The following is a 114,900-nucleotide window of genomic DNA, read 5'->3' as shown; positions in this document are numbered from 1 at the left end:
AACGGTCTCACCATGCCATTCCGGCTGACCCCGAAGACGATGATGGCGGCAGCGATGGCCCCTTTCTGGCTCGATGCGATCCGCCGCATGGGCATGCCGACCTTCGCCAACATGGCCGGTTTCGCCGGAGCGCCGGACCGGGTGACCACGTCCGCCTTCGTACAGAAACATATCGGCGGCGGCTTCCCCTGGGAGCAGATCGCCCGCATCCGCGACAAATGGACCGGGCCTATGATCGTCAAGGGGGTTATGCATCCGGCGGATGCGGTAAAGGCGTTGTCGCTTGGGCTGAACGGAGTGGTCGTCTCGAACCATGGCGGACGGCAGTTCGATGCTGCGCCCGCGACGATCGACGTGCTGCCGGAGATCACCCGCACTATCGGCACGCGCGGCACAGTCCTCTTCGACAGCGGCGTCGTTTCCGGCGTCGATATGCTTAGGGCGCTGGCATGCGGCGCGAATTCCTGTTTTGCCGGCCGTGCCTTCATGCTGGGGCTTGCAGCGTTGGGAGATCACGGCGCCACGCATATGGCGCAGGCCTTCATCGAAGAATATCGCATCGCGCTCGGCCAGAACGGGCTGTTAAGCTCGGACGAGGCCCGCCATGCGCCCGTGCGCCATCCCGGCGCCTGGACGGCAGACAATTTCCAAATTCGCACCTGACATCGTTCCCGGGAGGGGAAGTCCATGAAAGTCGCAGACGCCATCATCGAAATCCTGAAGCGCGAAGGGATCGAGATTATTTGCGGTTATCCCGTGAACCACGTTCTCGAACATGCGGCCATGGGCGACATTCGCCCGATCATCGTCCGTCAGGAACGCCATGGCCTACATATGGCCGATGCCATGTCGCGGCTTTCTTCCGGCAAGACGATCGGCGTCTTCGCCATGCAGCTCGGTCCCGGCACGGAAAACGCCTATGGCGGCATCGCCCAGGCCTATTCGGAATCGGTGCCGCTGCTGGTTCTGCCGATGGGCTACGAGCGCCGCGTCGCGCATGTCGGCGCCAATTACAATGCGACCCGCTCGATGCGCGACATCACCAAATCCGCCGAGCCGATCACCTCGGCAGAAGAAATTCCCAACATCTTCCGCCGCGCTTTCTCGAAGCTGCGCAACGGCCGAGGCGGGCCGGTGCTGATCGAAATCCCGAACGACATGTGGCAGGACGAGGTACCGGAACCGCTGAACTATCGCCCGGTCCTCGCCACACGCTACGGGCCGGACCCGGCTGCGGTCAAGGAAGCCGTCGATCTGTTGCTCGCTGCCAAGCGCCCGGTTCTTTATGTCGGCCAAGGCGTGCACTATGCCGAAGCCTGGCCGCAGGTGAAGGAGCTCGCGGAACTCCTGGCTCTGCCGGTCTCAACCAGTCTCGAAGGCAAGAGCGCCTTCCCGGAAACCCATCCGCTTTCTATCGGCGCCGGCGGTGCGGCAATCTCCAAGACGCTCCGGCATTTCCTTGACACGTCGGACGTAATCTTCGGCATCGGCTGCTCCTTCACCGAAACCGCCTTCGGCGTGCAGATGCCCCTCGACAAGACGGTCATCCACGCCACGCTCGATCCGGACCACGTCAACAAGGATCTCGAAGCCAAGGTGGCGTTGATCGGCGATGCAGCGCTGACTCTCGATGCGGTGCTTGCCGAACTCAAGGCTCGCAATACTGCCCAGCGCGACAGCGCGGAAGTCGCAGCAGAAATCGCCAAGGTGCAGGAAGAATGGCTGTCCGAATGGATGCCGAAACTCACTTCCGACTCGAAGCCGCTCTCTCCCTACCGCGTGCTTTGGGACCTGCAGCATACGGTCGATATCGAGAACACGATTATCACCCACGATGCCGGCAGCCCGCGCGACCAGCTTTCGCCCTTCTGGAAATCGGTGAAGCCGCTGACCTATATCGGCTGGGGCAAGTCCACCCAGCTCGGTTACGGCCTCGGCCTAGCAATGGGCGCCAAGCTGATGCATCCGGACAAGCTCTGCATCAATGTCTGGGGCGACGCGGCGATCGGTTTTACCGGCATGGACTTCGAGACGGCAGTGCGCGAGCGCCTGCCCATCATGTCCATCCTGCTCAACAATTTCTCCATGGCGATGGAACTGCCGATCATGAAGGTCTCGACGGAAAAGTACCGCTCGACCGATATTTCCGGCGATTACGCCGCCTTCGCCCGCGCGCTCGGCGGGTACGGCGAGCGGGTCACCGACCCGGCGGAGATCATCCCGGCCATCAAGCGCGGTATCGAACAGACGCAGAAGGGCGTGCCGGTCCTGCTCGAATTCATCACCGCGCAGGAGATTGCCCGGTCGCGTTACCACCGCATGCTGACGGGTGAGAAGAAATGACCTCGCTGCAATCCACGCTCGATGCGCTGAAGTTGCATTTCGGCGATCGGCTTTCGACCACCGAAGCGGTGCGCGAACACCACGGTCACGATATGTCCCGGCAACCAACGCGGCTGCCGGATGCGGTGGTCTTCGCAGAAAACGAGGACGAGGTGGCCCGCGTCGTCTCGGCGTGTTTCGAGGCCGGCATTCCGGTGACGCCGTTTGCGGCGGGCTCCTCGATGGAGGGCCACACGATCCCACTGAAAGGCGGCATCTCGCTCGACCTCACCCGCCTGAACCAGATCGTTGCGGTCAATCATGAGGATTCTGACGTGCAGGTTCAGGCCGGCGTCACTCGCAAGCAGCTCAACGCCCATATCCGTGATACCGGCCTGTTCTTCCCGATCGATCCCGGCGCGGATGCCTCGCTCGGGGGCATGGCTTCGACGCGAGCTTCCGGCACTACGGCCGTTCGATACGGCACGATGCGGGAGAACGTGCTGGCGCTGCGTGTCGTCACCCCGCAGGGCAAGATCATCACCACCGGCCGGCGGACTAAGAAGTCTTCGACCGGCTACGACCTGACCAAGCTTTTCGTCGGCGCGGAAGGCACGCTCGGCGTCATCACCGAAGTCACCGTCAAGCTGCATCCGATCCCGGAAACCATCGCTTCCGCCGTCTGCACGTTCGAGACCATGCGCGGTGCTGTCGAGACCGTCGTTGCGACGATCCAGAGCGGCATCCCGGTTGCCCGTATCGAATTCCTCGATGAGGTGGCCGTCGAAGCTGCCAACCATCATGCCGGCCTGACGCTGAAGGTCGCCCCTACCCTCTTCCTCGAATTCCACGGCAGCCCGCGCTGGGTGGAGGAGCAGTCGAACACAGTGGCCGAACTTGCCGCCGATTTGGGAGGCTCCGACTTCCAATGGTCGACCCGCACCGAAGATCGCGAACGGCTGTGGAAGGCGCGCCACGAGACGATTTATTCCAACCAGACGCTGCGGCCCGGCTGCAAGGCTTTCACCACCGATGTCTGCGTGCCTATCTCGCGGCTGGCCGATGCCGTCATGGCGGCACGCGAGGACATCGACGCTTCCTTTGTGATGGGCAAGATCATAGGCCATGTCGGCGACGGTAATTTTCATGTCGGCTATCTGATCAAGCCGGAAATTCCGGAAGAGCTGGCAGAAGCCGAACGGCTTGCGGAACGGCTCTACCAGCGCGCCATGGACATGGGCGGCACGTTCAGCGGCGAACACGGGATCGGCATCTCGAAGCTTAAATATTTGCGCCGCGAACATGGCGATGCGGTCGATATGATGAATGCGATCAAGGCAGCGATCGATCCGAAGGGCATCATGAATCCCGGGAAACTCGGGCAGGTGGATTAATTCCGGCAAGCAATGCGGTGAGCTGCGTGTTCCCCGGCGGAACGAATCCTTTCGGTTGCTGTTCTGGTCTCGCTCAATAGAAGGAGGCCAGAATGTCCGGCATGAGCCTTTCCGATCTGTCTGAAAAGATGCGCGATATCGATATCGCCATGCTCGCCACCCATACCGATGGTGGCGCCATCGCCGCCCGCCCGATGAGCAATAATCGCGAGGTCGATTACGACGGCGATTCCTGTTATTTCACTTGGGATGAATCCCGAATGATCGACGACATCAAGCGGGACCCAAAGGTCTCTTTGACCTTTCAGGGATCGAATATGTTTTCGGTTGCTGTTGAAGGCAAAGCAGAAGTCATCCACGACAAGAAGCAGTTCGAGGAACATTGGACGCCCGATCTCGACGAATGGTTCGCAGATGGCATCGACACAAAGGGCCTCGCGATGATCAAGGTCCATGCCGAGCGCATCCACTATTGGAACGGCGAGGACAATGGCGAACTCACGGTGAACTAAAAGCCTAGGGCCAATCTCGAATGCGCGGACAGTGAGGAGGAACGCAGGATGATCATCCGGTCCGGAAGTTGCCTGTGCGGCAAGGTGCAATACAACGTCAGGGACGCACCCGTGAGGATAGGCCTTTGTCATTGCGCCGATTGCCGCAAGGAGAGCGGTTCGAGCTTCGTCACCTTCGGCATCTGGCCACGGAATGCCTTTGAGACGAGTGGCGAGGTCAAGTTCTTCCAGGGCCGGGGCTTCTGCCCTGAATGTGGTTCGCGTGTGTATAATGAGAGCGATGGCGATGAAGTCGAAATCCGCGTCGGTTCGCTCGACATGGCGCCGACCGACCTCGAACCTACCTATGAAGTCTGGGTGAAGAGGCGGGAAAACTGGCTTCCCCAGCTCGACATGCCGCAATTCGAGGAAGATCGCCGCTGAGCCGCATGACGGAGAATACAACGCATTGCCGTCATTCTCGCGCGTTATAGACTGCCGCCGATATTTTAGGAGATTCGGATCATGGATTTGCTTGAAAAGGCGATAGGGATTGCAACTGAGGCCCACCAAGGTCAATCTTCCAAGACAGGCGGCCCTTTCATCGATCATGTACGACGTGTCGCGGAAGGCGTTTCCGGCGAAGACGAAAGACTGGTCGGTTGGCTGCACGATGTCGTGGAGAAAGGCGCTGGCTGGACCTTTGACCGCTTACTGCAGGAAGGCTTTTCTGAACGGGTGGTCGATGCGGTCGATGCCATGAGCAAGCGCGACGGCGAGGAATATTTCGCCTTCGTCCGCCGCTCGATCAAGAACCCGCTGGCACGGAGTGTGAAGCGTGCGGATCTCACCGACAACCTCGCCCAGATGCGCCAAATGGGCGGAGACGGGTCGAAATTTGCAGAGGGGCTGCGCATCCTCAACGAAGAATATCCGGACGGTTAGAGCAATTCCAGCAAAGGCGGAAAGCGGTTTGCGTCTGGAATTGCGTAAAACAAAGACTTAGAGCTGTTACTCAATTCCACAAAAAGCGGAACGGCTCCAGGAACTCCCGGACTGCTCTTCCGTTCGTTTCCGCGGGCCGCGAAAAGGCCGCGGATAAAGCAGGATGGGCTCATGGAACTCAAATCTCAGGTCGCATTGGTCACGGGTGCCGGGTCCGGTATCGGCAAGGCTGCAGCATTGAAGCTTGCGAAGGAAGGTGCGAGCATCGGCGTGCTCGGCCACACCCTTGATGAGATCGAACGTACTGCTCGTGAGATTGAGCGGACCGGCGGCAAGGCGCTGGTTCTCGAAGCCGACGTTTCCAATGCCACCCAGATGCAAAATGCCGTGGACAAACTCGCCGAGACGTTCGGGCGGCTGGATATCGTCGTGGCAAATGCCGGCATCAACGGCGTCTGGGCACCGGTCGACGATCTCAAGCCGGACGAATTCGACCAGACGATCGCCGTCAACCTGCGCGGCACCTATCTTACCTTTCATGCCACCGTACCGCATTTGAAGAAGCAAGGCGGCTCAGTGGTCGTGGTCTCCTCGATCAATGGCAACCGCACCTTCACGACACCGGGCGCCACGGCTTATGTGGCCACCAAAGCCGCGCAAGTGGCGATCGTCCAGCAACTGGCGCTGGAACTCGGAAAACACCGTATCAGAGTAAACGCGGTCTGCCCGGGCGCCATCGATACGCAGATCAACGACAACACCAAAGTGCGCGGCGCAAAAGAAACCGCAGTGCCGGTGAAATATCCTGAAGGGGATATTCCGATCACCGGCGGCAAGGCTGGCGAGAGCGACGAAGTCGCAGATGTTATCCTTTTCCTGGCATCCCAGCGGTCTAAGCACGTGACGGGTACGCCGATCTATGTGGACGGAGGGCAGGGCCTCCTGCGATAAAGCCGGACCTTCGTCCAAACGCCTCTATGGCAAGCGTAAACCGAAAGTCCATAGACCCCCGGACTTAAGTCCCAAACCGACTGATCTCTGGAACCCGCCTCGTCGGCAGGCGTTCAATCCCCGTACAAAAACACGAGGTTACACCCATGAAGAACCTTATCATCGCAACGGCCCTTGCCGTGACTTCCATTTTCGCGTTTGCCCCGGCAAGCTATGCTCAGGGCGCAAGCGTTACCATTACCACCGGCGACGGCCCGCGTTATCACCGCCAGCATGATCGTCCGCGCTACTATCGCGAACGCGAACGTCCGCGTCATGTCCGCGACTGGCAGCGCCCGCGTCATAGCTGCATGACCAAAAAGGTCCGCAGCTATCGCAATGGCCACCTGGTCGTGAAGACGACGCGGGTTTGCCGCTGATATCAGAATATCTGCCGGTTGAAGCTTCAGATCTTCTGCGTTTAAAGTGGCTTTGAGCCCCATGCGCAGGAGACCGTTATGCAAAAACCGGCAGATTTTGCTCCCGTCATCGTCATCGACTTGCAGACAAACATGTTCGATGGCGCTGTTGAGCCGCCGATCCATGTGGCCGACACGATCGCCGCACGCACCTGCAAGGTGATCGAATGGGCGCGGCGCGAGGGCCGCAAGGTCGCCTTCATCCGTCATGACGGCCCGGAAGGGGATCCTTTAGCCCCCGGAGAACCGGGTTGGCCCGTCTGGCCGGCACTCGGTCAGAATGGTGAAGAACCGACATTTTCCAAAACAGTCCGAAACTCTTTCAGCAATCCGAAGCTTGGTGCCTGGCTCGCTGAACTCAATGCGTCCGAAGTGATCCTGCTCGGCGCCCAGACGGATTTTTGTGTTGCCGGTACCGTACAGGGCGCAATCGCCAACGGGCTGAAGGTTACCGTCATATCCGACGCACACAGCACGCTTGATCAGCCGGGCGAGCCCGCTTCTTCCATCATTAATCGCTATAACGCGCAGTTCGCCGAAGCCGGCGTCAATATGGTTACAACGGATGCTTTGACGGCGTCCTGATCCTAAAACTCTGTGGCCTGACCGCCGTCGTAGCCGATCGGGCGTCAGCTTCATCGTCGAATGCCAACACCATCGAGTTCAAACCGGCGTGTGATACCGATCTCGCTTAGAAACACTTCGTCATGGCTGACGACCAGAAGCGCTCCATCATAAGCCCGCAAACCCGCCTCCACCGCCGCGATGGAATCTATATCCAGATGATTGGTCGGCTCGTCGAGAATGAGAAGCGAAGGCGGCTCGTTTCCGCCAAGTACGCAGGCCAATCCCGCCCGTAACATCTGTCCACCGGACAATGTGCCGACGATCTGCAACGCCGCATCGGCACGAAACATGAAGCGCGCCAATGCCGCCCGGCAGGCGTTCTCGTCGGAGTTCGGATTGAGGCGTCGGAAATTGTCGCGGATCGATAGCGCGGGATCGAGCAAACTCACTCGTTGATCCAGCATTGCGGTTTTGGCAAGCGCGCTGATGGAACCGGACAGAGGCTGCAAAGCGCCTGAGATCAATGAGAGAACCGTCGTCTTGCCAGAGCCATTCGGCCCCGTTAAAGCGACACGCTCCGGGCCGACGATTTCCAGCGAAAGATCGCGTAGCACGGGCTTTTCTGGATCATATCCCGCACGAACATTCTCGATCCTCAGAACGATACGGCTCGCCGGCAGTCCGGTCGATCGCAATGATACGGCCAGCGGCTGGAGAATCTCGATCTTGTCGCGGGCGGTCGACACATCTTCCGACGCCTGACCACGCAAGCGCTCTGCCAGCCGCGCATTTTCGCCGCTGGTATTTTCGGCCTTGCGCTTCAGCCCACCGGCAATGATGCGTGGCATATCGCCCCTTGCCGCCTTCTTTTTACCGACGCCATCCTTTCGAGCCTTTCGTTCGACCATTTCCTGAGCCGTGCGATTGACCTCAGAGATACGCTTCTCGGCGTCGGCCAGATCGTGTTCGGCTGCGGCCAGTTCGAGTGCCTTGCGCTCGCGGTAATGGCTCCAGTTTCCGCCATATCGGGCAGAGCTAAGCGTCGTCAGTTCGATGATCGCATCAACCGTATCGAGAAGCTCGCGATCGTGGCTGACGATGATCGCCCCACCTTTCCAGCCTGCGACAAGGTCGATCACTGCGCTCCGGCCGTCACGATCGAGGTTGTTGGTCGGCTCATCGAGGATCAGGAAATCGGGCGAATGGAAGATGAGAGCCGCAAGCCCGGCGCGGGTGCGCTGTCCGCCGGATAGCGTCGCGAGCGGCGTATCCGCCTCCGCCGGCAGGCCGGCACGCGCCAGAGCTTCCGCCATACGGGCCTCAAGCGTCCAGTCGACTTCGGCGAGCTCCTCCGTCGTAGCCTCACCCCGTTCGGAACGACGAAGTATCTGAAGAGCGTGACCTGCGCCAAACAGGCCGGCAACGGTTTCTTCGGCGCCGATCTGAACGCTTTGGCGCAAGATTTCGAACGTACCGGTGATCGCGATCGTACCGGCCGTGGGTAGAAGCTCGCCGGCGATCAGCTTCAGAAGTGTCGTCTTGCCAACGCCATTTCGGCCGACAAGTCCTACGCGCTCTGCGCCAAAACTCAGGTTAAGATTGGAAAAGAGTGGTCGGCCGTCAGGCGTGGACCATGAAAGATTTGCGAGCGTAATGGATGGCATGAATGGAATCCCGGATTGCAAGGCGAAGCGGCGCTGCGATCGAGGTAGAATCCATTTCAAACCGTCCTGTTGGTGCTGCGGATGGCGATCTCGTACCGAGGAAATGTGGGGGATTCAAGACGAGGAGAACCCTCGCGGGGTAGTGCGAGGGGTTCCCGTCGGGAGGACACGAGGCCACAGGAGAAGGCCTCAAGAACATTTAATCACAATCCTTGGAACATTGCCTATCTTGGCAGTGACCTTTTTTGGGTACGTGCACAAACGCGAATACCTGCACAGTCACTGCGGATATGTGGTCAGGACTGCTCTTTTCAGAACAGACCGTTAAGCCCGCTCCTCCCAGAGCTTTGCCAGTTCGACGACAGTCTTGACGGCTTTTTCCATATCCTGGCTGGAAACGAATTCCAGCGGCGAGTGGAAAGCGTGGCCACCGGCGAAGAGATTGGGGGTCGGCAAGCCCATGAATGAAAGGCGCGAGCCGTCTGTACCGCCTCGGATGCTGCCGCGCACCGGCTCCATGCCGGCCCGGCGGATTGCTTCGACCGCATATTCGACAATTTCCGGATTTTGGTCGAGGATTTCCTTCATATTGCGATACTGTTCGCGGATCTTGAACGAATAGCTGGACCCAGGATAGGCGGTCAGCACGTCCTTGGTGATCTGTTCGAGCAGTGCCTCCTTTGTTTTCAGTCCCGCAACTGTGAAATCACGGATAATGAAAGCGAGGTTGGCCTTTTCCATTACACCTGACACACCCGTCGGGTGAATGAACCCATCACGGCCCTTGGTGGTCTCGGGTCCCTGATCCTTCGGCAGGCGATCGATGATAGCGCCGAGGATGCGGATGGCGTTCTCCATCTTGCCGAAGGCGAAACCCGGATGCATCGCCACACCCTTGATATCGATCTCAACGGCATCGGCGGAGAAGGTTTCATCTTCGATCGTGCCGGCGGTTTCACCATCCAGCGTATAGGCGAAATCCGCGCCGAGCTTCTTGAAGTCCACCTTGTCGACGCCGCGGCCGATTTCTTCGTCGGTCGTGAACAGGATACGGATCGCGCCGTGCTTGATTTCCGGATTGTTGATCAGGAATTCGGTCGCCGTCATGATTTCTGCGATACCGGCCTTGTCGTCGGCGCCAAGCAATGTCGTGCCGTCGGTCGTGACGATATCGTGGCCGATCAGGTCTTTCAGGACCGGGTGTTCGGCAACGCGGATGACCTGGCTTTGATCGCCGACGAGCTGGATGTCGCCGCCCTGATAGTTCTTGACGATCTGCGGCTTGACATTGGTCCCGGAAAAATCGGGCGCCGTATCCATGTGAGCCGTAAAACAGATGACCGGAACATTGTTCTTCGATGTCGTCGCCGGGATCGTTCCGTAGACATAGCCATGTTCGTCCAGATGGGCATCGGTAACGCCGATAGCCTTCAGTTCGGCGGCAAGCAGCACACCCAGATTGCGCTGTTTCATTGTCGATGGCTGCGTCGGCGATTTCGCATCCGACTGGGTATCGATGACGACATAACGGAGAAAACGATCGGTAACGTTATCGGCCATGAGATGAAATCCGTATTCGTGATTTGAGGACCGGGAAGTTGTAACCGGGAGGGATGCAGGCGTGAAGCGCAAAAGCGTGCTGCGCCACCCGTTCAGAGACATAACCGCCAGTTCGCCTCCAGCTTGCAAAAACTACAGGGATACCAGCGCTGTCGGTAACGGATCAGATGCTTGCCTAAGTGCCGATAGCGGCCTACACCTCGAAAAATGCGATTTAGAGTAGAGTTTTCACAACCTCTAATCGATGGAGCCATCAAAAATAGTCTGTGAATCGCGCTATAGTCTATGTTCTCCCCTAAATGGGTGATGCTACAATAGGGATAAATTTATATAGTATGACCTCGCCGTAGGGGATAACGTTGCTTTCGAAACCTGAATATGCCGAAGATGAAGCGATGATGCAGAAAGCAGAATTACCGGAGCTTTCCGATGAGGAACTGGCTCAGTTTTCGTCGCTGCTTGCCGAGGCGCTGACATTGCCCCCTCCCCCTCTCGTCGTCATCCAGGGATAGGTAGCAGATGGTCCAAGATCAGAACCCGCCGCTGATTGATGGACTGACGGAAGACGAAATCATGGCCATCTACCAGGATGGCGAACTGGCAGGCATGGAGGGGCGGTCTGTCTTGGTCAGCCCCTTCCTGGACCACCCCCAGCTATTGTCCATCTGGATACAGGGCTACATGGACCAGCCGATCGACGAGATCGCGGCTCCAGACCAGCATAGCGCATAGGCTCACTATGCACGGGTGGCCAGACATCAAACCAGCTTTTTATGCACCGCAAAAAGATTGCTGCTACGCACACGGCCGCCCTTGAAATGAAATAGTTTGCGTGCTAATTATCCAGACATAAACTTAGCACACTAATATTAAGCAAGCCATGAAGCCTGATCCAATCGCCTCTGATTTTCTGGAATCACTCACCAAGGTGAGCCGCAAGATTCGCACGGCTTTTAATCAACAGGTCACTGCGCACGGCCTGACGTATCCGCGTGCCCGCGCGCTTTTCCGGTTGGCCAAGAAGCAGAACATGACCCAAAGCGAGCTTGCCTGCGAATTGGAGCTCGAGCAGGCAACGATGGTCAGGCTTCTCGACCGAATGGAAGAAAACGGCCTGATCGAACGCCGACCCGATGCCAATGACCGCCGCGTCAAGCTGCTGGTGCTGACGCCCTACGGCGAGGAGCAAGCCGCGCTCGTGCGTTCCATTGCCGATCGCATGCGCGAACAGATCTTTGCCGACATCGATCCCCACGAACTCCACGCCGCCGTTGAGCTGCTGGAACGCATTTCGGCCAATGTCACCGATCTGGAGGACATTGATGTCCCCGCGTGAGGCCGCAGCCAGAATAGAAGACAAGATGCTTGAAAGGTCGGAATCCCGCGAAAACGGCAAGCCGGCCGAAACCTTTCGAGCCAATGAAACGCAGCCGGAGCCCGAGGCAATCCCTGCCCCTGTGCCCCCACAGCCGACGACGCCGGCTGCGCCCCCTTCAGCTCCACCGCTTGTCTTTGTGCCCAAGCCGCCACTTGTCGCGCTCGCCTATGTATTGGCATCCCTGACGGCCGCAGTCATGCAGGGCCTCGGCACCAGCCTGATATCGCTCAACTTGCAACAGCTTGCCGGCCCTCTCGAAGCCACCCAGACTGAAGCTTCGTGGCTGATGGCCGCTTACCTGTTTCCAAATGTCAGCCTCGGCCTGATCCTCTTCAAGATTCGCACGCAATACGGCATTCGCAATTTCTGCGAGATCGCCATCATTCCCTACCTGCTTGTCTGCTTCGCGCATTTGTGGGTTGACGATCTGAGCATGGACATTCTGCTGCGCTTCCTTGCCGGCGCGGCAGCCGCTCCCATTTCGTCGGTCGCCTTTCTCTACATGCTGGAAATCTTCCCGCCTGAGAAGAAGCTGAATATCGGGCTCTGCATGGCGCTTTCCGGCCTCGCACTTTCAACGCCGCTCGCAGGGCTCCTGTCGCCCTCTCTGCTCGACGCCAATGATCTCCGTGGTCTCTATCTTCTGGAACTCGGCCTCGCATTGATCACCTTCGGCTTCATTTACGTGCTGCCGCTCTCCTCGCCGCCGCGCGCCAGAGTGATCTCGTCGATGGACATCCTCGACTACGGCCTTCTCGCCATATCGATGGGATGTCTCGCGATCGTCTTCACCATGGGCCGGCTCTATTGGTGGCTGGAAGCGGACTGGATCGCCTGGTTGCTCATCGTTGCGATCGTGACCGCAGCCCTGCTAGCGATGATCGAGCTCAACCGCAAGAACAACCTCGTCGATTTTCGCTGGATCACCTCACGCGAGATCATCCATTTTGCCGGGGTCCTGCTGGTTTTTCGTATTCTGCTCACGGAACAATCCACCGGCGCGATCAATTTCCTGCGCCAGATCGGTATGTTCAACGAACAGATGGCCGGGCTTTACTGGTGTATCCTGGCGGCCAGCGTGCTGTCCGGTTTTGCCTGTGCTGCCGTCATGAAGCCGGGCCGTGAGGCGGGCATTCATCTCGTAGCGCTCGTTCTTCTGGCGACCGGCTCGCTGATGGACAGCTACTCCACCGCCTTGACACGACCGGAGCAGATGTTTCTCAGCCAGTCACTGATCGCCTTTGGCAGCGGCCTGTTTCTGCCACCCGCCATGGCCGTCGGTTTTTCCGCTGCGATGAAAAGAGGCATGTCCTATATCCTGAGCTTCTTCGCAGTGTTCCTGTTCACGCAAAAGGTCGGCGCATTCATCGGCAGCGCGCTGTTCGGCACATTCGTGACGATACGCGAGCAGTATCACTCGGCGATAATGGCCTCGCGGCTTGTTTCGACAGATCCGCTCGTCTCGACCCGGCTGCAGCAATATGTTGGCGCCTACGCGAAAACCACGCCCGACAGCATCCAGCGTAATGCGCAGGGAGCGAGCCTCCTGGCCAAGCAGGTCCAGATTCAGGCTTACGTGCTCGCGTATAACGACGCTTTCTTTGCAACCTTCCTGCTGGCAGTCGGTGCTATCGCTGTTCTGCTGGTCAATGTGGCATGGAATCATCGCCATCGCCTTTTCCCGAATGCGGCCCCCGAGGCTTCGCCGGCCGCCTGATCCCCGAAATCCAGAATAGAAGCCAAGACAATGAAATCCGTATTCCGCTCCGTCGCAACCTATGTGGCCTTTCTTGCCGGCATTGCCGGCGTCTTCATCGTTCTTTACGCCTGGAACCTGCCGCCCTTCCGAGGCTCGATCGAAACGACAAACGATGCCTATGTGCGCGGCCAGGTGACGCTCCTCAGCCCCCAACTCGCGGGTTACCTCGTCGAGGTTCCAGTGCAGGATTATCAGAAGGTCAAGGAAGGCGATCTCATCGCAAGGATCGATGACCGCATCTATGCCCAGAAGCTGGAACAGGCCAAGGCGACACTCGCTACCGCAGATGCCTCCCTTTCCAACTCCGAGCAGAGCCGCAAATCGGCAGAAGCAAAGATCCAATCCGCCAAGGCGGCGATCGAAAGCGCCAATGCCGCATTCGAAGCTGCCCGCGCCACGTTGGAGCGCACCGAAAATCTCCTTGAGAAAAATATCGCCACCCAAAGCGATGCGGAAAAGAATCGTGCTGCTTTTAACCAGGCGCAAGCGGCGGTGCATCAGGCCGAGGCGGCCGAACTGGTGTCGGAGCAGGACCTGAACACGATCGTCGTGAGCCGCAAGTCGCTGGAAGCGAGTGTGGAAAGCGCCAAGGCCGCCGTGAAGCTCGCCGAAATCGACCTTTCCAACACCCGCATCACGGCGCCGCAGAACGGCACGCTCGGAGAAGTGACAGGCCGTATCGGACAATATGTGTCGGTCGGAACCCAGATTGGATCGGTCGTTCCCGACCGGGTCTGGGTGGTCGCCAACTTTAAGGAGACCCAGCTTTCAGGCTTGCTGCCGGGACAGATGGTGACGTTCACCGTCGATGCGCTCGGGCACAAGCAATTCGCCGGCAAGATCGAACGTTTCGCTCCCGCGACAGGCTCCGAGTTTTCCGTCATCAAGGCAGACAATGCGACGGGAAATTTCACCAAGGTCGCACAGCGCGTTCCTGTGCGAATCGCCATCGATCCGCAACAACAACTGACCAGCAGGCTGGTTCCCGGCATGTCGGTCGTCGCCAGCGTCGATACCGCTCAAAATGGCGCAAGTGTTGCGCAGGCCGCGGAACTACGCTGACCACCAACCTCTGTTTTGATCTTCCACTCTCGGCGATCAAGCCGCACCGGCGGCAGGCTGCCTCATTTTTGTGCGTGTTTTCAATGGAATGGCCGCTTGGTCGAACCGAGGCGGCTTCGATCGTGGAGGCAAGCAACAACGACGAGATATAAAGCTGTGGCTTGTCTGCCACTGTTTGCGACAGCTATTTGGGCATGTCGAAAGCGTGCTCTTTTTGCCATATTCTCATGAGCAATGGCTAAAAACGTGGCGGCCTTTTGAGTTTTTATTCATCACCTGTACGATTGCGCGATCCGGCCTCCTATATGAGGCCATCAACGAATACCCAGAGAGCGACAACGGTCTCAAGACGAACGTGAATTGAATGGAACGGAACCTTCTTCGCTATATCTGGAACCATACCCGGCCCCAGCAAATCTGGGTGCTGCTTATCGTTCTGGGCTCGATGGTCCCTTATTTCCTCTCGCTCGATCTGCCGAAGCAGATCATCAACGGCCCCATTCAGGGCGGCGGCTTCGAGGATGCGACTTCCGCCCAGCCGTTTATGGAATTCAGCATCGATCTTCCTTGGATCGGGCATATCTATTCGTTTGACGGGCTCAGTTTGGAGCGCATGCAAACGCTTGTGGCACTGAGTGGCGTCTTTCTATTTCTCGTCATCATCAACAACGGCTTCAAGTTCTATATCAACACGTACAAAGGCCGACTTGGCGAGCGGCTGTTGCGCCGTATCCGTTTCGAACTTTTTGACCGCGTTCTTCGCTTTCCGCCGCGGCGCATGAAAAGCGTGCATGGCGCCGAAGTTGCCAGCATGATCAAGGACGAGGTCGAGCCGTTTGGTGGCTTTACGGGCGATGCCTTCGTTCAGCCAGCCATGCTGGGCGGCCAGGCAGCAGCCGCCATGATCTTCATCCTTGTGCAGAATTTCTGGTTGGGAATGATCGCATTTGGGATGGTTCTAGTGCAGGTCATCGTCATCCCCAGAATGCGCCGCCGGCTGATCGAGCTTGGCCGCCAGCGTCAGATCACCGCGCGACATCTTGCAGGCAAGGTCGGCGAAGTGGTCGATGGCATTGGTACTGTCCATGCCTACGATACGTCCAACTACGAAAGAGCGGATATCGCTCACCGGCTCGGAACCATTTTCAAGATTCGTTACGATATCTACCAGTGGAAGTTCCTGGTCAAATTCCTGAACAACTTCCTCGCACAGGTGACCCCATTCCTATTTTATCTGGTCGGCGGCTATCTGACCCTTCGCGGTTCGCTCGACGTTGGTCAGCTCGTCGCGGTTATCAACGCCTATAAGGATCTTCCTGGCCCCCTCAAGGAGCTGATCGATTGGGATCAGGCACGCCAAGATGTGCAGGTCAAATACGAGCAGGTGCGCGATTATTTCGAAGTAGAGGATCTAAGTTCCGAGACAACGCAGGCCATTGCCGTCGGTGTCCAGTCCTATGACGGACCGCATTTATCGGCTGTCAATCTGTCCGTCGATGATGAGAGCGGCGCAAAGGTCCTCACAGGAACATCCATCAGGCTGGGCTTGGGAGAGACCGTGGCAATGGTGGACAATATCGGTCGCGGAGCAGAAGCCCTTGCGGAAACGTTCGGACGGCAAGTCTGGCCTGTGGGCGGCAAGGTGCAGCTCGGCGACGAGGATATTCTGGAACTGCCCGAGTCCATTTCCGGACGCTATCTGTCCTATGTATCATCCGACAGCTACTTCTTTCATGGCAGCTTGAAGGACAACCTCCTTTACGGACTCAAACACGCACCCGTCATATCGGCCAAATATGCGGGTTCTGATGCGACACAGCGCCGTTGGGAAGTGCGGGAAGCCAAGCTGGCGTCGAACCCCGACTATGACGTTCGCGCCAACTGGGTCGATGACCGTATGATATCGAGCCCCAATCATGGTGAAAGCGATATTAAGTCATCCCTGCTGGCCGCCCTCAATACCGTGCAACTGACCGAAGACATATTGGAATTTGCGCTTCATTCGTCCGTCGACGCCTCGGGCAATCCGAAGCTCGCAGAAGATGTCGTGGCGATGCGTCACGCTCTTCACGAAGAGGTCAAGCGCCTCGGCCGAACCTCGCTTTTCGTGCCGTTCGAGCCGGACGTCTATAATGCCGAGGCGACGATCGGAGAAAACCTGCTGTTCGGCAAGACGCTGCAGCCCCTCGACAGAATGAACGAGCTTCTCGACAGCGACGATTTCTACAAGGCTTTGCAAAACGTTGGTCTATTGCGCCCCTTCGTGAATACCGGGCTGGATATCGCCCGCCATATCGTCGAAATCTTCGCCGGCCTGCCGCCCGACCACCCGTTCTTCAATCAGGTTCCCTTCCTGACCGCGGATGCCGTCATCGAATATCAACAGATTTTAAAGAAACTCGGCACCAAGCTGTCTCACGCGCTGTCGGAACCCGAGCAGCGTTCGATGATCCGCCTGACACTCGGATATATTGAACCTCGATATCGCCTCGGCGTGCTGCAGAAGGACCTGCAGGACGCGATCGTCGAAGACCGTCAGGGCTTTTATGAACAATTGCCTCCGCATCTGCAGGCCATGATCGAACGCTACGACCAGGGCAAGTACATGTCCTTCGCGACGCTGCGGGAGAACATCCTGTTCGGCAAGATCGCCCACCGAAATGCCGAAGCGCCCACGGAAATCAGAGAGATAGCGGGGCGAATTTCCCGAGAGCGAGGCTTTTATCACCAGCTTTTGCGGGTCGGCCTGGATTTCGACATCGGCGCCGGAGGCCGGCGGCTGACCCTGATCCAGAGGCAAAAGCTCAATCTGGCACGCGCCATCATCCGGCGTTCGAACTTCTACATCTTCAATAAGGCGTTGCCGGGCCTGGAGCGTCGGCTGCAGGAAGAGATCGTGACAGACGTGCTGACCTATCTGCGTCAGCAGGACAATAATCCGACCGTCGTTTGGGTTTTGTCGAACATATCCCTATCTCGTTTGTTTGGACGTGTGGTTATGTTTGACAAAGGCGAAATTGTGGAGGATGGTCTGTATGAGACCCTTCGGGAAGAAAGTGGCATTTTTAGTACACTGGTTGCCTGAAGGCCAGCAGAAGCATTCGTAGGTGGCGACGATGTTGCTATGTGATGAAGTCCAATTGCTGAAGAAATTGCCGTACTTTGCGGATATGGACGGCTGCAAGCTCAAACTTTTGGCGTTCGCGTCGGAACGGGTGAGCTATGAGCCAGGCCAGAAGCTGTTCAAGCAGGGCGAAAGAGGTGACTCGGCCTACGTTATCCTGAACGGTACCGTAGAGACGATCCTTGAAACTTCGGCCGGCCAGACGAAAATCCGTGAAAACGGAATAATGTCGGTCATCGGCGAGGTTTCGCTTCTTTGCGATGGCGAGCGCACCAACACCGTCAAGGCGGTCACGCATGTTGATGCTCTTCGGATCAACAAGGACAGCTTCTCGCGGCTTATCCACGACAGCCCCGACATGACGCTTCGTATGACCCGTATGCTGGCAGAACGCCTTCGCAACACGACCAACGAGCTAGACAGTGTCAAGGCTTACCAGCCCTTGTCGACGATGGTAAACTAGCTGCTTCGATAGGTAACCGGCAAATCACTTACCCGATACTGGAGGTGATTGCCGGGTAACTATCGTTTGCGTACAACTAATGTTAACCCATTCTAAACGTTTGCGATATTCCGCTTAAGACCGGCGATAGAACTGATAGCTGCCCAGCTTTGTGCTCGGCAGATCGGTAAGCTGGATCAATGACGGATGATCCAGTCGCAGTCCGCTGACGGCTATTCCGTTCTTGGCCAAAGCCGAGGCGACAACATCAGGCAGCCACTCCATAACCATGGCGTCCTTGTCCGGATAGCCTGTGCCGATATCGGCATGGACCAGCGCCGCATTGGAGCCGGCGAATTGCCGTGCAGTCTCGCTGATTTCTCCCATGATGAAATCTTCCGGTTCCGGTAGCAGCGTGCGATGTGCTCCCATCTGCCGATCGAAGACGACGATGCGGCGCTCTGGAAACAACTGCCGCAAATGGCTGTAGGTGCGACCGTTGCCGAGACCGATTTCGAGAACCGCCCCTTCCTCGATAAGCAGGCCATTCTGATGAATGTGGTTCAGGATATCGCGTTGCGCGCTCATACGCGCGATGAAGGAGTCCAAACGGCTCATTCTGTTGTCCTTACGTTTGATCAGGCTTTGACGACAGCATCAGAGACGATGCCACGGCGCGCAAAGATATTGCGGGTATCGACGATCATGGAAGACCACTTCGCCAGCGAATCATAGTCGACATTGTCGTGGTCGGTGGCGATCAGCACCGCATCGAAGCCGCGAATCGCCTCCTCGGTCCAGGTAACAGACTTGCGTCCGCGAAATTCCGCATATTCCCTCGTCGGCGGGATTTCGTCGACAAAGGGATCGAAATAGCTGACCTTGCCGCCGCGCGCTTCGATAAGCTCCATCAGGCGAAGCGAAGGGCTTTCCCGGATATCCGGAACGTTCTTCTTATAAGCAAGTCCAACGACCAGCACGTTCGAGCGGCTAAGCGCCTTGCCCGCGCGGATATCCAGGGCTTCGGCAAGCCGGCTCACCACGTGGCGCGGCATTGCCGTATTGATCTCGCCGGCAAGCTCGATGAACCGCGTCGGCTGGTCGAATTCACGCGATTTCCAAGTGAGATAAAAGGGATCGATCGGAATGCAGTGCCCACCGAGCCCAGGCCCCGGGTAGAAAGGCATGAAACCGAACGGCTTGGTCTTAGCAGCGTCGATAACTTCCCAGACGTCGATGCCCATGGCGTCGTAGACGAGCTTCAATTCATTGACGAGTGCGATATTTACGGCGCGGAAGATGTTCTCGGTCAACTTCACCGCTTCGGCAGTGGCGTTGCTGGAGACAGGCACGACGGAATTGATGATCGCACCGTAAAAGGCCGTCATCAGCCGGCCAGCCGCCTCGCCATCACCGGCGACGACCTTCGGAATAGTGATCGTCTCGAAGCTGCGATTGCCGGGATCTTCACGTTCCGGCGAATAACCAAGGAAGAAATCTATGCCGCTCTTCAGACCGGTCGCCTCGAGGATCGGCTTGACGATCTGATCGGTCGTGCCGGGATAGGTGGTCGATTCCAGAACGACAAGCTGGCCTGCACGCAACGTGGCAGCGATTGAACGCGCCGTCTTTTCGACGAAAGACAGGTCGGGATCGCGGTTGGCGGTCAGCGGGGTCGGCACGCAGATGGCGACGATGTCGTATTCCCCGAGCCGGCCGAAATCGCAGGTCGCTGCAAAGCGTCCAGCCGCTCGCTCGTCCGCCAGCACCTTGTCGGGAACCGCCTCGATATAGCTGCGATCTTCCTCGATCGCCGTAATCTTCCTGGGGTCGATGTCGAAGCCCATGACACTGTATCCCGCTCGTGCAAAAGCCATGGCGAGCGGCAACCCGACATAGCCGAGCCCGATGACAGCGGCTTTCGCCGTTTTGGCCTCGATGGATGCAAGGAGTTTGGAGGAGACGGGGGTATCGGGCATTCGGGACTGGTTCCACAACGGCTATGAAGGCGATCGACAGTTGAGTGACAAGGTTTGATGTGTCAAGTGTGACACTAGGCCGGTCTATCCGGCCAGCCGGCATCAGGTCGGTGTTATACCAGCAAATACAAGAGCGTGATCACGCAAGCGTCATCGTCCCCATTATGAAAATCGCGTTCTATTCACCCTTAAAACCGCCAGGCCATCCGGTTCCTTCGGGCGACCGTCTCATGGCACGGCTGCTGATCCGTTGCCTCGAATTATCCGGCCACGAGGTCGATGTCGCTTCAGAATTCCGGTCCTTTCTCTCAGATCAGGACAAGACGGCGATGGAGGCGCGGCAGACCCAGGCCGAAAAGGAAGTGACGCGCCTTTCCGAACTCTGGCGCGAGAATGGGCCACCGGATGCGTGGTTTTGCTATCACCCCTATTACAAGGCGCCTGATCTTGTCGGGCCGAGTCTATGTCGGGATTTCGGCCTGCCCTACATCACAGCGGAAGCATCCTATTCGCACCGCCGCAACAAGGGGCTGTGGGAAGGCATTCAGGCCAGAACACTCGACGCCGTAAATATCGCAGCGGTCAATCTCTGCTTTACCGGGCGCGACGAGCGGGGTTTGCGAGCTGCGGCACCACTCGCCCGCTTTGAGCGGCTGCCCGCATTTATCGATCCCACGGCTTTCCTCAGCAACCATCCAACTCCGAGAGAGCGCAGCCTCGTGACCGTCGCAATGATGCGCCCGGGTGATAAGCTGAGCAGCTACCAGGCGCTTGCAGAGGCTCTCGGCCTGCTGATCCATCACGACTGGACGCTCGACATTGTCGGCGATGGGCCAGCGCGCCCCGAAGTCGAGGCGATGTTCAGCCGGTTTCCGCCGGATCGCATCTGCTGGCATGGCCTGAAGAACACGGACGAGATTGCCGCCATTCTCTCCACCGCTTCGATCTATGTCTGGCCGGGTCATGGCGAAGCATATGGCCTTGCCTATCTTGAGGCCCAGGCGTCCGGCCTGCCCGTCGTCGCGGAAGAGATAGCCGGCGTGCCCGAGGTCGTAATCGACTCCCGAACCGGCATCCTGACACCGGCCGGCGATACAGCCGCCTATGCGGCGGCAATCGAGCGATTACTGCTCTCGGAACCGGCGCGAATGCAGATGGCCACGGAAGCACGGGAATTCGCCGGCGTCGAAAGATCCATCGAAAAGGCAGCGTCACGTCTGGACGAGATATTGGCACGTTATCTGGGAGAACGTCGATGAGCTTCAGTCTGCTGATCGATACGCTGAACCGCGCCGCAGACGACGGCAAGCGCTTTGACTTCTGGCTTCGCGACGATGATGCGATCCAGCCGACGGAATTGCTTGAAAAGCTGCTGACGTTGACAGCCCAAGCCGGCGTGCCTTTGACACTTGCGTCCATTCCTGCCGATGCGACGATAGCTCTTGCGGATCGGATCGCCGTGGCCGCTCATGTGAGCGTCGCGGTTCACGGATGGAACCACAAGAATTACGCGCCGCTGGGCGCGAAAAAACAGGAACTCGGCCTGCATCGCGGACAGGACAAGGTAATGCAGAAAATCGAGGCAGGGCTGGAGCGCATTAGTGCGCTGTTCGGTCCTCGCAGCGTTGCAATGCTCGTGCCGCCATGGAACCGCATCGACGCGGCGCTGGCTCCGTTCCTTGGTCCTGCCGGTTTTCGTGGCCTGTCGGTTTTCGGGCCTGAGAAACGTGACACGTCGATCGCGCTACTCAACACACATGTCGATGTCATTGATTGGAAAGGTAACCGCGGCGGACGAGACGCCGATGTGTTGGCTGCCGAGGTAACCCGACGCATCGGACAGCTGACAGACAATCCGCTCGACACGATCGGCATCCTGACCCATCATCAGGATCACGATGCAGCCGCATGGGACTTTCTCGAGCGACTATTCGCGCATACTACAGGCCATCCCGCCTGCCGCTGGATGCGGAGCGAGGATATACTGTCGGCAGCCGGGGCTTAAGGCCATCACCACGGTTTCCAGGCAATAAGCAGTCCACCGGCATTTTCCTCCGCCTTCGCTGCGAGCGCCCTCACCTCGTTCAGGGTCATGCCGGGCGCAGCATTCGCGGCAACGAAATCCGCTGGCGCAAGGCAGAGCGATGCAGCTCTGGCCGCGACCGTGAAGAGAAGCGGGCCGGTAACCCACCAGGCGGGAGCCCCAGGCAATTCCGCCTGAAGACCGGGCAACGCAGCGAGCATCACTTTGAAGACCGGATGGCCGGGAGGTGTTGCGATAAAGGAATTGGCGAGCAGCAGGCTGCCCGTCGCCGTGTTGCGTGGAATGGGCTCAGCGAACGCATGCAAGCCGGTCATCGGCAAAATGTCGTGGAAGCTGACAGCATGGCGGGCGGGATACCAGTCGCAATCCAGATAGATGCCTCCTTCATGGGCCAGGATCACATACCGGGCGACGTCGACCGCGCCCGGATAGTCGCCAGCTTCAAGCATTTCCCTGAAAGCTTCGTTGTCGTAGATGCCCAGGCGTTCCAAATCCGCCTCACGCCACAGCCTGTGATCATAACCGTGGGTCTGCGCATGTAACTGCCAGGCTTCGACGGTGACCGGCACGGGCTTTGTCCCGATCCATATCTGATGGATTGTTCGCGGCACGGCTTCCGTCGAGCACCGGGCCATTGCCCGCCGCGCCTCGGCGCCATAGACCACATGCCGGCTGACGATCTCCGGCGGCGGGACGAGATGATATTGATAGCCGACGCGCCGGACCGGATCGGATTCCCTTTTCGCGAGTTTCAGAAGAGACGACTGCAGCCGGCGCGGCAGCCCCAGCGACGTAACGCTACCCAGAACCCCGGCAAGGTTGTCCGCGTCCGCGATGAGACGATCCAGAATTGCATGAGCCTCGGCAAAACGGTTTTCCGCAATCAAGGCTTCTGCCTGACGAAGTTGGTCTTTATAAAATTCTCTGGTTTTCATGAAGAATCCCGACAAACCCGACATTATGCATGGACGCTGGCTTCGTTTACGGGCTACGATGGTGCAGCACCCTCGTCAACGGTCCTGTGACCTCGTCCCTCGTGAAGCCATGTTGAGAATATCGCCTTTGTCCGACACTCCAGACGGCCGAAAAGTGAGCCATGTGCAGATCGATCCTGCGATCCTGAAAAACGATGCCGGTCTTTCTCCGGAGCACGGGACATGACGGAGAAGCCCGATCTCTTGAGAATAGAGAACCTGAGCGTCAGCTTTCCGGTTTTCAAGGATCGGATCGATGCCGTCCAGAACCTCAGCATGCGCATCCGTCCCGGCAAGGTCACCGCACTCGTAGGTGAATCCGGATCGGGGAAATCGGTCATCGGCCGCACGATCATGGGCATTGAAAGCCCGATCGCCTCGATTACCGGTCGCGTTCTCTTCAACGATCCTGCTCTCGGCAACGAACCTGTCGATCTGTTGCAGTTGCCACGTGACGGCCGCCAAATCCGGCATATTCGCGGCAACCGCATCGGCATGATCTTTCAGGAGCCGATGACCTCGTTTTCGCCGCTCCACACGATCGGCAATCAAATTGAAGAAGCCCTCAAGATTCACGACGCGTCTCCCGTAAAGGAGCAGATCGAGCGGATCGACGACATGTTGTCGCTTGTCGGGTTCAAGGATCCGGCGAAAGTCCGCCGCATGTATCCTTTCGAGCTGTCCGGCGGTATGCGCCAGCGCGCCATGATTGCCAGCGCGCTGATCTGTCGACCTGCCTTGCTGATCGCCGACGAACCGACGACCGCCCTCGACGTGACGATCCAGGCGCAGATATTGAAGCTCCTGCGCGATCTTCAGGATCGTTTCCATATGGCAATGCTACTGATCACCCATGATCTTGGCATCGTCACTAATCTCGCCGACGAGGTAGTTGTCGCCTATCGCGGCGAGATCATGGAATCGGGAACAGTCGACGATATTTTCCGGCGCCCGGTTCATCCCTATCCGAAAGGCCTGATGGCGGCTGTGCCCCATTTCGACATGCCGCCCGGCGAGCGGTTGAAGCCGCTGCGTGAAATCGCCGTCGACAGTTCGGAACTGATGGGTCGCAGCAAAAAAGGCAACATTCCCCAGGGTTCCGACGTCATTTTGTCTGTCCGTAACGTCAGCAAATCCTTCACCACCAAGAAGGCGAGCTTTTTCGGAGGCGACAAGGATCGAACGCTAGCCGTCAATGATGTCAGCTTCGACATTCGCCGCGGCGAGAGCCTGGGACTGGTTGGGGAGAGCGGCTGCGGCAAGACCACGCTCAGCAAGATCCTTATGCGCGGCGTCTCCGCCGACGGCGGCGCGGTCCTGTTCAACGATCATGGCCGGGATATCGATGTCCTGAACGCCAGAGGTGACGATCTGGAGCTGCTGCGCCAGAAGATCCAGATGGTCTTTCAGGACCCGATCTCTTCGCTGTCGCCTCGCATGACCGTGCGCGGGATTATCAGCGAAGGGCTGGAAATTCACGACCGTGGCAACCGCCGTGACCGGCTGGATGCGGTACGGCGCCTCGTGCGCACCATGGGTCTTGATGAAAGCGCGCTCAGCCGTTACCCGCACAGCTTTTCCGGCGGCCAGCGCCAGCGTATCGGCATTGCCCGCGCCCTGGCGCTTGGCCCGGAGCTTATGATCTGCGACGAACCGGTTTCGGCGCTCGATGTTTCGGTTCAGGCCCAGATTCTCAATCTCATGAAGGATTTGAAGAAGGACCTCGGCCTTACCTACCTGTTCATCTCGCACAATCTGGCGGTGGTGAACTATATGGCAGACCGGGTCGCGGTGATGTATGCTGGACGCATCGTGGAAATCGGGCCTTGCGAGATCATCCTGCGCGATCCGATCCACCCTTATACGCGCAAGTTGATCGCCGCCATTCCGGTGCCTGATCTGGACAGGCCGCTCGATTTTACGACGCTCGGAAACAAAAGCGGCTTTGGGGGCTGGGGCCGGCAGTTTCTGCAGGATGAACACGAAGATGCGCTGGCGCATGCCGACCTTGGAAACGGTCATCTCGTTCTTGCACGGCGCAATGTTGATGTAAGGGAGTTGCGGTCATGATCCGCCGGCGCACCTTGCTTGCCTTTATGGCTTCCACGACGCTGCCGGCACGTTTTGCCTGGGCCGAGGACGCTGTCAGCAAACCTCCCGCCGGCCCTCCGCCGTCTGCCGCAAGGATCGTCAACCTTGCAGGCATGGAACGCGTTCCGGGCAAGCGCGGCGGCTCGATCCGCATGCTGATTGGCGGACAGCGCGACATCCGCTTCATGCCGATCATCGGCTATGCCCGGCTTGTCGGTTATGATACTGACCTTAAGTTCCAGGCCGATATCCTTGAAAGCTACGACGTGCTCGAGGACCGCATCTTCACCTTCCGTATCCGCAAGGGGCATCGGTGGTCGGACGGCAGCGAGTTCACCACCGAGGATTTTCGTTACTGGTGGGAAGACGTCTACAAGAACAAAGAGCTCTACAAAGGCGGCATACCGGTTGAGCTCCGGGTGGACCATCAGGAGCCGAAATTCGAGATCCTCGATAAATATACGGTCCGCTACACCTGGCAGGCGCCCAATCCGGATTTTCTTGCCCAGCTTGCGGCGCCAGTGCCGTTAAGGCTGGCCATGCCTGCCGCCTATCTCAAGCAGTTCCACAAGAAGTACCAGGAGGCGGAAACGCTCGCCAAACTCTGCAAGAAATACCGCGCCGAGAAATGGACGGACCTGCAGCAGAAGATGTCGCGTACATCGCGACCGGAAAACCCTGATCTTCCGACCCACGATCCCTGGATGAACACGACCGAGCCCCCGGCCGCGCAATTCATCTTCAAGCGTAACCCCTATTTCCATCGTGTGGACGAGGCTGGAACGCAGCTTCCCTATATCGATGAGATTCTGCTGAACAACAGCTCAGGCGATATCATCGCGGCCAAGGCTGGTTCCGGGGACAGTGACCTGCAGATCTCCAACATCGACTTTTCCGACTATACGTTCCTGAAAAGCGCCGAAGACCGACTGCCGATCAAGGTCAGCCTCTGGAGGCGAACCCAGGGCGCGCGCATTGCGCTATTCCCGAACCTGAACTGTAATGACGAGGTGTGGCGGTCTCTCCTGCGGGATGTCAGGATGCGGCGTGCGTTGTCGCTGGCGCTCGATCGCACCGAGATCAACAAGGCCGTATTCTATGGCCTTGCCCGAGAAAGCGCCAACTCGATCCTCGCGGAAAGCGCGCTGTTCAGGACGGAATATGCCCGCGCCTGGGCATTTCATGACGTGGCGCAGGCGAACCGGCTTCTTGATGAGCTCGGACTGAAGCGCGAAAGCCCCAAGGGAATACGGCTCCTGCCCGACGGTCGGCCGGCGACGATCGTCGTCGATTCCGCCGGCGAAAACACGTTCGAAACGGACGTGCTGGAACTCGTCGCCGACCACTGGCGGCAGATCGGCATCAAGCTTTTCACCCGCACCTCGCAGCGCGAAATCTTCCGCAAGCGCATCGTCGGCGGCGAAACCATCATGTCGGTTTTCCAGGGGCTGGATAACGGCATTCCGACCGCCGACATGTCGCCGCGCGAACTGGCGCCGACTTCGGACGACCAGTTGCATTGGCCGGTCTGGGGGCTGCATTACCTCTCGGCGGGAACCGACGGCCATCCACCGGACCTCAAGGAGGCGGTGGATCTGCTGGATTTGATGCGTGCATGGCGCAAGGCGATGACGACCGCCGAACGCGAAATCATATGGCACCAGATGCTGAAAACCTTTACCGATCAAGTCTTTACGATCGGCATCGTCAACGCCGCCAAGGTGCCGCTGGTCTATAGTTCCAAACTGCGCAACCTGCCTGCTGACGGCCTCTTCGGTTTCGACCCGACTTCCTATCTTGGCGTCTATATGCCGGATACGTTCTGGCTGCAGGAGAACAGCTGATGATCCGCTATATCGTGTGGCGGATCGCCGTCATGATCCCGACGCTGATCCTTATTTCCATGCTGGTCTTCACCATCATCGAGCTGCCGCCAGGCGATTATTTCGAGAGCTATGTCGCAGAAATGCGGGCGATCGGCGAAAAGGCCGACATGTCCGAGATCGACGAACTGCGAGCCCGTTACGGTTTCGACCAGCCGGAACCAATCCGTTACCTGCGCTGGGTGACGGGCATGCTGGTCGGCGATTTCGGTTATTCCTTCGAATACCGCATGCCGGTCAGCGACGTTGTCGGCGACCGGCTGTGGCTGACGATCCTGGTGTCGACGGTGACGATTGCGGTCACCTGGTTGATCGCCTTCCCGATCGGTATCTATTCGGCCACTCACCAGTATAGCTGGGGCGATTACGGTCTCACCTTGGTCGGGTTGATCGGCCTTGCCATCCCCAATTTCGTGTTGGCGCTGATCCTGATGTATTTCGCCAATATCTGGTTCGGCACGTCCATCGGACACCTGATGGACCCTGAATATCTCAGCAAACCGATGAGCTGGGCGAAATTTTCGTCCATTCTCGAGCACTTGTGGATCCCCGTGCTGATCATCGGCACGGCGGGAACCGCTGGCATGGTAAGGCGCCTGCGCGCCAATCTTCTCGACGAGTTGCGCAAGCAATATGTCACGACTGCGCGCGCCAAAGGCCTTCATCCATTCAAGGTCCTGGTCAAATATCCGCTCCGGATGTCGCTGAACTTTTTCATCTCCGACATCGGTTCGATCTTGCCGACGATCATATCGGGCGCCGAAATCACCGCGGTCGTGCTGTCGCTGGAAACGACGGGACCCCTGCTGATCAAGGCCCTGCAGAGCCAGGACATGTATTTGGCCGGTTCGTTTCTGATGTTCCTCGCATTCCTCACGGTCATCGGTGTGCTGGTTTCCGATATCGCATTGGCGCTGTTCGACCCACGCATTCGTCTTCAGGGCGGGAAAACGAAATGACGACATCGCTGCCGCCGGATGGCGCTCCCCTGCCGCATTATGTTTCTACGGCGCCTTTCGACCCTTATGCGGACGAGCCGGCGCGGGAAAAGAAGAAGGTTTTCAAGCGGTCCTCCCAGTTCGAGCTGATGTTCTGGCGCTTCAAGCGCCATCGGCTTGCAGTAGTGTCGGCCATCATCCTTTTGATCGCCTATGTGTCGATCATTTTCGTCGAGTTCCTGGCGCCCTACAATCTCCACACGCGCAACATGGACAATATCTACGCACCGCCGCAACGCGTGCGTTTGTTCGATGAAAACTGGAAGTTCGTCGGGCCGTTCGTTTACGGCAACCAGATGAACCTCGACATGAAGACCCTGCGCCGAGTCTATACGCCCGACACGAACAACGTGCAGCCGCTGCGTTTCTTCTGCCGCGGCGACGACTATGCATGGCTCGGCATGGTCGATAGCAATGTGCATCTGATGTGCCCGGCGGAAAACGGCAATGTCTTCCTGCTAGGAACGGATCGGTTGGGCCGGGACGTTTTCTCGCGCATCATCTATGGCGCTCGGATCTCTTTGACGATCGGCCTTCTCGGCATCACAACCAGTTTCGTGCTCGGCATCGTCATCGGCGGGCTTGCAGGATATTACGGCGGAACCGTCGATCTTATCGTGCAGCGCATCATCGAGGTGCTGCAATCCATCCCTAGTATCCCGCTCTGGCTGGCGCTTGCGGCGATCATGCCGGCCGACTGGAACCCGTTCCTCGTCTATCTCGGCATCACGTTTATTCTCGGCCTGCTCGACTGGACGGGACTTGCGCGCGCGGTGCGATCGAAACTGCTTGCTCTGCGCGAGGAGGATTATGTTCTGGCTGCGCAGCTGATGGGGGCCGGACACTGGCGCATCATCGGCCGCCACCTGGTTCCAGGCTTCATGTCACATCTGATCGCCAGCGCGACGCTGACCATTCCCGGCATGATCCTTGGCGAAACGACCTTGAGCTTCCTCGGGCTCGGCCTGCGCCCGCCGATCACCAGCTGGGGCGTGCTTCTGACCGAGGCGCGAACCGTCAATGTGCTGGCACTTTATCCCTGGCTGCTGTTTCCCGTCGTTCCGGTCGTCATCGTCATCCTGGCGTTCAATTTCCTGGGAGACGGGTTGCGTGATGCGGCGGACCCCTATCGCTGACCGGGTGGTGAACTTGCAAACCACCGGCTCCGGCGATACTGATGCCGCAATCCTGTTGCGGCAATAGCAGGTTCACGATCCATCATTCAGGCATTTCCGGAACCTTTCAGAGTGCAGAAGCAACGAAAACTTGTGGTCCTGCTGAAGGGATATCCTCGGCTTTCCGAAACATTCATCGCGCAGGAGCTTCTGGGCCTCGAGCGTGCCGGTTTTGAACTGGTGCTGATGTCGATGCGGCGCCCGACCGACAAGAAGCGGCACCCGATCCACGATGAGATCCAGGCTCCGGTCCATTATCTGCCGGAATATCTGCACGAAGAACCGTTGCGTGTCCTGAAGTCGCTTGTGAAGGCTGCGGGAAAACCCGGCTTCTTCCCAGCATTCAGGGACTTCCTGCGCGATCTGCCGCGGGATTTTACTCGCAACCGCGTTCGCCGTTTCGGCCAGGCGGCAGTGCTCGCCGCCGAATGGCCGGATCAGGCCGACTGGCTGCATGTGCATTTCATCCATACGCCTGCCGCCGTGGGGCGTTACGCAAGCAAAATGCTCGGCATGCCCTGGAGCGTTTCGGCGCATGCAAAGGACATCTGGACGACGGCCGACTGGGAGCTGAGCGACAAGCTTGCGGAGACGAACTGGACAGTCACCTGCACGCGCTCGGGTTTCGAGCATTTGCGCAATCTTTCCGGCGGCCGCGACAACGTGCATCTCAGCTATCACGGACTGGATCTCGACCGCTTTCCAAGCTTCAAGGACGGACGTCCGATGCGCGACGGAAGCAATGCTTCCGATCCGGTCACGGTTCTCAGCGTCGGCCGCGCTGTCGACAAGAAGGGTTTCGATATCCTGCTGAAAGCGCTAGCGCTGCTGCCCGCAGACCTGCACTGGCGGATGGAGCATATCGGAGGCGGAGAAGAACTACCGAAATTGAAGGCACTGGCCGACAAGCTTGGCATTGCCGATCGCATCCGCTGGAATGGCGCCCTCGCTCAGCAGGAAGTCCTCCGACATTATCGCACCGCCGATCTCTTCGCCTTGGCTTGCCGCATCAGCGACGACGGCGACCGCGACGGCCTGCCGAATGTGCTGGTCGAAGCCGCAAGCCAATCGCTTGCCTGCGTCTCGACGGCGATTTCCGGTATTCCAGAAATGTTTACCGATGGCAAGAACGGCTACATCGTCGAACCGGAAAACCCGACCGCACTGGCCGGCGCCCTGGAAGCTGCAATCCGCAATCCGGCGCAACGACAGGAGATCGGTGCGGCGGCGGAAGCCAAGGTCCGCAGCGAATTCGACCATCACCAGAGCATAAGCCAACTGGCCGGATTGTTGAGCGCGTGAATTCTTTTGGAAACGTGATTATCATGCCGAAGGTCTTTTTCTACGTTCAGCATCTTCTCGGGATTGGACATCTTGCCCGCGCCAGCCGGGTGGCCGCTGCACTCGTGGAGGACGGCTTTTCGGTTACCATGGTGACCGGCGGCCTGCCGCTCGACGGATTTCCGGCAGCCGGCATCGACCATATCCAGCTGCAGCCGGCTGTCACGTCAGGAGATGGGTTCACCAAATTGAAGGATGCGGACGGGAATCCTGTCACGAAGGAGATGGAGGCCAGCCGACGAGACCAGCTTCTTTCCGCCTACCATGCTCAGAAACCGGATTTCGTCATCATCGAGGCTTTTCCCTTCGGGCGGCGACAGGTCCGTTTCGAACTTCTGCCGCTGCTTACTGAAATCGAAAAAAGCGAGCCGCGGCCACTCGTTCTAAGCTCGGTGCGCGATATCCTGCAGCAGAACCGCAAGGCCGGCCGCGACGAGGAAACCGTCGATATGGTCAAGGCGCATTTCGACCGGGTGCTGGTCCATGGCGACCGTAATTTCATCCGGCTGGAAGAGACGTTCCCGCTCGCTTCCGAGATTGCCGAAAAGGTCGTCTACACGGGCCTTGTCGCTCCGCCGGCTCCTACGAAAACCGAAAGCGAAGCGGAATTCGACGTGATCGTTTCGGCCGGCGGCGGCGCGGTCGGCGGCGCCTTGATCGAGGCCGCCATCGGCGCCCATACAATCCTGCCGCCGCTCGGTCGCTGGTGCATCATCACTGGCCCCAATCTCGATCCGGCCGAACTTTCGCGGCTGAGCGCCATGGCCTCGCCCGAGATCGAAATCGTGCGCTTCCGCAAGGATTTTCCGAGCCTTCTGGCCGGCGCGAAAGTGTCTATTTCTCAGGCCGGGTACAACACAGTCTGCGACATTCTCCAGGCGCGCTGCCGCGCCGTCCTGATCCCCTTTGCCGCCTCCGGTGAAACCGAGCAGACAACGCGTGCGGAGAAGCTGACCGCGCTGAAGCTTGCGGTTTCCGTCGAGGAGAAAGGCCTATCTGCCGAAAACCTTGCGGCGGGGATCAGAGAAGCGCTGGCCCTGGAATCTGCCTCGCACGTTCCGATGCGCGTAGATGGCGCGAAACAGACTGCCGTTATCCTGCGACAGCTTCTGGAAGACCGCCGCTAAAGCAATTCCAGCAAAAGTGCGAAGCGGTTTTGCGTCCGGAATTGCGTAGAAACAAAGACCTAGAGCCGATCGCGATTCGAAGAAAAGCGGAACTGCTATAAAGCTGCGGCCTCACATATCAGGATGACAGGCCGCCCCGGATGACCGAAAGGTGATCGCCGCGGTTCCGGCTCAGGCTCGTGCTCACGATCTCACAGATATTCGAAAGACCATCGAGCTGCATATGCGGTGCGGTAACCGATGGCGGATCGCGATCGAGAAGTTTCTTCAGCGCCTGGGCCAGACAGTGGCCATTTACGGACTCATCCGGATGTAACATGTCCACCAGACCAAGCTCGCTCGCCCGCATGGCGCGGATCAGCTGCTCCTCGCGCGGCTGTGTCCGCGGAATGATCAGCGCCGGCTTGTCGAAAGACAGGATTTCGCAATAGGTATTGTAGCCCCCCATGGCGACGACCGCTTTCGCTCCGGCAATCAGATCTTCCATACGGTTGTCGAATTCGATGATCTCCAGCCACGGGATTTCCTCACCCGCCTGTGTCAGCTGCTGCCTCTGCTCAACCGGCATGTAAGGTCCAAGCACGACCAACGCGCGTTGGGTCAATGTCGGATCGCTCCGATAGGCATTGATGATATCGCGGATGAGGTCGTTTCCATCACCGCCGCCACCTGTCGTGACGAGAATATAATCGTCCCTGTCCCGCACGTCGGGGCGCGGCTCGGTGGAAGCCTGCCTCTGCAGGAATCCTACGAAGTTCATCTTGGCCCGCACGGTCGCAGGAACATCAAGGCCGGCGAGCGGATCGTAGAAATCCGGCGGACCGTAGATCCAGACGTCGTCATAGAGCTGATCTATCTTGCGAACGACGTCGTGGCGCTCCCATTCGGGTTTCAGAAGATGTGGTGCATCCATGACGTCGCGCAGGCCAAGCACAAGCCGGGTGCCACGCGTCTTCAGATAGACGAGCGTATCCTCCACCTCGCGGCGCAGGCCCATCGGCTCTTTGTCGACGATGAAGATGTCCGGCTCGAATGTTTCCGCCGTATGCCGGATGATCGACTGACGCATCTTCAGCGTATCTTGGAAATCGACATGCTGGTTCATCGACATGTATTCGCCATCACGGAGCTTGATGACGCTTGGAATCTTCACGAAGTCGACGCCCGGATGATAGTCGAATGCACCGGCAATCGTCGCGCCTGACATGATCAAGACATTCATGCCCGGATAACTGTCGACCAATGCATGTGCGATCGTCCGGCAGCGGCGCAGATGGCCGAGACCGAACGTATCGTGGCTGTACATGAGGATCTTAGCGTCTTCGAGCCGCTGCGACATACTCATCATTCTCCGGGCTTTAATAGCAATCGACGACATCCTTCCAACCGACAAGACTGGCTAGATGGAACGCGCCGCATTCTCAGGCGGGTTTTCTGAAGTTGTTGAAGGAAGAGTTCATAGCTGATCGATTCCGCATTGCAACAGAGCGGATCACGATGCAATCATCCATTCGATATGAAGGATTCTGTTGCTGAAGAAGCGCTGAAGCTGGCAAGCTTGCGTATCTGTTTCTTGGCAAGGCGGTTTCCAAAGATTTTTGGCAGGTTTTACTTGCACAACGGTTCATACGAGCCATCCATGAATATCGAAATGGCGTTTTCATTCCAGTCAACTATGTTTGATTTTTTGAAGCATGAGGTGGTGTATATGTCCCCGAAGCCTCATCATAAAACGGGAATTGTCGTGTCTGGCATATACGTATTCCGCAGCTGGCTTAGCACAGCATTCTTTCTATGTGCTGCCTACAGTACAGCGCATACGGCTGATATGTCAAAGCTGCATGACGGATTCGATGGTGCCGACTTTTCTTCAGCTGGCGGCCTCTATTATCGCGAGAATCGCGAACAGTCGGCCGGCACCTACAGGTTTCAAAACGCCGTAAAACGAACGGGTGCCGGTGCTCTGGAACTGTCGGTCAAGTCTCTCTGCAAGCCACTCGATGGCGCATGCAGCGAACGCGCCGAAATCTGGGAAAAAACCAAGCTGTTGGTGCCCTATGATGTTCCGGTCTGGTACGGCTTTGCAGTCAAGTTTGGCGAGCCCATTCCCGTTGACAACCATCGTTACCTTATCGCTCAATGGAAACGGGAGATTGGCCCTTACGCACAGGGCGATTTCAGCCCCTATCTCGGATTTCGTTATAGCGGCGGCAAACTATTTGTCACGGTCGAGACCAACTATCATGAACCGAGCGACGCTCAACCTGTGGCGGGCGTTTGCCCGGTGGGAACGACGCCGGTCTGGCTACGGCAGGATACGAACCAGATGCGCGCGCTTGTGGTGAAACCTGTCGGCTGGATGCCCGCTGACGAAGAACGTTATACGAGTTGCACCGACAAGGTCATCGTGACGGACCATGGCAATCCGCTTCCTGAAGTCGCTTCAGGCTGGATCGACTTTGCTGTGCTTTCCAAGCCAGGTCCAGACGGTTCGGGCCATATCGAGGTTTTCGCCAATGGAAAATGGATCGTGACCGTCAGGGGTACGATCGGCCACGCGGATTTTGGTCTGGGCAAGAACCAGTATTTTAAGTTCGGGCCCTATCGGGACGGCGCGCCCGACAAATGGACCTTGTATTACGACGATTTTGTCCGTTCACCCGTCTGTGAAGACGTATTGAAAGATAAGGAGGCCTGCCGGCTCGTGGCGGCGCATGGCGTGGCACAATCCACTCCTTAAGCGCCTTTAGTATCTGCTTGCTTTTGGTCGCTGCATTGATCCAGCCAAAAAGCCCATGAGCTCCGGCTCATCCTCGCAGTCCATCATCCCTGCCGAATATGAGTTTCGATGAGAGCCTTGAGCTTGTCTGCTTTTCCGGCCTCCAGAAGATCCACCATCTGGTGATGCTCCTGCGAGGATTTCTCTATCCGCGCCCGTGTCCTCCACTGGGAGACCGGCGCCGACGACGTACGTTGCCTGAGTTCAGCGATCACGCTGTTTAACTCGCCATTGCCGGAAAGCTGGACCAGGGCTCCGTGGAAGTTCAGGTTGGCTTCGTAGAGCTCTAGCATCGTCCCATGCAGGATCAGGCTTTCGAACCGGTTGGCGAGAGCCCGCAGATTGCGGATATCGTCCGCCGTCGCCATTTCCACGACTTTCGGGATGATGCCGGTTTCCAGCATGATGCGGATTTCCGCAATGTCGTCCGCCTGTTTCCCGTCCGCCTTGTAGACGTGGTAGCCGCGATTGGGCACGTGCTCGACGATGCGCTTCTGCGCCAGCCGGTCGAGCGCACGGCGGATTTCGTTGCGACCGCGGCCGTAGCGGGTCTCGAGATCGATCTGCTTCAGCCACGCGCCTTGGGGAAATAATCCAGACTGGATATCCGTCAGGATGAGCTGCGTCGCATCGGGTTCGCCATCTGGTGCGGTATCGTCGAGCTGGGTATTCATCTGTTTGACTTTCACCGGCCGGAAGGCGAATTGCCTATTCACTAGCCAGATTTTCCAGTTGCCGAAAGAAGAATCTTCTCCTAGATTGGTACCAATTTTGGATGGAATGTGCAGGCAGAAAATGAAAAATTCCGACGGCGTTTGGGAGATCGTTGATAATAAGGCACCGCGATATGCGGAGCTCAGCGATTACGTCTGGGAGGTTCCGGAGACCAATTACGAGGAATATCGGTCCTCGGCGGCGCATACGGAACTGCTGGAGGCCGAAGGTTTTCGCGTCACCCGCAATGTCGCGGACATTCCGACGGCTGTCATGGGGGAAGCCGGCGAAGGCGGTCCGGTGATTGCCATCCTCGGCGAATACGATGCGCTACCAGGATTAAGCCAGGTCGCTGGCCTTGCGGAAGAAAAGCCGGTCGTCGAAGGCGGTCACGGCCATGGTTGTGGCCATAACCTCCTTGGTTCCGGCGCCATGCTGGCCGCCGCCGCCGTCAAGGATTACCTCGCTGCCAATAACCTGCCTGGTCGGGTGCGCTATTACGGCTGCCCGGCGGAAGAAGGCGGCTCCTCCAAGGGTTTCATGGTCCGTGCCGGCGTGTTCGACGACGTCGATATCGCCATTTCCTGGCACCCGGCGCCGTTTGTCGGCGTTAACAACCCGATCTCGCTTGCCTGCAACGAGCTGAACTTCCACTTCTCCGGCCGCGCCTCGCATGCCGCCGCCTCCCCGCATCTCGGACGCAGCGCGCTCGATGCCGTCGAGCTGATGAATGTCGGCGTCAACTATCTGCGCGAGCACATGCCGTCTTCGGCGCGCATCCACTACGCGATCACCGACACCGGTGGCCATGCGCCGAATGTGGTGCAGGCCAAAGCCACCGTCCGTTACCTCGTGCGCTCCCGCACCCTGCCCGAGCTTCTGGAATTGGTGGACCGCGTGAAGGACGTCGCCGCAGGTGCGGCCCTGATGACCGGCACGACGATGCGTTACGACGTGATCAGCGGCGATGCCAACCTCGTCGGCAATACGCCGCTGGAGGAGCTGATGCACACCAATATCGAACGGATCGGCCTGCCGCCCTTCGACGATGCGGACCGTGCGAAGGCTGCCGAATTCCAGAAGACTTTCATCCCTGCCGATATCGCCACCTCCTTCACTCGCTTCGGCTTGAAGCAGCGTAAGGACGTGCCGCTTTGCGACGTCATCTTCCCGCCGGAAAGCGGTGACGGCACGCTGGTGGGCTCCACGGATGTCGGTTCGGTGAGCTGGGTCGTCCCGACGGTCCAGATGCGCGGCGCGACCTATGCGGTCGGCACGCCCGGCCATTCCTGGCAGCTCGTCGCGCAGGGCAAGCTGCCCGCCGCCCACAAGGGTATGACGCATGCGGCCAAGGTGATGGCATCGACCGCGGTCGATCTTCTGATGAAGCCGGAGCTGATTGCCGACGCCAAGGCCGATTTTGCGGCGCGGCTGGAAGGCACGCCCTTCATCAACCCGATCCCTGATGATGTGCAGCCTGATCTTCCGGAGCGTAAAAATGCCTGAGATGCCCCGTTGCCTCCAGATATGCGGATGAGGATCGGATGGCCCAGCCGACGATATGGGAACTGATCGGAACCGGCCCGAACGGCTGGGGCATCGCGCTGGCGATCGCCGCCGTCATGACGATCCTGATCGCACTGTCCGGTTTCGTGATCGGCGCGGTCATCGGTGTCTTCGGCGCCTGGGCTAAAGTTGCCGGCGGGCCTGTGACGCGCAGCATCGCCGGTTTCTACACCACGGTGCTGCGCGGCATACCGGACCTGCTGGTTATCTACCTCTTCTATTTCGGCGGCAGTGCGGTGGTGACCGCAATCGGCAAATTGTTCGGCGCGCAGGGTTTTATCGGCTTTCCGGGTTTCCTGGCCGGCGCGCTCGCAGTCGGCATCACCTCCGGTGCTCAGCAGACGGAAGTTTTTCGCGGAGCCTTCAAGGCCGTGCCGTCCGGTGAGCTGGAAGCGGCGACCGCCTGCGGCATGTCGCGCTGGCTTCGGTTCCGGCGCATCCTCGCGCCTCTGACGCTTCGCCACGCCATTCCCGGCATGGGTAATGTCTGGCAGGTGACGTTGAAGGAATCGGCGCTGGTCTCCGTCACCGGTGTCGTCGAACTACTACGCCAGTCGCAGATCGGTGCCGGCTCTACCGGCCTGCCCTTTGATTTCTACATCATCTCCGCTGCGATCTATCTCGCCATTTCGACGGTCTCGGGCGGCCTTCTTCAATTCAGCGAAAAGCGGTTCACCCGTGGCGTGAGGAGAGGCTGATGGATATTCTGTTTCTCTGGGAAACCTTCCTGAGCCTCATCACAGCTCTGCCGCTGACGCTGCAGCTTGCCGCAAGCGCCATCGTGCTCGGCGCTTTCCTCGCCCTTGGCCTGGCGCTTTGCCGGCTCTCGGGAATCCTGCCACTCGACTGGTTTGCGCGCGCCTATATCTTCGCCTTCCGCGGCACCCCACTGCTGGTACAGATCTTCCTGATCTATTACGGGCTCAGCCAGTTCCGCGGCCTGCGCCAGACGATCCTCTGGAGCGTGCTGCGGGAACCCTATTGGTGCGCCGTGATCGCACTGATGCTGAACACCGCCGCCTATTCCTCCGAAATCATCCGTGGCGGGCTCCTTTCGGTTCCGTTCGGCCAGGTGGAAGCCGCACGCGCCTGCGGCATGTCACGCTTCATGACCTTCCGGCGTATCACCCTGCCGCTTGCGATCCGTCAGGCATTGCCCGGTTATTCCAACGAAATGATCTCGATGGTGAAGGCAACGTCGCTCGCATCGATTATCACCATCATGGAAGTTACCGGTGTTGCCGCCCGGATCATCTCCGAAACTTATCGCGCCATCGAAGTCTTCATCGTCGCCGGCGCGATCTATCTCGCCATCAACTTCATTCTCACCCAGCTGGTCGCCTTCGCGGAATACCGACTGAGCCCCCACCTGCGCCAGCCTGCGGCCTTGCCCACCACATCCACGGGAGCCGCATGATGACCGTTTCCACCACTCCCGCTGCCATCACAGTGCGCGGCCTTCGCAAGAGCTTCGGCCCGGTCGAGGTGCTGAAGGGCATCGACATGGAAGCGCGCGAGGGCGAGGTCGTCTCGATCCTCGGTTCTTCCGGCTCCGGCAAGTCGACCATGCTCCGCTGCATCAACATGCTGGAAACGCCGGATGCCGGCGAAATCACGGTGGCTGGCGAGGCGATCAAGCTTGCTCCGGCGGGCGCTGGCAAGAGCAAGATCGCCGACCGAAAGCAAGTCGAGCGCATCCGCTCCGAGCTCGGCATGGTCTTCCAAAGCTTCAATCTCTGGTCCCACAAAACCGTGCTTGAAAACGTCATGGAAGCGCCGCTGCATGTGCAGAAGCGCTCCCGCGCGGAGTGCCTGGAAGAGGCGGAGGCGCTGCTTGCCAAGGTCGGCATTGCCGACAAGCGTAATCATTATCCGGCGCATCTTTCCGGCGGGCAGCAACAGCGCGCCGCGATCGCCCGCGCGCTCGCCATGCGCCCGAAGGTGATGCTGTTCGACGAGCCGACGTCCGCGCTCGATCCGGAACTCGTCGGCGAAGTGCTGCGCGTGATGCGGGCGCTGGCGGAGGAAGGCCGCACCATGCTGGTCGTCACTCACGAAATGGGCTTTGCCCGCGATGTTTCCAGCCGGGTCATCTTCCTACATCAGGGCGCCATCGAAGAGGAAGGCCGGCCGCAGGACATGTTCACCAACGCGAGGTCCGAACGCTTCCGCAAGTTCATCAGCGGCTAACGCCGCTTCAATCTACCCAAACACAAAGAGAGGGAACTACAAAATGAAACTCATCAAGACGGCAATCGCCGCGGCATTCACCGTCGTGACGCTGATGGCGACCGGCGCCGCTGCGCAGGACAAGACGGAAATCGTCATCGCCACCGAGGGCGCCTTCCCGCCCTACAACCTCACCCGCCCGGACGGCACGCTCGACGGCTACGACATCGAGCTCGGCAAGAACCTCTGCGAGCGCATGAAGATCAAGTGCACCTTCGTTGCCCAGGCATTCGACGGCATCATTCCGGCGCTGAACGCCGGCAAGTTCGATGCGATCATGGCCGGCATGTCGGCGACCGACAAGCGCAAGGAAGTCATCGACTTCTCGATGTCCTACGGCAGCACCGGCCAGGCCTTCGCGACGCTGAAGGGCGGCGCGCTGGAAAAAATGCCGATGAAGGACGAGCTGTTCTCGCTCGCTTCCAACGAAGCCGGCGCCCGCAAGGCAGTCGAACAACTGAAGCCGCTTCTGCAGGGCAAGACGGTCGGCGTTCAGACCGCCTCGATCGCCGCCCGCTTCATGGATGAATATCTGAAGGGCGTCGTGCAGGTTCGCGAATACAAGACCACCGAACAGCACGACATGGACCTCGTCGCTGGCCGCGTCGATGTCGTCATGGCCTCGATGGGTTACCTGATGACCGCCGTCGCGAAGCCGACCAACAGCGACATGACGATCGTCGGCCCGCGCTTCCAGGGCGGCTTCCTCGGCGCCGGCAGCTCGGTCGGCCTGCGCAAGACCGATACCGCGCTGAAGGCAAAGTTCGACGAGGCCATTGCCGCCGCCAAGGCCGACGGCACGACGAAAAAACTCTCCACTAAGTGGTTCGGGTTCGACATGACCCCGCAATAATCGGTCGGTTATCTCGATGATTGGAGCGCCGTGGCAATGCTGCGGCCTTTATCTTTTGGGACTTTGCCACTTCCTCAACGTCATCCTCGCCCTTGTGGCGAGGATCTAAGCCGCTTCAACATATTCGACGTGGATAGATGCTCGGGACAAGCCCGAGCATGACGGCGAGAACATTTCAAAGCCGCGCCTTCGTACTCCGCGGCGTCGCGAGCACGAGATTTGTCTCCGTCGCTGTAATCCCCGGCACCAATCTCACGCGCCGCAGCACATTATCGAACTCGGCAAGCGTCGTCGTGCCCAGCTCGACGATGAGGTCCCAGCGACCGTTCGTCGTGTGGATTTCCGAAATCTCCGGAAACCCGCCGAGCGCCTTGATGACCCGGTCCGCCGCCCTGCCCTCGATCTCCACCATCATGATGCCACGCACCGGCAGCTCGACGGCATCCGCTCGCAGGATGACGGTATAGCCAAGAATGCTGCCGTCCTTTTCCAGCTTTTCCATGCGCGAACGGACGGTGGCACGCGACGACCCAAGATCCGTCGCGAGATCGGAAATGCTGCGCCGGGCATTGTGTCGCAAAAGCGTCACGAGTTTACTGTCAAAATCGTCCATGATCGAAACGGTTGCCAATGATGCCATTTTGATAAGGCAATTTGACAAATTTGGCAAATTGGATTGTTCAATCCGCCAGCTTCCCGTGGTCCACTCATTCTAACGGAGACAAAGACATGCATTGCAAACTGATTGGTATTCCCCTGCAGGATGGCTCGACACAGCTCGGCTGCGAAATGGGCCCGAGCGCGCTTCGGACTGCAGGCCTGGTGGATGCACTGACGGAGCTTGGCCATCAGGTGACCGATCTCGGCAATGTCGGCATCTCCAAGCTTCCCGACATCACCCATCCTAATGCCGCCGTACGCCGCCTGCCGCAGATCGTCGCCTGGACGGAGCTGTTGACCGACCTCGCCTATCGCGAAAGCGCTGAAGGCATGCCGATCTTCCTCGGTGGCGATCATGCCATCTCCGCCGGTACGGTTGCGGGCATTTCTCGCCGCGCTGCAGAAACGGGCCGCCCGCTTTTCGTGCTATGGCTTGATGCCCATACGGACTTTCACACGCTTGATACGACAACCAGCGGCAATCTCCACGGCGTGCCGGTTGCCTATTTCACCGGCCGGCCGGGCTTCGAAGGCTATATGCCGAAGCTTTCCCATCCGGTCGATCCAGCCAATATGTGCATGATCGGCATCCGAAGCGTCGATCCGGCGGAACGCGCCGCGCTGCGTGAGAGCGACGTCACCGTCCACGACATGCGCGTCATCGACGAACACGGGATCGCCGTTCTGCTGCGCGCCTTCCTTGCAAAGGTCGAGGCCGCCAACGGCCTGCTGCATGTCAGCCTCGACGTCGATTTCCTTGAGCCCACCTTCGCGCCGGCCGTCGGCACCACGGTGCCGGGCGGAGCGACCTTCCGCGAAGCGCATCTCGTCATGGAAATGCTGCATGACAGCGGCCTGGTGACCAGCCTCGACCTCGTCGAGCTCAATCCTTTCCTCGATGAGCGCGGTCGTACCGCCATCACGCTCGTCGATCTCACCGCCAGCCTGATGGGCCGCAAGGTCATGGACCGCCCGACGAGGAGTTTCTGATGCCAGTCCCCGCCAACCTGAACATCGTGCCGTTCATCAGTGTCGAGAACATGATGGACCTTGTCGTCGCCACCGGCGTCGAGACATTCCTAGTCGAGTTGGCGGGTTACATCGAAGACGATTTCCGGCGTTGGGAGAGTTTCGACAAGATCCCCCGCGTTGCCTCCCATTCGCGGGATGGCGTGATCGAGCTGATGCCGACCAGCGACGGCGCCCTCTACGGCTTCAAATACGTCAACGGCCACCCGAAGAATACCAAGTCCGGCCTGCAGACGGTGACGGCCTTCGGCGTGCTTTCCGATGTCGATAGCGGTTATCCGCTCCTGCTTTCTGAAATGACGATCCTGACGGCGTTGCGCACCGCCGCAACGTCAGCCATCGCTGCAAAATACCTTGCCCGCAAGGATGCGCGCACCATGGCGCTGATCGGCAATGGCGCCCAGAGCGAATTCCAGGCCATTGCCTTCAAGGCCCTGCTCGGCATTGACCAGTTGCGGCTCTACGACATCGATCCGGAAGCGACCGCTCGCTGCCGCCGCAATCTCGAAAAATTCGGCTTCCATATCGAGGCCTGCAGCTCGGCGGAACAGGCGGTCGAAGGCATTGACATCATCACCACCGCGACCGCCGACAAGCACAATGCTACCATCCTGACTGACAACATGATCGGCCCCGGCGTGCATATCAACGGCGTCGGCGGCGATTGCCCCGGCAAGACGGAAATGCATCGCGACATCCTGCTGCGCTCCGATATCTTCGTGGAATTCCCACCGCAAACACGCATCGAGGGCGAGATCCAGCAGCTTGCGCCAGATCATCCGGTTATCGAATTCTGGCGCGTCATCACCGGCCTGGAAACCGGGCGCAGCTCCGACAAACAGATCACACTGTTCGACAGCGTCGGTTTCGCAATCGAGGATTTTTCCGCACTTCGTTACGTGCGCGACAAGGTGAGCGGCTCGAATTACACGAACCAGCTCGATCTGGTGGCCGATCCGGATGAGCCGCGAGACCTGTTTGGAATGTTGTTACGGCGACAGGCGATATTGGCCGCTGTGTAATTGGTCGCAATGCGAGGTCGCTCCGTTCAATCGGACATTGCTACTCGTTCGACGTCATTTTCGAGCTTCCCCCGAGAAACTATCCACGTCGATTTTGCTCAAGCGACTTGGATCCTCGGGACCAGCCCGAGGATGACGGGGATAGCCCCGATCCGCTCGATCGATAATTCGAGGCCGGGACTTCTTACGGATTATCCCGCTTAAAAATCCAATCATGGTCCGGATGGTTCTTGAACCGCCATTTGCGCATCGGGCCGGCCATCACGTTCAGGTAATACATCTCGTAGCCATAGGGCGCGCCGCAAGGATGGTGGCCCTTCGGCACCAGCACGAGATCGTGGTCGGCGACCGCCATCGTCTCGTCCAGCGAGCCGTCCTCGGTGAAGACCCGCTGGAACCCGAAACCCTGAGCGGGGTTTAGCCGGTGATAATAGGTTTCTTCCAGATAGGTCATGTCCGGAAAATTGTCCTCGTCATGCCGGTGCGGTGGGTAGGAGGACCAGTTGCCCGATGGGGTGAAGACTTCGGTCACCAACAGGCTGTCGGCCACGTCCCGCTCTTCCATGGCGATCGGGAAGATGTAGCGGGTATTGGCGTCCTTTCCCCGGGTGACGAGGTCGAGGCCATCGGGACCGATTACGGCCGCCTCGCGGCCGGGTTTGGCCGGCGCGGTGCAGACGGCGAGTGTGCATTCCGTCGTCGCCTTGGCGCTCCATTCGGAGCCGGCGGGAATATAAACGCAATGCGGCGCCTTGCGCTCGAAGACGCTCATCCGGTCGCCTAGTTCTCCGAAGGACTTGCCGCGCCCGGAAATATCAGCCTTGCCTTCGACGAGAACGAGGATGACCTCCGTTTCGCCGGTCTTTTCCGCAGCACCGTCGCCGGGTTTCAGGCGGTAAAGGCCGAAGCCGACATAACCCCAGCCGGCATCCTTCGGCGTCATGTCATGCACCTTGCCGGAAGTGCCTTTCGGCTTACGCAGCAGGTCTGCCATATTCAGTTCCCTCTCTTGTCAAGACCGGCGGCGAGCGCCATCGCCTTCAGCGAGGAAAGCCCCATGCTTTGGTATTCGAAGGGATTGCGGACATCCGGGTCCTGTTCTGCCTCGATGACCAGCCAGCCCTGATAACCGTGATCGGCAGCGATCTTCAGCACCGGCGCGAACTCGACGCCGCCTTCCTTGTCGCCCGGCACGGTGAAGACACCACGGCGCACGCCCTCCAGGAAGGAGAGACCTTCGTTGCGGACCTGATCTGCAATCACCGGACGGACGTTCTTGGCATGGATATGCCCGACGCGAGCCATGTGCTTTTTCGCGACGCTTTCGGGATCTCCGCCGCCGAACAGCGTATGGCCGGTATCGAGCAGCAGTTTCGCATGCGGGCCGGTATTGGCCATCAGCCTGTCGATCTCGTCTTCGCTTTCGACTATCGTGCCCATGTGATGGTGATAGACGAGGCTGATGCCCTGCCCGGCCGCAAATTCTGCCAACACCTCGACACCCGCGCCGAAGGACTGCCAGTCGCTTTCGGCGAGTCTCGGCCGGTCGTTGACCGCCCTGCCATCATCGCCATGTATGGCGTTAGAGGTCTCGCAGACGATGATCACCTTGCAGCCCATCGCCTTCAGAAGATCGAGCGCCGTCTGCATGGCCTTTTTTTCGTCTTCGATGGAATTGGTGAGCAGGTTGAGCGAATGCCAGCCGGAGACGTAGCGCAGCTTGCGCGGCTCCAGCACCGCCTTGAGGGTGGCGGGCTCCTGCGGGAATTTGTGGCCCTTCTCGATGCCGTCGAAACCGATCTTCGCGGTTTCATCCAGGCACTGGTCGAGGCTGATATGGGCGCCGAGCGTGCGGTCGTCGTCGTTTGACCAGGCGATGGGATTGGTGCCATAGAGGATCATGTCAGCGTCTTTCCTTGAGCGCCGTTTCATAGGCGGCGCGAGCTTGCGTGACTTCGGGGCGGGTCGAGACTTCCGGCACCGCGACATCCCACCAGTAACCACCGCCTTCCGGCGTCGGGTATGGGTCGGTATCGATGACGATCACGGTCGCCACCTTCGCTTCGCGCGCGCCGTTCAGCGCCGCATCGAGATCGGCGATCGAAGACACCTTGCGGGCATCCGCTCCCATCGCGGCGGCGTGGGCGGCGAAATCGATCGCCATCGGGTTTGCCTGGCTGGTATGGGCGTAGAGATTGTTGAACTGCTCCCCACCGGTCGCCATCTGTAGCCGGTTGATACAGCCGTAACCCCGATTGTCGGTGATGACGACGGTGATCTTGACGCCCATGGCAACGGCCGTCGCGAGCTCTGAATTCATCATCATGTAGGACCCGTCGCCGACCATGACGATCACGTCGCGATCCGGTTCCGCCATCTTGATGCCGAGCCCGCCGGCGATCTCGTAACCCATGCAGGAAAAGCCGTATTCCATGTGATAGGAAAGCGGCCGACCGGCCTTCCAGAGCTGATGCAGCTCACCCGGCATAGTGCCTGCGGCGCACATGACGACGGTATTGTCACGCGAGGCGCGCTGCACGGCGCCGATCACCTGCATGTCGGTCGGCAAGAGATTGCCGTCCTTCGGTGCGGCGGTGACCGCATCCGCCTTGGCGAACCACGTTTCCTTGAGACCGGCGTCCGGCAGGTGGAAACGATGGCCGCCGAGCGCGGCCGTGATCAGTTCCAGCCCGACCTTGGCATCCGATACGAGCGGAATCGCCTCATGCTTGGCGCTGTCGTAGGGCTGGACGTTGAGCGAGAGGATTCGCCGGGCGGGATTCCTGAACAGCGCCCAAGAACCGGTGGTGAAATCCTGGAAACGGGTACCGACACCGATCACCAGATCGGCATTTTCGCAGACCGCATTGGCGCTCGATGCACCGGTCACGCCGACCGGGCCGAAATTCGCCGCATGGTCCCAAGGCAACGCCGACTTGCCCGCCTGCGTCTCGACGACCGGAATATTGTGCCGGGCGGCAAAAGCCGCCAGCGTTTCGGTTGCGCCGGAAAAATGCACACCACCACCGGCGACGATGACCGGGTTCTTTGCCGCCTTGATAGCTTCGACCGCGCGCATCAATTCGTTTTCGTCCGGCCGCGGCCGGCGCCAGTAGCAGATCTTCGGTTCGAAGAAACTTTCCGGATAATCATAGGCCTCGGCCTGCGTATCCTGACAGAATGCCAATGTCACCGGGCCGCAATCGGCCGGGTCGGTGAGCGTGCGCATGGCGCGTGGCAGTGCGGTCAGCAGGTGCTCCGGCCGGCTGATGCGGTCGAAATAACGGCTGACGGGGCGGAAGCAGTCGTTGACGGTGGCAATGCCGTCGCCAAAATCCTCGATCTGCTGCAGCACCGGATCGGGGCCGCGATTGGCGAAGACATCGCCCGGGATCAGTAGCACCGGCAGGCGGTTGACATGCGCAAGTGCTGCCGCCGTCACCATGTTGACGGCGCCGGGGCCAATCGAGGAGGTCACCGCCATCGCCCGCTTGCGGCGCAGCTGCTTGGCATAGGCGATCGCCGCATGGGCCATCGACTGTTCGTTCTGGCCGCGATAGGTCGGCAGCGTTTCGCGGATTCCCGCCAGCGCTTCACCCAAACCGGCGACATTGCCATGCCCGAAGATCGCCCAGACGCCCGCGAAAAAGGGCACGCCCTCCTCGGTCATCTGGTTTGCCAGGTAACGCACCATCGCCTGTGCGGCGGTCAGTCTCACCGTTTTCATCGGCCGTTTCCTCCTGCGGCTTTTGACTTTGCCCGGGCGCTATCCCAGACCGTGCAAAGCTCGCGATATCTGCGTGTCATGTCGGCCACCGCCTCGTCGTCATCGATCTGGCCGGCAAACCACTGCCGTGCCGCATCGCCGAAGATCGTCCGGCCAACCGCAAACCCTTTCACGAGATCGAAGCTGGCGGCCGTGGCAAAGCTCTCTTCAAGCTCCGCCATCGGCGCGTCGAGGCCAAGCACGACGATGCCGCGCACATGCGGATCGTGTTTTTCGATCGCCGCGCAAGCGTTTGCCCAGGCGGCCTCGATTTTCATCGGCTCAAGCTTCCACCAGTCAGGATAAATACCGATCTCGTAGAAGCGCTCGATGATCTCAGCGACGGTGCGATCATCGACCGGCCCGACCTTGGAGGGGATAACCTCCAGCAGCATTTCCAGCCGGTTGCGACGGGTAGCGGCAAACAGGCGCCGAACCATATCCTCCTGCTTTTCGCGCATCTCCGGCGGATCGTCCGGATGGTAAAAGCAGAGTACCTTGGCGACATTGTCCGCCGGCCACTCGGTGATACCGCCGAGATCGGGGCCGAGTTCCGGTTCCAGCGTCAGCGGCCGCGAACCCGGCCATTCCGCCGGCCGGCCGATCCAGAGGCCTGTTCCGGTCGCCTTGTAGAGCGTCTCGCGCCCCAACCGGCCATCGCAGAGTATGCCGTAGCCCGGTTGACAGCTGGCAACGTCGAGTGCGGCCTTGAGGCAGAGCGACTTGAACGCATCGATCCGTTCCGAACTCTGGCCCGCCTCGTCGGCAATCGCCTCAAGTTGCATGCGATGGTCAAAGGCGAAAACGCGCAGTTCCGGCCAGTCGCCGGTGCGGTTCGTCGACCAATGCACCTGTTCGAGTGCCGCATCCTTACGTAGCGCCTTGTCGCGAATGCCGGTTCGGAAGAAATACTGTAGCTCTTCCCAGCTCGGATAGGCGGGCGTGCAGCCGTGCCGCGAGACGGCGAAGGCGCCGCAGGCATTGGCGTATTTCAGCGCCGTCGGCCAGTCCTTGCCGGTCAGCCAGCCTTTGAGCAGGCCGGCCATGAAACCGTCACCGGCGCCCAGCACGTTGAATACCTCGATCGGAAAACCTTCGCCGCTCTGGCCCTTATCGAGGCTGTCCGGGATATCGCCTTCGAAAACGACGGCCCCCATTGGCCCGCGCTTGCAGACCAGAGTGGCCGTGGACACCCTGCGCACTGCCCGCAGCGCTTCCAGCGTATCTGTCGATCCGCCGGCTATGTGGAATTCTTCTTCAGTCCCTACCAGAAGATCGAAGAGATGCAGGGTCGATTGTAGCTTGGCGGTGACCTTGCCGGATTCGATGAAACGGCTTTCGCCCGCCTCGTGGCCCGCCAGCCCCCAGAGATTGGGACGATAGTCGATGTCGAGCGCCGTCAGCGCGCCGTTTTGCTTTGCGAGTCGCAGAGACTTGAGGACTGCAGCTTCGGTCTTCGGGTTGGAAAGATGCGTTCCGGTGACCGTGACGCAGCGGGCGTCGGCAATGAAGGCCGGATCGATATCGTCTTCGCAGAGCGCCATGTCGGCGCAGTTTTCGCGATAGAAGATCAGTGGAAACTGGTGCTGGTCGCGGATGCCGAGCAAAACCAGCGCCGTCAGCCGCTCCGGGTCCGTCACCACGCCGCGGACATCCACACCCTCGCGCACCAGCTGTTCGCGGATGAAGCGGCCCATATGTTCGGCCCCGACGCGGGTGATCAGCGCCGATTTCAGGCCAAGGCGGGCGGCACCGGCGGCAATATTGGTCGGCGAGCCGCCGATATATTTGTTGAAGGAAGCCATGTCCTCCAGGCGCCCGCCCACCTGCACGCCGTAAAGATCCACGGATGAACGGCCGATCGTGATGAGATCGAGTGTCGCCAAGATTTCCTCCCTTTCGACGGCAAGGGATCCATGCCCGTACGCCGTCCCGAAAGCGCCCAATCCTCCTTGGCCACCTTCGATCAGAAATGAACCATAAATTCCATTTTCCAGATTTTCAACACAAACATTCACTCAGAGCGTTTTGTGCCGACTGCTACCGAAAGTACGATGGCGAGACAAAGCGTTGCCGAAAGCGAGCGGAAAGCACCGAAATCTACTTCCGAGACGGAAAGTGTAATCGCGTCGAATTTCCGCAAGGGGCTGACGATCGTATCGGTCATGGCTACCACCGGGATGCCCCGGCTGCTCACCGCCTCGACCATCTCGATCGTCTCCGCTGCGTAAGGAGAGAAGGTCACGGCCAAAAGCACGTCGCCGGGGCGGATGGCATTATGGTTGTCGAGCCCGCCAACGCCGGAATGCAGCATGGCCGGCACGTTCATCTTCTCGAACGCATAGGCGATATAGCTTGCAACAGGGAACGAGCGTCGAAGCCCGATGATGTGGATCATCTGGGCCTTCGCCAATGCCTCGACCGCATCATCCAAGGTCTTGGCATCGATAGTCTTGAGCAGATTCTCCAGCGAGGCGCGGCCGACATCGACGAACTCGGCGAGCAATGCGAACGGGGTACCCTCCGCCTTTTCGCGCAGGTTCTTCAGCCGCGTCGAATAATCCGGCCAGCCGCCCGAATAGGAATCGCGAAACAGCCGCTGCATCTCGGAAAAGCCGGAAAAGCCGAGGATGCGGCAGAAGCGCATGAAGGCAGAGGGCTGCACGCCTGCCCCTTCCGCCATTTCTGCGACTGTCGAAACCGCGATCCGGTCCTTGTTGGCCGCAACATATTCGGCGCATTGGCGCAGTCGCTTCGGCAGGCTATCCGAAACGTCGATCAGCCTTTCCTCGAACTGCGTGATGGTGGCCGGCACCCTCTCCTGCATTCACATTTCCCATTGCCTTGACACAGATGAAATCACAATCTAGCAAAATAGAACATATATTCCAAATTCCGATTTGGATGGCCGGAGCGCAAGGAGGCGGGCCGGCGAAAGTGCTAAAATGTCATTGCAAGTGTCTAGGGAGGACATCATGGTCACGAAACTGGCGCTTCTCGGCGCAGGCCGTATCGGCAAGGTGCATGCCCGCGCGATTGCCGAAGACAAGCGGGCGAAACTCGTCTGCGTGGTTGATGCCATGGCGGATGCCGCACAAGCGATTGCCGACAGCGCGAGCTGCAAGGTCAGCACGATCGAGGCGGTCGAGGCCGACAAGGATATCGACGCCGTCATTATCTGCACGCCGACCAACACTCATGCGGACCTGATCGAGCGTTTCGCAAAGGCCGGCAAGGCGATCTTCTGCGAAAAGCCGATCGATCTCGATGTCGAGCGCGCCAAAGCCTGCCTGGAAACGGTGCGCAAGACGGGCGCCAAGGTGATGCTCGGCTTCAACCGCCGTTTCGACCCACATTTTCAGGCGGTGCGCAAGGCGATTGACGACGGCCGCATCGGCAAGGTGGAAATGGTGACGATCACCAGCCGCGACCCAGGCCCGCCGCCGGCCGAATATATCAAGGTTTCCGGCGGCATGTTCCGCGACATGACTATCCATGATTTCGACATGGCGCGCTTCCTGCTTGGTGAAGAGATCGTCAGCGTCATGGCCGCAGGCGCCGTGCTGGTCGATCCTAAGATCGGTGAACTCGGCGATTTCGACAGTGCGAGCCTGATCCTGACGACGAAGAGCGGTCGCCAGGCGATGATTTCCAACTCCCGCCGCGCGAGCTACGGTTACGACCAGCGCATCGAGGTGCACGGATCGCTCGGCTCGGTGTCTGCCGAAAACCAGCGCCCCGTGTCGATCGAGATCGCTAACAAGGACGGTTACACCCGCCCGCCGCTGCACGATTTCTTCATGACCCGTTATACGGCAGCCTATGCAGCGGAAATATCTGCCTTCATCGACAGCCTTGAAAAGGGTACGCCGCTTTCGCCTTCCGCGGAAGACGGCGTCATTGCGCTCGCACTCGCAGACGCAGCCCTGCGTGCAGTCAAGGAAAGCAAGGCAGTCACCGTCGCCTATTGATGGCGGTCAACCACCCCGGACCGATCCGCGCCAGATCAGCTCGGCCTCAAGCCTGTGGAGATTTTCGTGCTCCGCAGTCGGCCGGTCGAGCCAGGCGACGGCTTCGGCCGCGATATGATCGACCGGCTGAGCGAAGGTGGTGAGATTGTAGGATGACCAGGACGCCTGTTCGATATCGTCGAAGCCGATAACGCAGACATCCGATGGAACCGACAGATTGAACTGGTGGCGGGCGGCATCCATCAGCCCGCAGGCCAGGAGATCGTTGACGCAAAAGATCGCATCCGGCCGCTTTTCGCGAGTGAAGAGCCGCTGCGCCAGCACGGCGCCGCTTTTATAGGCCGTCGGGCCGAAACGCTCAACCGTGACCTCGAAGCCGTGCTCACGTCCGGCGGCGCAGAAACCTTCCTCGCGGGCCATCAGGCTCGGCGTTCTGGCTTCGGAATTGGCGAAGGCGAAACTGCGGCAACCGGCTCGGAGCAGCGCAATGAAGGCACGACGAGCGGCCTCCCGGTCGTTGAGATTGATCATCAGCGCGCCCTCGCGATCCTCGTCGCGATTGATGAGCACCAGCCTTTGGCCGCTTTTCAGACAGAGGTCGGTAATCGACTTGTCGGGCATGCCGGACAAGATGATCGAGGCATCGGCGCGGTAGCTGATCGCCTGCCTGAGCGCCTGGTCGACGCTGTCGTCCGAGCGGTCCGTGTTGATCAGCATGGCGATCTTCGACATGCTTTGCAGCTGCCGGGTCAGCGCCCTGACCAGCCGGGCGCGATAGGGCGTGTCCATTTCCGAAACGATCAGGCAGACGATGCCGCTCTCGTTGCGCATCAGCCCGCGGGCAAGATGATTGACGTGGTAGCCCAGCGCTTCCGCAGCTTCTGTTACACGGCGGCGCGTTTCGTCGGAGACGCTGGCACCTGGCGTAAAAGTGCGCGAAACCGCCGATCTGGACACACCCGCCCGATCGGCAACCTCCTTGGCGCTGACGAAAATCTTGCGGCTCATCGCCACCCTCCCCTGCCTATTTCATGCCCACTTTTGCAAACGAGTGCAACAGAGATGTGACAGGGCCTGCGGTCACTTACCGATTTCTTTAGTGATCGGTTATTGACAAGCGATGCAACTACGTGGAACGATTGCACACGCTTGCAAAGCGGGTTATGTGGAGGCGTCACCATAATCTGGGAGGATAATCATGCGCCTTGCTCTTATGGCTGCGACTGCGCTCGCGGCGGGTCTGACGATGAATGCTTCGGCATCGCGTGCAGCCGAAGAACTCAATCTGATCTGCTCCGCAGACGTCGTGATCTGCGAAATGATGCAACAGATATTTCAGAAGGAAACCGGCATTCAAGTGAACATGGTTCGCCTGTCGTCCGGCGAAACCTATGCCAAGATTCGCGCTGAGGCGCGCAACCCGAAGACCGATATCTGGTGGGCCGGTACAGGCGACCCTCATCTTCAGGCGGCATCCGAAGGCCTGACGCAGGAATACAAGTCGCCGCTGCTCGGCGAACTGAACGATTGGGCCAAGAAGCAGGCTGAGGCCTCGGGTTTCCGCACCGTGGGGGTTTATGCCGGCGCACTCGGCTGGGGTTACAATACTGACCTCTTCAAGCAGAAGAACCTGAAGGAGCCGAAGTGCTGGGCAGACCTGCTGGATGCGTCCTTCAAGGGCGAAATCCAGATGGCGAACCCGAATTCATCAGGCACCGCATATACCGCGCTGGCGACGCTCGTGCAGATCATGGGCGAGGACAAGGCCTATGACTATCTGAAGAAGCTCAACGCCAACGTCTCGCAATATACCAAGTCCGGCTCGGCGCCGGTGAAGGCCGCCGGCCGTGGCGAAACGGCAATCGGCATCGTCTTCATGCATGACGCGGTGGCCGTCGCCGTCGAAGGTTTCCCGGTCAAGTCCATCGCCCCTTGCGAAGGCACCGGTTACGAAATCGGCTCCATGTCGATCGTCAAGGGCGCCCGCAACCTGGAAAATGCCAAGAAATGGTATGACTGGGCACTGAAAGCGGACGTTCAGTCGCACATGAAGGATGCCAAGTCCTTCCAGCTTCCGTCGAACTCGAAGGCCGAAGTGCCGAAGGAATCGCCGAAGTTCTCCGAGATCAAGCTGATCGACTACGACTTCACCAAATACGGTGACCCGAATACCCGCAAGAAGCTGCTGGAGCGTTGGGACAAGGAAATCGGCGCCAACGCCAACTGACCTCAATCGCCCCGCCGCGCCCGGGCCCGTTCCGGCGCGGCGGACCTGTTTCCCGACGAGTAAGGTCGCCGCCGGCTATGGATAATCGCAACCGCAGACTGGATATCGTGCTGGCGCTTGGCATTGCGGCGACGATCGTCCTGCCGTGGTACCGGATCGAGAAGGGGTTTTACTCCTTCTCGTGGCTGCCCGATTTCCCGCGCAAGGAAACGGTCGCTCCGGGCATATTGCAGATAGCCACGTATGGTCGCTGGTGGCTGCTGGCGGTGCTGCTTGCGCTCGGCGCGGCACTTGCCGCCCGTTTCATAACCGATCCGATGCGCCGCGGAGCATTGCTGGCCGCCGCAGGCGGCTTAGGTGTTCTGTTCCTTGCCCTACAGGGACTTGCCATCACCGCGACCGGCTGGACCTGGACGATCGGCGAAACGCTTTTTGGCCAACTTGCAACCGGCCAGTCTTCGATGGGGGCGGGAGCGGTTCTCACTTCAATATGCTTCGTTCTGATATTCGCCTTCGGACTTGCCGAGCGTGGTGTGATGCGCGGCGACGCCTTCGTCGTCGCGACCATTTCCATGCTGATCTTTCTGGTCGCCGTTTTCGTGTTCTACCCGATCGGCAGCATGTTCATCGGCGCCTTTCAGGATTTCGACGGCTCGGTGAATTTCGACGGCTTCAATCGCAACATCATGGATTCGTCGATCTGGAGCCTCGATTGCGTGGTCGGCGGCGCGCGCTGCGGGGTCGCCTGGCGCACGCTTTTGCTGGCGATCATGACCGCTGCCGGCTCGACCACTCTTGGCCTCGCATTCGCACTGGTCGCGACCCGCACCCGCTTTCCGTTCAAGAAGGGCCTGCGGCTTCTCACGGTTCTGCCGATCATCACACCGCCCTTCGTTATCGGATTGGCACTCACCCTTCTGTTCGGCCGCGCCGGTGTCGTCACCCAGAGCCTGTCGTTGCTGTTTGGCGTCGAGCCAAGCCGCTGGCTTTATGGCCTGACTGGTATCTGGATCGCGCAGGTCCTTTCTTTCACACCGATTTCCTTCCTGGTGCTGATCGGCGTCGTCGAAGGCGTCAGCCCATCAATGGAGGAAGCCTCGCAGACGCTGCGCGCCGACCGCTGGCGCACCTTCTGGAAAGTGTCGCTGCCGCTGATGACACCCGGCCTCGCCAACGCCTTCCTGATCGGTTTTATCGAAAGCATGGCGGATTTCGGCAATCCGCTGGTGCTCGGCGGCAGCCATGGCGTGCTGTCGACGGAAATCTTCTTCGCCGTCGTCGGCTCGCAGAACGATCCGGCCCGCGCCGCCGTTCTCGCCATGATCCTGCTTTGCTTCACGCTCTCGGCTTTCCTCGCCCAGCGGCTCTGGCTTTCCGGCAAGAATTTCGCGACGGTCACCGGCAAAGGTGACAGCGGTGCACATATCGCCCTGCCCCGCTCGCTATCGATCGGCGTGCATGCGATCGTCATTCCCTGGATGATCTTCACGCTCGTCGTTTACGGCATGATCATCTTCGGCGGCTTCGTGAAGACCTGGGGCCTCGACAACACGCTGACGCTCGCCCATTACGCCAAGGCCTTCTCCATCACTCTACGGGATGGCTCGATCGCCTGGACCGGCGTTGCCTGGAATTCGTTCTGGACGACGATGGAAATCGCACTGATCTCGGCACCGCTGACGGCGGCAGTCGGGCTCGCCACGGCCTATGTCATCGTCCGCCAGAAGTTCGCTGGCCGGGAATTGTTCGAATTCGCACTGATGATGAGCTTCGCCATCCCCGGCACGGTCATCGGCATCAGCTACATCATGGCGTTCAACCTGCCGCCGCTGGAAATGACCGGCACCGCACTGGTCCTCGTCGCCTGCTTCGTGTTCCGCAATATGCCGGTCGGCGTGCGCGGCGGCATCGCCGCCATGAGCCAGCTCGACCGCAGCCTCGACGAGGCCTCGATGACACTGCGGGCCAACAGTTTCCGCACCATCCGCAAGGTCATCCTGCCCTTGCTCAGGCCGGCAATCACCGCCGCGCTCGTCTACTCCTTCGTGCGCGCCATTACCTCAATCAGCGCCGTCGTCTTCCTCGTCAGCGCTCAATACAACATGGCAACCTCCTATATCGTCGGCCTCGTCGAAAACGGCGAGTTCGGCGTGGCGATCGCCTATTCCTCCATGCTGATCGTCGTGATGATCACCGTCATCCTCGGCTTCCAGCTTCTCGTCGGCGAGCGGCGCCTGCGGCGTGAAAACCGCATCTCGGCCACCCGCGTCCGCATTTCGACATCCATTCAGCAGGAGAAAACCGCATGAACAGAGCCCCTGCCGGATCCGTCGTCTTTCAGAATGTCCGCAAGACCTTCGGCGCCTTCACGGCGATCCACGACCTGTCGCTGACCGTCGAGCCGGGCACGCTGGTGACGCTGCTCGGCCCCTCCGGCTGCGGCAAGACGACGACGCTACGCATGCTGGCCGGACTGGAACATCCGACCTCCGGCCGCATCCTGATCGGCGGCAAGGACGTGACCATGCTGCCGGCCAACGAGCGCGATGTCTCGATGGTGTTCCAATCCTACGCACTGTTTCCGCACATGACCTCGCTCGACAATGTCGCCTACGGGCTGGAGTCTTCCGGCCTGAACAAGAAGGAAGCGCGGCAGAAGGCCGAACACGGGCTCGAACTCGTCGGCCTTGCAGGCATGGGCAAGCGGCTGCCGGCCGAGCTCTCCGGCGGCCAGCAGCAGCGTGTTGCAGTCGCCCGCGCGCTGGTGCTCGAACCGCAGGTTCTGCTGCTCGACGAACCGCTGTCGAACCTCGACGCCCGCCTTCGCCGCCGCGTCCGCACTGAGATCCGCGAACTCCAGCAGCGCCTGCAGTTCACCGCCGTCTATGTGACCCACGACCAGGACGAAGCTTTGGCCGTTTCCGACAAGATCATCGTGATGAAGGATGGCGAGATCGCCCAGGCCGGCAGCCCGCGTGAACTCTATGAGGCACCGGCTTCGACCTTCATTGCCGACTTCATCGGCGAGGCGAATGTCGTGTCCTGCGAGATCATCGACATCTCCGGAGCGAATGCGACGGTCAGCATCGAGGGATTGCAGCATGTCGTGCCGGCACGGGGCGCCAAAACAGGCCGCGGCAAGCTCGCCGTGCGACCGAGCGCGATCACCGTGGAGCCGGCCGAAAATGCCGCCTTTTCCGGGCGGATCAGCCATGCGGCCTATCTCGGTGACCATATCGAATACGAGGCGGAAACGAGCGGCGGGACCCTTTTTATCGTGGACCCGTCGGTCGACCGCCCCCTCGCCCCCGGCACGCAGGTCGCCATCGGCCTGAAGAACCGGGGCATCGCCATCATCGCGGAATGACCGCGGAAATATGACCGACAGGGACAATGGTGTCATGAACATACACGAACGCGAAATCAGGGAGCGCCACGCGCTGGCCGAAGAGATCGCTCAGACCGCCGGCAAGGTCGCTTTCGACTACTTCACCCAGCGCGAAACTCTGGTGATCGAAACCAAGGGTGATCCGCAAGACGTCGTCTCGATCGCCGATCGTGAGGTGGAAAACCTCATTCGCGGCAAGGTCTCCGACGCCTTTGCCGAAGACGGCTTTCTCGGTGAGGAATACGGCCTCGTTTCCGGCACGTCGGGCTATACCTGGGTAGTCGACCCGATCGACGGGACCAGCCCCTTCGTCAACGGCATGCCGAACTGGTGCGTCTCGATTGCGGTTCTGCACAACAAGGTGCCGGTCGTCGGCGTCATCTATGTGCCCTGCCTCGGCGAGACCTATTCCGCCTCCGCCGGTCAGGGTGCGACGCTCAATGGCAAGCCGCTCTCCCTCGATCCGAAAAGGACGATCCGCAACGCGCTGACCGGCATCGGTGCCAACCACCACGTCACGCCCGCTTCAGTCGGCAAGATCGTTTCCGACCTGCTCGAAGGCGGCGGTAATTTCGTGCGACTCGGCTCCGGTGCCCTTATGCTCGCTTACGTCGCGGCCGGCCGGCTGGTCGGCTACTACGAACCCTATATGCACGCCTGGGATTGCCTCGGCGGCTATTGCATCGTCAAGGAAGCCGGCGGCTGGTATCTGCCCTTCCCGACCGAGGGCGAGCGCTTGACTAAAGGCGCCCCCGTTCTAGCCGCCGGTCCGGGCGCGATCGAAGACCTGCAACGCATCGCCGGCATCGCTTCGGGAGACATCGCCGCCGCGTGATTTCAAATCCGGCCGCGGCGTTCGTGGGATCGGCGCGGCCACATCAAGGGGATCGGAGGATCCCTGTTCGTTTCATGGGAAAGGGAGGAAAACATCCATGAAGACCATTCTCACTTCGGCATTTGCCGCAACAACTTCGCTGCTGCTGGCTTCCAGCGCCATGGCCGCCACGGAAATCCAGTGGTGGCATGCCATGACCGGCGCCAATAACGAGGTCGTCGAGCAGCTGGCCAAAGAATTCAACGAAAGCCAGAAGGATTACAAAATCCTCCCGGTCTTCAAGGGCAGCTATCCGGAAACGCTGAATGCCGGCATCGCCGCTTTCCGCGCCAAGCAGCCGCCGGCTATCATCCAGGTGTTCGACGCGGGCAGCGGCGTGATGATGGGCGCACAGGGTGCCATCGTGCCGGTCGCCGACGTTCTCACCAAGGGCGGCTTCAAGTTCGACAAGTCGCAATACCTGCCGGGCATCGTCGCCTATTATTCGAAGCCGGACGGCACGATGCTGTCCTTCCCCTACAACTCCTCGTCGCCGATCCTCTATTATAACAAGGATATCTTCCAGAAGGCTGGCCTCGATGCCGCCAACCCGCCGAAGACCTGGCCTCAGGTGTTCGAGGCCGCAAAGAAGATCAAGACCAGCGGCGCTGCACCCTGCGGCTTCACGTCGACCTGGCTCACCTGGATCCAGACCGAAAACCTTGCCGCCTGGAACAATGTTTCCTACGGCAGCAATGAAAACGGTCTCGGCGGCGTCGATGTGAAGCTCGCCTTTAACTCCGACTTCTTTGTCAAGCATTTCCAGTCGATCGCCGATCTTGCCAAGGACGGCACGTTCCGTTACGGCGGCCGCACCTCGGAAGCCAAGCAGCTCTTCACCTCGGCCGAATGCGGCATTCTGACGGAATCCTCTGGCGGTCTCGGCGACATCATCAAGACCGGCATGAACTACGGTATCGGTCAGCTTCCCTACTACGAAGGCGAAGGCCGTCCGCAGAACACCATTCCGGGCGGCGCCAGCCTCTGGGTCTTCGCCGGCAAGAGCGATGCGGAATACAAGGGCACCGCGGAGTTCTTCAACTTCCTGTCGCAGACCAAGATCCAGGCCCGCCTGCATCAGGTTTCCGGCTACCTGCCGGTGACCATGGCAGCCTATGACGAGACCAAGAAGTCCGACTTTTATCCGAAGAACCCAGGCCGCGAGACGCCGATCCAGCAGATGATGGGCAAGCCGCCGACAGCCAATTCCAAGGGCGTCCGCCTCGTCAACCTGCCGCAGGTCCGCGACATCATGAACGAGGAGTTCGAGTCGATGCTGGCCGGCAAGCAGGATGCCAAGACGGCGCTCAACAAGGCCGTCGAACGCGGCAACGCCGCTATCCAGCAGGCAATCGGCAAGTAAGCACCGCAGACGGCTCGCGTCTCTGCAACGCGAGCCGTCTTCTTCGCATCCAAACGGAGCCTGCCCGTGCAAAGCGTCGTCTTTCCGAACAAGATCCTTCCCTATTTCCTGGTCCTGCCGCAGATCATCCTGACGGTGGTGTTCTTCTTCTGGCCGGCAAGCCAGGCGCTCTATCAATCCGCCATGCGGGAAGACCCGTTCGGGCTGCAAAGCACGTTCGTCGGGTTCGCCAATTTCTCGGCGATCTTCTCGAACGGCGAATATCTACATTCGCTGCAGGTGACGGTGGTCTTCAGCGTCGCGACCGCACTGCTTTCCATGGGCGTTGCATTGTTGCTCGCCACCGCCGCCGATCTCGTGGTGCGCGGCAAGGGCTTTTACCGCACGATGATGATCATTCCCTATGCCGTGGCGCCCGCCGTCGCCGGCATGTTGTGGCTGTTCATGTTCAACCCCGCCATGGGCACACTCGCCTATCTCCTGCGGCGCAACGGCATCGCCTGGGATCCGGTTCTGGACGGCAATCAGGCCATGGCGCTCGTCGTGGTCGCGGCCGCCTGGAAACAGATTTCCTACAATTTCCTGTTCTTCGTCGCCGGCTTGCAGGCGATCCCGAAATCGCTGCTGGAAGCCGCCGCCATCGATGGCGCCCGCGGCGCGCGGCGGTTCTGGACGATCATCTTCCCGCTTCTGGCGCCAACGACCTTCTTCCTGCTGGTGGTCAACACCGTCTACGCCTTCTTCGACACGTTCGGCATCATCCACGCTGTCACCCATGGCGGGCCCGCGAAGGCAACAGAAACACTGGTCTACAAGGTCTATAATGACGGGTTCGTGAACCTGAACCTTGGCTCGTCGGCGGCGCAATCGGTGGTGCTGATGGTGATCGTTATCGCACTCACGGCTTTCCAGTTCCGCTTCGTCGAGCGGCGCGTGCATTACGGTTGAGGTGTCAGAATGATCGAAAACCGCCCCATCGCAACCTTCATGGCGCATCTGATGCTGATCATCGGCATCATCATCGTCGCCTTCCCGATCTATTATACGTTCATCGCCTCGTCGGCGACGTCGAACGCCATCCTGCGTCCGCCGCTGTCGCTCCTGCCCGGCGGGCATCTGGTCGAAAACTACAGTGAAGCAATCACCGTCGGTGTCGAGCGCGTCGTCGGCGTCAGCCTGGAACGACTGCTGTTCAACAGTTTCGTGGTGGCGGTCGCCATCGCCGTCGGCAAGATCATTATCTCGTTCCTGTCCGCCTTCGCGATCGTCTTCTTCCGTTTTCCGTTCCGCATGGGCTTCTTCTGGATGATTTTCGTCACCCTGATGCTGCCGGTGGAAGTGCGTATCCTGCCGACCTACAAGGTCATCGTCGATCTCGGTCTGCTCAACACCTATGCTGGCCTGACCCTGCCGCTGATGGCATCTGCGACGGCGACCTTCCTGTTCCGGCAGTTCTTCCTGACGATCCCGGGCGAGATGGTCGAGGCGGCGCGCATCGACAATGCCGGGCCGTTCCGCTTCATGCGCGATATCCTGCTGCCGTTGTCGACGACGAATATCGCTGCCCTGTTCGTCATTCTGTTCATCTACGGCTGGACGCAATATCTCTGGCCGCTGCTCGTGACCGATCGGGCCGAGATGAACACGATCATCATCGGTCTGCGCCGCATGGTGGATTTTGCCGACGCATCGACCCCCTGGAACTACGTCATGGTCACCGCGATCCTGGCGATCATTCCCCCGGTCATCGTCGTGGTGCTGATGCAGCGCTGGTTTGTCAAAGGTTTGGTGGAGACTGAAAAGTAATGGCGAGGATAGAACTCAAGGACGTCCGCAAGGTCTATGGCGGTGGCGTCGACACCATCAAGGGCGTATCGCTCGATATCGCCGACGGAGAAATGATCGTTCTGGTCGGCCCATCCGGCTGCGGCAAGTCCACGCTGCTGCGCATGGTGGCAGGCCTCGAAAGCATCACCGCCGGCGACATTATGATCGGCGACAAGCTGGTTAACGGGCTGGAACCGGCGGAACGCGACATTGCCATGGTCTTCCAGAACTATGCGCTCTACCCCCACATGACGGTGCGCCAGAACCTCGCCTACGGCCTGAAGAACCGCAACACGCCGAAGGAGGAGATCGACCGGCGCATCACGGAAGCGGCACGTGCACTTGAAATCGAGCCCTTCCTCGAGCGCAAACCACGGCAGCTTTCCGGCGGCCAGCGCCAGCGTGTCGCCATGGGCCGCGCGATCGTGCGCAAGCCGGCGGCCTTCCTGTTCGACGAGCCGCTCTCTAACCTCGACGCCAAACTGCGCGTCCAGATGCGCGTCGAGATCCGCCGCCTGCAGCGTTCGCTGGCCACGACATCGATCTATGTCACCCATGACCAGATGGAGGCGATGACGCTGGCCGACCGGCTGGTGGTGCTGAATGCCGGCCGTATCGAACAGGTCGGCACGCCGATCGAGCTTTACGAAAAGCCGGCGACCACGTTCGTCGCCACCTTCATCGGCTCGCCTTCGATGAACCTGATGAAGCTCGGAAACGGGGCGGGCTGGACCGCTGCAAACGATGCGGGATTGCCGGCCAATGCCGTGACGATAGGCATCCGTCCAGAGGATATCGCCATCGCCGGTAGCGGTGTTTCAGGTCCGATGACAGCGGAAGTGACTGTCGCCGCTGTCGAACTCGTCGGCGCCGAGAGCTATGTCCATGGCACGACAACGGACAGCCAGACGATCGTCTTCCGCGTGCCGGGCCGCTCGCATATCCAGATCGACGAGAAGATGACGCTGACCGCCGACCGCAGGAATTTCCACCTTTTCGACAAGGATGGACAGCGGATTTGAGCAATGTGGAAAGAGGTCTTCGACCGCTCGAAGACCTCTTTCCTCACGCGACCGGAATCGGCATTGGTTTTGCGAAGTGGCAGGCCGCGAGGTGCTCCTGCTCCGTCTCGGCGAGCTTCGGCCGTTCCACCCTGCAGATGTCCTGTGCGATGGGACAGCGTGTGTGGAAACTGCAGCCTTTCGGCACGTTTGCAGGGTTTGGCACATCGCCCTTGAGGATGATGCGCGCCCGGCGTGTTTCCGGATCGGGTTCGGGGACGGCGGAGAGCAGCGCCTGGGTATAGGGATGGCTTGGCGCGTTGTAGATGCGCGCCTTGGGACCGATCTCGACGATGCGGCCGAGATACATGACGGCGACACGATCGGCGATATGGCGCACGACGGACAGGTCGTGGGCGATGAACAGGTAGGAAAAGCCGCGACTCTGCTGCAGGTCCTGCATCAGGTTGACGATCTGCGCCTGGACCGAGACGTCGAGTGCGGAGACCGGTTCGTCGGCGACGATGAACTGCGGATTGACCGAGATCGCCCTTGCGATGCCGATGCGCTGCCGCTGGCCGCCGGAGAACTGGCGCGGATAGCGGTCCATGAAGGTCGGCGACAACCCGACTTGGCTCAGGAGTTCCGCCACCCGCTCGCGCCTTTGGCGGGAGGATTGGACCATGCCGAACACTTCAAGCGGCTCGGAGATGATCTGCGAGATCGACCTTCGGGGACTGAGCGAGCCGTAGGGATCCTGGAAGATCATCTGCATTTTTGCGCGCATGTTGCGCATGTCGCCGGTCGAAAGCTCCATCAACTTCGTGCCGTCGACGGTCACCTCGCCCTCGCTTGCCTCGATCAGCCGCAGGAGCAGCCGGCCGAGCGTCGACTTGCCGCAACCGGATTCACCCACCAGCGCCAGCGTCTCGCCGCGTCGCACGGTAAAACTTGCCCCGTCCACCGCGCGCACCGCCGAGCCGGAAGACCCGAACATGCGGTTCTCGGAAAACGTCTTGCCGAGACCTTCGACCGTGATGAAGTCGTCGCCTATCTGTTTATCGATCTGCTTACTGGCTGCTTTGCCGGCTTGCGGAGTGATCCGTTCGTTGATCATGCGGTCGCTCCCTCATTGATCCCCAAGGATGCTGCCGCAGCCGCCCCGGCTGTAACCCAGCAGGCCGCACGCTGGCTTTTGCTGACGGCAAACATCGGCGGCATCTCCTCGGCGCATCTGCCGATCCTGTCGGGACAGCGGGCGACGAAGGGACAGCCCTTTTTGACGGTGCCCGCCAAGGGCACGGAACCGGGGATCTGGTAGAGCCGCGTGCGTTCGTCGTTCAGCCGCGGGATCGATTGCAGCAGGCCGCGGGTATAGGGATGGCTCGGAGTGCGGAAGATCGACTTGACGTCGGCCTCCTCCACCACCCGCCCGGCATACATGACCACCACCCGCTCGCAGACATCGGCGATGACGCCGAGATCGTGGGAGATCAGCAGGATCGAGGTGTTCAACGTGCGGCGCACCTTGTGCATCAGTTCCAGCACCTGCGCCTGGATCGTCACGTCGAGCGCCGTCGTCGGTTCGTCGGCAATCAGAAGCTTCGGATTGCAGGCGACCGCCATGGCGATCATCACCCGCTGGCGCATGCCGCCGGAGAACTGGTGCGGATAGGCGCCGAGGCGTCCTTCCGGATTGGGAATGCCGACCAGCTTCAACAGTTCGACGATCCGCTCGCGACGCTGTTCCCGGCTCATCTTCTCGTGCAGCTTGATCGCCTCGCCGATCTGGTCGCCGATGGTCATCACAGGATTGAGCGAGCTCATCGGCTCCTGGAAGATCATCGCGATGTCACGGCCGCGGATATCCGGCAGGCGCGACTTCTGCAGTTCCAGAAGATTGGTGCCTTCGAACTCGACGCGTCCTTCGACAATGCGGCCGGGCGGGCTGGGGATGAGGCCCATGACGGCGAGTGAGGTGATCGACTTGCCGGAGCCGGATTCGCCGACGATGCCGACCGAACCGCCCGCATCGACCTCGAAGCTGACGCCGTTGACCACCCGGATCGGTGAGGCTTTCGGGCCGAACTCCACCGAGAGTTTTTCGACCTTCAGCAATGGCCTGATTGCGGCAGCGGTTGGCTGGGCATGTACGAGCACTGGGGCTTCCGTCATTCGGCGGTCTCCGGATCGAGCACGTCGCGCACCGCATCCCCGAAGAGATTGAAGGACAGCACCACGCAGGTGATGGCAAAGCCGGCGGCGATGATCGGCCAGGGGGAGCCGAACAGGTTGTTCAAGCCGTCACGGATGATATTGCCCCAACTCGGGTTCGGCGCCCGGGTGCCGATGCCGAGGAAGCTCAGCGAGGCTTCGAGACGGATGGCCGAGGCGACCCAGAGCGTCATCAGCACGACGATCGGGGCGGCGATGTTCGGGATGATATGCCGGATGATGATGGTCGGGGTACGAAGCCCGACCGCCACCGCGGCTTCCACATAGGGCTCCTGCTTGACGGCCAGCGTCGAGGCGCGGGCGACGCGGGCAAAGCCGGGGATGAAGGCGACGGTGATGACGGCGATGATGTTCCAGAAGGCGCCGCCGAGCACGGCGGCGATCATGATCGCCAAAAGCAGTTCCGGGAAGGCGAGCAGCAGGTCGATCAGCCGCGAGATCACCCGATCCACCGCCCCGCCGAAGTAACCGGCCGTCACCCCCAGCGCCGTCCCGAAGATTGCCGCCAGTGCCGGCGAGATCAGGCCGAACAGCAGCGAGTTGCGCGACCCGTGGATCATCCGCGACAGCACATCCCGGCCGAACTGGTCGGTACCGAGCCAATGGGCCGCTGACGGCGGCTTGTTGATCGACAGGAAACTCTGCGCCAGCGGATCGTAGGGCGAGATCCACGGGGCGAGCACCGCCACGACGATGAAGATCAGCATGACGGCGAGCGCAAACACGGTCGACTTGCGGCCGAAGATCATGTGCATCAGCGCGGCGCGGAACCCGGGCTCTGGTGCGATCGTGTTGTCGACATCGGGCGAGAGCGAAGAGGGCTGGATCACGGTGCTCATTCACTTCACCCGGATACGTGGATCGACGACGATATAGACCAGGTCCATCAAAAGGTTGATCAGCACCACCAACAGCGCCAGGACGACAACGCCTCCTTGAATGACGCCATAATCACGCTCGGTCATCGACTGGATGAGCATGCGGCCGATGCCGGGGCGGTTGAAAACGAGCTCGATGGCGACCGAGCCGGATAACGTCGCCAGAAGACTCAAACCCAGTCCGGTGGTCAGCGGCAGAAGCGCATTGCGCAGGCCATGTCGATAGATGACGCGAGGCTCGCGGGCACCCTTGGCGCGGGCGGTGCGGATATAGTCCCGGCCGAGAACTTCAAGCAGTGACGTACGGGTCAATCTGCCGATAAAAGCAGCCTTGACCAGCGCCAAAGTCACCGCCGGCAGAATGATATGATGGACACGATCGAGAAAACCGTCACCGGCGCCGTTGATTGGAAACCAGCCGAGATTCAAAGCGAAGACGATCAGGAAAAGCGCCCCGAGATAGAAATCCGGGATTGCATAGCCCACGAGCGAAAAAATCCGCACGCCGGTATCCGGCAGCTTGTCGCGGTTGACGGCAGCCATCACGCCAAGCGGAATGCCGACAACAACGCCGATGATCATAGCCGCGATCGTCAGTTCGATCGTGTAGGGCAGATTGCGTGCAATAAGGCTCAAGACCGGCGTGCCGTTCATGTAGGACTTGCCGAAATCCAGCGACAGAGTGCCGTAGAGGAAATTGAAATATTGCTGCCAGAGGGGCACATCGAGGCCCATCTTGGCGCGGAAATCCGCAAGCTGTTCCGGAAGGGCGGCGTCGCCAAGTGCGGCGATCGCCGGATCCCCCGGAAGAATGCGCATCGCGATGAACACGAGCGTCAGCACCAGCCAGATGGTCGGTATGGCATCGGCAAGCCGAAGGAGCATATATCTGGTCATGGCCTGTCACTCGTGTTCTTCATGCGCAAAACTCAGGCCGTCTTGGTAGCGCGGTGGAAGCGCCAGCGCGCATAACCGCTCTTGACCGGATAGCCGAGGTTGACGCGCTTGTTGCGCGCCACAGTGAAGGCCAGCGTCGAGAGACCGATCAACGGCAGATCGCGCAGGACCTGCAGCTCGATCTTCTGGCAGGCATCCAGATAGGTCTTGTAATCGGTCGCCTGCAGCGCCTGGTCGAGCAGCGGATCGATGCCGGGAATAGTGGTGCCGTAATGGCTGTAGTTACCACCGCCCTTGCCGTCCGACTTGACCTCCGATTTCGACGATAGCTGCTGGAAATAGAGCTGCGTCGGGATCGGCGGATAGCTCGACGAATGCATGGCGAGAGTATTCTTGTCGCTGCGATTGTCCGCATGATAGGCCGTATGGTCGCCGATCTTGAGGTTCATCCGCAGGCCGACGGCGCGCAGCTGTTCCTGCACGATCAGCATGGTCGAGGAATAGTCTTCGCGCTGGCTGCAATTGCTGTCAAAATCGAGACCGTTCGGGAAGCCCGCTTCGGCGAGAAGCGCTTTGGCCTTGGCCGGATCGTATTTGTACTGAAGCCCCGCCGGCAGAGCCTCGGTCTTGAAACCGGCCGGGAAGAAGTCCGGCTGCAGGCCGGCCATGAACCCGCCCATCGGCTTCAGCGCATTCGCTACCGCATGGCGGTCGATCGCATACATCACCGCCTGACGCACTTTGATATTGTCGAAGGGCTTGCGGTTGAGGTTGATGTGCAGCGTGTTGAACGAACCCGGCTGCGTCATGTCGAACTGCAGGGTCGGATCGCGCTGCAACATGGAATCGACCCAGCCCGGCGCACGCACTGCTTCAATCATGTCGACATTGCCGGAGAGCAACGCCAGCGTGCGGGCCGTCGTATCGGCAATGAAGACACATTCGACGGAAGCGATCTTCGCCTTGGTGCCCCAATAACCTTCGTGGCGTTTCATCGCCTCGCCCCATTGCGGGTCGAAACGGGTGAGTTCGTAAGGACCGGTGCCGACCGCATCGGTCATGAACTTTTCGGCGCCGATCTTGTCGAAGGCCTTCTTCGAGACGATCGCCGTATTGTTCGAGAAGATCGTCGTGCCGAGCAGGTTGACGTCCGGCGTCTTCAGCGTGATCTCGACCTCGTAAGGTCCCTTGGCGACCACATCCGCGACATTGGACATGATGGTCTTGTTGGTGCCGTCGGCAATCGCGCGCTTGTAGGAGAACACGACGTCTTCCGACGTCATCTCGCCATAACCCTTGTGGAACTGCACGCCCTGGCGGAGCTTGAAATTCCAGGTCTTGGCATCCGAAGACGACTTCCATTCGGTCGCGAGCGTCGGCACGTATTTGTCCGGCGTCGTGGCGAAGTCACCGTCTTCCGGGCGTACGAGCTGTTCGTACATCTGCTCGGTCGCCCAGTTGTCCGACCCCTGCGTGGTGAAGTTCGGGTCGCTGGTGCGCGGACCGTTGGCGGCGATGCCGATACGGATGACATCCGCCGACTGGGCATTTGCGGTGCGGATGCCGACGGCGCTCAGCGCCGTGGCGGCCGCGGCCAATTCCAGGAATTCACGTCTCTTCAAGCTCATCGTTTCCTCCCAAAAACAAGTTTGCCAAGGCAAGTCGGCTGCGTCAGTTCTTCCGCTTGTCCAATTCTGCATCGAGTATCGTCAGGCCGAGGCCCGGACCGCTCGGTACCGTGAACTTGCCGTTCGACGGTTTCGGCGCGTTGGCGAATGCGACATGCATGCGCACCGACGGATCGGCGAATTCGGCGGGTTTCGTCAGGTGCATGATGGTGGCGAGCACATGCAGGTTGGCAGTATGCGCGATCGTCGGCTGCGTCTGGTGCGGCACCAGTTCAACGCCATGGGCGTAGCAGATCGCGGCACATTGCATGAGGCCGGTAATGCCGCCCATCTTGACGATATCCGGCTGGACCATCCGCACGCCGGCATTGATCATGTCGACCAGCGCCTGGGTCGTATAGGTCTGCTCTGCGGCGGAAACCGTGATGTCGAGCCGCTGCGCCACCTCGCCCATGCCGCGCACGTTATAGTGCTGCACCGGCTCTTCGAACCAGATGTAGCCGAGGTCTTCCAGAGCCCGGCCGACACGGATCGCACCGCCGACCGAATATTGATTGTTGGCATCGAAGGCGAGCGGGAAATCGTCGCCGACCAGCTTGCGAACGGCCTTCGCCTTGGCGATATCGCCCGGAATGTCATAGTCCTGACGGGTGCGGTCGCCATCCCAGCGGATCTTGATCGCCGCCGGCGTCTCGGACTTCCAGCGCGCCTCGACGACACGCACCGTTTCATCCACCGTGCGATTGGCATTGCCGCCGATCGAGGCATAGAACGGCACTTCCGTGCGCCACGCTCCACCCAGCAGCTTGTAGACCGGCTGATTGAAATATTTGCCCTTGATGTCCCAGAGCGCGATATCGAGTGCGGCCAAAGCGCCGGTCACCGCGCCTTCAGGCCCGAGCTTGACGTATTTGTGCATCAGCTTGTCGTAGAGCATCGCGTGATCGAGCGCGTCGGCGCCGATCAACGAGGGCGCAAAGTCGCGCACGACCCCCAATGAATGTTCGCCGCCCATCATCGGCGACGCCTCGCCATGGCCGACGATACCGTCCACCGTCGTCACCCGCACGAATGCGGTACGCCGACCCGGCGGCTCATTGTGTTCCCAGCAGACCTGAAATGCTTCGATGGATTTGATCGTTGTCGGCGTGGCCACTGCACATCCTCAATAAGAAAAAGCAAAACGGGCCGGCCCGAAGGGGCCGGTGCAACTGATCTGAGAAACCAGACGAGACCTGATCCCGGGCGGTTCCGATGCATAACTGTTTGTGCTGAACGTCGCGCGGCCCTCCCAGACCGCCCGATTAACGTGACCGGCTTGGCCGTCACCGTTCCTCCATATCATCAGCATTGCGCAAATTGCATCCGTATGCAAGCGGCACCTTCGAAATTTATCAGAGATGTCGCGGTTCGAATGATCATGCAGCTGGCGTTTCATAGGCATAGATCTGCGTCCTGAAGAACCGGGCGACAGGCGTGCTGTCCGCCAGCATGAATTCTTCGCTTTCGAGGTAATATTTGCCCTTGCGAAGATAGGCCCCGGCAACCTTCCCGATCGTCGCGAGCCGCTGACCCGGACGCACCTGCGCGAAATGCTGCGTCTCCACATCCGTCAACACCATCGGCGACGGAAAGCGGAAGCTGTTGTGGGTATCGCCCATGGCAAGCCGCATCAGGCAGCCGGAATGGACGACGCTCTCTCGGATATAGAAGTCCTCGCTCTCCCAGAAAGCCCGCAGCGACGCCTTGAATTCCTCATCTGTGATGATGCGGTTCGCGGTGGTAAGCGGCATGCCGAGATGCCGTTCGCCGGCTTTAATCTCCGGCGGCGCGTCCGGCCTGGGAACCACCGAGAACGCTGAAAGATCGGGTAGGTCGGCGATCCCATCCGGCATGCCGATCCAGCCTGTCGCCACTTCCTCGCCGTCCTCGTTGACGACCGAGACTTCGGCACGGCGCATTAGCGCATCGCCTTGAAGCGGTCCGGCGCGCAATGTCAGGCGGTCACCGTTATAGACCGGCCTGCGAAACTGCGTGCCCATGCCGCCACGCATGGTCCAATCCTCGCCCCAGGCCTGTAGTGCCAAGCGGCTGATATGGCCATAAATGAAGGCACCCGGGATGAGTGCCGCCTTGTAACCACGGGCACGCGCGACCGCATCCTCGTGGATCGAACCCTTGTAGCGAGGGTCGTCATCAAGCCGGATATCGATGACAAGTTCGCGCGGAAAGGTGGGGGTGGAAATGTTCTGGTTCATGATCAGCCATCCGGGAAAGGCACGGTTGCCATCGCCTCGCTTGCCGAGACACGTTCGATCTCAGCGGCCGGCATGGCAAGAATGTTTTCAAGCACATGCCGGTTGTCGCCGCCGAATTGTGGCGCGGCACGACGCTGGCTGCCGGGCGTGCGGCTCAAATGGATAGGCAGGCTGGGGTGACGGTGCCGGCCAGCATCCGGGTGCTCCAGTTCGGTGAAGAAACCGCGATGGGCGAGATAGGTGCTGGCCGCGACATCCGCAGCATTGGCAACGGGTGCGGCAGCAACACCCGCGGCCTGCAGCAGGTTTGCCATCTCGTGTTTGTCTCGCGTTTCGGTCCAGGCGGAGAGCATCGCGGTGAGTTCCGCCTCGTTGCGCTTGCGGTCCGCGAGGTTCGCGAAACGGGGATCGGCCGCGAGTTCAGGTTTGCCGATCGCGGTACAGAGCCTCGCCCATTGCTCCTCGTTTTCCGCCGCGATGGCGACCCATTGATCCTCGCCCTTCGCCGGAAAGGCATCGTGGGGCGACATATGCGGAACACGGTTGCCGTCCGGCGCCGGATCGATGCCGGTCTCGGCGGCCAGCAGCAGCTCTGCGCCGATGAACTGCATCGCCGCTTCCACCTGCGGCACCTCGACATATTGGCCCTCGCCCGTCCGGTCGCGGTGATAAAGCGCCGTCAGGATAGCCGCAGCGGCATTGAAGCCGCCAATCGGGTCGAGATAGGAAGGACCACTGTTTTCCGGCTGGCCATCCGGATAGGCCATCATGGCCGACATGCCGGTCGCCATTTCCATCGTCGGCCCCAGCGCGGCGTAACCGGACATTGGACCGCTGCCGCCGAATGCCGGCAGTTCCGCAACGATGATATCCGGTTTGATGGCCGTCAGGCTGTCGTAGTCGAGCCCGAGCTTGGCAAGCGTGCCGGGGCGGAAATTGCAGATCAAGACATCCGCCACCTCGACCAGGCGGCGCAGCGTGCGGCGCCCTTCCTCGGTCTTCAGATTCAGGATGCAGGAGAGCTTGTTGACGTTCTGGGAGTTGAACAGGAAGGAGCGATCGAAAGGCCTTGTTCCTGCGTCGCCGCCCGGAAAATTGACCGGATTGGGCCGCTCCTTGTTGAGCCGCCAGGAGTTCACGCGGTTGGGCGATTCCACATGGATCGATTGCGCGCCGAAATAGGCGAGCACTCTGCCGGACATCGGCCCCGCCCAGGCGGTGGTGATCTCGATCACCCGAAGCCCTTCCAGCGGAAGCCGTGCCGGCACTTTTGCGGAGGCCTGTTTCTCTGCTCGCTGGACAGGGGCGGCATCCATCGCAGCGTTCAATGCCGGCGCACCGCCCTTTACCTTGCGCGGTGTCCGGCTCATGCGGAACGGCATGCCCAGGATCAGCCGGCCATCTGCCTGCTCCCAATAGTTCCGGCCGTTGAGATGGCCGTTGTGAATCTGTTCGGAGGGCCGATAGGCCTTGGCGGCGATAATCTGCGCCTTCTGCAATCTCTCGACCAGATTCTCCGCCGACCAATCGGCGGTTTTGACTTTTTCCTGGATGATCTCGTAGAGCTTGTCCCAGTTCGCGCGGCGGATCATCGGCTCTACGAAACGCGGATCGGCCTCCAGTTCCGGCAGTTCAAGCGCAGTGCAGACGGCGTGCCACCGATGGTTATAGATCCAGATGCAGACCCAGCCGTCGTGGCACCTGACCTGGCCGGCGGGAATGGTCTGGTCCCGTCGCGTGTGGATCGAGCCATTGTAGATGTGGCGCATCGCATAAGGAAAACACATGGCCGCCGCGGTCTCGGCGGAGTCCACGGTCACGACCTGACCCAGACCGCTTGAATGCCGCTCATGCAGGGCGGAAAGAATGCCGATATAGGCCGCCTGACCTGCCGCGAAGGAAGCCCGGTCGCCGACGCCGTAAAGCGGCTCCCGGCCATAGGCGCCATTGTTGTTCATCATGCCGGAAAGGGCCTGCAGCACAATTTCCGGCGAGCGCCAGCCCTTGAGCGGACCGTCCTGCCCAAAGGCGCTGATCGCCGCCGCGATGCAGGCCGGATTGAGTTCCCCCACCCGCTGCGGATCGTGCCCTTCCGGCAAAAGCGCGATATCGGCTGCGGCGAGCAAATGATCGAGCGCTTCCCGGCCCGCGTCATCCGCTTGGTCGATTGCCAGCGAGCTCTTCCCGGTATTGAGATGCCAGAACCGCAGCGAAAGGTCGGGATCCTTAACGGAAAACGGCGGCATACGGCGCAATGGCGATCCACCCGGCGGCTCGACCAATGTCACGTCCGCACCGAAATCCGCCAGCAGCCGCGCGCAGAACTGTCCTGCCAGACTGTCCGAAAAATCAACGACCCGCAGGCCGCCCAACGCCGTGGGCATCCTCGCCTCCAACACAGAAATTTCTGCCGGGTCTCCTCCCCGTCGCAAGCAAGGTAGCGCGCATTGCATACGGATGCAAGATTGGCATTTGCATCATTTCGTCGTATTGAAGGAAGGCTGATTAACAGCTAGGGAAGAGCCCGCAGCGGTTGCACGCCGCAAGAGCTACGAAACGAGGGGGCAGGCTTGGCGAAAAACGGGACGATCGTGGAAAAGCGCAAGCCGATGACGGCGCGCGAGCTTGCCCGCATGATCGGCGTCAGCCAGTCGGCCGTTTCCCGTGCCTTTACACCCGGCGCGAGTATCGCGCCGGACCTGCGGGAGAAGATCCTGCGTTTCGCCGAGGATGTCGACTACCATCCGAATGCCATTGCCAGCATGTTGTCGAAAAGCCGAACCAACATCGTCGGTATCGTCATTTCCGATATGCAGAACCCGTTCTATCCGGCGCTGATCGAAAAGCTTTCCCGCGCCCTGCAGCGCGTCGGGCTGCAGAGCCTGCTCTTCAACATCACTCGCGGCGCCAATCTCGAAGAGCAGCTATCGGCGCTGCGACGTTACAATGTCGATGCGGTCATCATCGTTTCGGCGACTATCCTTTCAGGCCAGACATTGCGCTGGGCAACGGAGGATCGCGCCGCGATCCTGATCAACCGCGTCGCCGAGGATGCCGAACTGAACTGCGTGATCTGCGACAATGCGGAAGGCGCACGCGCGATTGCCGACCATTTTCATGAAACCGGCCGGCGTCGCGTCGCCTATGTCGCCGGCCTTTCACATACGACCACCAATCGCGAGCGACAGAACGCCTTCATCACTCGACTTGCCGAGCACGGAATGACGCTGTCAGCCCTCATCGACAGCGGCGAATACAGCTATTATGCGGGACGGAATGCGGCGCTCGGCCTGCTTGAGCGCGGCGGCACGGATGCGATCTTCTTCGCCAACGACATTCTCGCCGCAGGCGGCATCGATGCATTGCGCGAAGCCGGCGCCCGCGTGCCGGAAGACATCGCCATTGCGGGTTTCGACGACATCAGCATGGCCGGATGGCCGCATTACGGCCTGACCACCTTCCGTCAGCCGGTCGATACAATCGTCGACGTCGCCATCACCATGATCGAGGACGGATCATGCGCGCCAGGGCAGACGCCGGGCATCCGGCGCATCTCCGGCGAATTGATCAAACGAAGCTCGACTGTCGGGCCGGACGCGACCTGAACAATCAGCCGAGCCCGTGAGTGCGCGGATAGGCGTTTACCGCCGGCGAAACCCAGCCCTTGAGCGATGCCGGATCGGGGCGGAACACCTCGACCTTCAGCGGGTAGCATGCGGAAGTATCGCTCGAATGGGTCGCGCCGCAATCGCCGCCGGGGCAGGCGGAAAGCGCGCCGAGGAGATCGATTTCCGAGAAAAATTCGATGAAATCGCCGGGCCGGACCGGGCTGGCCTTCATGAAATACTGATGCGTATCCTGCGAGAAACCGGTGCACATGAAGACGTTCAGCACGTCATGCACATGCGGCTCCGCTTCGCGAACAGAAATGTTCCTGGCAGATGCCAGTGCCCGCGTAAGGTTAGAATGGCAGCAATGGTGGTAGTCATCGCCGTTGAGCAGCCGGTTGGTATAGGGGTCGCAACGCGTGCCGATAACGTCGTGCACGCCGGCGCCATCCGCATCCCAGCCGTACCAGCCGAGCGTATCATGGGTGATCGTCGCCATCGGCCGCAGCGTCGGCAGCGTGCTCCACAACCGGTCGCCGACACCGACATGGGTGGCGTGCAGTGCCCGCGTCTTGCCGCTGAAGAAGCGTTCGGAAAGATCGTCGACATTCCAGAGATTGAGGTCGCCGACCTGCGCGCCCTCGACGCTGACAATGCGGAAGAAATGTCCCTTCGGCGCTTTGAAGGCACGAGCATCGCGCGGCGGGACGATAACCTCGTCAATCTTGGTCATGCCATCACGTGCAGCTTCCAGCATCGGCATGTCGGCAGGCGGAAGCGTACCGTTCGGATAGACCACGACCGCCGGCTTGCCGCGTCTTTCGTCTGCATCGGCGGGCGCAGGCATGGACGGCATCTTCGGCATTCAGGTCTCCAATTCGGCATCGCGGTTTTGCGGCACGAAGCAGTTCGAGGCTAAGCTGGGGGCACTATGCGGGAAGCGATTTGCCTAAACAACCATGATTATCCTTGTGCTCAGGCCAAGCATGACTTAGCCATAGCCGATGAGTAAATTGCCGCTCACCTCTGTGCGTGCTTTTGAAGCTTCGGCCCGCCACGCGAGCTTCGTGAAGGCTGCTGTAGAGCTGAACCTCACCGCGGCCGGCGTCAGCCAGCATGTTCGGGCACTGGAAGACTGGATGGGCATACCATTGTTCATCCGCCATCACCGCGGCGTGGCACTGACCGCCGCCGGGCGGGAGCTTGGCGAAGCCGTCCGTCACGGGCTGATGCATATGGAAACGGCGGCCCAGCAACTGAAACACGCCGAACAAGTTCGCCCTGTCAGCGTAGCCTGCATCCCCTCGGTTGCCACACGCTGGCTCATTCCCCGGCTGCCGCTGTTCAGGACCGCACACCCCCAAATCCGCATCAACATCGTCTATGCGCTCGACGCCAGGACCCCGGAGGCCGCTGGCGCCGATATCCTCATCCGACACGGCGTGAAACCGGCCGTGCCGGCGATCGAACTCATGGACGCCTGGACAAGGCCGACTTGTTCACCGGAGTTTCTGGAAACACACGGCCCTTTCGACCGGCCGGAGGCGCTGATACACACCGAGCTGCTGCATGACGAGACCGTCGACGCATGGGACCGCTGGTTCTCGGAGGCCGGTATACGTGCTGTGCCGAAAGCCGGGCATGTCTTTGCGGATTTCACGCTGATGTTCGGGTCGGTCATCGGCGGGCAGGGTGTCGGCCTCTGCCCGACCACGCTCATTCGCGACGAGATCGCTTCTGGCGCACTGGTGACATTGTTCGAAACTGCGTCGGACCGGCAAAAGGCCTATTGGCTTCTGGAGGCGCAAGGACTTTCGGACGAAGCAAGGACGCTGCGGGACTGGCTGCTGGCAAATCGGGATTAAGTGTCGAAGTCTCCCCGAGGCGTCAATGCGCCTTGAGGCGAGGCACGATAAAATGCTCTTCTGTGCTGATCCGCCACGTATTCCGGCCTGCACCTTTCGCATGATACAGGGCACGATCGGCCGCCTGCACCAGCGCTTCGCTATCAATACCGGCAGCGGCCGTAGCGATGCCGATACTCACGCCGATGCTGATCGGCAGTCCCTTGACGACGAACGGCATCTTCAGTGCCGCAATACAACGATCCGCGAGATCCGCCTCATTTCCGTTGCCTGCCCTTTGAAGGATAGCGAACTCGTCGCCGCCGAGACGTGCAACGAGATGATCGCCCGCCTCCGCCTGCAGGCGATGTCCCACCATCTTCAGGACTTCGTCGCCGGTGGCATGGCCGAATGTATCGTTGACCGGCTTGAACCCGTCCAGATCGAGACAGTGGACGACGGGCCGCGCACCCCTTTTCAGTTCCTCATCGAGCGACTTGTAGAACTGCATGCGGTTCGGCAATCCGGTCAGCACATCGTGATGTGCGAGCCGCGTCGCCTCCGTCTCGGCGATGACGCGATCGCTGACATCGGCGACCGTCAGAAGCAGGCGACGTTCTGAACCTTCATGCAGCAGTCGGACGTAGATCATCACATGACGCTCCCGACCGTCCTCCATTCTCTGCCGCCAGACGGTACGCGCCTCGCAATCCCCCTCCAGCCGCAACACCCTTGCGGCAAACTCCTTCGACTGATCGGGGGCGTGCATATCGCATGCCCGCATCGTCAGCATCTTCGATAGATCGAACCCGTAGAATTGCAGGGCGGCAAGGTTGGCTTCGAGAATCTGCAGGCTGTTGCCGTCGCAAAGGATCATCGGCATCGGGTTAGCCTGGAAAAGCTGACTGAGCCATTCCTCACGCTGCTTCAAGTCGGTGATGTCGATACGGATGCCGATCGCGCCACCATCCGGCGTCCGCCGGTCGTCATAACGCAGCCAGCGCTCGTCCTTCAGCCGCTGTTCCTCCTGGGAAATCGGCCGGTGGAACTTTTCCATGCGGGCGCGAAGCCAAGCCTCGTGATCGGGCACGACCTCCTGGATAGAACCGCTGGCAAGACTGATCCTCAGAATATCCTCGAAAGGTATGCCCGGCCTTAGGTGGGGGGCGATCTCGGAATAGAGAGACGCATATTTCTCGTTCCAGAGAACGTAACGATCCTGCGCGTCGAAAACACAGACGGCCTGCGGCAACATCTCGATCACGTATCGGAGGCGGAGATTGGCTTCGCGGGCGGCAATGCCGAAAGCGGAGTTTCTTTCGCTCGTATCGATCCAAACGGCCTTCAGCTCTCTGCCGGCCAAGGGATAGGGTGAGGTGGCGATCTCGCAGCTGCGGTTCTGTCCCGAAGGTCTTTCGATCACCAGGCGGGCCTTGCTGCCCTCCTCCGCAAACCATCCGGGCAATAGATCGGAAACCGGCGTGCCGGCGGAAATCTCGCCTCTTTCGAAGAGATCACATGCATTCCGGTTGGCAAAGACGACCATGCCGGCCGCGTCGAGTATCAACGCGGCAAGCGGACATGCCTCCAGCACCAGAATGACTTCCGCACTCAGCATCGCGCCCTCAAGCTCTGCCAGTCGTTGTCCAAATAGCTCCAAGTGCGCGAGAATAAGCGAAGAGAGTAAAAGAAATAGCTAAAGCGGCAAATTTATTGTCGGACAGTAGGATCATCCGTCATGGAAAAGATCCCGGATATGATGCGGCCGACACATCATGCCCTTATGAACAACGTACCAACCAGTCCGAAAACAACGATCGACTGCATAATAAACATCGGCCAATCCTGTGCCATGGCTTCCTCCCGATTTTTGAGGCAATGCCGCGGCACATCGGGTTGTTCCAGCCTGCTATAAAGTTGATCGCAGCAGGTAGATGACCTCTCAGTTTTCCATGATCTCTTCCGCCACAAGGCTGATGACAATCTGGTCTGATCCGTTCGGGTAGCGCGGCATCGAAATGGTAAGCGCAACCTCCCGTCCGTCGATTGTGGTGGAAAACCGCTTGTAGGTCGTGTCCTGTCCCTGCTCCTCACCGATCGATTTGGCTGTGACAGTCGAGACAATCGCCTTTTCGACGGCTTTGCCATCGACGCCCGAAATCGCAACTGTGCACCCTTCGACAGGTTTTTCGGCAACTTTTGCCCTGAACCCGACTAAAGCCTCGAAATGGCTCTCCTCACCGTCGCCGATCAGCCAGCCCTGGATTTCGATCGGGTCGGAGATCGGCGTGAAGCTCATAGCCATGTCAGCCGCAAGTGGCGTCCATCCGCTGCCTTTCGCCGCGTCCACGGTTTTGTTGAAATGCGGCCCGTTGGAAAGGCAGAATTCCTTGAACGTATCGGACAGGGGCGGCGCATCTTCGGCCACCGCGGTCAGAGGGCATGCAAGCAGAAATACGGTTAGAAAGATCGGCTTCATCGTTATTCCGTAATCAAGACAGGTTGGCAGCCACCGGGCAAGTGTTGCAGTGAGCGCAGCTACTGGCGTCATATGCGGTAATCCTATGGCAGTTTTTTCAAAACTTGGAATCTTTTGAAACATCGCGGTCCCTCCGTCTTTCCCCCGCACCGTCTTGCGCTATCTTGTTCTCAGAGATTTCAATCGGAAGACCGGCCATTTCTGCAGACAATTCCAAGCGAGCGGATGACAACGCTTCGGCTGGCCCAGACCAGCCGACGAATGCCGGTGATCGACCGAATTCCACGTCTGACGTGAATGCCGGCGCCGACGGCAGCGAAGCCGAAAAGCACTCCTTTTCCCAAACCAGAACTGCCGCGGCCGGATTGCTGGTGGCGCTCGGCAAAGATTACCGCGCGGCCTGGCAACGTCTCGTCGCCTGGAGCGAAACAGCTGCGGCGACCGCCAAGGCTCGATTTCGCCGGAACAACGCCACAGATGATCGCTCCCCTGGAGAAATGACAGCGGAACCCCGGCCCGCTACCGCTACCTCCAGGTATTCGGCCATGGCCGGCTCGGTCCTTGGGCGATTGCGGCGGGTCAGACCTCCTCGGCTACGTTCGTGGCGCGGCGCGCTGGCCGCAAGCATGCTCGCGGGTGCGCTCATCGTCGTGGGCGTTTTAATCTGGGCTTTGAAGGATGTTCCATGGCGCGATATCGCCGCCGGTTCTTTGAAGCCCATCATCGTGCTGGAAACGGCAAATGGCGCTCCACTGGTTCGCCAGGGTCCCTATCAGGGATCTTACGCCACTTACGACCAGTTTCCGCAAACCCTGATCGATGCCGTCCTGTCGATTGAGGACCGGCGGTTCATGGAGCATCACGGCATCGATATTCAGGGTATCGGCCGTGCGCTGCTGCGCAATATCCAGGCCGGTTCGGTCGTCCAGGGCGGCAGCACCATCACCCAACAGCTTATCAAGCTGCAATATCTCGACAGCGACCGGACGCTGAAGCGCAAAATCCAGGAATTCGTGATTGCATTCTGGCTGGAATGGAAGCTCGGCAAACAGGAAATTCTGGCGCGTTATCTCAACAGCGCGTATCTCGGCGCCGGAGCGACCGGCATGCCCGCCGCAGCACGTATCTATTTCAACAAGGATATCGGCGCGCTCAACCTGCCGGAATCTGCGCTGCTGGCCGGCCTTCTGCGAGCGCCGAGCGCCTGGAACCCGATCGACAATTTCGAAGGCGCGCGGCAGCGCACCTCTGTCGTCCTCGACACGATGGTGGCGAACGACAAGGTCACCAAGGAAGAAGCCGAAAACGCCAAGGCGGGCTTCGCAAAGGTTCACCCCACGAGGCCGACGCCACGCTCCGGAAGCTGGTTCGCGGATTGGGTTTCACCGCAGGCGAGCGAGATTGCCGGGGCTTCGCCGGGCTCCACGACCGTCCGCACCACGCTTGTGCCTCGCCTGCAGCAGATTGCCGAGCGAGTGGTGAAGAATGTGCTCGACGGCGAAGGAAAGTCGGTTGGCGCGTCGCAGGCAGCACTGGTCGCCATGACACCGGATGGCGCCGTCGTCGCCATGGTTGGCGGTCGCGATTATCGCCAGAGCCAGTTCAACCGAGCCGTCACCGCGATGCGCCAGCCAGGCTCGACCTTTAAACTTTTCGTCTATTACGCAGCGCTCAAGGCCGGCCTGACGCTCTCCGACCGCATCCTCGATGCGCCGATCGAGATCGATGGCTGGTCACCGGAAAATTCCGGCGGAGGTTATCGCGGCTGGGTAACCCTTGCCGAAGCGTTTGCCCGATCGCTCAACGCAGCCACGGTTTCCCTGGCTCAGGAAGTCGGCATCGACAACGTGATCGCCGCAGCCAGAGAGCTCGGCATCAATGCGCCTCTGGCCAGCACGCCCTCGGTCGCGTTGGGAAGCTCGGAGGTCAATCTGCTCGACCTGACTTCGGCCTATGCCTCCGTCCATGCCGGCAAGGCACCGATCGAACCCTGGGGCATTATCGACTTTCACGCAGCCGACCAACCGAAAGCCTTTCGTGTCGGGTCTCAATCGCAGCCGAATGTCGACCTCTCCCAATATCAGTCCGATCTTCTCGGCCTCCTGCAGCTTGTCGTCGAACGCGGCACCGGTCGCGAGGCCGATCCCGGCGCGTTTGCAGCGGGCAAGACCGGCACCAGCCAGAATAATCGCGATGCCTGGTTCGTCGGCTTTACGGAACCGCTCGTCGCCGGCGTATGGGTTGGAAACGACGACGATACGCCGATGAAGGGCGTGACCGGTGGAGAACTGCCGGCACATATCTGGCGGCAGTTCATGCGCGAAGCGATGGCCGAGCCGACGCCGGATACCGCCCCCTCTTCCACCGGCGCAATTGCCGGCGGGGAAGGTGCGCCGCTTTCCTGCAACATCACCGCCTGCTCGCGCGCCTACCGCTCCTTCCGCCCTTCGGACTGCACATATCAGCCCTATGGCGGCGAGCGCCGTCTTTGCGAAAGATAGTCCCGCGTTAAGACGCAGACGCCGATTGCCCGCACTTTGGAACGATTTTTCGCCGCGCTTCGCATTATTAAACTATATAGTCTATAAACAAGATAGAAAATAACCCAACCTCTTGTCATCGCTTATCGCGCTCCACAACCTCTTACGGAGAAGCCCGAAGATGACATTGGCAAGGATATTACGGACTGCGCTTTTCGGCGCTCTGGCACTCAGCGCGGCAAGCGGCATGGCCAGCGCCCAATCGACAGCTCCCCTCGCTGCGAAGGTTCCCGCGGGAACGGTTCTGACGGTCGGGGACCCGACAACGCAGAAAGCTTTCGAACTCTCCGGGCTCGACAAGGAACTGACCTTCAAGGTCAACTGGGCCAATATCAGCGGCGGCCCGCAGACATCCGAAGCCTTCCGTGCCCGTGCCCTTGATGTCGGCTCGGTAGCGGAAATTCCGTCGATCTTCGCCAACTGGAACAACCTGCCGGTCCGCAACATCGCCTATCGCGAACGGCGCGACCCGATCGCCAATCCGATCTACCGCTTCGGCGTGGCACCGGGATCGAACGTCAAGTCGCTCGCAGATTTCCGCGGCAAGCGCATCGCCTTCAGCCCCGGCCAGGCTCAGGGGACGCTGGTGCTCAGGGCACTCCATGCGGTCGGACTGAGCAAGAAAGACGTGACGCTGGTCGAGCTTCCGAGCACCGGTGACGTCTATCCCAAGGCGCTTGCCAGCAAACAGGTCGATATCGCGCCGATCGGTGGCGTCAACATCCGTCGCTATGTCGCCCAATATGGCCCTGACGGCGCGACCCTTGTGGAACACGGCCTTCGGGACGATCCCAGCCATCTCTACGCACCGCAATGGGTACTGGATGATCCGGCGAAAGCTGCAGCGCTTGCCGAATATGTCCGGCTCTGGGCACGCGCGACCGAATGGGTCGACAACAATCCGGAGCTCTGGATCAAGGAATACTATATCGGCCAGCAGGGCCTGAGCCGCGAGGATGCAGAATACCTGATCAAGCTCACCGGCACCCAGGTCGTTCCGGACAGCTGGACCGAGGTGAAGAAGCGTCACCAGGAGACGATCGATCTTCTGGCCCAGGAGCTCGGCTACAAGACCTATAGCGTCGACAAGATTTTCGACGACCGCTTCGAAAAAGTCGCGGCCTCAGCGCTCGCCAAGAGCCAGTAAATCCTTATCCCATTCAGAGCAGGAGAATTGAACATGGCAACCGTTTGGGATGCAGCCGAGGTCAAGTCGACCGGGCGATCCAGCCGCCAGAGCGCGCATGTCGCCCTCCCCGCAACGAAAACCGGCGCGCCTCGCGTGCGCCGCAGATTGGGGCCGGGACCAGCCATTCCGTTCGGATTGCAGATCGGGCCGGCACTTCTGGTCCTGCTGTGGGTCGGCGGTTCGGCACTCGGATTGATCGATCCGCGCATCCTGTCCGCCCCCTGGACGGTCGTCGAAGCCTTCGGAAGACTGATCGAACAGGGCCGCCTGCAGGACAATTTCGTCACCTCGGCATCCCGCGCCCTGATCGGCCTGAGCATTGGCCTTGTCATCGGCACGCTGCTGGCCGTCATCGCAGGACTGTCCCGCATCGGCGAGGCGCTGATCGATGGGCCGATCCAGATCAAGCGCGCCATTCCGACGCTCGCTTTGATCCCGCTGCTGATCCTCTGGTTCGGCATCGGAGAAGGCATGAAGGTCACGACCATCGTGCTCGCGGTGATCATCCCGATCTATATCCACACCCATAATGCGCTGCGCAGCATCGACAGCCGTTATGTAGAACTCGCCGAAACACTGCGCATGAGCCAGAAAGATTTCATCTTGCAGGTCGTGCTGCCCGGCGCCCTGCCCGGCTTCCTTCTTGGCCTGCGCTTTGCCGTGACGCTGTGCTGGGTCTCGCTGGTGGTCGTCGAGCAGATCAACGCCACGAGCGGCCTCGGCTACATGATCGATCTCGCCCGCACCTACGGACAAACGGACGTCATTCTCGTCGGCCTCGTTGTCTACGTCCTGCTTGGTCTCGTCTCGGACGGTCTCGTCCGTCTTCTCGAACGGAGGGTCCTCACATGGCGCCGCACGCTAGCCAACTGAACGCCGTTCACGTCCGCAATCTCGTCCGCGGTTTCAAATCGAAGACGATCCTCGACGGCGTCGATCTCGATATCGCAGAAGGCGAATTCGTAGCTCTCCTCGGCAAGAGTGGGTCGGGCAAAAGCACCTTCCTGCGCGCACTGGCCGGCCTTGACCACGATGTTGAAGGAACCGGTACGCTTGAGACACCGGAAAACCTCTCCGTTGTGTTTCAGGATGCACGGCTCTTGCCCTGGCGCACAGTCATCCAGAACGTCACGCTCGGCCTGCCCGGTGCCAACGGTCAGGATGCCGGCCGGAAAGCGCTTGCCGAAGTCGGGCTCGCCGGCCGCGAGACGGCATGGCCGAACCAGCTTTCCGGCGGTGAACAACAGCGCGTGGCGCTTGCCCGTTCGCTGGTGCGTGAACCGGCTCTGCTTCTCGCCGACGAGCCCTTCGGCGCTCTCGACGCCCTGACGCGGATCAAGATGCATGCACTGCTGAGAGAACTCTGCGCCCGGCACCGGCCGGCGGTCCTGCTCGTCACGCATGACGTCGATGAGGCGATCTCGCTCGCCGACCGCATTCTGGTTCTCGACGAAGGCCGCTTCGTGGAAGATCTCCGCATCGACATGCCCGAGCCGCGCGATCACGGCGACCCGCGTTTTGCGGAATTCCGCAGCCATCTGTTGCGCAGCCTCGGCGTCAATCTGCCCGGCCGCAAAGCTGCCTGACACTCCGTCGGCGCTTTCCGGCGCCGGCGGACCATGGCCCCACCTTCAATCGGATCAAAACCCATGAGCACTCAAAAGAGACAGATGCGGCTCGGCGCGTTCATCATGGCGACCGGCCACCACGTGGCCGCCTGGCGCCATCCCGATTCACAAGCCGATGCCGGCCTCAATATCGATCACTACCGCGAACTCGCCCAGACGGCCGAGCGCGGCAAGTTCGATCTCGTCTTCGTCGCCGACAGTCCCGCCGGCTGGGAACGGGCCAAGGATCCGGAAGCGTTGCGGCGCAGCTCGCAAGGTGCCCATTTCGAGCCTGTGACGCTTTGGGCGGCACTGTCGCAGACGACCAGCCATATCGGCTTCGTCGCGACCGCGTCGACCACATACGAAGACCCGTATCTGCTCGCCCGCAAATTCGCCTCGCTGGATTACATCTCCAAGGGCCGTGCCGCCTGGAACGTGGTGACGACCGGTGCGGACGTCTCGAAGAACTTCTCCATTCCCGGCCATCCAGCCCATTCGGACCGTTATGTCCGGGCGGAAGAATTCGTCGACCTCGTCAAGGGCCTGTGGGACAGCTACGAGGACGATGCCTTCATCCATGACAAGGAGAGCGGCGTCTATCTCGACCTGGATAAGGTCCATCAGGTCGATCACAAGGGTCAGTTCTTCTCCGTCAGCGGTCCGCTGAATGTCGGTCGGCCGGTGCAGGGTTATCCGGTCATCGTGCAGGCTGGTGCCTCTGAGCCGGGCCGCGAGCTTGCCGCCCGCACGGCGGAGATGATCTTTACCGCCAACCAGACACTCGAGGATGCGCAGGAATTCTATTCCGACGTCAAGGGCAGGCTCGCCCGCTACGGCCGCACCCCGGACGAACTGCTGATCAGCCCCGGCATCTTCCCCGTCCTTGGCGGCACCGAGAAGGAGGCTCAGGAGAACTACGACTACATCCAGTCGCTCGTTCATCCGTCCATCGCCTGGAACATCCTGTCTCGCCACTACAAGGGCGTCGATCTTTCCGGCTATTCGCTGGACGATCTGGCCCCGCCGCTGCCGCAGGATACCGAACTCAACAAGAGCCGCCTGAAGCTCGTCACCGATCTCGTGTCGCGCAACAACCTGACGCTCCGGCAGTTCTATCTGGCGGTTGCGGGCGCCCGAGGCCACCGCACGGTCGTCGGCACACCGGAGCAGATCGCCGACGCCATGCAGGAATGGTTCGACAACGGCGCCGCCGATGCCTTCAACATCATGCCGCCGATCCTGCCGACAGGCCTTACCGATTTCGTCGATCAGGTCGTGCCGATCCTGCGCAAGCGTGGTCTGTTCCGCGAGGAATACGAAGGCACGACGCTGCGGGAAAATCTCGGACTCAAGCGCCCGCTCAACGGCTTCGTATTGCGAGCGCTCCAACAACAGGAAGCACGCGCCGCCAGCTGATTCCGGCGACGGTCCCGCATTCCGATTTCACAATCCGAACATCAGACATCAGGTCCCCGACCATGAGCAAGAATACCGAATTTCTCTGGTACATTCCGAACCACGCCGAAGCTGGCCATCGCGGCGACAATGTCGTCGATAGCCATAACAGCCTGGACACGCTGACCAGCCACGCCACGGCGCTCGAAAAGCACGGTTGGGATGGCGCCCTGCTCGGCACCGGCTGGGGACGTCCCGATACGTTCACGGTCGCGGCCGCACTGACTGCCCGCACCACGACATTCGAGCCGCTGATCGCCATTCGACCCGGCTACTGGCGGCCTGCCAACTTCGCTTCGGCAGCTGCCACGCTCGACCATCTTAGCGAAGGTCGTGTGCGGATCAATATCGTCTCGGGACAGGACAACCTCGCCGCCTATGGCGACGAGGAAGGTGACCAGGCGCATCGTTATGGCCGCACCAAGGAGTTCATGCGGCTTGTCCGCAGGCTCTGGACAGAGGAAAACGTCACCTTTGAGGGCGAGCATTTCAAAGTCCGGGGCTCCACCGTCGTGCCGCGGCTGAAAGCTCGCGGCGAGCGGTTGCACCCGCGCTTCTATTTCGGCGGCGCGTCGGAGGCCGCTGAGCGCGTTTCGGCGACCGAAGCCGACGTGCAGCTCTTCTGGGGCGAGCCGCTCGATGGCGTCCGGGAGCGGATCGAACGATTGAACGCGCTGAGCACCACGCTGGACCGCGACTTGCCACCGCTGGAATTCGGCCTGCGCATCACGACGCTCGTCCGCGACACGACCGAAGAAGCCTGGGCCGATGCAGAGGCTAAGGTTGCGGAAATGGCGAAAAGCACGGGCAAGGGCTGGGACGATCACAAGCGGCCGGTTGCGGTCGGCCAGCGAAGGCTGCTCGATCTTGCCGAGCGCGGCGACGTTCTCGACGACAATCTCTATACCGCCCCGGGCAAATTCGGCGGCGGTGGCGCCGGTACGACTTGGCTCGTGGGTTCGGCGGATGATGTTGCCCGGTCGCTCAAGAAATACCAGGACCTCGGCATCACCCATTTCGTACTGTCCGATACGCCCTATCTCTCCGAGATCAAACGGCAGGGAGATCAGCTCCTTCCGCTACTGCGCCCGCAGGCGATCCGCAGCGAAAGGCTCGCCAGGAGCGCCTAACTCTACGCTCCGATGGATGCAGGGCGAGGCCTGCATCCATCGGGCTATCTCAGCGCAGGGTTTTACCGAACCGTTCCATGCTTGCCGCAAGCGGCGTCGTGCTGGCGCCCGGCTGCTGCGGCCGGTTGAAAATACCGTCGACGACATTGGCCGGCTCTTCGAAATGGTCCTTGATCCACGGAATATACTCGAGGATCGCCGAGGCCGGATGCCAGTAGCTCATATGCACATGCACCTGGCTCATCTCGCCGGCATGCGGCACGACCGGCAGGCGGTGGGCCAGCGCCAGATCAGCGACCTGGATATATTCCGTCACCCCGCCAAGCCGCGTCACATCAGGCTGGACATAGGCCACCGCGCCCGCATCCAGGAAGGCGCGGAAGGCATCGACCGTATAGAGCTGTTCGCCGAGCGCAATCGGGATCGACGTGTTGCGGGCAAGCTTGGCGTGGCTCGTCACGTCGTCGTACCACATCGGCTCCTCGAACCAGTAGATATCGAGATCGCGGGCAAGCGCGCAAAAACGCTGGCAGGTGGGCAGGTCCCATTTGCCGTTGCCGTCGATGGCGATGCGGATTTTCGAGCCGACACGCTTGCGCAATGCCGCCAGCCGCTCGACATCGATATTCGGATCGTCATGACCGACCTTGATCTTTAGGCGGGTGAACCCGTCTTCCTCTACCGCCTTCATTGACCCCTTCAACAGGGCGTCCAGGCCGAAGGAGAGCCAGCCGATATCGGTATTATAGGCTTCCAGCGCATTCGTGCGGGCGCCACCGAGATGAGCCCAAAGCGGCACGCCGGCTCTTTTCGCCGCAAGGTCCCAAAGCGCCACATCCACCGCCGCCAGCGCCAGATGCGTGATACCGGCGCGACCGACCCATTGCAGCGACGGATATCGAGCAAGTTTGGTCCAAAGACGCTGATGGTCTGATGCGTCTTCGCCAATCAGCAAGGGTGCATAACAATCGCTGATGCAGGAGGTGATCAGCCGATCGGACGGCAGATGCGCATGCGTGCCAGTGAAACCATAGCCCTCCAGCCCATCGGTGGTGACGATCTTCGCGCCAACTACGCCCCAGTGGGTGATGCTGTGAGTGGAGTCGGAAATCGAATCCGACGTGAGCGGCAGATGCAGGATGAACGGGTGGACGGAAGCGATTTTCATGGCGGAACTGGACCTCCCAAGGACGCATCGAAATTGGCGCCGGCCGCCCCTCCGACGTCCAGCCTTCTTCGATGTAGCGCGAAAATCCTCCGCATAAAATAAAAAATTTTTTATTTTCTTATTGCGTCACTGTGCGATGCGGGACAATGGTTGCTCATGACCCTGATCAAAACGACATTGGCGGAACAAGCTTATCAGGAACTGCGATCACGGATTGTCACCGGCCGGCTGCCGGGCGGTACGCGTCTGCTGCCCAACGAGCTTGCGGCCGATCTCGGCATCAGCCCGACCCCGGTCAAGGACGCGTGCCTGCGGCTGGAAGCGGATGGGCTACTGGTGACATCGGCACGCCGCGGCATGGTCGTAAGGAGCTTCAACGAAGACGATGTCGAGGAGCTTTATGCGGCCCGCATGCTGATCGAGAAAGGTGCCGTCGAGGCGGCTTTCGAAGCGGGAAAGCTGGATGCCGAATTGCAGGTGCGTCTGAAAGACAGTCTGGAAAATCACCGTCGTTATGCGGACGGTACGTCGCTCGATGACCTTGCGCAGGCGCTCGTCCACGACCGCGCCTTTCACAGCACGCTGGTAGCCGCAGCGGGAATTCGAACGATTGCCGAGGTTCATGCGCGCATCGTCAGCCAGACGCATACGCTTTTTGTTTCGATACCCGGCGAATACGGCCGCTCGGTCGCCGAGCATCAGGACATTCTCGACGCGATCATCGCCGGCGAAAAAGCCCGGATCGTCGAAGCCTTGCTGAAACATCTCGAACAGAGCCGCCGCAATACGCTCCGCCAAGTGAAGCAGCTTGCCCAAACCGCCACCGAACCGGGCGATCGTCGGGGTTCGATCAAGCCATAGCATCGTCCTGATAGGAACATCGCCGCACCAAGACCGATAGGCCCGGATTTTCTCCGGGCCGCCTCACCTGTCAGATCACGACCGGGCGAACGGAAGACCGCCCTGCACTGGAGCGCCGACAGGTACCCGGCCCTCGACAGGATGGCCCGGGTCGGTAAAGCCGGGGGTGGAGGGGTGACCGGCGGAGACAAGCCGGTTGATCAGCGCCTCGTCTTCGGCATCGAGCTTCACATCAAGCGCACCAAGATAGCTGTTCCACTGCTCTTCGGTCCGCGGACCGGCGATTGCCGAGGTGATCAACTGATTGTTGAGCACCCAGGCCATCGCGAAATCCGCAGGCGAGATGCCCTTGGCGCGAGCGTGCTCGGCGATCTGCTTGGCAATCGCAATCGATTCCTCGCGGAATTCCACGTCATGGATGCGCTTGTCGCCACGCCCTGCGCGGGTATCGGCAGCCGGCGCCTCGCCGATATTGTATTTGCCGGTCAGCACGCCGCGCGCCAGCGGGCTGTAGGACACTACACCGAGACCATAGGCAGCTGCCGCCGGCAGCTGTTCGGCTTCGGCGGTGCGGTTGACGATATTGTAAAGCGGCTGGCTGGCGACTGGCCGGTCGATGCCAAGCTGGTCGGCGAGATGCGAGACCTCCGCGATCCGCCAGCCGCGGAAATTGGAAACGCCGAAATAGCGAAGCTTGCCGGCCTTGATCAGATCGGCAATGGCGCGCAGCGGCTCCTCCAGCGGAGCATCGAAAACGGCCTTATGGAGATAAAGGATATCGATGTAATCCGTGCCCAGATTACGCAGCGAATTCTCGACCGTCTGATAGACCCACTTGCGGGAATAACCGCCAAGATTGGGGCCGCCCTTGTGGAAATTGACGAACTTCGTCGCCACGACCCAATCATCGCGATCGGCCTTGATGCCGCGGCCGACCACTCTTTCCGATTCGCCACCGTTGTAGACATCGGCCGTGTCGATGAAATTGATCCCCTGCTCGCGTGCCTTGTCGATGATGCGGAAGGCCACGTCGTCCGGCGTCTGCTCGCCGAACATCATGGCGCCCAACGTGATCGGCGATACTTTGAGCGCACTGCGCCCCAGATAGCGGTACTCAACCATTCGATTTCTCCATGACCTGCAGGGTGGACGGCCGCGAGTTGCGGCCTCGGAATTGGGAACGCGGATCAGGCGAGACGGCGAAGCTTATAGGCCGCTCATCACGTCCAAACCGGCTGCAGGAATAGATCAGCACCGAACCGCCTTGAAAAGACAGACCAGACCCGCCTGCCACTTCATTGCGAAAAACCTTTCCACCGATCGACGCCACTGCCGCAGGGTAACGTCGCACAAGCCGAGCGGCCGCCTTACCAGGAGCCGCTGAGCGGGTTGCCGGTCAGCGGAATGCTTTTAAGCTCTCCACCTCGGCCCTGAGCGGATAGCGAGGCGGGCATCTGTTTCGGCGATTTGCGAAACCACTGGGCCGCAACCGTCGCCAGATCGCCAATCATCGCCTGTTTGTGCCAGTCGGCAAAACGGCGGGCGGTCGCTTCCGGTTCGGACTGATAGAAGAAGTCCCCGGAACCGTTGAGATCATTGATAGAGGGTGCCATCGACGAAAGCGGCCGCTGGAACATCTTCGACGGCAGGGAAAGCTCCTTTGCGCTTTCCGAAAAAGCCGGCGCCATAAAATCGATCGCCCAACCGTTTGCCTCGACCCAGCAATGGAAGTTCTCGCCGGCGCCGGTCACGTAGCCGTCCTCGCGATGGTCGGCAAACAGCATCACCTTGCCACCGAGATTATAAGCCGCCAGGCCACCTTTGGGTATCGCATCGAGCTTGTAGTGCTGCTTGAGGATGAAGGCCCCGAACGTGCTGAAATACATCGAGGCGGTTGCGGGATTTGCGTTCTCGTTGACCAGCAGGCTGTGGATGACCCGGTAGATACGATGATAGTCGGTCTGCTTGATCAACATGGTTCTGCCTCAATCTCAAAGATTCTGGTCACCACTAGGCCAGGCCTTAAGCGATGTAAACGAGAAGCGTGCGGTTTGCCCATGCTGTGACGTGCAGGCCGCTTGAGGCCAAAATCCTTACTCTCACCCACATGAAAGTTTTGCGACCTTCTCGTTGACAAGCGATTTCCGCCGGTATTTTATTGATCAGATGTCAGACCAATTCCGAGCGCCATGAACAAGCCTTTGATCCCCTCCCTGCCGCCGATCGACCGGGCCCGCCAAGTCGGCGACGCGCTGGCCGATTATGTCGAGGATGCCGATCTGAAGGCCGGAGACCGGCTTCCGGCGGAGCGGGAATTGATGGCGGCGCTGGGTGTCGGGCGCTCCACCATCCGCGAGGCCATCAGCCAGTTCCAGGCGCTCGGCGTCGTCGAATCCCGCAAGGGAAGCGGAAACTACCTGCTGAAGCCGATTTCCCGGCGCACCATTCACATGCCGCTGTCGCTCGACACCGCAAACCTGCGCGATGCATTGTTGCAGACGCTGCAGGTGCGGCGCGGACTGGAATGTGAGGCCGGCATGGTCGCAGCCCAGATGCGGACAACCGAGGATCTGAAGATCATCGAAGCGCGTCTGGAAGAGATGGAACGCGTCCATCATGAAAAGGGCGCGTCAGGCCCCGAAGACCTGGCCTTCCATCTGGCCGTCTACGACGCGTCCCATAATCCGTTGTTCCGTCAGTTGCTCGAGCAGATGCGCGAGACCTTCGAGCGCTTCTGGAGCCATCCTTTCGAACGTTTCGATTTCGCCCGCCGATCCTTCCCCTACCACCGCACGCTGTTTAACGCGATTGCTGCGCAAGACCCGGAAGCGGCGCGAGGAGAGACACTGAAGATCCTCGAAATCGTCGAGGAAGATATCAAGGAAATGTCCAAATGACTGACGGCCTCGACCCGTTCGAACTCGCTTCGCTGATCACCGCTCATGACGACGGCAATTATGCCGAAGCGGTGGTGCCGCCGATCTTCCAGACGTCGCTTTTCACCTTCTCCGACTATGACGACATGATCTCGTCCTATCGCGGCGAGAAGGTGCGGCCAATCTATACGCGCGGCCTCAACCCGACGGTGCGGGCTTTCGAACAGATGCTAGCGAAACTCGAGGGCGCGGAAGATGCGCTCGGTTTTGCGAGCGGCATGTCGGCGATCTCGTCGGCCGTGCTGAGCTTCGTCGAACCGGGCGACCGGATCGTCGCGGTCAAACATGTCTATCCGGACGCGTTCCGGCTGTTCGGCACCATTCTCAAGCGGATGAAGGTCGAGGTGACCTATGTCGACGGCCGCGACGAGGAAGCGGTCGCCAAGGCGCTGCCGGGCGCCAAGGTCTTCTACATGGAAAGCCCGACGAGCTGGGTAATGGAGACCCACGATGTCGGGGCACTCGCGGCGCTCGCCAAAAAACACGGCGTCGTCTCGATGATCGACAATAGCTGGGCGAGCCCGTTCTTCCAGCGGCCGATCACGCTCGGCGTCGATCTCGTCATCCATTCGGCCTCGAAATATCTCGGCGGCCATAGCGATGTCGTCGCCGGCGTCGTTGCCGGCTCAAAGGACATGATCGCCCGGCTGAAGGCGGAAACCTATCCCTATCTCGGCGGCAAGCTGTCGCCCTTCGATGCCTGGCTGCTGATCCGCGGCCTCAGAACCCTGCCGATCCGCATGAAGGCGCATCAGGCCGCCGCACTCGATATCGCCCGCCGCTTGCAGGAACTCGATATCGTCGAGCAGGTCTGTCATCCGGGCCTGGCGAACCGGCTTCCGGCCGGCCTCAACGGCACATCGGGCCTGTTCTCGTTCATCTTCCGTGAGGGCGTCGATATCCGCGCCTTTGCCGATCATCTCAAACTGTTCAAGCTCGGCGTCAGCTGGGGCGGCCACGAAAGCCTGATCGTACCAGGCGAAGTGGTGCTGCAGCAGAAGGCCCAGCCGAATTCCGCGCATGCCTTTGGCATTCATGCGCGGTCAGTCCGCCTCCATGTCGGCCTCGAGGGAACCGAGGCTCTGTGGAGCGATCTTCAGGAGGCGATCGCCGTCGCCACTTAAAGCATCAACCAATAACAACTGGGAGAAGACAAATGAAAACACTGATTACGACTGCATTCCTCGCGATGCTGATGGCCGGCAGCGCGATGGCAGAAAACCTCAAGCTGGTCGAGGTGATCACCAGCCCGGAACGCACCGAGACGCTGAAGTCGATCGTCGGCAAGTTCGAGAAGGAAAATCCCGGCACCAAGGTCGAGATCATCTCGCTGCCTTGGAACGAAGCTTTCCAGAAATTCGCCACCATGGTGTCGGCCGGCGACAAGCCGGACGTGATGGAAATGCCGGATACCTGGCTGTCGCTTTATGCCAATAACGGCATGCTGGAGAGCCTGGAGCCCTATCTAGCCAAGTGGGAGCATACCAAGGAACTGACCCCGCGGGCGCTGGAACTCGGCCGCGACGTCAAGAAGACCGCCTATATGCTGCCTTACGGCTTCTATCTGCGCGCCATGTTCTACAACAAGAAGCTGCTCGAGCAGGCCGGCGTCAAGGAACCGCCGAAGAGCATGGCGGACTTCACCAAGGCTTCCGAAGCCGTTTCCAAGCTGCCGGGCAAATACGGTTACTGCATGCGCGGCGGCCCAGGCGGCCTGAATGGCTGGATGATCTTTGCCGCATCCATGGCCGGCGACAACAAATACTTCAAGGAAGACGGCACCTCGACCATGAACAGCGAAGGCTGGGCAAAGGGCATCGAGTGGATGGTCGATCTCTACAAGAAGGGTTATGCGCCGAAGGACAGCGTCAACTGGGGCTTCAACGAAGTCGTCGCCGGCTTCTATTCCGGCACCTGCGCCTTCCTCGACCAGGATCCGGATGCACTGATCGCCATTGCCGAGCGCATGAAGAAGGAAGATTTCGGTGTCATGCCGCTGCCGAAGGGCCCGGCCGGCAAGTCCTATCCGACCATCGGTTACGCCGGCTGGTCGATGTTCTCTTCCACCAAGAACAAGGACCTTTCCTGGAAGCTGATCGCCACGCTCGAAGGCAAGGAAGGCAATCTCGAGTGGAACAAGAAGATCGGCGCCCTGCCGGCCTATACATCCGCCGAGAAGGACCCCTTCTATGCCGGTGACCAGTTCAAGGGCTGGTTCGAGGAACTGGCCGACCCGAACACCGTGCCGACCGTGATGCCGACCTATCTCGAAGAGTTCGCGCTCTTCAAGGATTCGATCGCCATCAAGACCTCGCAGCAGGCGATGCTGGGCGACATTACGGCAAAGCAGCTTGCCGACCAATGGGCCGCTTATCTGACCAAGGCGCAACAGAAGTTCCTGGCCAAGAAGTAAGCGGGTAGGCTTCGAACCCGGAGCCCCCTCATCCGCCTGCCGGCACCTTCTCCCCGATGGAGAGAAGGGAATATGCGGCACCGCCGAAATTCTTCTCTGACGGAGGAGACACGGGTGGCGCGACGTCTCTATCCCTCCTCTCCTCTCGGGGAGAGAGGGTGGCCGAGCGGAGCGGAGGCCGGGTGAGAGGGCTGCAGGTATGCCGCCAGTTGAAAACACACGGAAAGCCGACCACCGATGACCATGACCGCCGATACGCTTGGCAGGCGTCACGACCGCAGGCCGTGGCTGACGCGTCTCGCTCACGCCTCCGAGCCTTATCTCTACAGCGCGCCATCGCTGATCCTGATTATCGTGGTCATGCTGGTGCCGCTGGTGATCGGCATTTCCTATGCCTTCCGGGATATCCAGCTGCTCAACCCTTTCTCGGGAGGCTTCATCGGACTAGAGCATTTTCGGACGCTCTCCGAAGATCCGGCTTTCTACGGAGCCTTGAGGAACACACTGTGGTGGACCGGCGCGTCCGTCGTGCTTCAGTTCTTCTTCGGGCTCGTTCTCGCCCTGCTTCTGGACAAGCCGTTCTGGGGCAGAGGCCTTGTCCAGGCGCTGGTCTTCCTGCCCTGGGCGGTGCCGTCCTTCCTTGCCGGCCTCAACTGGGCCTGGCTTTTCAATCCGGTGATCGGACCGATACCGCACTGGCTGTTCGGGCTTGGCCTGATGGACCAGCCGGGCAATATCCTCTCCGATCCGCACTACGCCATGTGGGGACCGATCATCGCCAATGTCTGGTGGGGCATTCCGTTCTTCGCCATCACCCTGCTTGCGGCGCTGCAGGCAATCCCGCGCGATCTTTACGAGGCCGCTTCGATCGACGGCGCCAACTGGTTCCAGCGCTTCCTGTCGATCACCCTGCCGTTTCTCGCCCCGACCATCGCCATTACCGTACTGCTCCGCACGGTCTGGATCTCCAACTTCGCCGATCTCATCGTCGTGATGACCGGCGGCGGCCCGGCAGACCGTACCCAGATCGTCGCGAGCTATATCTTTACCCAGGCCTTCAAGGCGCTCGATTTCGGCTACGCATCGGCCATTGCGCTGGTGCTGCTCGTCCTCCTGCTTGCCTATTCGATGCTGATCATCCTGCTGCGGCAGACATTGCTGAACAAGGATTGAGACCATGAAGCAATCCCTTCTGCCGACCGTCGCACATCGTCTGGCAATCCTCTGCTATATCGCCTTCGCGCTCTTCCCGCTGTTCTGGCTGCTGAAAGTGTCGGTGACGCCGAACGATCTTCTGTATTCCGAAGGGGTGCGGATGTGGCCGTCGCGCACGACATTCGATCATTATGCCTTCGTCCTGCGGCACAGCGCCTTCCCGACCTTCTTCAAGAACAGCCTGATTGTCTCGGCATCGACGGCCGTGGTCGTCACAGCCTGCGCATCACTTTCCGGGTACGCCCTCTCGCGCTTCAGCTTCCGGGCCAAATACGCCATCATCGCCCTGATGCTGCTGACCCAGATGTTTCCGCTCGTCATGCTGGTCGCGCCGATCTTCAAGATCCTCTCGCCGCTCGGCCTCACCAACAGCCTGACGGGACTGGTCATCGTTTATTCTGCCTTCAACGTGCCCTTCGCGACCTTCCTGATGCAGTCCTTCTTCGACGGCATTCCGAAGGATCTGGAAGAGGCGGCAATGATCGACGGGGCGACGAAATTCGTGGCCTTCCGGCAGATCATCCTGCCTTTGACGCTGCCCGGCATTGCCGCGACGCTTGGTTTCGTCTTCACCGCCGCCTGGAGTGAGTTGCTTTTCGCGCTGATGCTGATCAATGGCAACGACGCTGCGACCTTCCCGGTCGGGCTCCTGACCTTCGTGTCGAAATTCTCGGTCGACTTCGGTCAGATGATGGCGGCCGGCGTGATGGCTCTCATCCCGGCCGGGCTCTTCTTCCTTCTCATCCAGCGTTATCTCGTCCAAGGCCTGACGGCCGGCGCGGTCAAAGGTTAGTCACATGGCATCCATTCAGATCGAAAAGCTCGAAAAATCCTACGGCCATGTTTCAGTCCTGCATGGCATCGACCTAGATATCCGCGATGGAGAATTCATCGTGCTGGTCGGCCCCTCCGGCTGCGGAAAATCCACGCTTCTGCGGATGATCGCCGGCCTGGAGGACGTCAGCCGAGGCGAGATCCGCATCGACGGCAGCCGCGTCAACGAGCGGCACCCGAAGGACCGGGACATCGCCATGGTCTTCCAGTCCTATGCGCTCTATCCACATATGAACGTCGCCGGCAACATGAGCTACAGCCTGCGGCTGCGCAAAACGGCCAAGGAAAAGATCGGCGCGGCCGTCGCCGGCGCGGCATCGAAGCTTGGGCTCGAACCGCTTCTGGAACGCCGCCCGAAGGCGCTTTCCGGCGGCCAGCGCCAGCGCGTCGCGATGGGCCGCGCGATCGTCCGCGAACCGAAAGCCTTCCTCTTCGACGAACCGCTTTCCAATCTCGACGCCCGCCTGCGCGAGCAGATGCGCGCCGAAATCAAGAAGATGCATGCCGACCTGAAGGCCACCTCAATCTATGTCACGCACGACCAGATCGAGGCGATGACGCTGGCCGACCGTATCGTCGCCATGCATGGTGGCGTGGTACAGCAGGTCGGCAGCCCTCTCGAACTCTACGACCGCCCCGCCAATCTGTTTGTGGCCGGCTTCATCGGTTCGCCGGGAATGAATTTCCTCGACATCATCTATCGGGAAGGCGCAGCGTTCCTGAAGGATGGCAGCCGGATCGCGCTGAAATCGCCCGCGCCGGTCACAGAGGGAAGCAATCTGACGCTCGGCATCCGGCCGGAGCATATGACGATTGCGACGGATGGCACGGGCATTGCGGCAAAGGTCGAACTGGCCGAGCCGACCGGTTTCGGCATCATCCTGCATCTCTCGGTGCACGGCGTTCCAGTCAAGGTATTCACGCTCGACCGGCAGGCGCTTAACATGGGCGGAGAGATCGCGGTGTCTTTCCCCGCGCAACACATTCACCTGTTCGACGGTGAAGGCAGGCGGATGGACTGATATTCCGGTAGGAAACCGGCCGGAGAGGTGAACCCCGGCCGGCCTTCAGATCACTGCGCCGGCTTCACGCCGCGAAGGCGGATCATGCCGTCCGGGTAGGCCTTGAAGTTCGCTACCTTTGCCGAGACGGCATAAACCAGCGGCGAATAATAGGTGTAGATGTAAGGCAGGTCGCTCTGAAGGATTGCCGAAGCCTGGGTGTAGAAGGCCTTGCGCTTTTCGACATCCGGCGTGCTGCGGGCTTCGTTCAGAAGACGATCAACTTCCGGATTGCAATATTTCGGATCGTTCTGGGCGCCCTTGCAGGCTACGAACTGGTAAATGTTGCCGTCAGGATCGATACGGCCGGACCAGCCGCTAAGCGACGCCTGGAAATTACCCTTCTGCATTTCCGCCAGCATGGCGGTGAAATCCATCGGGCGAAGGCTGATCTTGAAACCGGCTTCCGCGGCCATTGCCTGGATCATTTCGGCGAGAGCCGCCGTGATGGTCGTGTTGCCGAACGAAAGCTCGAAGGCGACTTCAGGCTGTTTCGCCTCAGCCAAAAGGGCCTTGGCCTTCGCCACATCCCGCTTCGTGACCGGATAATTCTTGTCGTAATAGGTGCTCGCCAGCGGGAACGGCGTCTGCGCCGGCTCGAAAAGTCCGTGGCCAAGCACGTCGTTGATGATATCGCGACCGATCGCCGCCTGGAACGCCTGGCGCACCAGCTTGTCCTTGCCGAGCGGGCTATTGGCGCCCTGGCCCGAACCGACATTGATGACGATGCTCTGATAACCCAAGCTCGACAGGGCAATGAATTTCAGCCGCTTGTCGGCCTTGACCGCATCCGCATCGGACGGGTTGAGGCGCTCGACCAGATCGATATCGCCGGCCTGAAGGTTGGCGAGGCGCACCGTCGTATCGGGGATCGGAAGGAAGATGATCCGGTCGTAGAAATAGTCCTTGGCGTCGCGGTATTTGTCGAATTTCTCCAGCACGATACGGTCGTTCTGGGTGCGCGAGACGAACTTGTAGGGGCCGGAGCAGACCGGCTTGGCGCCGAGTTCCGGATTGCTGAATGTCGCGGGCGACATCATCATGCCTGCACGGTCGGTCAACTGCGCCAGAAGCGTGGCATCGGGCTGTTTCAGATGTACGGCAACCGTTGCCGGATCGACGACCTCGACGCTTGCGACCGAGACCAGCTCGCTCTTGCGCAGGCTGTCCGGCAGCGTCATGGCCCGGTCAAGATTGGCTTTTGCGGCAGCGGCATCGAATTTCGTGCCGTCATGAAACTCGACATCGGTGCGCAGCTTGAACGTCAGCGTCTTGTTGTCATCGCTCCAGGACCAGGAACTGGCAAGCTGCGGGGCGATCTCCAGCTTGTCTGTAACGTCGACCAGCTTGTCGCAAAGCGAGGTGAATACGAACCGCCCGACGGTGGTGCGGGCCTTGTGAGGATCGAGAACGTCAGGGTCTTCCTGAACCCCGATCCTGAAGTCGGCCGCGAGCGCAACCTGGCTGCTGAGCAGGCCGATTGCGAGCGCTGTAAGAAGTTTCCGATGCGTCATATGCGTTCCCTTTATTGTTATCGTCATATTTGATCAATTTATCAGCTACGCTTTCCAGCGTGTCAATCGACTTGGGCCACCGGCCGCGCCGTTAAAGCCGAACGGCTTCGATCGGGACCGGGTTCGAAATCTGTTGCTGTTTTTCACCAAGCGCGTAGATCGCCCGGACGACATCCATTCCTTCCACGACTTGCCCGAAAGCTGCAAAGCCCTGGCCATCGGGGTTCCGACGACCGCCGTAGTCGAGTTCCGGTTGATCGCCGATGCAGATGAAGAAGGCCGGCCCTGCGGTACCCGGCGCAAGTCGCGCCATGGACAGGGTTCCGTCCACATGCTTAAGCCCGCTCTTTTCAGTCGTCTCGTGCGCGATCGGCGGCGGATCGTTTTCCCGCGGCTTGTCAGACGGATAACCGAACTGGATGACCTCGATCTTCGCGGGAACGGTATCCTCCTGATTTTTCATGTTCACGATACGATAGATGGTCGAACCGGCAAAAAGCCCGGTCTCGATCCGCTGAAGCAGATTGTCCGTGGAGATGGGAGACTGTTCCTGGAACAGGCGGACAACAAACCTTCCAAGTCTCGTATCGAAGGCAACCATCGGATCGGAAATCGTGGGCATCTAAAAACGTCCTTTTGCTTGAGGGTCTGTCATGGAGCTGTGAACGTTATCGCGCACCTGCCGTCGATCCAAGCGCAGCGGAAAGTTCGTCAGCAGTTTTCTGAAGAAGCTGCGCTGCATTGCTTCCGGCGGAAAGATCGGTGCGACCGCTCATGCCGAGAATGGTCATGGCAGCCACCAGATGGTCTTCATGATCGAATATGCCGGCGGAAACCGAGCAGAAGGCAAGGCCGAAAGCACCTTCGGCCAATGCATCGCCGCCTGGGCCTACCTCGTCAAGGTCGCCAATATTCCACAGCAATGATGTTTCCGGGTCCCGGGCGAGATTATCCTCCGGGACCAATATCCCTGCATACTCTCCAAGCTTCCCCGCTTCGCTTGTACTTCGCAAGCCTAGATACACCCTATGCGGGAATGGTGCAGTCTCCGGGGCATAGAAGATACGCAGCATTCCTCTAAGTTTTCTTCGATGTGCAATTTGAACTTACTTGCCCGCTATTTAGAGATAAAAGAGTAACGAGATACACACTATTGTCCGGTCATCATTCGCTAACTTCGAATCATGACGCCGGTGGGCAAGAATCCGAGGAAGTTGACTATGCGGAGAAAGCTTCAGCAGGACATCCTGGATATGCTTGCGCGTGGCAGCACAATCGAAGAAGCCGGCAACGCCATTTGCCGGCATGCCGAACAGCTTGCCGACGGGGTGCTCTGCTCGATCGTAACGATCGACCAGGCTGGGCTGATCCATCCTCTTGCCGGCGAGAGCATTTCAAAGACCTATTCCCAGGCACTGGATGGGATCGAGATCGGGCCCGGCGTCGGTTCGTGCGGCACAGCCGCCTTTTTGCGCAGGCCCGTTGCTGTCGAGGATATCTTCGGCGATCCGCGTTGGGCTCCGTATCAGTCACTGGCCGATATCCTGCTTCAGGAACACGGTGTCAAAGCCTGCTGGTCGAGCCCGATCATGCGAAGCGACGGGCGCGTGCTCGGCGCGTTCGGCTTTTATTATCGCGAAAACCGCGGCCCGACAGCTAAGGAGCAGACCATCGTTGCAGATTGCGTCGATCTTTGCTCAATCGTACTGGAACGGGAAGAGGTCAAGGCGGAGAACGTTCGGCTCGCATATTTCGACACGCTGACCGGGCTCGGCAATCGCGCCAATTTCATCGAGACCCTGGAGGCAACAGCGAAGGCGACGACCGAACCGCTCGCCGTCCTGCTGTTCGACATCGATCATCTGGGCCGCGTCAACGATGCCTTCGGCCATGCGATCGGAGACAGCCTTATCGTCGAGGTCGGGCGCACGATTACCCAGAAAACCGGCGAGAAAACAGTCTTCAGGGTCGATGCCGACGAATTCGCCGTCCTGATTGCCAATAAATCCGTGGCAGAGATCAATGTCATTGCGACGCAGATCATTCAGGCCGTCGAGAGCCGGACGCTGCGGCAGGTCACACATGCCTTTCCGCTTTCGGTCAGCTGCGGAGCTACCATTTCCGACCCTTCCCGGCCCCCGGATGTCGCGACATTTCTTCAGCAGGCCAATCTGGCGCTGCATCATGCCAAGAACACCGCCCGCGGAAGTTTTGCCCTTTATACGGACGATCTCGCCGATGCGATCGCACAGCGTTTCCGCACCCTGCAGGCGGTGCTCAGCGCGCTGGCCGAAAACCGCATCGAGGCGCATTATCAGCCCATCGTTCGGCTCGATACGCAGAAGATCGTTGGTCTCGAAGCGCTCTGCAGATTGAGAACCGCCGAGGGTCAGATCATCTCCGCCGGACAGTTTGCGGATGCGCTGCAGGATCTCTCCATGGGACATCTGCTGACCGACCGCATGCTTGAACTCGTCGCAAACGATCTCCGATACTGGCTGGATCAGTCCGTCGATCTCCAATATGTCAGCATCAACGTTTCCATGGCCGATTTCGCCCAGGGAAACCTGCGCGAACGTATTCTGAAATCGTTTGCGGCCAAGGACATTCCGCTGGATCGCGTCGTCATCGAAGTGACCGAGTCGGTCTACATGGATGTCGGCGACCGCAAGGTGGCCCAGACGATCGAGGATATGCGTTCCGACGGGCTTAGCGTGGCGCTCGACGATTTCGGAACCGGCTACGCGTCACTCACACATCTGCTGGATATGCCCGTCGATATCGTCAAGATCGACAAGACGTTCGTCGATCGCATGCCGGATGGTGTCGGAGAAGTGATCGTCAAGGCGATCCTAGACATGGCCGCCGGGCTCGGCGTCCGTATTGTGGCCGAAGGTGTCGAAACCGCCGATCAGTCCCAACGCCTTCAGCGCCTTGGCTGCCCGTTCGTCCAGGGATATCGCTTCGGCCGCCCGATCGGCCGCGAGGAAACGACAAAGGCATTGGAGCAGGTGAGAGGCTGAAGCGAAGCCAGCCCAGTCATCGTTTACCCGGGGTTTTGATCCGAAAATGACCGCGTAGAGAGTGTTTTACGCTTCATCCTGAATTTCTTCAGGACCACTCCCACTCCCCGTATGCTTGTCCGGTGCCTTGCCGTTCTGTTCGGCGCGGTCGCGGTGAAGAGCAGCGCGGGCGAGCAACATGAAGGTGATCGGCGTCGTGACCGTCACGAAAATGCCGATCAGGATTTCGTGGATGGCGATCCGCGAAGCAGCAACGGAAAAAAAGATCATCGAGGCGACCATGATGCCGCCGATTCCCCAGCTGGTGCCGAGCGTCGGCGCATGGATGCGCTCATAGAAGGTCGGAAGCCGCACGAAACCGATCGCGCCGATCAAGGCCAGCGTTGCGCCGACCAGCAGGAAGAAGGCGACGGCGACTGCCGCCCAGAGAGGAATATCGGCAGCATTCACCATCATTCGATCACCTCGCCGCGCATCAGGAACTTCGCCAGCGCCACCGTCGCCACGAAACCCAACATGCCGATCACCAGCGCCGCCTCGAAATAGATGACGCGGCCGGTGCCGATGCCAAAGGTGACGAGCAGCAGCATGGCGTTGATATAGAGCGTATCGAGCCCGATGATCCGGTCCTGCGCGCGGGGGCCGCGGAACATGCGGATCGAGGCGAGCGCCATGGCAGCCGCCAGCATCAGCTGGGCGATGGCGACGGCGGTGAAGATGATGATGGCGCTCATGCGAATATCTCCATCAACAGCTTTTCGTAACGGTTCTTGATTGTATCACGCCAGGCGGCTTCGTTGTCGATGTCGAGCACATGCAGAAGCACGGTATTGTCGTTGGAATCGTATTCCAGCCAGGCGGAGCCCGGCGTGCTGGTCAGAACGACGGCGAGCACGGCGATGGCGAAATGATCGCGGATTTCGAGGTCGATCGCCAGGAAACCTGGATTGTGCTTGCGCGATCCCGCTCTCAGAATGACCTTGGCGACGTGCAGGTTGGAGACCGCGACGTCGTAAAGCACGATGCCGAAGAGCTTGGGCAGCAGATACCATTTGCCGAATTTCGGCTTTTCCGGCCGGAGCGACGCCATGGCCCAGGAGGCGAAGACCGCAACGACGATGCCAAGCAGCAGATGGCCGAGCGTGAAGCCGTTCAAGAGCAACCACATCAGAACCAGCATCAAGGTCAGGATCGGATAGGGAAGCATCAATGTCCCTCCTTTCCCGTATCGAATTCGACGCCCGGTATGACGGCCGCATTGCGCACCGCATCGATATAGAGTTTCGGATTGGCGAGCGTGCGGATGGTCGTGTCCATATATTGCATGGCCGGCCCGGCCTGCACCGTCAGCGCCAGCGTCAGGGCCAGCAGAAACATGACCGGCACGATCTCGATCACCAGCACGCGCGGCACCGTGCCTTCGATCGAAGTCCAGAAGGTCCGGATGCCGGCGCGGGTCATGGAAATCAGGGCTGCGACGCCCGAGAGGATGACCAGAATGACCAGCGTCCAGATCGCGGCCGTCGGCGGCACGCCGATCGCGCCCGTGCCCATCATCGCCGAAAGCATGGCAAATTTGGCGATAAAGCCCGACAGCGGCGGCAGGCCGGAGAGCAGGATGGCGCAGGCGGCAAAACATGTGCCGAGGATCGCCATCGTGCCGGGCATGGTGACGCCGTCGCCCTCTTCCGGCTCGTACTCGTCGGCATCGCCATAGGCTTCCATGGTGACGGCCAGAACGTTGGCGCCTGCATCCTGACCGCGTTCGACGAGTTCGATCAGCATGAAGAAGGCGCTGATCGTCAGCGTCGAGCTGACGAGATAAAGCAACGCGCCTGACGAAACCGCCCCGTCGCTAATCCCGAGCACCATCAGCAGCGTGCCGGAGGACACCAGAACCGAAAAGCCCGCGAGGCGACCAAGCGCCTGGGAGGCAAGCACACCGATCGTGCCGAAGATCAGCGTTGCGATTCCGCCATAGAGCAGGAATGTCGAACCGAACCCGGCGGAAGGCCCATCGCTGAAGAGAAGCATGGTGAGGCGCAGGATGACATAGATGCCGAGCTTGCTGAGGATGGCGAAAACGCCCGCAACCGGAGCCGACGCCGCGCTATAAGCCGTCGGCAGCCAGAAGCAGAGCGGCCACATGCCGGCCTTGATCAGGAAGGCGATACCGAGCACGCCGGCGCCCGCCTCCATCAACATGCGCCGGTCCGGCTCGATCTGTGGAATACGGGCTGCAAGGTCCGCCATATTAAGCGTGCCGGCCGTGCCGTAGATCAGGCTGACGCCGATCAGGAACAGCAGTGCCGCCGCGAGGTTGACAGCGATGTAGTGCATGCCGGCCTTGACGCGCAGCGGACCGGAGCCGTGCAGCAGAAGACCGTAGGACGCAGCAAGCATCACCTCGAAGAAAACGAAGAGGTTGAAGAGGTCGCCTGTCAAAAACGCGCCATTGACGCCCATCAACAGCAGCTGGAACATGGTGTGGAAATGCGCACCAACCGCGTGCCAGCGCGCCAGCGAATAAACCAGCGCGGCAACGCCGATCACCGAAGTGAGCAGCAGCATCAGCGCCGACAGGCCGTCCAGCACCAATACGATGCCGAAGGGTGCCGACCAATTGCCGAGCAGGTAGACACCTTCGAAAGCGTTCGGTCCGCTCTCTATCTCGAAGAGGACGATCGAAACGAAGCAGAGGATGATCGCTGCGGCAAGGCTGACCATCGCCTTGGCGACGCGCTGCCGCTCGTCGATGAAAAGCAGGAGCGCCGCAGCAAGAAGCGGGATGAGGATCGGCGCGATGATGAGATGGTGCGTCCAGCCGTTCATTTCGGATCGCTCCTCCCGTCCACATGGTCGGTGCCGGTCAGGCCGCGGGAGGCAAGCAGCACGACGAGGAAGAGCGCGGTGGTCGCAAAACCGATGACGATCGCCGTCAGCACCAGCGCCTGCGGCACCGGATCGGCAAGCGACGAGGTGGAAACGCCATCCGTCAGGATCGGCGGGACATTGGTCTTCACGCCGCCGACGCCGAAGATGAAGAGGTTCACGGCATAGGACAGCAGCGAAAGTCCGATGATGACCTGATATGTGCGCGGACGCAGGATCAGCCACACACCGCAGCTGGTCATGACGCCGATGGCGATCGAAAGGATGATTTCCATCAGGCCTCCTTCGCCTTATCCGACTCGATCGTCCTCAGACGATTGATACGGATCGACTGGTGTGCCAACGCAACGAGGATCAGAACGGTCGATCCGACGACGAGCGAAAAGACACCGAGATCGAAGAGCAGCGCGCTTGCTGCGGGCATTTTGCCGATCAGCGGCAGCTCGACATACTGGAAATGCGACGTCAGGAACGGATAACCGAAGAACCAGGCGCCGATGCCGGTTACCGTTGCCGTCAACATGCCGGCCCCCATCCAGCGCAGCGGCAGAATGCGGATACGGTCCTCCGCCCAACGCGTGCCGCCAGCAAGATATTGCAGCAGGAAGGCGATCGACAGCGTCAGGCCGGCCGAGAAACCGCCACCCGGAAGATCATGCCCCCGCAGGAAGATATAGACCGCGAAAGTAACGATGATCGGAAACAGCCACTGCATGATGACGGAGGGCACCAGCAGATAATCGCGCACCGTATCGCCGGCGGAACGCTCCGGCCGTTCCTCGTCGAAGCGGTTCTGGATCTGCTGTTGCTCCGGCATGCCCATGCTGTCGTCCGCCGGGCGGAAACGTCGCAGGAGCGCGTAGACGGTCAGCGCCACGACACCGAGAACGGTGATTTCGCCGAGGGTGTCGAAGCCGCGGAAGTCGACAAGGATGACGTTGACGACGTTGCGGCCGCCACCTTCCGAATAGGCGTTATCGAGGAAATAGTTGGCGATCGCATCCGGCACCGGCATGGTCATGACGGCATAGGAAATGAAGGTCATGCCGATGCCGCAGGCCACTGCCAGCGCCAGGTCGCGGAAACGTCGGAAGCGGGCACGCAGCGTGATCGTGTCGTCGATCCCCTCAGACCGTTTCGGCAGCCAGCGCAGGCCGAGCAGGATGAGAACCGTGGTGACGATTTCGACGAGGAGCTGGGTGATGGCGAGGTCGGGTGCGGACAGCCAGACGAACGTGGTGCAGACGATCAGCCCGACGCCGCCCAGCATGACCAATGCCGCAAGACGATGGTATTTGGCGAGCCAGGCCGTTCCGAGCGCCAGGCAGACGCCAAGCGCCCAGAGCGCGGCAAATGCCGTATCGACGCCCGTGAATGCGAACGGCCGCGTTTCGAAACCCGAGAGATAAAGTGGCAGGAGACCCGCGAAGAAGCCCGTCGCGACGACCCAGCGCATCTGCGGCTGCAGGTTTCGCGTGCCGATACGCTTTTCGGCCATGCGTGCCCAACGCCAGGAAACCTCGACGAGAATACGCTCGAAGATGCGCTGGCCGCGGAGCCGGCGGAAGATCGGCGGTCCGTCGTCGCAACGCTGCAGATAATCGCGCAGAACCCAATAGAGGGCGGCGCCGCCGAGAAGCGCGGTAATGCTCATCATCAGCGGCACGTTGAAACCGTGCCAGACGGCAAGGCTGTATTCCGGTGTCTGTGCGCCGAGCACGCTCGATACGGCAGTGTGCAGGAAAGGGCCGACCGACATGGCCGGTGCGATGCCGACGATCAGGCAGATCACGACCAGAAGCTCGATCGGGAAACGCATCCAGTGCGGCGGCTCGTGCGGTGTTTCCTTCGGCAGCTTGGTCGGCGGCGGGCCGAAAAACACCATGTGAATGAAGCGCAGCGAATAGGCGACGCTGAAGGCACCGGCAAGCGTTGCAACATAGGGCAGGATACGGTCGAGGATCGAATCCGCATGGGTTTCCACCGCCTCGGCGAAGAACATTTCCTTCGACAGAAAGCCGTTCAGCAGCGGCACGCCGGCCATGGCGGCGCTCGCCACCATGGCGAGCGTCGCGGTGATCGGCATGTAGCGGAAAAGCCCGCTTAATCGTCGCATGTCCCGCGTACCGGTCTCGTGATCGATAATGCCGGCCGCCATGAACAGCGATGCCTTGAAGGTCGCGTGGTTCAGCATGTGGAAGATCGCCGCCACCGTCGCAAGCGGGCTCCCGAGGCTGAGCAGCGTGGTGATCAGCCCGAGATGGCTGATCGTCGAATAAGCGAGCAGGCCTTTCAGGTCCTGCTGGAACATGGCGAAATAGGCGCCGAGCAGAAGCGTGATGATGCCGCATGCGCCGACGATCCAGAACCATTCATAGGTGCCGGCCAGCGCCGGCCAGAAGCGCGCCAGCAGGAAGACGCCGGCCTTCACCATCGTCGCGGAATGCAGGAAGGCGGAAACCGGTGTGGGCGCCGCCATGGCGTTCGGCAGCCAGAAATGGAAAGGAAACTGCGCGCTCTTGGTCAACGCGCCGAGCAGAACGAAGACCAGCGCCGGGGTATAGAGAGCATGTCCGCGAATGACGTCACCGGAGGCCAAAATCTTGTCGAGATCGTAACTGCCGACGATGTTGCCGATCAGCAGCACGCCAATCAGCAGGCAGAAGCCGCCGATACCGGTGATCGTCAATGCCATGCGCGCGCCATCACGTGCAGCCGCCGTATTGTGCCAATAGCTGATCAGCAGGAAGGAGAAGATGCTGGTCAGCTCCCAGAAGACCGACAGCAGGATGACATTGCCGCTAATGACGATGCCGAGCATCGCGCCCATGAAGGCCAGCAGGAAGGAGAAGAACCGCGGAACCGGGTCTTCCTCGGAAATATAGTAACGGGCATAGACGACGACGAGAAAGCCGATTCCGGTGATCAGCACCGCGAACATCCAGGCGAACCCGTCCATCCGAAGCTTGAAGTCTAGCCCGAGCTGCGGGATCCACTCCACATGGAAGCGCAATGCGTCGCCTGCCGAGACAGCGGGATAGGCGGCGACGACGATTAGCAGGCTCAGGAGCGCTGTCGCACCGGCGATCCATGACGGCAGGACACGTGAGGATGTGTTGAGGAGAAAGGCGGAGGCAAGGCTTCCGACGAACGGCAGGAGCAACAGAACCAGAAGAAAATAGGGCTCAAGCGTTATCCCAACAGTCCGTTCCTTGTTCGAAAGCGGCTCTTCCGACCCGGCCGATCGGCGTTTTCACGCCCCTAGCAATCCGGCTCAGAATGCCATATATGAATGATATTGACCAATATGGGCAGAATCGGACGATGGGTCAAGGCGATCACTGCAAGATTTTGACACCGGCCCTCTGTCGCGCCGCGCGAGGGTTTCTCGATTGGACCCAGAGCGACCTCGCCGACCGTTCGGGCGTCTCGCGCAGTACAATTCGCGATTACGAAGGGGACCGGCACGATGTGCATCGGGCAACCGAAGCGCAGTTGCGACTGGCGTTTGAGACCGGCGGCCTGGCATTCGTGACCGTCGAGAGCGGCGCGGTCGCGGTGTGCAACCGGCAAGTTCCGGGATAAGGCCCAAAGCTTCCCGCGGATTCGTCACAAGCAGCGCATAAAGCCTGTTGATTTCATTTGAATACTTGCAGTTTTCCCCGTCCCGGCGGATGGTGGCGCCCGCTTGGCCTTTTGACACCCTTTCTGGAGCAGTGACCCGATGACTTCGACACCTTCCCAAACCCTTTCTCCGCTTGCCGAGGCCATTCTGGGCGCAATGAAGTCCGGCGGGCTCGTCGCACCCGAAGCTTTTCTCGGCAAGCCGCTTGGCGAGGGCTTTGCGGTTCAGACCGAAATCTTTGCCGCCCTTGATGTGCCGCTCAATGGATCGAAACACACTCTCAAGGGCGATCTGTGCCACAGCGCACCATTGCTCGATGTCTCCGAGAGCGCAAACCAGCAGTATCAGACCGGCATTTCAGTCGAAGTCGAGCTTGCCTTCACGCTTGGCAAGGACCTCACCGCGGCGAAGGGCACCGTGACACGCGCTGATATCGTGGACGCGATCGCTTCCGTACGCATCGGCGTCGAGCTTCTCCGCAGCCGTTACGAAGGCGGCGCGCGGGGCGACCAGGCGCTCGCCGTGGCCGACATGATGAGCAATGTCGGTTATGTGCTCGGTCCGGAACTCGATCGCAAACTGCTCGATCAAGGCGCAGAGATCGGCCCGCTGAAGCTCGTCATCAACGGAGAAACGGTTTTCGACAAGTCCGCTACTCACCCCGACAACGATCCGCTGAAGCCGATCGTGGCGCTGGCGAACCAGACCCCGATCTGCGCCTTCGACATGCTGAAGGCCGGCCAGGTGATCACCACCGGTACGCTTTGCGGACTGATCAAGGTCGGCGCACCGGGTACTGTGGCAGTCACACTCGGTGGCCGCGACTTCGTTCTCAAGGTCGATTGAGCCTGCGGCACGAAATCCGCCTCAACGATCGACCGTTTCGCCCGAAAGCGGCGTCAACTGCATGGACGGTCGCTCCTCGAAACGGGAGAGCCAATGCGCCACCCGGCTTTCCGGTTGAGGAGCCGGGAGGTCGCGAAACCTGATCCAGGACAGCGCCGTCGCGAGTGCGATGTGACCGACGTGAAGGCCGGCGCCGTCATCCAGTTCGCCTTCCAGCCAGCGATAGCTTTCCTGCAGTTTTTGCGCATACCCTTCCTGCAGCGGTTCGTAGCGCAGATGCGCCGGCCGTCTTGCTGTTTCCCAGCGCAATGCGATGCCGGTCTCGGCCAGCCCCTGCGCCAAAGCCTGCAGCCGCAAGGCTTCCCACCGCGCCTCGCCCTCCAGGGGAATGAGCTTTTTCCTGTTATGAAGAGTGTCGAGATAGGCGCAGATCACGTCGGAATCGAACAGCGCCGAAAGCCCCGGCCGGATGAGAACGGGCACTTTACCTAGCGGGTTTTCGGAAAAGACGTCTCGGTTTCTCACCAGCGGGCTCGTTTCGTGATCGATTACCTCGATGCGATCTGCCAATCCTGACTCATGGATAAAGACCAGCACCTTGCGGGCAAAGGGCGAATGGGTCTGGTAATAAAGCTTCATCTTTTCCTCGTTTCACATCCAACCAAAGCAGATGCCGAAAGTCTGCTGGTGGAAAGATATTGCACCCGGCGCGATAAATGCGCTGATATTGGTGGCGTTCTATGCAACTTTGTTTCACCGAAGGCTTTCCCTTGCCGCAACCATCAAAATCGACAGTGCTCGATACCTTCGACCGGAAAATCCTGGATATCCTGCAGCGCGACAACACCACGCCGCAGCGGACGATCGGCGAGGCGGTCAATCTCTCGGCGCCGGCCGTGCAACGCCGGATCAAGCGGATGACGACGGACGGTGTTATCCAGGCCAATGTTGCGGTGATCGATCCGGATGCCTTGGGGCAAGCGATCACGATCTTCGTCGAGGTCGAGGTGATCAGCGAAACTGCAGCGCAGATCGAACAGGCAAAACGGGAGTTTTCCGCCGTGCCTGAAGTGCAGCAATGTTATTACGTGACGGGCGCTGCCGATTTTATCCTGATCATCGTCGTGCCTTCGATGGCCGATTACGAAGCCCTCACCCGCAGGCTGTTTTTCGGCAACAACAACGTCAAACGTTTCAGGACATTCGTCGCGATGGACCGGGTGAAGGTTGGTTTGAGCGTGCCAACTTCAACTGCCTGAGCAGCCCCCGATTCCATCCTCAAAACTCGATCTCTCCCGACCGCATGTCAGGATCACAGATAATGGCATTCCCTGCCGTTGACATTTTGTCGACAAAGTGATGACATATTCTTGTTAAGATGGGGATTGCTAAAAGTGACGGAAAAACCGAAACAAATTCGGGTCCGCCATGACCGGGACGAAACGCGGATGCTACGAGGCATGCCCGCGAACGCTCGCACCTCCGCTTCTTCCGGGGCTTCCCGCCCTGCCATCAACCTGCATTTCGTGCTTGGTATCTTCCACCCAGCGGCTATTGTCGCTGCCAATGCGTAGGGAGTTGCCCGCATGACGCAAACCGCACCCAAACCCCTCCTGACGGTCGAAGGCCTCTCGGTCGAGTTCGGCGCCTCGCGCGTCATCGACGATCTGAGCTTTTCCGTCTCAAGGGGACAAACGGTTGCGGTCGTCGGCGAATCCGGTTCCGGCAAGTCGGTGACCTCCCTGTCGATCATGCGGCTGGCCGACATGCTCGGCGCGCAGTTTCCGACGGGCCGCATTCTCTTTGATACGGCAAACGGTCAGGCCGATCTCCTGCGCCTCGACCAGAAGACCATGCGCGGCATCCGCGGCAAGGAGATCTCGATGATCTTCCAGGAGCCGATGACCTCGCTCAACCCAGTCTTCACCATCGGGGATCAGGTGGCGGAAATCCTGAAGCTACACGAGGGCAAGTCGAATACGGCAGCACTCGCAGAAGCCAAGCGCCTGCTCGACATGGTCCGCCTGCCGGATGCGGCCGAGCTTTTGACCCGCTACCCGCACCAGCTTTCCGGCGGCATGCGCCAGCGCGTGATGATCGCCATGGCGCTCGCCTGCAAGCCGAAGCTGCTGATCGCCGACGAGCCGACCACCGCACTCGACGTCACCATCCAGGCGCAGATCCTCAACATCCTGCGCGACCTGCAGAAGGATCTCGGCACCGCCATCATCTTCATCACCCACGACATGGGTGTCGTTGCCGAAATGGCCGACGATGTCGTCGTGATGTGGAAGGGCAAGGCGGTCGAGAAGGGTCCGGCGCTCGAAATCTTCGACAAGCCGACGCATCCCTATACGCGAACGCTACTTTCCGCCGTGCCGAAACTCGGCAGCATGACCGGTCAGGATCTTCCGAAGCGCTTGCCGGTCATGGTGCTGCAGGACGGCGAACCCAAGCTTGCCGGCGTCGAACGGGTGCAGGATACCGCCCGCTACAATGCCGATCCGCTGCTTTCCGTGCGCGATCTCTTCGTGCGGTTCGACATCAAGAAAAACTTTTTCGGCAAGGCAACGCATCGCGTCCACGCGGTGGAGAAGGTCAGCTTCGACATCCATCCCGGCGAGACGCTGGCGCTGGTCGGCGAATCCGGTTCCGGCAAGTCGACCATCGGCCGCACGATCCAGCAGCTTCAGAAAGCGACCGCCGGCAATGTCTCCTTCGCCGGTCGCTCGCTGGCCGAGATGGGCATGGCCGAGCGACAGAAGCTGCGCCAGGACGTGCAATATATCTTCCAGGACCCCTTCGCCTCGCTCGATCCGCGCAAGACGGTGGGCTTCTCGATCGCCGAGCCGATCCGCACCCATGGCCTGCTCGACAACACGGCCGAGATCAACAAAACCGTGGATGCGCTGTTGGAGCGCGTCGGCCTCACCTCAGCGCATGCCAAGCGGTATCCGCACGAGTTTTCCGGCGGCCAGCGCCAGCGTGTCTGCATCGCCCGCGCGCTCGCCTCCAATCCGAAGCTGATCATCGCCGACGAGGCACTGTCGGCCCTCGACGTGTCTATCCAGGCGCAGATCATCAATCTGTTCATGGACCTGCAGCAGGAGCGCGGCCTCGCCTACCTGTTCATCAGCCATGACATGGCGGTGGTGGAAAAGATGAGCCACCGCGTCGCGGTGCTTTATCTCGGCCAGATCATGGAGCTCGGTTATCGCCGCCAGGTCTTCGAGACGCCGTCACACGATTATACGCGCCGCCTGCTCTCCGCCGTGCCGATCGCCGATCCGCGCCAGAGGAAACAGCTTGCGGCCATCGAGGGAGACATTCCGAGCCCGGTTCGGGCAGTCGGCAATGAACCGGTGCTTTATGCCCGGGAGGAAATCGCGCCCGGCCATTTCGTGGCGCGAAGTGCATGAACACTTTGGGTTTATAAACAGGAGCAAGACAATGACAAAAATCAAGAGGGGCCTGCGTACGGCTTTCGCCGCCATCGCGCTCGCAAGCGCCGCAATCATGCCGGTCTCGGCCATGGCCGCCGGCAAGCTGACAGTATCGTCGCCGCAGGATCCGGGCAGCTGGGACCCGATCGACACCTTCCTGGTGAACTGGGCTTCCGTCGCCACCAACATGTTCGACGGCCTGACCTATCGCGGTCCGGACCTGAAGCTCGTCCCGGGCCTAGCCACCTCGTGGGAAGTGCTCGACAACGGCATGCGCATCCGCTTCAAGCTGCGTGAAGGCGTCAAGTTCCACAACGGCGAGCCCTTCAACGCCGAGGCCGTGAAGTTCACCTTCGACCGCCTGCTCGGAGCCGAAGGCGCCAAGGGTCCGCAGCAGTCCAACTACAATTCGATCGGCAGCGTCGAGATCATCGATGCCAACACGGTCGACTTCAAGATGAAGGTCGCTGACCCGGTCATCCTCACCAAGCTCGCCGGTTACGGCGGCATGATCGTTCCGCCGAAGTACATCCAGGAAAAGGGCGACGCCTATTTCAACGCCAATCCGGTCGGCACCGGCGCGTTCAAGTTCGTCTCCTATGAGCCGAAGGTGAACATCGTTCTCGCCGCCAACCCGGACTATTTCGGCGGCGCGCCGAAGATTTCGGACCTCGAATACAAGTTCATCGCAGAGCCGGCGACCGCCGTTGCCGAACTGCAGGCCGGCCGCGTCGACCTCGTCATCCCGCCGACCATTCCGATTGGCATGATCCCGACGATCCAGGGCAATTCCAAGCTCGCCATCGTCACCTCGCCCGGCCCGACGGTCTACGCTCTGCGCTTCAACACCCGCGACGGCATCACCAAGGACCCGAAGGTTCGTCAGGCGCTGATCATGGGCGTCGATCGCGACGCGATCATCAAGACCATCCTCGGCGGCCAGGCGGTTCCGATCGCCAGCTTCCAGGGCCCGCTCTCCTTCGGTTTCGACAAGGCCATGAAGCCGCTGCCGTATGATCCGGCCAAGGCTCAGGCTCTCCTGAAGGAGGCCGGCGTTGCTCCGGGTGCTGCCCTGCAGATCGACCTTCGCGGCAATGAAGCGACCTTCATCGAAGTCGCCCAGGCGATCTCCGCCTACCTGCAGACGATCGGCATCACAGCGACGATCAAGCCGTATGAAACCAACGTCCTGCTGAACGACATCATCCCGAATGGCAAGACCGGCGCGATGTTCCAGCAGTCCTGGGGCGGCTGGACGCTCGATTACGACAACACCGCGGTCGCCATGTACAAGACCAAGGAAAAGTGGAACCCGTACGATAGCGACCCGAAGATGGATGACATGCTTGCCAAGCAGCGCACCGTCACCAATGTCGCTGAGCGCGAAAAGCTGCTGCAGGAAATTGCGCATTACGCTGCCGGCCGGGCGCTCGAAATGCCGCTCTACAACCTCAACGCCATCTTCGGCATCAACAAGCGCGTGAAGAATTTCACGCCGGTGCCGGACAGCCGCCTGAAGTTCACCGACGTCACGGTGGATTGAGCCTAAAGGCTTTCGCTTGAGGGGCGAGCCGCATGTGGCGACCAGCCCCTCATCCGCTTGCCGGCACCTTCTCCCCGTAAAGACGGGAAGAAGGACGACAACCGCGACCTCCAGTCCCCTCTCCCCGCGCGCGGGGAGAGGGTTAGGGTGAGGGGCTATGCTCAGCGCTTGCGCCGAGAGCGGCGCTCGCAATTACAAAGGAACGAGAGAAATTGGCCGCTTTCCTGATAAAACGCCTGTTGCAGGCGATTTTCGTGGTGATCGCCGTGACGCTGACGGTCGCCTTCGCGATCCGCCTCACCGGTGACCCGGCGCTGATGCTGACACAGGGTGCGGGCAGCATCACCGAGGCCGATCTCGTGAAAATCCGCGAAGGACTTGGCTTGAACGAGCCGTTCCTCGTCCAGTATTTCAATTTCCTGAAGGGTATCTTCACCCTCGACTTCGGCAAGAGCTTCCTGGGTGGCACGCCGGTTTCGCTGCTGATCGGCAAGGCGCTGCCGGCGACGCTGGCGCTCGCCTTCACATCGCTCATCGTCTCGATCGTCATCTCTATTCCGCTCGGCATCAAGGCCGCCACCTCCCGCGGCAAATGGGCCGATCAGCTGATCCGCATCCTGTCGCTGGTCGGCCTCTCCTTCCCGAACTTCTGGCTGGCCACCATGCTGGTGCTGCTGTTCGCCATCGCCATCCCGCTTCTGCCGCCGAGCGGCATGGATGGGTTTGCGAGCTTCGTCATGCCCGCCGTCACCATGGGCATCATCCTTACGGCGACCAATGTCCGCCTCGTCCGCACCACCATGCTGGAGACGTTGCGCTCGCAATATATCATGGTCGCTCGCGCCAAGGGCCTCAGCGAAAATGTCGTGCTCTACAAGCATGCGCTGCGAAACTGCGCGATCCCGCTGATCACCTATTTCGGCCTTCAATTCGGCGGACTTCTGGGCGGTATCGTGGTGGTCGAGCGCGTCTTCAACTGGCCGGGAATGGGAACGCTTGCCTTTGATGCGGTCGGCGCGCGTGATTATCCCGTGCTGCAGGCCGTCATCACCGTTCTGTCGCTGATGATCATCGGCATCAACCTTCTCGTCGATATCGCCTACGGTCTCGTCGATCCCCGCATTCGGACGGAGGGATAATCATGGCCTCGCGCGCAGCTTCCTCCCATTTCTTCAAGCTCGAATTCGTGCTTGGCGCCCTTCTCGTCGGCGTCATTGGTATCGCCGTTATCTTTTCCGGCGTGATCTTTCCCGGCGGTGCCGAGAAGATCAATCTCATGTCGCGGCTTGTACCGCCTTTCGCCAACTCGGCTTATATCTTCGGCACCGATCCGCTCGGCCGCGATGTGCTGGCCCGCGTCATGGCCGGCGGCAAGATTTCGCTTCTGGTCGGCTTCGTTTCGGTCGCCGGCGGCGTCACGGTCGGCGTCGTGATGGGCCTGATTGCCGGTTATTACCGCGGCATCTGGGATATGCTGGTGATGCGCTTTGCCGATATCCAGCTGGCCATGCCCTTCATCCTGCTGGCCATCACCTTCATCGCCATCGTCGGTGGCGGGCTGACCAATACGATTGTCCTGCTTATCGTCTCGCAATGGGTGCAATATGCCCGCCTGGTGCGCGGCTCGGTGCTGACGCTGCGCGAGCGGGAATTCATCCTTTCGGCCCGCGCCATCGGCGTGAAGGACTGGCGTATCATCGTGCAGCACCTGCTGCCGAACCTGATCGGCCCGGTCATCGTGCTGATGACGCTGAACGTCGCCACCAACATCCTGCTCGAATCCAGCCTCACCTTCCTCGGCCTCGGCATCGATCCGACCATTCCGAGCTGGGGCGGCATGCTGGCCGAAGGCCGCACTTACCTGCAGACCGCCTGGTGGGTCAGCGTCTTCCCCGGACTTGCCATTCTCCTCACCGTCCTCGGCCTCAACCTCCTCGGCGACTGGCTTCGCGACAGTCTCGACCCCATGGGCAGAACATCCGCATGACATTGATTTTCGAAAGCAATTTTGACCGTACCCTCGACACCCTCGTCGCACGCTTTTCCGCAGGCGAAGCGAAAAAGGTCGAGGCCTGGACCTTCGACGACGAGAAAAGCCGAAAGAGCGCAGAAGCCGCTCTGGCTGCCAAGGGTGTCGCCGCGAAATTCCGCAGCGCTTACAAACCGTTGCTGCACTTCTTCCTGGAAGATATGCAGCTTTCCGATCTCTCGGCCGTGCATGTCGTCTATCCGGTGCATGCCGCCTGCCCGAAGAACCGTTTCCTGCTGGAAGCCTATCCGCTCGCCGGCCTTTCCGCCGACGTGAAGATGACCTTCGAGGCTGGCAAGAACGATGCCTTCTTCTACGACGTCACCCTCACCACCAAGGATGGCGCCGAAAGCACCCACAAGATTTTCGCTCCGAACCGCGTCCATACTGACTTCATCGGCGAAACCCTGCTTTCCCCGACCGGCTGGCTGTCGATCGACGGCGGCGCGGGCGAGCGGCTGGAAACCGATTACGAAGTACTCTTCCACTCCGCGGCCAATGCCGTCGCGACGCATGAATGGGGCGCGACGGAGCCGTACTTCGAAGAACTGAACATCGCCGTCACCGTCCCGGCTGAAGACCGCCGCCTGCCAGTTGGCGAGGAAGTCGTCAGCCTGCGCGAAGCGCTGCACGAGGATTTCTACTTTTCGCTTCTGGAAGTCTTCCAGAAGAAATCCGGCCGCCCGATCGGCGACCGCCATCTTCGCCCCGGTCAGATCGTGCCGGAAATCCGCTTCGGTGAAAAGAT

At 60.2% G+C, this 114,900-nt stretch carries 102 protein-coding genes and 1 pseudogene (2 of these 103 only partly in view); 65 read left to right on the top strand and 38 right to left on the bottom strand.

Annotated features, from left to right (window positions below):
- The 9 genes and pseudogenes from KX729_RS13245 to KX729_RS13205 all read left to right on the top strand — a co-directional run.
- A protein-coding gene (locus KX729_RS13245) for an alpha-hydroxy acid oxidase (RefSeq protein ID WP_219742929.1) crosses the window boundary here: on the top strand, positions 1-663 show its 3' portion. It extends 567 nt beyond the left edge of the window; only the last 663 of its 1,230 coding nucleotides appear in the window; the start codon falls outside the window, past its left edge; it ends in the stop codon at positions 661-663.
- A gap of 21 nt (positions 664-684) precedes the next feature.
- Positions 685-2,343, top strand: a pseudogene (locus KX729_RS13240) (thiamine pyrophosphate-requiring protein); the annotation flags it as partial.
- A complete protein-coding gene (locus KX729_RS13235; RefSeq protein ID WP_219742927.1) occupies positions 2,340-3,716 on the top strand; it encodes an FAD-binding oxidoreductase in 1,377 nt (458 codons plus the stop codon). The pseudogene KX729_RS13240 and the gene KX729_RS13235, both read left to right, overlap by 4 nt.
- A 92-nt stretch (positions 3,717-3,808) precedes the next feature.
- Positions 3,809-4,228 (top strand): pyridoxamine 5'-phosphate oxidase family protein, encoded by a 420-nt coding sequence (locus KX729_RS13230; RefSeq protein WP_219742926.1) that lies wholly within the window; start codon positions 3,809-3,811, stop codon positions 4,226-4,228.
- Between the two features lie 48 nt (positions 4,229-4,276).
- Complete coding sequence (locus tag KX729_RS13225; RefSeq protein ID WP_219742925.1) at positions 4,277-4,651, top strand: GFA family protein; 375 nt, start codon at positions 4,277-4,279, stop codon at positions 4,649-4,651.
- Between the two features lie 81 nt (positions 4,652-4,732).
- On the top strand, positions 4,733-5,152 hold the full coding sequence (locus KX729_RS13220) for an HD domain-containing protein (protein WP_219742924.1): 420 nt from the start codon (positions 4,733-4,735) through the stop codon (positions 5,150-5,152).
- A gap of 171 nt (positions 5,153-5,323) precedes the next feature.
- On the top strand, positions 5,324-6,103 hold the full coding sequence (locus KX729_RS13215) for an SDR family oxidoreductase (RefSeq protein WP_219742923.1): 780 nt from the start codon (positions 5,324-5,326) through the stop codon (positions 6,101-6,103).
- Positions 6,104-6,249: 146 nt separating this feature from the next.
- Positions 6,250-6,522 carry a hypothetical protein gene (locus KX729_RS13210; RefSeq protein WP_219742922.1) on the top strand — a complete coding sequence of 91 codons (273 nt, stop codon included), beginning with the start codon at positions 6,250-6,252 and terminating at the stop codon, positions 6,520-6,522.
- A gap of 78 nt (positions 6,523-6,600) precedes the next feature.
- On the top strand, positions 6,601-7,146 hold the full coding sequence (locus KX729_RS13205; protein ID WP_219742921.1) for an isochorismatase family protein: 546 nt from the start codon (positions 6,601-6,603) through the stop codon (positions 7,144-7,146).
- Between the two features lie 50 nt (positions 7,147-7,196).
- Here the strand turns inward: KX729_RS13205 and KX729_RS13200 are convergent, their stop codons facing one another.
- Positions 7,197-8,792, bottom strand: a complete 1,596-nt coding sequence (locus KX729_RS13200; protein ID WP_219742920.1) for an ABC-F family ATP-binding cassette domain-containing protein — start codon at positions 8,790-8,792, stop codon at positions 7,197-7,199.
- 324 nt (positions 8,793-9,116) lie between these two features.
- Positions 9,117-10,352 carry a peptidase T gene (pepT, locus tag KX729_RS13195; RefSeq protein WP_219742919.1) on the bottom strand — a complete coding sequence of 412 codons (1,236 nt, stop codon included), beginning with the start codon at positions 10,350-10,352 and terminating at the stop codon, positions 9,117-9,119.
- Between the two features lie 359 nt (positions 10,353-10,711).
- On the opposite strand from pepT, the gene KX729_RS13190 reads away from it, so the two are divergent.
- From KX729_RS13190 to KX729_RS13160, 7 genes are all read left to right on the top strand, one after another.
- Positions 10,712-10,864, top strand: coding sequence for a hypothetical protein (locus tag KX729_RS13190; RefSeq protein WP_219742918.1), 153 nt, complete (start codon positions 10,712-10,714; stop codon positions 10,862-10,864).
- 7 nt (positions 10,865-10,871) lie between these two features.
- On the top strand, positions 10,872-11,084 hold the full coding sequence (locus KX729_RS13185; protein ID WP_219742917.1) for a hypothetical protein: 213 nt from the start codon (positions 10,872-10,874) through the stop codon (positions 11,082-11,084).
- 148 nt (positions 11,085-11,232) lie between these two features.
- Positions 11,233-11,688 (top strand): MarR family winged helix-turn-helix transcriptional regulator, encoded by a 456-nt coding sequence (locus tag KX729_RS13180; RefSeq protein WP_219742916.1) that lies wholly within the window; start codon positions 11,233-11,235, stop codon positions 11,686-11,688.
- A complete protein-coding gene (locus KX729_RS13175; protein ID WP_219742915.1) occupies positions 11,675-13,447 on the top strand; it encodes an efflux MFS transporter permease in 1,773 nt (590 codons plus the stop codon). The genes KX729_RS13180 and KX729_RS13175 overlap by 14 nt, the downstream gene beginning before the upstream one ends.
- Positions 13,448-13,477: 30 nt before the next feature.
- Positions 13,478-14,551 (top strand): HlyD family secretion protein, encoded by a 1,074-nt coding sequence (locus KX729_RS13170; protein ID WP_219742914.1) that lies wholly within the window; start codon positions 13,478-13,480, stop codon positions 14,549-14,551.
- Between the two features lie 364 nt (positions 14,552-14,915).
- Positions 14,916-17,636 (top strand): ABC transporter transmembrane domain-containing protein, encoded by a 2,721-nt coding sequence (locus KX729_RS13165; RefSeq protein WP_219742913.1) that lies wholly within the window; start codon positions 14,916-14,918, stop codon positions 17,634-17,636.
- 31 nt (positions 17,637-17,667) lie between these two features.
- Positions 17,668-18,138, top strand: coding sequence for a cyclic nucleotide-binding domain-containing protein (locus KX729_RS13160; protein WP_219743132.1), 471 nt, complete (start codon positions 17,668-17,670; stop codon positions 18,136-18,138).
- Between the two features lie 114 nt (positions 18,139-18,252).
- Here the strand turns inward: KX729_RS13160 and KX729_RS13155 are convergent, their stop codons facing one another.
- Both KX729_RS13155 and KX729_RS13150 read right to left on the bottom strand, forming a co-directional pair.
- Positions 18,253-18,735, bottom strand: a complete 483-nt coding sequence (locus KX729_RS13155; protein ID WP_219742912.1) for a class I SAM-dependent methyltransferase — start codon at positions 18,733-18,735, stop codon at positions 18,253-18,255.
- Positions 18,736-18,755: 20 nt separating this feature from the next.
- Positions 18,756-20,096, bottom strand: coding sequence for a nucleotide sugar dehydrogenase (locus KX729_RS13150; RefSeq protein WP_219742911.1), 1,341 nt, complete (start codon positions 20,094-20,096; stop codon positions 18,756-18,758).
- Positions 20,097-20,260: 164 nt separating this feature from the next.
- Between KX729_RS13150 and KX729_RS13145 the strand changes: the two genes are divergently transcribed.
- Together KX729_RS13145 and KX729_RS13140 are read left to right on the top strand one after the other, a co-directional pair.
- On the top strand, positions 20,261-21,355 hold the full coding sequence (locus tag KX729_RS13145) for a glycosyltransferase family 4 protein (protein WP_219742910.1): 1,095 nt from the start codon (positions 20,261-20,263) through the stop codon (positions 21,353-21,355).
- Positions 21,352-22,101 (top strand): polysaccharide deacetylase family protein, encoded by a 750-nt coding sequence (locus KX729_RS13140; RefSeq protein WP_219742909.1) that lies wholly within the window; start codon positions 21,352-21,354, stop codon positions 22,099-22,101. Before KX729_RS13145 ends, KX729_RS13140 begins: the two co-directional genes overlap by 4 nt.
- Positions 22,102-22,106: 5 nt before the next feature.
- Here the strand turns inward: KX729_RS13140 and KX729_RS13135 are convergent, their stop codons facing one another.
- Complete coding sequence (locus KX729_RS13135; protein ID WP_219743131.1) at positions 22,107-23,075, bottom strand: glycosyltransferase family 32 protein; 969 nt, start codon at positions 23,073-23,075, stop codon at positions 22,107-22,109.
- Positions 23,076-23,297: 222 nt separating this feature from the next.
- Between KX729_RS13135 and KX729_RS13130 the strand changes: the two genes are divergently transcribed.
- The 6 genes from KX729_RS13130 to KX729_RS13105 all read left to right on the top strand — a co-directional run bounded on the left by KX729_RS13130 (position 23,298) and on the right by KX729_RS13105 (position 31,729).
- On the top strand, positions 23,298-25,184 hold the full coding sequence (locus KX729_RS13130) for an ABC transporter ATP-binding protein (RefSeq protein ID WP_219742908.1): 1,887 nt from the start codon (positions 23,298-23,300) through the stop codon (positions 25,182-25,184).
- Positions 25,181-27,049: an ABC transporter substrate-binding protein gene (locus KX729_RS13125; RefSeq protein ID WP_219742907.1), complete on the top strand. Its 1,869-nt coding sequence runs from the start codon at positions 25,181-25,183 to the stop codon at positions 27,047-27,049. The genes KX729_RS13130 and KX729_RS13125 overlap by 4 nt, the downstream gene beginning before the upstream one ends.
- Positions 27,049-28,047: an ABC transporter permease gene (locus KX729_RS13120; RefSeq protein ID WP_219742906.1), complete on the top strand. Its 999-nt coding sequence runs from the start codon at positions 27,049-27,051 to the stop codon at positions 28,045-28,047. The genes KX729_RS13125 and KX729_RS13120 overlap by 1 nt, the downstream gene beginning before the upstream one ends.
- Positions 28,044-29,222 (top strand): ABC transporter permease, encoded by a 1,179-nt coding sequence (locus KX729_RS13115; protein WP_219742905.1) that lies wholly within the window; start codon positions 28,044-28,046, stop codon positions 29,220-29,222. Before KX729_RS13120 ends, KX729_RS13115 begins: the two co-directional genes overlap by 4 nt.
- Positions 29,223-29,333: 111 nt before the next feature.
- Positions 29,334-30,563: a glycosyltransferase gene (locus tag KX729_RS13110; protein ID WP_219742904.1), complete on the top strand. Its 1,230-nt coding sequence runs from the start codon at positions 29,334-29,336 to the stop codon at positions 30,561-30,563.
- Positions 30,564-30,586: 23 nt separating this feature from the next.
- Positions 30,587-31,729, top strand: a complete 1,143-nt coding sequence (locus KX729_RS13105) for a glycosyltransferase family protein (RefSeq protein WP_219742903.1) — start codon at positions 30,587-30,589, stop codon at positions 31,727-31,729.
- Between the two features lie 118 nt (positions 31,730-31,847).
- On the opposite strand, the gene KX729_RS13100 is transcribed toward KX729_RS13105, so the two are convergent.
- Positions 31,848-33,068: a glycosyltransferase family protein gene (locus KX729_RS13100; protein WP_219742902.1), complete on the bottom strand. Its 1,221-nt coding sequence runs from the start codon at positions 33,066-33,068 to the stop codon at positions 31,848-31,850.
- A 489-nt stretch (positions 33,069-33,557) separates the two neighbouring features.
- Between KX729_RS13100 and KX729_RS13095 the strand changes: the two genes are divergently transcribed.
- Positions 33,558-34,469, top strand: a complete 912-nt coding sequence (locus tag KX729_RS13095; protein ID WP_219743130.1) for a polysaccharide lyase family 20 protein — start codon at positions 33,558-33,560, stop codon at positions 34,467-34,469.
- A gap of 83 nt (positions 34,470-34,552) precedes the next feature.
- Here KX729_RS13095 and KX729_RS13090 read toward each other — a convergent pair whose 3' ends face one another.
- Positions 34,553-35,182 (bottom strand): GntR family transcriptional regulator, encoded by a 630-nt coding sequence (locus KX729_RS13090; RefSeq protein WP_219743129.1) that lies wholly within the window; start codon positions 35,180-35,182, stop codon positions 34,553-34,555.
- A gap of 121 nt (positions 35,183-35,303) precedes the next feature.
- On the opposite strand from KX729_RS13090, the gene KX729_RS13085 reads away from it, so the two are divergent.
- The 5 genes from KX729_RS13085 to KX729_RS13065 are packed head-to-tail and all read left to right on the top strand — an operon-like array spanning position 35,304 to position 39,870.
- Complete coding sequence (locus tag KX729_RS13085; RefSeq protein ID WP_219742901.1) at positions 35,304-36,728, top strand: M20 family metallopeptidase; 1,425 nt, start codon at positions 35,304-35,306, stop codon at positions 36,726-36,728.
- A 38-nt stretch (positions 36,729-36,766) separates the two neighbouring features.
- Entirely contained in the window at positions 36,767-37,486 is a 720-nt protein-coding gene (locus KX729_RS13080) for an ABC transporter permease (RefSeq protein WP_219742900.1), read from the top strand.
- The gene (locus KX729_RS13075) at positions 37,486-38,205 is read left to right on the top strand and encodes an ABC transporter permease (protein WP_219742899.1); all 720 of its coding nucleotides are present in this window, start codon (positions 37,486-37,488) and stop codon (positions 38,203-38,205) included. The genes KX729_RS13080 and KX729_RS13075 overlap by 1 nt, the downstream gene beginning before the upstream one ends.
- Positions 38,205-38,978: an ABC transporter ATP-binding protein gene (locus KX729_RS13070; RefSeq protein ID WP_219742898.1), complete on the top strand. Its 774-nt coding sequence runs from the start codon at positions 38,205-38,207 to the stop codon at positions 38,976-38,978. The genes KX729_RS13075 and KX729_RS13070 overlap by 1 nt, the downstream gene beginning before the upstream one ends.
- Positions 38,979-39,021: 43 nt before the next feature.
- Positions 39,022-39,870 carry a transporter substrate-binding domain-containing protein gene (locus KX729_RS13065; protein WP_219742897.1) on the top strand — a complete coding sequence of 283 codons (849 nt, stop codon included), beginning with the start codon at positions 39,022-39,024 and terminating at the stop codon, positions 39,868-39,870.
- Between the two features lie 175 nt (positions 39,871-40,045).
- On the opposite strand, the gene KX729_RS13060 is transcribed toward KX729_RS13065, so the two are convergent.
- The gene (locus tag KX729_RS13060) at positions 40,046-40,483 is read right to left on the bottom strand and encodes an Lrp/AsnC family transcriptional regulator (protein ID WP_219743128.1); all 438 of its coding nucleotides are present in this window, start codon (positions 40,481-40,483) and stop codon (positions 40,046-40,048) included.
- A gap of 116 nt (positions 40,484-40,599) precedes the next feature.
- Here KX729_RS13060 and rocF point away from each other — a divergent pair, with 116 nt between their 5' ends.
- Together rocF and ocd are read left to right on the top strand one after the other, a co-directional pair.
- Entirely contained in the window at positions 40,600-41,520 is a 921-nt protein-coding gene (gene rocF / locus KX729_RS13055; RefSeq protein WP_219742896.1) for an arginase, read from the top strand.
- Positions 41,520-42,581 (top strand): ornithine cyclodeaminase, encoded by a 1,062-nt coding sequence (ocd, locus tag KX729_RS13050; RefSeq protein WP_219742895.1) that lies wholly within the window; start codon positions 41,520-41,522, stop codon positions 42,579-42,581. Before rocF ends, ocd begins: the two co-directional genes overlap by 1 nt.
- A gap of 184 nt (positions 42,582-42,765) precedes the next feature.
- Here the strand turns inward: ocd and iolB are convergent, their stop codons facing one another.
- The 5 genes from iolB to KX729_RS13025 form a co-directional block, all read right to left on the bottom strand.
- Positions 42,766-43,575 (bottom strand): 5-deoxy-glucuronate isomerase, encoded by an 810-nt coding sequence (iolB, locus tag KX729_RS13045; RefSeq protein WP_219742894.1) that lies wholly within the window; start codon positions 43,573-43,575, stop codon positions 42,766-42,768.
- Positions 43,576-43,577: 2 nt separating this feature from the next.
- Positions 43,578-44,483 carry a myo-inosose-2 dehydratase gene (gene iolE, locus KX729_RS13040; RefSeq protein WP_219742893.1) on the bottom strand — a complete coding sequence of 302 codons (906 nt, stop codon included), beginning with the start codon at positions 44,481-44,483 and terminating at the stop codon, positions 43,578-43,580.
- A 1-nt stretch (position 44,484) separates the two neighbouring features.
- The gene (gene iolD / locus KX729_RS13035; protein WP_219742892.1) at positions 44,485-46,308 is read right to left on the bottom strand and encodes a 3D-(3,5/4)-trihydroxycyclohexane-1,2-dione acylhydrolase (decyclizing); all 1,824 of its coding nucleotides are present in this window, start codon (positions 46,306-46,308) and stop codon (positions 44,485-44,487) included.
- The gene (locus KX729_RS13030) at positions 46,305-48,233 is read right to left on the bottom strand and encodes a bifunctional 5-dehydro-2-deoxygluconokinase/5-dehydro-2-deoxyphosphogluconate aldolase (RefSeq protein WP_246617568.1); all 1,929 of its coding nucleotides are present in this window, start codon (positions 48,231-48,233) and stop codon (positions 46,305-46,307) included. Before KX729_RS13030 ends, iolD begins: the two co-directional genes overlap by 4 nt.
- Before the next feature lie 128 nt (positions 48,234-48,361).
- Positions 48,362-49,174 (bottom strand): MurR/RpiR family transcriptional regulator, encoded by an 813-nt coding sequence (locus tag KX729_RS13025; protein WP_219742891.1) that lies wholly within the window; start codon positions 49,172-49,174, stop codon positions 48,362-48,364.
- A gap of 148 nt (positions 49,175-49,322) precedes the next feature.
- Between KX729_RS13025 and iolG the strand changes: the two genes are divergently transcribed.
- Positions 49,323-50,318, top strand: coding sequence for an inositol 2-dehydrogenase (gene iolG, locus KX729_RS13020; RefSeq protein WP_219742890.1), 996 nt, complete (start codon positions 49,323-49,325; stop codon positions 50,316-50,318).
- 6 nt (positions 50,319-50,324) lie between these two features.
- Here iolG and KX729_RS13015 read toward each other — a convergent pair whose 3' ends face one another.
- A complete protein-coding gene (locus KX729_RS13015; RefSeq protein ID WP_219742889.1) occupies positions 50,325-51,326 on the bottom strand; it encodes a LacI family DNA-binding transcriptional regulator in 1,002 nt (333 codons plus the stop codon).
- 190 nt (positions 51,327-51,516) lie between these two features.
- Here KX729_RS13015 and KX729_RS13010 point away from each other — a divergent pair, with 190 nt between their 5' ends.
- From KX729_RS13010 to KX729_RS12975, 8 genes are all read left to right on the top strand, one after another.
- Positions 51,517-52,545 carry an ABC transporter substrate-binding protein gene (locus KX729_RS13010; RefSeq protein WP_219742888.1) on the top strand — a complete coding sequence of 343 codons (1,029 nt, stop codon included), beginning with the start codon at positions 51,517-51,519 and terminating at the stop codon, positions 52,543-52,545.
- Between the two features lie 77 nt (positions 52,546-52,622).
- Positions 52,623-54,854 carry an ABC transporter permease gene (locus KX729_RS13005; RefSeq protein WP_219742887.1) on the top strand — a complete coding sequence of 744 codons (2,232 nt, stop codon included), beginning with the start codon at positions 52,623-52,625 and terminating at the stop codon, positions 54,852-54,854.
- A complete protein-coding gene (locus tag KX729_RS13000) occupies positions 54,851-55,912 on the top strand; it encodes an ABC transporter ATP-binding protein (RefSeq protein WP_219742886.1) in 1,062 nt (353 codons plus the stop codon). The genes KX729_RS13005 and KX729_RS13000 overlap by 4 nt, the downstream gene beginning before the upstream one ends.
- 34 nt (positions 55,913-55,946) lie before the next feature.
- Positions 55,947-56,768 carry an inositol monophosphatase family protein gene (locus KX729_RS12995; protein WP_219742885.1) on the top strand — a complete coding sequence of 274 codons (822 nt, stop codon included), beginning with the start codon at positions 55,947-55,949 and terminating at the stop codon, positions 56,766-56,768.
- Between the two features lie 97 nt (positions 56,769-56,865).
- Positions 56,866-58,170, top strand: coding sequence for a sn-glycerol-3-phosphate ABC transporter substrate-binding protein UgpB (gene ugpB / locus KX729_RS12990; protein WP_219742884.1), 1,305 nt, complete (start codon positions 56,866-56,868; stop codon positions 58,168-58,170).
- A 66-nt stretch (positions 58,171-58,236) separates the two neighbouring features.
- Positions 58,237-59,118 (top strand): sn-glycerol-3-phosphate ABC transporter permease UgpA, encoded by an 882-nt coding sequence (gene ugpA, locus KX729_RS12985; RefSeq protein WP_219742883.1) that lies wholly within the window; start codon positions 58,237-58,239, stop codon positions 59,116-59,118.
- A gap of 9 nt (positions 59,119-59,127) precedes the next feature.
- Complete coding sequence (gene ugpE / locus KX729_RS12980) at positions 59,128-59,976, top strand: sn-glycerol-3-phosphate ABC transporter permease UgpE (protein ID WP_219742882.1); 849 nt, start codon at positions 59,128-59,130, stop codon at positions 59,974-59,976.
- Entirely contained in the window at positions 59,976-61,019 is a 1,044-nt protein-coding gene (locus tag KX729_RS12975) for a sn-glycerol-3-phosphate import ATP-binding protein UgpC (RefSeq protein WP_219742881.1), read from the top strand. The genes ugpE and KX729_RS12975 overlap by 1 nt, the downstream gene beginning before the upstream one ends.
- Positions 61,020-61,062: 43 nt before the next feature.
- On the opposite strand, the gene KX729_RS12970 is transcribed toward KX729_RS12975, so the two are convergent.
- The 8 genes from KX729_RS12970 to KX729_RS12935 form a co-directional block, all read right to left on the bottom strand.
- The gene (locus tag KX729_RS12970; protein ID WP_446692520.1) at positions 61,063-62,052 is read right to left on the bottom strand and encodes an ABC transporter ATP-binding protein; all 990 of its coding nucleotides are present in this window, start codon (positions 62,050-62,052) and stop codon (positions 61,063-61,065) included.
- A 59-nt stretch (positions 62,053-62,111) separates the two neighbouring features.
- A complete protein-coding gene (locus KX729_RS12965; RefSeq protein WP_219742879.1) occupies positions 62,112-63,173 on the bottom strand; it encodes an ABC transporter ATP-binding protein in 1,062 nt (353 codons plus the stop codon).
- Entirely contained in the window at positions 63,170-64,072 is a 903-nt protein-coding gene (locus tag KX729_RS12960) for an ABC transporter permease (RefSeq protein WP_219742878.1), read from the bottom strand. The genes KX729_RS12965 and KX729_RS12960 overlap by 4 nt, the downstream gene beginning before the upstream one ends.
- The gene (locus tag KX729_RS12955; RefSeq protein WP_219742877.1) at positions 64,073-65,008 is read right to left on the bottom strand and encodes an ABC transporter permease; all 936 of its coding nucleotides are present in this window, start codon (positions 65,006-65,008) and stop codon (positions 64,073-64,075) included. It lies immediately after the preceding gene.
- Between the two features lie 32 nt (positions 65,009-65,040).
- Complete coding sequence (locus KX729_RS12950) at positions 65,041-66,636, bottom strand: ABC transporter substrate-binding protein (protein WP_219742876.1); 1,596 nt, start codon at positions 66,634-66,636, stop codon at positions 65,041-65,043.
- Positions 66,637-66,679: 43 nt separating this feature from the next.
- The gene (locus KX729_RS12945) at positions 66,680-67,792 is read right to left on the bottom strand and encodes a mandelate racemase/muconate lactonizing enzyme family protein (protein WP_219742875.1); all 1,113 of its coding nucleotides are present in this window, start codon (positions 67,790-67,792) and stop codon (positions 66,680-66,682) included.
- A 262-nt stretch (positions 67,793-68,054) separates the two neighbouring features.
- On the bottom strand, positions 68,055-68,894 hold the full coding sequence (locus KX729_RS12940) for a MaoC family dehydratase (RefSeq protein WP_219742874.1): 840 nt from the start codon (positions 68,892-68,894) through the stop codon (positions 68,055-68,057).
- A gap of 2 nt (positions 68,895-68,896) precedes the next feature.
- Positions 68,897-71,278, bottom strand: coding sequence for a CaiB/BaiF CoA transferase family protein (locus tag KX729_RS12935; RefSeq protein ID WP_219742873.1), 2,382 nt, complete (start codon positions 71,276-71,278; stop codon positions 68,897-68,899).
- A gap of 186 nt (positions 71,279-71,464) precedes the next feature.
- Here KX729_RS12935 and KX729_RS12930 point away from each other — a divergent pair, with 186 nt between their 5' ends.
- A complete protein-coding gene (locus KX729_RS12930; protein WP_219742872.1) occupies positions 71,465-72,499 on the top strand; it encodes a LacI family DNA-binding transcriptional regulator in 1,035 nt (344 codons plus the stop codon).
- A 4-nt stretch (positions 72,500-72,503) separates the two neighbouring features.
- On the opposite strand, the gene KX729_RS12925 is transcribed toward KX729_RS12930, so the two are convergent.
- Positions 72,504-73,358 (bottom strand): urea carboxylase-associated family protein, encoded by an 855-nt coding sequence (locus tag KX729_RS12925; protein ID WP_376775963.1) that lies wholly within the window; start codon positions 73,356-73,358, stop codon positions 72,504-72,506.
- Between the two features lie 148 nt (positions 73,359-73,506).
- On the opposite strand from KX729_RS12925, the gene KX729_RS12920 reads away from it, so the two are divergent.
- Complete coding sequence (locus tag KX729_RS12920) at positions 73,507-74,367, top strand: LysR substrate-binding domain-containing protein (RefSeq protein ID WP_219742870.1); 861 nt, start codon at positions 73,507-73,509, stop codon at positions 74,365-74,367.
- 22 nt (positions 74,368-74,389) lie between these two features.
- On the opposite strand, the gene KX729_RS12915 is transcribed toward KX729_RS12920, so the two are convergent.
- Complete coding sequence (locus KX729_RS12915) at positions 74,390-75,964, bottom strand: diguanylate cyclase domain-containing protein (RefSeq protein ID WP_219742869.1); 1,575 nt, start codon at positions 75,962-75,964, stop codon at positions 74,390-74,392.
- Positions 75,965-76,288: 324 nt separating this feature from the next.
- Positions 76,289-76,948, bottom strand: coding sequence for a hypothetical protein (locus tag KX729_RS12910; protein WP_219742868.1), 660 nt, complete (start codon positions 76,946-76,948; stop codon positions 76,289-76,291).
- A gap of 503 nt (positions 76,949-77,451) precedes the next feature.
- On the opposite strand from KX729_RS12910, the gene KX729_RS12905 reads away from it, so the two are divergent.
- From KX729_RS12905 to KX729_RS12880, 6 genes are all read left to right on the top strand, one after another.
- Positions 77,452-79,326 (top strand): PBP1A family penicillin-binding protein, encoded by a 1,875-nt coding sequence (locus tag KX729_RS12905; RefSeq protein ID WP_246617592.1) that lies wholly within the window; start codon positions 77,452-77,454, stop codon positions 79,324-79,326.
- A gap of 160 nt (positions 79,327-79,486) precedes the next feature.
- Positions 79,487-80,512 carry an ABC transporter substrate-binding protein gene (locus KX729_RS12900; RefSeq protein ID WP_219742867.1) on the top strand — a complete coding sequence of 342 codons (1,026 nt, stop codon included), beginning with the start codon at positions 79,487-79,489 and terminating at the stop codon, positions 80,510-80,512.
- Positions 80,513-80,545: 33 nt separating this feature from the next.
- Entirely contained in the window at positions 80,546-81,427 is an 882-nt protein-coding gene (locus KX729_RS12895; protein ID WP_219742866.1) for an ABC transporter permease, read from the top strand.
- Positions 81,403-82,140 (top strand): ABC transporter ATP-binding protein, encoded by a 738-nt coding sequence (locus tag KX729_RS12890; protein ID WP_219742865.1) that lies wholly within the window; start codon positions 81,403-81,405, stop codon positions 82,138-82,140. Before KX729_RS12895 ends, KX729_RS12890 begins: the two co-directional genes overlap by 25 nt.
- Positions 82,141-82,203: 63 nt before the next feature.
- Positions 82,204-83,580: an LLM class flavin-dependent oxidoreductase gene (locus tag KX729_RS12885; protein ID WP_219742864.1), complete on the top strand. Its 1,377-nt coding sequence runs from the start codon at positions 82,204-82,206 to the stop codon at positions 83,578-83,580.
- Positions 83,581-83,642: 62 nt separating this feature from the next.
- Positions 83,643-84,749, top strand: a complete 1,107-nt coding sequence (locus tag KX729_RS12880) for an LLM class flavin-dependent oxidoreductase (RefSeq protein WP_219742863.1) — start codon at positions 83,643-83,645, stop codon at positions 84,747-84,749.
- A gap of 49 nt (positions 84,750-84,798) precedes the next feature.
- Here the strand turns inward: KX729_RS12880 and KX729_RS12875 are convergent, their stop codons facing one another.
- Complete coding sequence (locus tag KX729_RS12875; RefSeq protein WP_219742862.1) at positions 84,799-85,917, bottom strand: mandelate racemase/muconate lactonizing enzyme family protein; 1,119 nt, start codon at positions 85,915-85,917, stop codon at positions 84,799-84,801.
- Positions 85,918-86,073: 156 nt separating this feature from the next.
- Between KX729_RS12875 and KX729_RS12870 the strand changes: the two genes are divergently transcribed.
- Positions 86,074-86,778 carry a GntR family transcriptional regulator gene (locus KX729_RS12870; protein WP_219742861.1) on the top strand — a complete coding sequence of 235 codons (705 nt, stop codon included), beginning with the start codon at positions 86,074-86,076 and terminating at the stop codon, positions 86,776-86,778.
- A gap of 75 nt (positions 86,779-86,853) precedes the next feature.
- On the opposite strand, the gene KX729_RS12865 is transcribed toward KX729_RS12870, so the two are convergent.
- Positions 86,854-87,900, bottom strand: coding sequence for an aldo/keto reductase (locus KX729_RS12865; RefSeq protein WP_219742860.1), 1,047 nt, complete (start codon positions 87,898-87,900; stop codon positions 86,854-86,856).
- A 245-nt stretch (positions 87,901-88,145) separates the two neighbouring features.
- Complete coding sequence (locus KX729_RS12860; RefSeq protein ID WP_219742859.1) at positions 88,146-88,754, bottom strand: DUF2026 family protein; 609 nt, start codon at positions 88,752-88,754, stop codon at positions 88,146-88,148.
- 213 nt (positions 88,755-88,967) lie between these two features.
- Here KX729_RS12860 and KX729_RS12855 point away from each other — a divergent pair, with 213 nt between their 5' ends.
- The 6 genes from KX729_RS12855 (at position 88,968) to KX729_RS12830 (ending at position 95,198) form a co-directional block, all read left to right on the top strand.
- Positions 88,968-89,675 carry a FadR/GntR family transcriptional regulator gene (locus tag KX729_RS12855; protein WP_219742858.1) on the top strand — a complete coding sequence of 236 codons (708 nt, stop codon included), beginning with the start codon at positions 88,968-88,970 and terminating at the stop codon, positions 89,673-89,675.
- Positions 89,672-90,838 carry a PLP-dependent transferase gene (locus tag KX729_RS12850; protein WP_219742857.1) on the top strand — a complete coding sequence of 389 codons (1,167 nt, stop codon included), beginning with the start codon at positions 89,672-89,674 and terminating at the stop codon, positions 90,836-90,838. Before KX729_RS12855 ends, KX729_RS12850 begins: the two co-directional genes overlap by 4 nt.
- A 32-nt stretch (positions 90,839-90,870) precedes the next feature.
- Positions 90,871-92,127: an ABC transporter substrate-binding protein gene (locus KX729_RS12845; protein ID WP_219742856.1), complete on the top strand. Its 1,257-nt coding sequence runs from the start codon at positions 90,871-90,873 to the stop codon at positions 92,125-92,127.
- A gap of 237 nt (positions 92,128-92,364) precedes the next feature.
- A complete protein-coding gene (locus KX729_RS12840) occupies positions 92,365-93,300 on the top strand; it encodes a carbohydrate ABC transporter permease (protein ID WP_219742855.1) in 936 nt (311 codons plus the stop codon).
- Positions 93,301-93,304: 4 nt separating this feature from the next.
- The gene (locus tag KX729_RS12835) at positions 93,305-94,135 is read left to right on the top strand and encodes a carbohydrate ABC transporter permease (RefSeq protein WP_219742854.1); all 831 of its coding nucleotides are present in this window, start codon (positions 93,305-93,307) and stop codon (positions 94,133-94,135) included.
- 4 nt (positions 94,136-94,139) lie between these two features.
- A complete protein-coding gene (locus tag KX729_RS12830) occupies positions 94,140-95,198 on the top strand; it encodes an ABC transporter ATP-binding protein (RefSeq protein ID WP_219742853.1) in 1,059 nt (352 codons plus the stop codon).
- Between the two features lie 50 nt (positions 95,199-95,248).
- Here the strand turns inward: KX729_RS12830 and KX729_RS12825 are convergent, their stop codons facing one another.
- The 3 genes from KX729_RS12825 to KX729_RS12815 form a co-directional block, all read right to left on the bottom strand.
- A complete protein-coding gene (locus tag KX729_RS12825; protein ID WP_219742852.1) occupies positions 95,249-96,751 on the bottom strand; it encodes an ABC transporter substrate-binding protein in 1,503 nt (500 codons plus the stop codon).
- 91 nt (positions 96,752-96,842) lie between these two features.
- Positions 96,843-97,373 (bottom strand): peptidylprolyl isomerase, encoded by a 531-nt coding sequence (locus tag KX729_RS12820; RefSeq protein ID WP_219742851.1) that lies wholly within the window; start codon positions 97,371-97,373, stop codon positions 96,843-96,845.
- A 46-nt stretch (positions 97,374-97,419) separates the two neighbouring features.
- Positions 97,420-97,824, bottom strand: coding sequence for an IclR family transcriptional regulator (locus KX729_RS12815; RefSeq protein ID WP_219742850.1), 405 nt, complete (start codon positions 97,822-97,824; stop codon positions 97,420-97,422).
- A 147-nt stretch (positions 97,825-97,971) separates the two neighbouring features.
- Between KX729_RS12815 and KX729_RS12810 the strand changes: the two genes are divergently transcribed.
- Complete coding sequence (locus tag KX729_RS12810) at positions 97,972-99,774, top strand: EAL domain-containing protein (RefSeq protein ID WP_219742849.1); 1,803 nt, start codon at positions 97,972-97,974, stop codon at positions 99,772-99,774.
- Between the two features lie 66 nt (positions 99,775-99,840).
- Here KX729_RS12810 and mnhG read toward each other — a convergent pair whose 3' ends face one another.
- The 6 genes from mnhG to KX729_RS12780 are packed head-to-tail and all read right to left on the bottom strand — an operon-like array spanning position 99,841 to position 105,862.
- Positions 99,841-100,227 carry a monovalent cation/H(+) antiporter subunit G gene (gene mnhG / locus KX729_RS12805; RefSeq protein ID WP_219742848.1) on the bottom strand — a complete coding sequence of 129 codons (387 nt, stop codon included), beginning with the start codon at positions 100,225-100,227 and terminating at the stop codon, positions 99,841-99,843.
- On the bottom strand, positions 100,227-100,508 hold the full coding sequence (locus tag KX729_RS12800; protein WP_219742847.1) for a K+/H+ antiporter subunit F: 282 nt from the start codon (positions 100,506-100,508) through the stop codon (positions 100,227-100,229). Before KX729_RS12800 ends, mnhG begins: the two co-directional genes overlap by 1 nt.
- Positions 100,505-100,981, bottom strand: a complete 477-nt coding sequence (locus KX729_RS12795; RefSeq protein WP_219742846.1) for a Na+/H+ antiporter subunit E — start codon at positions 100,979-100,981, stop codon at positions 100,505-100,507. The genes KX729_RS12800 and KX729_RS12795 overlap by 4 nt, the downstream gene beginning before the upstream one ends.
- Complete coding sequence (locus KX729_RS12790) at positions 100,981-102,606, bottom strand: monovalent cation/H+ antiporter subunit D (RefSeq protein WP_219742845.1); 1,626 nt, start codon at positions 102,604-102,606, stop codon at positions 100,981-100,983. Before KX729_RS12790 ends, KX729_RS12795 begins: the two co-directional genes overlap by 1 nt.
- Entirely contained in the window at positions 102,603-102,941 is a 339-nt protein-coding gene (locus KX729_RS12785) for a Na+/H+ antiporter subunit C (protein ID WP_219742844.1), read from the bottom strand. Before KX729_RS12785 ends, KX729_RS12790 begins: the two co-directional genes overlap by 4 nt.
- Positions 102,941-105,862 carry a monovalent cation/H+ antiporter subunit A gene (locus KX729_RS12780; protein ID WP_219743125.1) on the bottom strand — a complete coding sequence of 974 codons (2,922 nt, stop codon included), beginning with the start codon at positions 105,860-105,862 and terminating at the stop codon, positions 102,941-102,943. The genes KX729_RS12785 and KX729_RS12780 overlap by 1 nt, the downstream gene beginning before the upstream one ends.
- Before the next feature lie 83 nt (positions 105,863-105,945).
- On the opposite strand from KX729_RS12780, the gene KX729_RS12775 reads away from it, so the two are divergent.
- On the top strand, positions 105,946-106,251 hold the full coding sequence (locus KX729_RS12775) for a helix-turn-helix domain-containing protein (protein ID WP_219742843.1): 306 nt from the start codon (positions 105,946-105,948) through the stop codon (positions 106,249-106,251).
- 139 nt (positions 106,252-106,390) lie between these two features.
- A complete protein-coding gene (locus KX729_RS12770; RefSeq protein WP_219742842.1) occupies positions 106,391-107,137 on the top strand; it encodes a fumarylacetoacetate hydrolase family protein in 747 nt (248 codons plus the stop codon).
- A gap of 21 nt (positions 107,138-107,158) precedes the next feature.
- On the opposite strand, the gene KX729_RS12765 is transcribed toward KX729_RS12770, so the two are convergent.
- Positions 107,159-107,776 carry a glutathione S-transferase family protein gene (locus KX729_RS12765; RefSeq protein WP_219742841.1) on the bottom strand — a complete coding sequence of 206 codons (618 nt, stop codon included), beginning with the start codon at positions 107,774-107,776 and terminating at the stop codon, positions 107,159-107,161.
- 131 nt (positions 107,777-107,907) lie between these two features.
- Here KX729_RS12765 and KX729_RS12760 point away from each other — a divergent pair, with 131 nt between their 5' ends.
- The 6 genes from KX729_RS12760 to KX729_RS12735 form a co-directional block, all read left to right on the top strand.
- Positions 107,908-108,396 (top strand): Lrp/AsnC family transcriptional regulator, encoded by a 489-nt coding sequence (locus KX729_RS12760; RefSeq protein WP_246617567.1) that lies wholly within the window; start codon positions 107,908-107,910, stop codon positions 108,394-108,396.
- Between the two features lie 327 nt (positions 108,397-108,723).
- Positions 108,724-110,556, top strand: a complete 1,833-nt coding sequence (locus tag KX729_RS12755) for an ABC transporter ATP-binding protein (protein WP_219742839.1) — start codon at positions 108,724-108,726, stop codon at positions 110,554-110,556.
- A gap of 31 nt (positions 110,557-110,587) precedes the next feature.
- Positions 110,588-112,123, top strand: coding sequence for an ABC transporter substrate-binding protein (locus KX729_RS12750; RefSeq protein WP_219742838.1), 1,536 nt, complete (start codon positions 110,588-110,590; stop codon positions 112,121-112,123).
- A gap of 212 nt (positions 112,124-112,335) precedes the next feature.
- A complete protein-coding gene (locus tag KX729_RS12745) occupies positions 112,336-113,262 on the top strand; it encodes an ABC transporter permease (protein WP_219742837.1) in 927 nt (308 codons plus the stop codon).
- 2 nt (positions 113,263-113,264) lie between these two features.
- Positions 113,265-114,110: an ABC transporter permease gene (locus KX729_RS12740; RefSeq protein WP_219742836.1), complete on the top strand. Its 846-nt coding sequence runs from the start codon at positions 113,265-113,267 to the stop codon at positions 114,108-114,110.
- Positions 114,107-114,900: the 5' end (the start) of a M14 family metallopeptidase gene (locus KX729_RS12735; protein WP_219742835.1), read on the top strand. It continues 931 nt past the right edge of the window; 794 of the gene's 1,725 nt are visible here — the first part of the coding sequence; the start codon lies at positions 114,107-114,109; its stop codon lies beyond the right edge, outside the window. Before KX729_RS12740 ends, KX729_RS12735 begins: the two co-directional genes overlap by 4 nt.

Origin of the sequence: Neorhizobium populisoli (genome assembly GCF_019430945.1) — a bacterium.
GTDB classification, from domain to species: Bacteria; Pseudomonadota; Alphaproteobacteria; order Rhizobiales; family Rhizobiaceae; genus Neorhizobium; species Neorhizobium populisoli.
The sequence above is the reverse complement of the archived record's forward strand: the minus strand, read 5'-3'. Positions and strand labels throughout refer to the sequence as shown.

What these genes read in the sequence shown, in the direction of transcription:
- KX729_RS12870 (WP_219742861.1), top strand. Translation starts at nt 86,074, where the DNA reads ATGACCCTGATCAAAACGACATTGGCGGAACAAGCTTATCAGGAACTG.
- KX729_RS12770 (WP_219742842.1), top strand. Translation starts at nt 106,391, where the DNA reads ATGACTTCGACACCTTCCCAAACCCTTTCTCCGCTTGCCGAGGCCATT.
- KX729_RS12925 (WP_376775963.1), bottom strand. Translation starts at nt 73,358, where the DNA reads ATGCCGTCCATGCCTGCGCCCGCCGATGCAGACGAAAGACGCGGCAAG.
- KX729_RS13220 (WP_219742924.1), top strand. Translation starts at nt 4,733, where the DNA reads ATGGATTTGCTTGAAAAGGCGATAGGGATTGCAACTGAGGCCCACCAA.
- KX729_RS13115 (WP_219742905.1), top strand. Translation starts at nt 28,044, where the DNA reads ATGACGACATCGCTGCCGCCGGATGGCGCTCCCCTGCCGCATTATGTT.
- KX729_RS12915 (WP_219742869.1), bottom strand. Translation starts at nt 75,964, where the DNA reads ATGCTGAGTGCGGAAGTCATTCTGGTGCTGGAGGCATGTCCGCTTGCC.
- KX729_RS13165 (WP_219742913.1), top strand. Translation starts at nt 14,916, where the DNA reads ATGGAACGGAACCTTCTTCGCTATATCTGGAACCATACCCGGCCCCAG.
- KX729_RS13015 (WP_219742889.1), bottom strand. Translation starts at nt 51,326, where the DNA reads ATGAGCCGCAAGATTTTCGTCAGCGCCAAGGAGGTTGCCGATCGGGCG.
- KX729_RS13175 (WP_219742915.1), top strand. Translation starts at nt 11,675, where the DNA reads ATGTCCCCGCGTGAGGCCGCAGCCAGAATAGAAGACAAGATGCTTGAA.
- KX729_RS12880 (WP_219742863.1), top strand. Translation starts at nt 83,643, where the DNA reads ATGAGCAAGAATACCGAATTTCTCTGGTACATTCCGAACCACGCCGAA.
- KX729_RS13185 (WP_219742917.1), top strand. Translation starts at nt 10,872, where the DNA reads ATGGTCCAAGATCAGAACCCGCCGCTGATTGATGGACTGACGGAAGAC.
- KX729_RS12955 (WP_219742877.1), bottom strand. Translation starts at nt 65,008, where the DNA reads ATGACCAGATATATGCTCCTTCGGCTTGCCGATGCCATACCGACCATC.
- KX729_RS13170 (WP_219742914.1), top strand. Translation starts at nt 13,478, where the DNA reads ATGAAATCCGTATTCCGCTCCGTCGCAACCTATGTGGCCTTTCTTGCC.
- KX729_RS13160 (WP_219743132.1), top strand. Translation starts at nt 17,668, where the DNA reads ATGTTGCTATGTGATGAAGTCCAATTGCTGAAGAAATTGCCGTACTTT.
- KX729_RS13070 (WP_219742898.1), top strand. Translation starts at nt 38,205, where the DNA reads ATGACCGTTTCCACCACTCCCGCTGCCATCACAGTGCGCGGCCTTCGC.
- KX729_RS13085 (WP_219742901.1), top strand. Translation starts at nt 35,304, where the DNA reads ATGAAAAATTCCGACGGCGTTTGGGAGATCGTTGATAATAAGGCACCG.
- iolG (WP_219742890.1), top strand. Translation starts at nt 49,323, where the DNA reads ATGGTCACGAAACTGGCGCTTCTCGGCGCAGGCCGTATCGGCAAGGTG.
- KX729_RS12960 (WP_219742878.1), bottom strand. Translation starts at nt 64,072, where the DNA reads ATGAGCACCGTGATCCAGCCCTCTTCGCTCTCGCCCGATGTCGACAAC.
- KX729_RS12895 (WP_219742866.1), top strand. Translation starts at nt 80,546, where the DNA reads ATGGCAACCGTTTGGGATGCAGCCGAGGTCAAGTCGACCGGGCGATCC.
- KX729_RS13065 (WP_219742897.1), top strand. Translation starts at nt 39,022, where the DNA reads ATGAAACTCATCAAGACGGCAATCGCCGCGGCATTCACCGTCGTGACG.
- KX729_RS13005 (WP_219742887.1), top strand. Translation starts at nt 52,623, where the DNA reads ATGGATAATCGCAACCGCAGACTGGATATCGTGCTGGCGCTTGGCATT.
- KX729_RS13125 (WP_219742907.1), top strand. Translation starts at nt 25,181, where the DNA reads ATGATCCGCCGGCGCACCTTGCTTGCCTTTATGGCTTCCACGACGCTG.
- KX729_RS12940 (WP_219742874.1), bottom strand. Translation starts at nt 68,894, where the DNA reads ATGAACCAGAACATTTCCACCCCCACCTTTCCGCGCGAACTTGTCATC.
- KX729_RS13215 (WP_219742923.1), top strand. Translation starts at nt 5,324, where the DNA reads ATGGAACTCAAATCTCAGGTCGCATTGGTCACGGGTGCCGGGTCCGGT.
- KX729_RS12740 (WP_219742836.1), top strand. Translation starts at nt 113,265, where the DNA reads ATGGCCTCGCGCGCAGCTTCCTCCCATTTCTTCAAGCTCGAATTCGTG.
- ugpE (WP_219742882.1), top strand. Translation starts at nt 59,128, where the DNA reads ATGATCGAAAACCGCCCCATCGCAACCTTCATGGCGCATCTGATGCTG.
- KX729_RS12850 (WP_219742857.1), top strand. Translation starts at nt 89,672, where the DNA reads ATGACTGACGGCCTCGACCCGTTCGAACTCGCTTCGCTGATCACCGCT.
- KX729_RS12755 (WP_219742839.1), top strand. Translation starts at nt 108,724, where the DNA reads ATGACGCAAACCGCACCCAAACCCCTCCTGACGGTCGAAGGCCTCTCG.
- KX729_RS12765 (WP_219742841.1), bottom strand. Translation starts at nt 107,776, where the DNA reads ATGAAGCTTTATTACCAGACCCATTCGCCCTTTGCCCGCAAGGTGCTG.
- rocF (WP_219742896.1), top strand. Translation starts at nt 40,600, where the DNA reads ATGCATTGCAAACTGATTGGTATTCCCCTGCAGGATGGCTCGACACAG.
- iolE (WP_219742893.1), bottom strand. Translation starts at nt 44,483, where the DNA reads ATGATCCTCTATGGCACCAATCCCATCGCCTGGTCAAACGACGACGAC.
- KX729_RS12855 (WP_219742858.1), top strand. Translation starts at nt 88,968, where the DNA reads ATGAACAAGCCTTTGATCCCCTCCCTGCCGCCGATCGACCGGGCCCGC.
- KX729_RS12890 (WP_219742865.1), top strand. Translation starts at nt 81,403, where the DNA reads ATGGCGCCGCACGCTAGCCAACTGAACGCCGTTCACGTCCGCAATCTC.
- KX729_RS12840 (WP_219742855.1), top strand. Translation starts at nt 92,365, where the DNA reads ATGACCATGACCGCCGATACGCTTGGCAGGCGTCACGACCGCAGGCCG.
- KX729_RS13205 (WP_219742921.1), top strand. Translation starts at nt 6,601, where the DNA reads ATGCAAAAACCGGCAGATTTTGCTCCCGTCATCGTCATCGACTTGCAG.
- KX729_RS13095 (WP_219743130.1), top strand. Translation starts at nt 33,558, where the DNA reads ATGTCAAAGCTGCATGACGGATTCGATGGTGCCGACTTTTCTTCAGCT.
- pepT (WP_219742919.1), bottom strand. Translation starts at nt 10,352, where the DNA reads ATGGCCGATAACGTTACCGATCGTTTTCTCCGTTATGTCGTCATCGAT.
- KX729_RS13130 (WP_219742908.1), top strand. Translation starts at nt 23,298, where the DNA reads ATGACGGAGAAGCCCGATCTCTTGAGAATAGAGAACCTGAGCGTCAGC.
- KX729_RS13105 (WP_219742903.1), top strand. Translation starts at nt 30,587, where the DNA reads ATGCCGAAGGTCTTTTTCTACGTTCAGCATCTTCTCGGGATTGGACAT.
- KX729_RS13235 (WP_219742927.1), top strand. Translation starts at nt 2,340, where the DNA reads ATGACCTCGCTGCAATCCACGCTCGATGCGCTGAAGTTGCATTTCGGC.
- KX729_RS13120 (WP_219742906.1), top strand. Translation starts at nt 27,049, where the DNA reads ATGATCCGCTATATCGTGTGGCGGATCGCCGTCATGATCCCGACGCTG.
- KX729_RS12830 (WP_219742853.1), top strand. Translation starts at nt 94,140, where the DNA reads ATGGCATCCATTCAGATCGAAAAGCTCGAAAAATCCTACGGCCATGTT.
- KX729_RS12795 (WP_219742846.1), bottom strand. Translation starts at nt 100,981, where the DNA reads ATGCTTCCCTATCCGATCCTGACCTTGATGCTGGTTCTGATGTGGTTG.
- KX729_RS13080 (WP_219742900.1), top strand. Translation starts at nt 36,767, where the DNA reads ATGGCCCAGCCGACGATATGGGAACTGATCGGAACCGGCCCGAACGGC.
- mnhG (WP_219742848.1), bottom strand. Translation starts at nt 100,227, where the DNA reads ATGGTGAATGCTGCCGATATTCCTCTCTGGGCGGCAGTCGCCGTCGCC.
- KX729_RS13225 (WP_219742925.1), top strand. Translation starts at nt 4,277, where the DNA reads ATGATCATCCGGTCCGGAAGTTGCCTGTGCGGCAAGGTGCAATACAAC.
- KX729_RS12965 (WP_219742879.1), bottom strand. Translation starts at nt 63,173, where the DNA reads ATGACGGAAGCCCCAGTGCTCGTACATGCCCAGCCAACCGCTGCCGCA.
- KX729_RS12845 (WP_219742856.1), top strand. Translation starts at nt 90,871, where the DNA reads ATGAAAACACTGATTACGACTGCATTCCTCGCGATGCTGATGGCCGGC.
- KX729_RS12975 (WP_219742881.1), top strand. Translation starts at nt 59,976, where the DNA reads ATGGCGAGGATAGAACTCAAGGACGTCCGCAAGGTCTATGGCGGTGGC.
- KX729_RS13145 (WP_219742910.1), top strand. Translation starts at nt 20,261, where the DNA reads ATGAAAATCGCGTTCTATTCACCCTTAAAACCGCCAGGCCATCCGGTT.
- KX729_RS13100 (WP_219742902.1), bottom strand. Translation starts at nt 33,068, where the DNA reads ATGTCGCAGCGGCTCGAAGACGCTAAGATCCTCATGTACAGCCACGAT.
- KX729_RS12800 (WP_219742847.1), bottom strand. Translation starts at nt 100,508, where the DNA reads ATGAGCGCCATCATCATCTTCACCGCCGTCGCCATCGCCCAGCTGATG.
- KX729_RS12815 (WP_219742850.1), bottom strand. Translation starts at nt 97,824, where the DNA reads ATGCTGCGTATCTTCTATGCCCCGGAGACTGCACCATTCCCGCATAGG.
- ocd (WP_219742895.1), top strand. Translation starts at nt 41,520, where the DNA reads ATGCCAGTCCCCGCCAACCTGAACATCGTGCCGTTCATCAGTGTCGAG.
- KX729_RS13090 (WP_219743129.1), bottom strand. Translation starts at nt 35,182, where the DNA reads ATGAATACCCAGCTCGACGATACCGCACCAGATGGCGAACCCGATGCG.
- KX729_RS12900 (WP_219742867.1), top strand. Translation starts at nt 79,487, where the DNA reads ATGACATTGGCAAGGATATTACGGACTGCGCTTTTCGGCGCTCTGGCA.
- KX729_RS13180 (WP_219742916.1), top strand. Translation starts at nt 11,233, where the DNA reads ATGAAGCCTGATCCAATCGCCTCTGATTTTCTGGAATCACTCACCAAG.
- KX729_RS13060 (WP_219743128.1), bottom strand. Translation starts at nt 40,483, where the DNA reads ATGGACGATTTTGACAGTAAACTCGTGACGCTTTTGCGACACAATGCC.
- KX729_RS12910 (WP_219742868.1), bottom strand. Translation starts at nt 76,948, where the DNA reads ATGTTTCAAAAGATTCCAAGTTTTGAAAAAACTGCCATAGGATTACCG.
- KX729_RS12950 (WP_219742876.1), bottom strand. Translation starts at nt 66,636, where the DNA reads ATGAGCTTGAAGAGACGTGAATTCCTGGAATTGGCCGCGGCCGCCACG.
- KX729_RS12785 (WP_219742844.1), bottom strand. Translation starts at nt 102,941, where the DNA reads ATGGAAATCATCCTTTCGATCGCCATCGGCGTCATGACCAGCTGCGGT.
- KX729_RS12995 (WP_219742885.1), top strand. Translation starts at nt 55,947, where the DNA reads ATGAACATACACGAACGCGAAATCAGGGAGCGCCACGCGCTGGCCGAA.
- KX729_RS13155 (WP_219742912.1), bottom strand. Translation starts at nt 18,735, where the DNA reads ATGAGCCGTTTGGACTCCTTCATCGCGCGTATGAGCGCGCAACGCGAT.
- iolD (WP_219742892.1), bottom strand. Translation starts at nt 46,308, where the DNA reads ATGAAAACGGTGAGACTGACCGCCGCACAGGCGATGGTGCGTTACCTG.
- KX729_RS12750 (WP_219742838.1), top strand. Translation starts at nt 110,588, where the DNA reads ATGACAAAAATCAAGAGGGGCCTGCGTACGGCTTTCGCCGCCATCGCG.
- KX729_RS12810 (WP_219742849.1), top strand. Translation starts at nt 97,972, where the DNA reads ATGCGGAGAAAGCTTCAGCAGGACATCCTGGATATGCTTGCGCGTGGC.
- KX729_RS12905 (WP_246617592.1), top strand. Translation starts at nt 77,452, where the DNA reads ATGCTCGCGGGTGCGCTCATCGTCGTGGGCGTTTTAATCTGGGCTTTG.
- KX729_RS13000 (WP_219742886.1), top strand. Translation starts at nt 54,851, where the DNA reads ATGAACAGAGCCCCTGCCGGATCCGTCGTCTTTCAGAATGTCCGCAAG.
- KX729_RS13210 (WP_219742922.1), top strand. Translation starts at nt 6,250, where the DNA reads ATGAAGAACCTTATCATCGCAACGGCCCTTGCCGTGACTTCCATTTTC.
- KX729_RS12790 (WP_219742845.1), bottom strand. Translation starts at nt 102,606, where the DNA reads ATGAACGGCTGGACGCACCATCTCATCATCGCGCCGATCCTCATCCCG.
- KX729_RS12835 (WP_219742854.1), top strand. Translation starts at nt 93,305, where the DNA reads ATGAAGCAATCCCTTCTGCCGACCGTCGCACATCGTCTGGCAATCCTC.
- KX729_RS13150 (WP_219742911.1), bottom strand. Translation starts at nt 20,096, where the DNA reads ATGCCCGATACCCCCGTCTCCTCCAAACTCCTTGCATCCATCGAGGCC.
- KX729_RS12875 (WP_219742862.1), bottom strand. Translation starts at nt 85,917, where the DNA reads ATGAAAATCGCTTCCGTCCACCCGTTCATCCTGCATCTGCCGCTCACG.
- KX729_RS12820 (WP_219742851.1), bottom strand. Translation starts at nt 97,373, where the DNA reads ATGCCCACGATTTCCGATCCGATGGTTGCCTTCGATACGAGACTTGGA.
- iolB (WP_219742894.1), bottom strand. Translation starts at nt 43,575, where the DNA reads ATGGCAGACCTGCTGCGTAAGCCGAAAGGCACTTCCGGCAAGGTGCAT.
- ugpB (WP_219742884.1), top strand. Translation starts at nt 56,866, where the DNA reads ATGAAGACCATTCTCACTTCGGCATTTGCCGCAACAACTTCGCTGCTG.
- KX729_RS13025 (WP_219742891.1), bottom strand. Translation starts at nt 49,174, where the DNA reads ATGCAGGAGAGGGTGCCGGCCACCATCACGCAGTTCGAGGAAAGGCTG.
- KX729_RS13010 (WP_219742888.1), top strand. Translation starts at nt 51,517, where the DNA reads ATGCGCCTTGCTCTTATGGCTGCGACTGCGCTCGCGGCGGGTCTGACG.
- KX729_RS12860 (WP_219742859.1), bottom strand. Translation starts at nt 88,754, where the DNA reads ATGTTGATCAAGCAGACCGACTATCATCGTATCTACCGGGTCATCCAC.
- KX729_RS13135 (WP_219743131.1), bottom strand. Translation starts at nt 23,075, where the DNA reads ATGAAAACCAGAGAATTTTATAAAGACCAACTTCGTCAGGCAGAAGCC.
- KX729_RS12885 (WP_219742864.1), top strand. Translation starts at nt 82,204, where the DNA reads ATGAGCACTCAAAAGAGACAGATGCGGCTCGGCGCGTTCATCATGGCG.
- KX729_RS12920 (WP_219742870.1), top strand. Translation starts at nt 73,507, where the DNA reads ATGAGTAAATTGCCGCTCACCTCTGTGCGTGCTTTTGAAGCTTCGGCC.
- KX729_RS13200 (WP_219742920.1), bottom strand. Translation starts at nt 8,792, where the DNA reads ATGCCATCCATTACGCTCGCAAATCTTTCATGGTCCACGCCTGACGGC.
- KX729_RS12865 (WP_219742860.1), bottom strand. Translation starts at nt 87,900, where the DNA reads ATGGTTGAGTACCGCTATCTGGGGCGCAGTGCGCTCAAAGTATCGCCG.
- KX729_RS13075 (WP_219742899.1), top strand. Translation starts at nt 37,486, where the DNA reads ATGGATATTCTGTTTCTCTGGGAAACCTTCCTGAGCCTCATCACAGCT.
- KX729_RS12935 (WP_219742873.1), bottom strand. Translation starts at nt 71,278, where the DNA reads ATGCCCACGGCGTTGGGCGGCCTGCGGGTCGTTGATTTTTCGGACAGT.
- KX729_RS12775 (WP_219742843.1), top strand. Translation starts at nt 105,946, where the DNA reads ATGCCATATATGAATGATATTGACCAATATGGGCAGAATCGGACGATG.
- KX729_RS12825 (WP_219742852.1), bottom strand. Translation starts at nt 96,751, where the DNA reads ATGACGCATCGGAAACTTCTTACAGCGCTCGCAATCGGCCTGCTCAGC.
- KX729_RS13140 (WP_219742909.1), top strand. Translation starts at nt 21,352, where the DNA reads ATGAGCTTCAGTCTGCTGATCGATACGCTGAACCGCGCCGCAGACGAC.
- KX729_RS13230 (WP_219742926.1), top strand. Translation starts at nt 3,809, where the DNA reads ATGTCCGGCATGAGCCTTTCCGATCTGTCTGAAAAGATGCGCGATATC.